Source organism: Deinococcus budaensis, from assembly GCF_014201885.1.
GTDB classification, from domain to species: domain Bacteria; phylum Deinococcota; class Deinococci; order Deinococcales; family Deinococcaceae; genus Deinococcus; species Deinococcus budaensis.
On sequence record NZ_JACHFN010000013.1, the window covers coordinates 1 to 95,220 of the forward strand.

Annotated in this window: 67 protein-coding genes, 1 tRNA gene and 1 pseudogene; 46 read left to right on the top strand and 23 right to left on the bottom strand. The window is 68.8% G+C overall.

What is annotated here, in order from left to right; translation table 11 throughout:
• Positions 1-167: 167 nt before the first annotated feature.
• From HNQ09_RS14600 to HNQ09_RS14615, 4 genes are read left to right on the top strand one after another with little or no spacing between them, the layout of a single operon-like run.
• The gene (locus HNQ09_RS14600) at positions 168-830 is read left to right on the top strand and encodes a type III restriction endonuclease subunit M (protein ID WP_184030790.1); all 663 of its coding nucleotides are present in this window, start codon (positions 168-170) and stop codon (positions 828-830) included.
• The gene (locus tag HNQ09_RS14605; RefSeq protein WP_184030793.1) at positions 827-3,877 is read left to right on the top strand and encodes a type III restriction-modification system endonuclease; all 3,051 of its coding nucleotides are present in this window, start codon (positions 827-829) and stop codon (positions 3,875-3,877) included. Before HNQ09_RS14600 ends, HNQ09_RS14605 begins: the two co-directional genes overlap by 4 nt.
• A gap of 42 nt (positions 3,878-3,919) precedes the next feature.
• Positions 3,920-4,570, top strand: a complete 651-nt coding sequence (locus HNQ09_RS14610; protein WP_184030795.1) for an HNH endonuclease domain-containing protein — start codon at positions 3,920-3,922, stop codon at positions 4,568-4,570.
• Positions 4,567-7,596 (top strand): HelD family protein, encoded by a 3,030-nt coding sequence (locus HNQ09_RS14615; RefSeq protein WP_184030797.1) that lies wholly within the window; start codon positions 4,567-4,569, stop codon positions 7,594-7,596. The genes HNQ09_RS14610 and HNQ09_RS14615 overlap by 4 nt, the downstream gene beginning before the upstream one ends.
• A gap of 52 nt (positions 7,597-7,648) precedes the next feature.
• Here HNQ09_RS14615 and HNQ09_RS14620 read toward each other — a convergent pair whose 3' ends face one another.
• The gene (locus HNQ09_RS14620) at positions 7,649-9,127 is read right to left on the bottom strand and encodes an HAD-IA family hydrolase (RefSeq protein ID WP_184030799.1); all 1,479 of its coding nucleotides are present in this window, start codon (positions 9,125-9,127) and stop codon (positions 7,649-7,651) included.
• A gap of 172 nt (positions 9,128-9,299) precedes the next feature.
• Between HNQ09_RS14620 and HNQ09_RS14625 the strand changes: the two genes are divergently transcribed.
• The 8 genes from HNQ09_RS14625 (at position 9,300) to HNQ09_RS14660 (ending at position 25,429) form a co-directional block, all read left to right on the top strand.
• Positions 9,300-9,515, top strand: a complete 216-nt coding sequence (locus HNQ09_RS14625; protein ID WP_184030801.1) for a helix-turn-helix domain-containing protein — start codon at positions 9,300-9,302, stop codon at positions 9,513-9,515.
• Positions 9,512-10,015, top strand: a complete 504-nt coding sequence (locus HNQ09_RS14630) for a hypothetical protein (RefSeq protein ID WP_184030803.1) — start codon at positions 9,512-9,514, stop codon at positions 10,013-10,015. The genes HNQ09_RS14625 and HNQ09_RS14630 overlap by 4 nt, the downstream gene beginning before the upstream one ends.
• Entirely contained in the window at positions 10,012-14,289 is a 4,278-nt protein-coding gene (locus HNQ09_RS14635; RefSeq protein ID WP_184030806.1) for a DEAD/DEAH box helicase, read from the top strand. Before HNQ09_RS14630 ends, HNQ09_RS14635 begins: the two co-directional genes overlap by 4 nt.
• Entirely contained in the window at positions 14,286-17,798 is a 3,513-nt protein-coding gene (locus tag HNQ09_RS14640; RefSeq protein ID WP_343057841.1) for a DEAD/DEAH box helicase, read from the top strand. Before HNQ09_RS14635 ends, HNQ09_RS14640 begins: the two co-directional genes overlap by 4 nt.
• A complete protein-coding gene (locus HNQ09_RS14645) occupies positions 17,779-19,155 on the top strand; it encodes a coiled-coil domain-containing protein (protein WP_184030808.1) in 1,377 nt (458 codons plus the stop codon). The genes HNQ09_RS14640 and HNQ09_RS14645 overlap by 20 nt, the downstream gene beginning before the upstream one ends.
• Before the next feature lie 32 nt (positions 19,156-19,187).
• Positions 19,188-21,173 (top strand): UvrD-helicase domain-containing protein, encoded by a 1,986-nt coding sequence (locus HNQ09_RS14650; RefSeq protein ID WP_184030810.1) that lies wholly within the window; start codon positions 19,188-19,190, stop codon positions 21,171-21,173.
• Positions 21,174-22,627: 1,454 nt separating this feature from the next.
• Complete coding sequence (locus tag HNQ09_RS14655; protein WP_184030811.1) at positions 22,628-23,725, top strand: phospholipase D-like domain-containing protein; 1,098 nt, start codon at positions 22,628-22,630, stop codon at positions 23,723-23,725.
• 957 nt (positions 23,726-24,682) lie between these two features.
• Positions 24,683-25,429, top strand: coding sequence for a hypothetical protein (locus HNQ09_RS14660; protein ID WP_184030813.1), 747 nt, complete (start codon positions 24,683-24,685; stop codon positions 25,427-25,429).
• On the opposite strand, the gene HNQ09_RS18985 is transcribed toward HNQ09_RS14660, so the two are convergent.
• A complete protein-coding gene (locus HNQ09_RS18985; RefSeq protein WP_246363390.1) occupies positions 25,413-26,093 on the bottom strand; it encodes a hypothetical protein in 681 nt (226 codons plus the stop codon). The two genes, HNQ09_RS14660 and HNQ09_RS18985, sit on opposite strands and share 17 nt — an antisense overlap.
• A 225-nt stretch (positions 26,094-26,318) precedes the next feature.
• Between HNQ09_RS18985 and HNQ09_RS14670 the strand changes: the two genes are divergently transcribed.
• Positions 26,319-26,699, top strand: coding sequence for a hypothetical protein (locus HNQ09_RS14670; protein WP_184030815.1), 381 nt, complete (start codon positions 26,319-26,321; stop codon positions 26,697-26,699).
• 544 nt (positions 26,700-27,243) lie between these two features.
• On the opposite strand, the gene HNQ09_RS14675 is transcribed toward HNQ09_RS14670, so the two are convergent.
• From HNQ09_RS14675 to HNQ09_RS14685, 3 genes are all read right to left on the bottom strand, one after another.
• Positions 27,244-28,365 carry an HNH endonuclease gene (locus HNQ09_RS14675; RefSeq protein ID WP_184030818.1) on the bottom strand — a complete coding sequence of 374 codons (1,122 nt, stop codon included), beginning with the start codon at positions 28,363-28,365 and terminating at the stop codon, positions 27,244-27,246.
• A gap of 325 nt (positions 28,366-28,690) precedes the next feature.
• A complete protein-coding gene (locus tag HNQ09_RS14680) occupies positions 28,691-29,722 on the bottom strand; it encodes an excalibur calcium-binding domain-containing protein (RefSeq protein ID WP_184030820.1) in 1,032 nt (343 codons plus the stop codon).
• Positions 29,719-30,009, bottom strand: coding sequence for a DUF3006 domain-containing protein (locus tag HNQ09_RS14685; protein WP_184030822.1), 291 nt, complete (start codon positions 30,007-30,009; stop codon positions 29,719-29,721). The genes HNQ09_RS14680 and HNQ09_RS14685 overlap by 4 nt, the downstream gene beginning before the upstream one ends.
• A gap of 1,246 nt (positions 30,010-31,255) precedes the next feature.
• On the opposite strand from HNQ09_RS14685, the gene HNQ09_RS14690 reads away from it, so the two are divergent.
• Both HNQ09_RS14690 and HNQ09_RS14695 read left to right on the top strand, forming a co-directional pair.
• Positions 31,256-32,299, top strand: a complete 1,044-nt coding sequence (locus tag HNQ09_RS14690; RefSeq protein ID WP_184030824.1) for a hypothetical protein — start codon at positions 31,256-31,258, stop codon at positions 32,297-32,299.
• A complete protein-coding gene (locus HNQ09_RS14695) occupies positions 32,296-32,922 on the top strand; it encodes a hypothetical protein (RefSeq protein WP_184030826.1) in 627 nt (208 codons plus the stop codon). Before HNQ09_RS14690 ends, HNQ09_RS14695 begins: the two co-directional genes overlap by 4 nt.
• Positions 32,923-33,057: 135 nt before the next feature.
• Here HNQ09_RS14695 and HNQ09_RS14700 read toward each other — a convergent pair whose 3' ends face one another.
• Complete coding sequence (locus HNQ09_RS14700) at positions 33,058-34,122, bottom strand: zinc ribbon domain-containing protein (protein ID WP_184030827.1); 1,065 nt, start codon at positions 34,120-34,122, stop codon at positions 33,058-33,060.
• Positions 34,123-34,432: 310 nt separating this feature from the next.
• Between HNQ09_RS14700 and HNQ09_RS14705 the strand changes: the two genes are divergently transcribed.
• From HNQ09_RS14705 to HNQ09_RS14720, 4 genes are all read left to right on the top strand, one after another.
• Positions 34,433-34,654, top strand: a complete 222-nt coding sequence (locus tag HNQ09_RS14705; RefSeq protein ID WP_184030830.1) for a DUF433 domain-containing protein — start codon at positions 34,433-34,435, stop codon at positions 34,652-34,654.
• A 1-nt stretch (position 34,655) separates the two neighbouring features.
• Positions 34,656-35,003 (top strand): DUF5615 family PIN-like protein, encoded by a 348-nt coding sequence (locus HNQ09_RS14710; protein ID WP_184030832.1) that lies wholly within the window; start codon positions 34,656-34,658, stop codon positions 35,001-35,003.
• A 465-nt stretch (positions 35,004-35,468) separates the two neighbouring features.
• On the top strand, positions 35,469-35,888 hold the full coding sequence (locus tag HNQ09_RS14715) for an MbcA/ParS/Xre antitoxin family protein (RefSeq protein ID WP_184030834.1): 420 nt from the start codon (positions 35,469-35,471) through the stop codon (positions 35,886-35,888).
• Positions 35,889-36,014: 126 nt separating this feature from the next.
• Positions 36,015-37,160, top strand: coding sequence for a hypothetical protein (locus tag HNQ09_RS14720; RefSeq protein WP_184030836.1), 1,146 nt, complete (start codon positions 36,015-36,017; stop codon positions 37,158-37,160).
• Positions 37,161-37,332: 172 nt separating this feature from the next.
• Here HNQ09_RS14720 and HNQ09_RS14725 read toward each other — a convergent pair whose 3' ends face one another.
• Together HNQ09_RS14725 and HNQ09_RS14730 are read right to left on the bottom strand one after the other, a co-directional pair.
• Entirely contained in the window at positions 37,333-37,974 is a 642-nt protein-coding gene (locus HNQ09_RS14725) for a metallophosphatase domain-containing protein (protein WP_184030838.1), read from the bottom strand.
• Between the two features lie 309 nt (positions 37,975-38,283).
• Positions 38,284-38,874, bottom strand: coding sequence for a 3'-5' exonuclease (locus HNQ09_RS14730; RefSeq protein ID WP_184030840.1), 591 nt, complete (start codon positions 38,872-38,874; stop codon positions 38,284-38,286).
• 965 nt (positions 38,875-39,839) lie between these two features.
• Between HNQ09_RS14730 and HNQ09_RS14735 the strand changes: the two genes are divergently transcribed.
• From HNQ09_RS14735 to HNQ09_RS14750, 4 genes are all read left to right on the top strand, one after another.
• The gene (locus tag HNQ09_RS14735; protein WP_246363391.1) at positions 39,840-40,496 is read left to right on the top strand and encodes a type IV toxin-antitoxin system AbiEi family antitoxin domain-containing protein; all 657 of its coding nucleotides are present in this window, start codon (positions 39,840-39,842) and stop codon (positions 40,494-40,496) included.
• Positions 40,489-41,448 (top strand): nucleotidyl transferase AbiEii/AbiGii toxin family protein, encoded by a 960-nt coding sequence (locus HNQ09_RS14740; RefSeq protein ID WP_184030844.1) that lies wholly within the window; start codon positions 40,489-40,491, stop codon positions 41,446-41,448. The genes HNQ09_RS14735 and HNQ09_RS14740 overlap by 8 nt, the downstream gene beginning before the upstream one ends.
• Before the next feature lie 278 nt (positions 41,449-41,726).
• Positions 41,727-42,125, top strand: coding sequence for a hypothetical protein (locus tag HNQ09_RS14745; RefSeq protein WP_184030846.1), 399 nt, complete (start codon positions 41,727-41,729; stop codon positions 42,123-42,125).
• Positions 42,125-43,588 carry a toll/interleukin-1 receptor domain-containing protein gene (locus tag HNQ09_RS14750; RefSeq protein ID WP_184030847.1) on the top strand — a complete coding sequence of 488 codons (1,464 nt, stop codon included), beginning with the start codon at positions 42,125-42,127 and terminating at the stop codon, positions 43,586-43,588. Before HNQ09_RS14745 ends, HNQ09_RS14750 begins: the two co-directional genes overlap by 1 nt.
• 712 nt (positions 43,589-44,300) lie before the next feature.
• Here HNQ09_RS14750 and HNQ09_RS14755 read toward each other — a convergent pair.
• A complete protein-coding gene (locus HNQ09_RS14755) occupies positions 44,301-44,444 on the bottom strand; it encodes a hypothetical protein (protein WP_184030849.1) in 144 nt (47 codons plus the stop codon).
• Positions 44,422-44,763, bottom strand: coding sequence for a hypothetical protein (locus HNQ09_RS14760; RefSeq protein ID WP_184030851.1), 342 nt, complete (start codon positions 44,761-44,763; stop codon positions 44,422-44,424). Before HNQ09_RS14760 ends, HNQ09_RS14755 begins: the two co-directional genes overlap by 23 nt.
• 579 nt (positions 44,764-45,342) lie before the next feature.
• Between HNQ09_RS14760 and HNQ09_RS14765 the strand changes: the two genes are divergently transcribed.
• Together HNQ09_RS14765 and HNQ09_RS14770 are read left to right on the top strand one after the other, a co-directional pair.
• The gene (locus tag HNQ09_RS14765; RefSeq protein ID WP_184030853.1) at positions 45,343-46,704 is read left to right on the top strand and encodes a tyrosine-type recombinase/integrase; all 1,362 of its coding nucleotides are present in this window, start codon (positions 45,343-45,345) and stop codon (positions 46,702-46,704) included.
• 132 nt (positions 46,705-46,836) lie between these two features.
• A complete protein-coding gene (locus tag HNQ09_RS14770; RefSeq protein ID WP_184030855.1) occupies positions 46,837-47,811 on the top strand; it encodes a tyrosine-type recombinase/integrase in 975 nt (324 codons plus the stop codon).
• Between the two features lie 34 nt (positions 47,812-47,845).
• On the opposite strand, the gene HNQ09_RS14775 is transcribed toward HNQ09_RS14770, so the two are convergent.
• Both HNQ09_RS14775 and HNQ09_RS14780 read right to left on the bottom strand, forming a co-directional pair.
• Positions 47,846-50,572, bottom strand: coding sequence for a DEAD/DEAH box helicase (locus HNQ09_RS14775; RefSeq protein ID WP_221269875.1), 2,727 nt, complete (start codon positions 50,570-50,572; stop codon positions 47,846-47,848).
• Positions 50,573-50,640: 68 nt separating this feature from the next.
• Positions 50,641-51,084: a hypothetical protein gene (locus tag HNQ09_RS14780; RefSeq protein WP_184030857.1), complete on the bottom strand. Its 444-nt coding sequence runs from the start codon at positions 51,082-51,084 to the stop codon at positions 50,641-50,643.
• A 2,268-nt stretch (positions 51,085-53,352) separates the two neighbouring features.
• Here HNQ09_RS14780 and HNQ09_RS14785 point away from each other — a divergent pair.
• A complete protein-coding gene (locus HNQ09_RS14785) occupies positions 53,353-53,712 on the top strand; it encodes a hypothetical protein (protein WP_184030859.1) in 360 nt (119 codons plus the stop codon).
• Between the two features lie 1,243 nt (positions 53,713-54,955).
• On the opposite strand, the gene HNQ09_RS14790 is transcribed toward HNQ09_RS14785, so the two are convergent.
• A tRNA-Val gene (locus tag HNQ09_RS14790) sits at positions 54,956-55,033 on the bottom strand.
• A 152-nt stretch (positions 55,034-55,185) separates the two neighbouring features.
• Between HNQ09_RS14790 and HNQ09_RS14795 the strand changes: the two genes are divergently transcribed.
• Positions 55,186-55,611 (top strand): helix-turn-helix domain-containing protein, encoded by a 426-nt coding sequence (locus tag HNQ09_RS14795; RefSeq protein ID WP_246363392.1) that lies wholly within the window; start codon positions 55,186-55,188, stop codon positions 55,609-55,611.
• Positions 55,612-55,613: 2 nt separating this feature from the next.
• Positions 55,614-56,198, top strand: coding sequence for a VapC50 family PIN domain-containing toxin (locus tag HNQ09_RS14800; protein ID WP_184030860.1), 585 nt, complete (start codon positions 55,614-55,616; stop codon positions 56,196-56,198).
• A 4-nt stretch (positions 56,199-56,202) separates the two neighbouring features.
• On the opposite strand, the gene HNQ09_RS18710 is transcribed toward HNQ09_RS14800, so the two are convergent.
• From HNQ09_RS18710 to HNQ09_RS14810, 3 genes are read right to left on the bottom strand one after another with little or no spacing between them, the layout of a single operon-like run.
• Positions 56,203-56,418, bottom strand: coding sequence for an ankyrin repeat domain-containing protein (locus HNQ09_RS18710; protein ID WP_221269876.1), 216 nt, complete (start codon positions 56,416-56,418; stop codon positions 56,203-56,205).
• A 14-nt stretch (positions 56,419-56,432) separates the two neighbouring features.
• Positions 56,433-56,735, bottom strand: coding sequence for an ankyrin repeat domain-containing protein (locus HNQ09_RS18715; RefSeq protein WP_221269879.1), 303 nt, complete (start codon positions 56,733-56,735; stop codon positions 56,433-56,435).
• A gap of 3 nt (positions 56,736-56,738) precedes the next feature.
• Entirely contained in the window at positions 56,739-56,906 is a 168-nt protein-coding gene (locus HNQ09_RS14810) for a hypothetical protein (RefSeq protein ID WP_184030863.1), read from the bottom strand.
• Between the two features lie 245 nt (positions 56,907-57,151).
• Between HNQ09_RS14810 and HNQ09_RS14815 the strand changes: the two genes are divergently transcribed.
• From HNQ09_RS14815 to HNQ09_RS14825, 3 genes are all read left to right on the top strand, one after another.
• The gene (locus HNQ09_RS14815) at positions 57,152-59,212 is read left to right on the top strand and encodes a hypothetical protein (protein WP_246363394.1); all 2,061 of its coding nucleotides are present in this window, start codon (positions 57,152-57,154) and stop codon (positions 59,210-59,212) included.
• 46 nt (positions 59,213-59,258) lie between these two features.
• Positions 59,259-61,949, top strand: coding sequence for a GmrSD restriction endonuclease domain-containing protein (locus HNQ09_RS14820; RefSeq protein ID WP_184030866.1), 2,691 nt, complete (start codon positions 59,259-59,261; stop codon positions 61,947-61,949).
• A 330-nt stretch (positions 61,950-62,279) separates the two neighbouring features.
• Positions 62,280-65,579, top strand: a complete 3,300-nt coding sequence (locus tag HNQ09_RS14825) for a diguanylate cyclase domain-containing protein (RefSeq protein WP_184030876.1) — start codon at positions 62,280-62,282, stop codon at positions 65,577-65,579.
• A 274-nt stretch (positions 65,580-65,853) separates the two neighbouring features.
• Here the strand turns inward: HNQ09_RS14825 and HNQ09_RS14830 are convergent, their stop codons facing one another.
• Positions 65,854-66,345: a hypothetical protein gene (locus HNQ09_RS14830; RefSeq protein ID WP_184030879.1), complete on the bottom strand. Its 492-nt coding sequence runs from the start codon at positions 66,343-66,345 to the stop codon at positions 65,854-65,856.
• A gap of 236 nt (positions 66,346-66,581) precedes the next feature.
• On the opposite strand from HNQ09_RS14830, the gene HNQ09_RS14835 reads away from it, so the two are divergent.
• The gene (locus HNQ09_RS14835) at positions 66,582-66,788 is read left to right on the top strand and encodes a DUF433 domain-containing protein (protein ID WP_184030882.1); all 207 of its coding nucleotides are present in this window, start codon (positions 66,582-66,584) and stop codon (positions 66,786-66,788) included.
• Position 66,789: 1 nt separating this feature from the next.
• A complete protein-coding gene (locus HNQ09_RS14840; RefSeq protein ID WP_184030885.1) occupies positions 66,790-67,143 on the top strand; it encodes a DUF5615 family PIN-like protein in 354 nt (117 codons plus the stop codon).
• 379 nt (positions 67,144-67,522) lie between these two features.
• Here the strand turns inward: HNQ09_RS14840 and HNQ09_RS14845 are convergent, their stop codons facing one another.
• From HNQ09_RS14845 to HNQ09_RS14855, 3 genes are all read right to left on the bottom strand, one after another.
• Positions 67,523-67,864, bottom strand: a complete 342-nt coding sequence (locus HNQ09_RS14845) for a hypothetical protein (RefSeq protein ID WP_184030887.1) — start codon at positions 67,862-67,864, stop codon at positions 67,523-67,525.
• Positions 67,865-68,156: 292 nt separating this feature from the next.
• Complete coding sequence (locus HNQ09_RS14850) at positions 68,157-70,646, bottom strand: hypothetical protein (protein ID WP_184030890.1); 2,490 nt, start codon at positions 70,644-70,646, stop codon at positions 68,157-68,159.
• A 258-nt stretch (positions 70,647-70,904) separates the two neighbouring features.
• Complete coding sequence (locus tag HNQ09_RS14855) at positions 70,905-71,381, bottom strand: CBS domain-containing protein (RefSeq protein ID WP_184030893.1); 477 nt, start codon at positions 71,379-71,381, stop codon at positions 70,905-70,907.
• Positions 71,382-71,694: 313 nt separating this feature from the next.
• On the opposite strand from HNQ09_RS14855, the gene HNQ09_RS14860 reads away from it, so the two are divergent.
• The 8 genes from HNQ09_RS14860 (at position 71,695) to HNQ09_RS14895 (ending at position 83,122) form a co-directional block, all read left to right on the top strand.
• The gene (locus HNQ09_RS14860) at positions 71,695-72,471 is read left to right on the top strand and encodes a hypothetical protein (RefSeq protein WP_184030895.1); all 777 of its coding nucleotides are present in this window, start codon (positions 71,695-71,697) and stop codon (positions 72,469-72,471) included.
• Positions 72,472-72,481: 10 nt separating this feature from the next.
• Entirely contained in the window at positions 72,482-73,426 is a 945-nt protein-coding gene (locus HNQ09_RS14865; protein WP_184030898.1) for a TRM11 family methyltransferase, read from the top strand.
• A 5-nt stretch (positions 73,427-73,431) separates the two neighbouring features.
• On the top strand, positions 73,432-73,977 hold the full coding sequence (locus tag HNQ09_RS14870; RefSeq protein WP_184030900.1) for a hypothetical protein: 546 nt from the start codon (positions 73,432-73,434) through the stop codon (positions 73,975-73,977).
• A 108-nt stretch (positions 73,978-74,085) separates the two neighbouring features.
• Positions 74,086-75,423: a hypothetical protein gene (locus HNQ09_RS14875; RefSeq protein ID WP_184030902.1), complete on the top strand. Its 1,338-nt coding sequence runs from the start codon at positions 74,086-74,088 to the stop codon at positions 75,421-75,423.
• The gene (locus HNQ09_RS14880) at positions 75,423-77,270 is read left to right on the top strand and encodes an AAA family ATPase (RefSeq protein WP_184030904.1); all 1,848 of its coding nucleotides are present in this window, start codon (positions 75,423-75,425) and stop codon (positions 77,268-77,270) included. Before HNQ09_RS14875 ends, HNQ09_RS14880 begins: the two co-directional genes overlap by 1 nt.
• Before the next feature lie 575 nt (positions 77,271-77,845).
• Positions 77,846-79,573, top strand: coding sequence for a TerB N-terminal domain-containing protein (locus HNQ09_RS14885; protein WP_184030906.1), 1,728 nt, complete (start codon positions 77,846-77,848; stop codon positions 79,571-79,573).
• Entirely contained in the window at positions 79,570-80,925 is a 1,356-nt protein-coding gene (locus HNQ09_RS14890; protein ID WP_184030908.1) for an ATP-binding protein, read from the top strand. The genes HNQ09_RS14885 and HNQ09_RS14890 overlap by 4 nt, the downstream gene beginning before the upstream one ends.
• A gap of 10 nt (positions 80,926-80,935) precedes the next feature.
• Positions 80,936-83,122: a DEAD/DEAH box helicase gene (locus tag HNQ09_RS14895; protein WP_184030911.1), complete on the top strand. Its 2,187-nt coding sequence runs from the start codon at positions 80,936-80,938 to the stop codon at positions 83,120-83,122.
• An 86-nt stretch (positions 83,123-83,208) separates the two neighbouring features.
• Here HNQ09_RS14895 and HNQ09_RS14900 read toward each other — a convergent pair whose 3' ends face one another.
• Together HNQ09_RS14900 and HNQ09_RS19345 are read right to left on the bottom strand one after the other, a co-directional pair.
• Complete coding sequence (locus HNQ09_RS14900; protein WP_184030913.1) at positions 83,209-83,346, bottom strand: hypothetical protein; 138 nt, start codon at positions 83,344-83,346, stop codon at positions 83,209-83,211.
• Positions 83,347-83,419: 73 nt separating this feature from the next.
• Positions 83,420-83,824 (bottom strand): annotated as a pseudogene (locus tag HNQ09_RS19345) (metallophosphoesterase); the annotation flags it as partial.
• Positions 83,825-83,991: 167 nt separating this feature from the next.
• Here HNQ09_RS19345 and HNQ09_RS14905 point away from each other — a divergent pair.
• Together HNQ09_RS14905 and HNQ09_RS19200 are read left to right on the top strand one after the other, a co-directional pair.
• The gene (locus HNQ09_RS14905; RefSeq protein ID WP_184030915.1) at positions 83,992-85,239 is read left to right on the top strand and encodes a metallophosphoesterase family protein; all 1,248 of its coding nucleotides are present in this window, start codon (positions 83,992-83,994) and stop codon (positions 85,237-85,239) included.
• Complete coding sequence (locus HNQ09_RS19200; protein WP_184030917.1) at positions 85,236-89,300, top strand: AAA family ATPase; 4,065 nt, start codon at positions 85,236-85,238, stop codon at positions 89,298-89,300. The genes HNQ09_RS14905 and HNQ09_RS19200 overlap by 4 nt, the downstream gene beginning before the upstream one ends.
• A 130-nt stretch (positions 89,301-89,430) precedes the next feature.
• Here HNQ09_RS19200 and HNQ09_RS14915 read toward each other — a convergent pair whose 3' ends face one another.
• Entirely contained in the window at positions 89,431-92,112 is a 2,682-nt protein-coding gene (locus HNQ09_RS14915; RefSeq protein ID WP_184030919.1) for a DEAD/DEAH box helicase, read from the bottom strand.
• 392 nt (positions 92,113-92,504) lie between these two features.
• Between HNQ09_RS14915 and HNQ09_RS14920 the strand changes: the two genes are divergently transcribed.
• From HNQ09_RS14920 to HNQ09_RS19360, 3 genes are all read left to right on the top strand, one after another.
• The gene (locus HNQ09_RS14920) at positions 92,505-93,293 is read left to right on the top strand and encodes a ParA family protein (protein ID WP_184030922.1); all 789 of its coding nucleotides are present in this window, start codon (positions 92,505-92,507) and stop codon (positions 93,291-93,293) included.
• 65 nt (positions 93,294-93,358) lie between these two features.
• Positions 93,359-94,261 (top strand): ParB/RepB/Spo0J family partition protein, encoded by a 903-nt coding sequence (locus HNQ09_RS14925; protein ID WP_184030925.1) that lies wholly within the window; start codon positions 93,359-93,361, stop codon positions 94,259-94,261.
• A 257-nt stretch (positions 94,262-94,518) separates the two neighbouring features.
• Complete coding sequence (locus HNQ09_RS19360) at positions 94,519-94,635, top strand: ParB N-terminal domain-containing protein (RefSeq protein ID WP_446682187.1); 117 nt, start codon at positions 94,519-94,521, stop codon at positions 94,633-94,635.
• Positions 94,636-95,220 lie beyond the last annotated feature (585 nt).

The window sequence follows — 95,220 nt, forward strand, 5'->3', positions numbered from 1 at the left end:
GGCCTTGATGCCCTTCGTGCCGTGCTCAGCAACTCGAAACGCAGCACTGGAAGGGCCTTCCCCGATTGCCTTGCCACTTTTGACCCCTAGAGAGGTTTTTCTCTAAAGGGCAGAGTGACATCATCCTCGACTTCTTTGCCGGTTCTGGCACCACCGGGCACGCCGTCATGTCCCAGAACGCCGCCGACAATGGCAACCGTCAATTCATCCTTGTCCAACTTCCCGAACCGCTGGACCCGGCCAAAGCCGAGCAGAAAACCGCCGCCGACTTCTGCGACTCTCTCGGCGTGCCGCGCAACATTGCCGAGCTGACCAAGGAACGCCTGCGCCGGGCGGGGGCGAAGGTGAAGGCCGAGAATCCCATGTTCGCGGGCGACACGGGCTTCCGGGTGTTCAAGCTGGACAGCAGCAACCTGACGGGCTGGGACAGCGACGCGGCGCGGGCTGACCTGCCCGGCACCCTGCTGAGGGCCGAGGACAACATCAAGTCGGGCCGCACGGACACGGACGTGCTGTACGAGGTGCTGCTCAAGCTGGGGCTGCCGCTGACTACGCTGATTGAGGAACGCACGGTGGCAGGCCTGCCCGTGCAGATGGTAGGTGGCGGTGTGCTGATGGCGTGTCTGGCGCGGCGCATCACGGCGGCGCAGGTGCCGGAGTTAGGCCGGGGCATGGCCGACTGGTTGGAGGCCGAGAACGCGGCGGGGGAAGCGCACGTGCTGTTCCTCGACAGCGCCTTTGAGAACGACACGGCCAAGCTGAACCTGGGCAAATACCTGACGCAGCGGGCTGAGATGCTGGGGCGGAACTGGGTGGTGCGTTCGCTATGAAAATCCAGTTTGAATCGAATCTGGACTATCAGGCGCAGGCGGTGGAGGCAGTGGCGGGCCTGTTCGCCGGGCAGGACATCAACCGCACCGAATTCACCGTGTCGGCGGGCGTGCGCGGCAACCAGCCGGACCTGGGCCTCATCGAATCCGACCTCGGGATCGGCAACCGCCTGGGCCTGTTGCCGGACGAAATCCACAAGAACCTCAACGGGATTCAACTGGGCAACGGCCTCGCGCCGTCCGCGTCCCCGCTTGTGGGTGACTACACCATCGAGATGGAGACGGGCACCGGCAAGACCTACGTGTACCTGCGAACGGCCTTTGAGCTGCATCGGCGCTACGGCTTTACCAAGTTCGTGATCGTGGTCCCCAGCATCGCCATCAAGGAAGGCGTGATGAAGTCGCTGGAGATGACCGGAACGCACTTCAAGACGCTGTATCCGGAGGCGAAGGGCTACAGCTTTTATGCCTACGACAGCGCGAAGCTGAATCAGGTGCGCGACTTTGCCACCAGCTCCAGCGTGCGTTTCATGGTGGCGACCATCCAGAGCCTCTACAGCGTGCAGGAAGCGGGCGAGGACATTGAGGGCGGTAAGGCGGGCGGCAAAGGCAAGGCTGAACGCGTTATCCACCGTCCCCATGAGCAGACGGGCGGAGAGAGGCCCATCGACCTGGTTCGCGCGACCAACCCGGTGCTGATCGTGGACGAGCCGCAAAGCGTGTATGGCGACGCCGGGAAGGGCAAGAAGGGTGGGGGAGGACAGGGAAGAAAGGCCCTGAGCCTGCTGAACCCCCTGGCGACGTTGCGCTACAGCGCTACACCGCTCGACCGCACGCAGTTGGTTTTCCGCTTAGACGCCGTGGACGCTTATGAGCGCAAGTTGGTCAAGGGCATCGAGGTGGCGTCCATGCAGGTGAGCAGCGGCCATAACAGGCCGTATGTGCGCGTGGTGGACATCAAGGCAGGGAAGGCCCGCACGGGGCCGACGGCTACCCTGGAAATCGATGTTTTAAGGGGCGATAAGGTCACGCGCCGGGAAGTGAAGGTGCAGGACGGCGACAGCTTGCAGGAACTCTCCGGCGGCCGTGACCTGTACCACGACATGCTGGTGGGCGAGATTCGCTCCGGGCGTGGGGACACCATGCTGGAACTCAAGGTGCCGGGGGACGTGCTCTGGCTGAAGCCCGGCGAGGAATACGGCGGCCTCAACCCCACAGATCTCGCCCGCGCCATGATCAGCCGCACCATCCGCGAACACCTGGACAAGGAACTGCTGCTGCGTCCCCGGGGCATCAAGGTGCTGAGTCTGTTCTTCATCGACCGAGTGTCAAACTACCGCACCTACAGTGATAACGGCGAACCTGGTAATGGACCGTATGCCGACCTTTTTGAAGATGAGTATAAGCGGGCGGCCAGGGACCCGCGGTACGCCACACTCTTTGGAGGTGTGGACCTAGAGACAGAGGCCAGGGAGGTTCATAACGGGTACTTCAGTGAGGATAAGAAAGGGCGCTTTAAGGACACCTCCGGCAGCACGGCGGATGACGCAGACGCCTACAACCTCATCATGCGCAAGAAGGAAAGCCTGCTAGACCTGAGAACGCCACTGAAGTTCATCTTCTCCCACAGCGCCCTGCGCGAGGGCTGGGATAACCCCAACGTCTTCCAGATCTGCGTATTACGCGAGATCGGCACCGAGCGCGAGCGGCGGCAGACCATTGGGCGCGGCCTGCGCCTTGCGGTCAACCAGAAGGGCGAGCGGGTACGGGATGAGGGCGTGAACATCCTGACGGTCATCGCCAGCGAGTCCTACGAGGACTTCGCCGAGAACCTTCAGAAGGAAATCGAAGAAGACCTGCAGATTAAGTTCGGCGTGGTGGAGGAACATCAGTTCGCGACGATTCCTCTCGTCGATGGTCAAGGCAATGTGACTCCGCTGGGCATAGAGAAGTCGCGGGAATTGCAAGGTTTCCTCCGCAGTCAGGGCTACCTGAGCAGCGCGGGCAAGGTGGAAGACAAACTCCGCGTCGACCTCAAGGCGGATACGGTGCACCTTCCGGAAGCCTTCGAAACGGTGCGGCCTGACATCCTGGCCGTGCTGAAAAAGCTGGCGGGCAAGCTCGACATCCGCAACGCCGACGAAACCGTGACGGTTCAGCCCAACCGTGCCGTCCTGGACGACCCGGAGTTCAGGGCACTCTGGGACCGCATCAGCGCCCGCACCACCTACGAGGTTGAGGTGGACACAGAGGTCTTGATCTCTGAGTGCGTGAAAGCTGTTAATGCCATGCCCATCGTCCCACGCTCCCAGGTGCAAACCACCATTGTCGACATCGAAGTAGACCGTAGCGGCGTGCAGGCGAAGGTCAAGGAAACGCATGCCCCCACCACCCTGCGGGAAGATGATCTGGTCCTTCCAGATCTGCTGGGGGCCTTGCAGGACCGCACGGAACTCACCCGCCGCACCCTGAGCGCCATTCTGCGGGACTCTGACCGCTTGGGCGACTTCAAGAAGAATCCCCAGGCCTTCATCGAGCTGGTCAGCGCAGCTATCAACACCCGCAAGATCAAGCTGCTCGTTGATGGCATCCAGTACCACAAGACGGGTGAGGCGTACGCGCAGACGCTGCTGGACGGCCCCATCCCCACCCTGAAAGACATCCTGAAGGTCAAAAAGGGCGCCTACGATCACGTTATCTACGAATCGGACGTGGAAAAAAGCTTCGCGGCCGATCTGGAGAGGAACAGCGCCGTCAAGGTCTACGCCAAGCTGCCGGGCTGGTTCCGCGTGCCCACGCCCCTGGGGGACTACAACCCGGACTGGGCCATCCTGCTGCAGGTCGAGGACAAGGAGAAGCTGTGCTTCGTTGCGGAAACGAAAAGCACCCTCTGGACGGGCGCCCTGCGGGAGAAGGAAGCCCTCAAGATCGACTGCGGGAGACGGCATTTCGCGGTGCTGGCCGCCGACACGGTGGGAGGCGCCCTGCAGTATGAGGTTGTCAGGTCCCTGGAAGACGTGTTCAGCCAGAGTGAGGGCGCGTCCTAATACGTCAGCCATTGACGCGTCCGCAGGTGATGCTCTCCCTACATGAACATCCTGGCCCCCGACCTCCGCTGGTACGCCCTGTTCAGGGAGACGCGCACCTACTCCCCAGGAGCTGTGCTGCTGAACTTTGACCGCGATATCCGTGATGAACTCACGGAACGCGGTTTTTCTTACGCGGACTACCGCCGCACGGCTTCGGAGAAGGAGGCCTGGATGTACTTCCAGGCCCACCAGGACCGCGTCTCGGTGTACCCGGAGGCCGACCGTTACCGCAAGGCCCGGGAGCGACGCTACCGCTGCTGGTACTGCGGCAAGACCCTGGACATGCGGTCTTTCGGCCAGCCGGACAGCGCGGAACTGGAGCATCAGACGCCGCGTTGCCGGCAGACGCCGGAGGTCACCGCCGACAGCAACAAGGTCACCAGTTGCCGGGAATGCAACAACCCGGCCAAGGGCGGCAAGGGCAACCGGACCCTCGAGGAGTACCGCCAGGCGCTGCTGGAAGCCCGGATGCCTCACGGGCAACATCTGTTCTTCTATGGCGAATGGTTGAAGTTCGTCGCCTTGAGCCGCGCGGGGAGACTGCCCCACGGCCTCAGGAGCCTCGCCTGTCAATCGTTCCTTCGTTCCGGCAGGGGGCTGGCCTTTCCGGTCTCCCTGCTGCTCGCTGACCTGGAGGACGTCACCCCATGACCCGCCATCCCGAGCACCCCCACGAATCCGAGGTCCTGGCGAAAACCGTGCAGGCCATCGACACGGCCCTGAAGCGCCACCGCGGCGCCCACTTCGAGAGCGGGGGCAACAACTTCACCAACCGTGTCCTCAACAGCGGGCTGCGGGAGGACATCCTGACCCAGCTCGAGGAGTTCGGGCACGAGCCGTACTTCGCCCGGCTGGATTTCGTGGACACCCGCGGGCCGCAGAAGGTGTACTTCGGCCACGCCCACCTGCCCTTCTCTCATGGCACCGTTCTGGACTGGCGCTGCGACCTCTACAGCCTGTACCTGGGCGGGAATGCCCGCCCGCAGGAGTACCGGGTTCAGGCGACCGGCAGGACGCACAAGGTGGAACTTCTGCTCAAGCGGCGGCTGGAGATCCGGGACAGGGCCCTTCTCGATGTGTCGGACACCGTGGACTACCGGGCAGTCCAGCCGAAGCTTCCCACAGCCGCACGTCCACCAAGCGGTCAGGCTGCACCGCCCCCTTCCTCCGTCCGCCCCCCCGACGTTCAAACCGATGAGTTCCTGATCCGGAAGCTGAAGACGCGCGGGGACTCCCGGCTCCAGGACATCGTCGCCACCATTCAGGCTGATCAGGACGCCATCATCCGTGCCCCGCTCGACGCGACCCTGCTGCTGCACGGTGTGGCGGGGAGCGGCAAGACCTCGATCGCCTACCACCGGCTGGCGTTCCTGATGTTCACCGAGCACGGGTACAAGCTCAAGCCGCAGCAGATTCTGGTGATCGGCCCGAACCGTATGTTCCTGGGGTACGTGAGCGACCTGCTGCCCTCGCTGGGCGTCGGAGGCATCGAGCAGCGGACCTTCGCGGACTGGGCGTGGGCGAGGATGCGCAGGAGGAACGCGGCCCTGCCGGAGTCGCCCGTCTTCACGGACATGGTGGAGGTGAAACTGGGGGAACCCAGGGCGCGGAAGCTGGACCTGGAGCGGTGGTGGCTGAGCGCCCGCGTGAGGGGCAGCCTGAGGTTCCGCCAGGTGCTGGAGCGGCACGTTCAGCACCTGGCGGCCCACCCGCCGCTCCCGACGCGGGAGTTCAGGAGCGAACTTCAACTGGATTATGTCGCGGACGACCAGAAGCACTATGTGTTGACGCCCGAGGAGGTCGCGGGGCTCTGGGCACAAACGGAGGAAGAGACGCCGCTCGCGCAGCGCCGGGAGCAGCTGCTCTCGCTGGCCCAGGGCCAGTTCAACGATTGGTTTACCCGTGAGATCGGTCCGGTCGAGGGTCCTGACGAGGCCAGGGAGCTGCGGCGGCAGCGGACGTTGATTCGCAACCACCTGACACGCAGCTGGAAGACCATCGACGTGCTGGAAGCGTATGAGGATGTCTTTCAGGCTGGACACCTGTCCGCCGTGGCCAGGGGCATCCTCAGTGCAGCGGAGCAGAACGCCCTGCGCCTGACACGACCTGTCAGAGTGACTGGGAAGAGCGGCAACGGTCCCACTCCGCCCCTGAGAATCGATCTCGCCGACCTGCCCGGCCTGTTCGTGTTGCATCAGGAGCTCTACGGTGTGCAGCCCGCTGCCTACCGCCACCTGGTGGTGGACGAGGCGCAGGACTTCTCGCCGCTCCAGCTGCAGATCCTGTTGGAGGCCTGCCCGAACCGCTCCGCCACCATCGTGGGAGACACTGCACAGAGCATCTACGCCTACCGGGGCATCGAGGAGTGGGACGAGTTCGACGCCCTGCTGCCTCCCGCCGAGCTCCAGAAGCACCTGATCCGCCAGAACTACCGCAGCACCGCGCCTATCGTGGCCGTCGGCAACGCCGTTCAGCAGGTCCTGCGCGGCGAGAAGGCGCTGCTTTCCCAGGCCATTCAACGTTCCGGTCCCCGCCCCCGGATGGTGGCCCTGGCGTCTGAGGAGCAGCAGGCACGCCATCTGCTGGCCCAGATCAGAGAACTGCGGCAAGCGGGTCACCCCAGCATCGCGGTCATCCTGCCGAGAACGGGTCAGGTGGCCGAGGTCAGTGCCTTCCTCACCCGCCACCAGGTGGAGCACCAGGCCCTGACCGAGGACCAGGAGGTGACGTCCGGGACACTCCGCGGCGTGACTGTCCTGCCCGCGGCGCTCTCCAAGGGGCTGGAGTTTGCGGCGGTGCTGGTGCCGTTCGCCGACGAGGAGCATTACAGCCGGGCCAGCCGTCACGAGGGCCATCTGATGTACGTGGCCCTCTCGCGGGCGCTGCACGAACTGCGTCTCTGCGCGGTGGGGCGCTTCACCGGGTGGCTGGATCAGGCACAGCAGGAAGCTGAGGTGGACTACAGCCACCTATCCCGCCCTCCGATCGTCTGGAAAGGCCAGAAGCTTCTGGCCCAGTTGCGCGAGACGCGCCGGCAGCGGGTCCCCTTTTCTGAAATAGCAGGAGAGATCGCCCTGCGGGTAGAAACCCTCCTTCGCGACGGTCAGTTTGATGAGGTGCTTGAGGCCTACGCGCAGCTGGGCCAGGTCGCTCGGCCCACGTTGAATGATCTGCTGCTGCTCCTGGCGGAGCGCGACGAGGAACTGTTCGTGCGGCGCGCCCTCGACTTCCGGGTGCCCGAGGCCCTGCGGGAGAGGCTGGAAGAGGCCATGACCCATTTGGGGCAGCAACAGTGTCCGCGCCTCTGGGTGTACCAGAAGCGGCTGGACCTCCTCCTGTCCGGAGAGGGAAACCCTGCTCCTTCTCCCTCTCCTGCGGCACCCTCAAAGACCAGCACAGTCACGTCCCTGCCTCCCTTCCAAGAACGGTCACCAGGGCAGTCGATGAGTCACGCCGCGTTGAAGCGGCAGCTTCAACCGAGGGCGCAGCCATTGCCGAAAAAGGTCAGAAAGACGATCCTCCGCTACCGGTCCCAGGTGGTGGCCCAGATCCCGGTCCCTCTCCGCGCCCTGGTGGAGGCAGGGTTGCAACTCAACCTGTTTGATGACCAGACAGCAGCGGCGGTGCGGACGGCATTCCGAAAGGTTACCGGACGCTTCCCTGAGGAGCTGGGTTAACGTCGGGGCCAAAGTGCTGTGACGAGGTGTGTTGGCCCGGGCGATGGGGCGGTCATAAGGTGAACAGGGGAGCCCCGTCCCTGGCCTCCTCGCCCTCCATCTGGCGTTCCAGCCCGGGGTAGTCCTGCCTTCCAGTCAAGCGCATGATCTTCTTCAGCGCGTCTGGTCCGCACCCAAGCTGCATGCGGCGCTCCTCGTCTGTGCCGCGCTCAAGCAGCTGGAGGCCCGTGATCTTTGGCGCCCCGGCTTCGACGTCGGCGGCGGTGGGCACCGGGTAGGCGAGTGGGCGCCCGTAGCGCAGCGTCGCCCGACAGGCGTGCCAACTTCCCCCCTGCAGGTCGGTCTGGATCAGGACCGTGCCTCCTGACAGCCCGGCCTGGATGCGGTCACGCTCCACGAAGAAGGGGGGCCGGACCTCCACGCCAGGTGGGTATTCGGAAACCAGCGCACCATCCCGGGCAAGAATCTGTTCGGCAAGCAGGTGATGCTGCCGGGGAACAACGGTGTGCAGGCCGTGCGCCAGCACCGCCACCGTGTGGCCCCCGGCGTCGAGGGCGGCCTGGTGGGCGGCGGCGTCGACACCCAGCGCCAGCCCGCTAACCACACTGTGACCCCGCGACGCGAAGTGCTTGCTGATGCGCCGGGTGATCTCCACGCCATGCCGGGTGGGTTCCCGGGTGCCGATCACCGTGATCGCGGGCCCATGGGGAAGCCGCCCACGCACATACAGCAGGGCCGGCTGTTCCCCCCGCATGCCGTGCAGGTCGGCCGGGTAGCGGGGGTCGAGCGGGCTCAGGAGCTGTATGCCGTGGGCGGCACAGGAGGCCAGTATGTCCTCCGCCGCCTGCGCGGCCTGTTCCCAGGCGCCGCCCTGCGCGAGGGCCGCGCCGAGCCGCCGGTGGCGCGGCTCTCGCCCCGCCGCCAGATCGGGCAGCAGCTCGAGGAGCGTCTTGCGCCCCACACCGGGAAGGCGGCTGTAGGCCAGCAGCCTCTGCGTGTGGACGTTGGTTTCCGCCGGTTGTGACCTTTGTGGAATCAGCGTCCGCAGCTCGTTCGGGTGCCGCAGCACCCGCTCGTCCTGCGCCCGGGCCAGGCCGCCGCACCAGGTGGCGCGCACCGGGTGCATGCCTGCCCGCCGGGCCGCCTCCAGGTCATGGTCCTGGTCACCCACGTACGCCGCCTCGGCCGGGGACGCCACGCCGAGCTGCCCCAGGGCCAGCAGCAGCCCCTCCGGGTGAGGCTTGCGCTCGCGGACATCGCCGTAGGTGACCAGCGCGCCCCAGCGCACCCCGGGGTACAGGTGAGCAAGGACAGCGCGGGCGTACCAGCCCGGGGCCGTCGTGACGATCCCGAGCGCGCAGTGCCCCGCGAGTGAGCCGAGCGCCTCCGGCAACCCCTCCGGGGCCCGCAGGTCTGGGAGGGCTGCTTCCAGGCCAGCGCGGTCACGGCTGCGCCGCTGCCGCTCCAGGTGGGCGGAGGCGACCAGCGTATCGTCGAGGTCGAACAGCAGGGCCTTCACGGTGTTGGACATCCTTGGGGGAGGGGAGAGGGAGGGCCGCAGCCAGAGAGGCTGGGAACAGCCGCCATTGTAAGGAGCGGCTGGGCCATCTTGCGGTTGGATTTGTGCCCACACCACCGTGACGACCGGACACTGCTGGCTATGCGGCCACGCGCCGTGAGTAATGTGGCTATGCTGGCTGCGCATGTCTGAGAAGAATGAGGTCTACACCCTCGGAGAGGTGGCGAGCCGCCTGAAAATCAGCACCGAGACCTTGCGCCGCAGGATCGCTGCGGGTGAACTCTCGGCGGTCACGCTGAACGCGGGCGAGCGCAAGCACCACCGCATCACCAGCAGTCAGCTGCAGGCGTGGCTGGGTCCGGACGTCTGCGCGTCCCTGTTCCCCGGGAGGAGCGAGTGAGCCTCGAGGAGACCCTGCAGCGCCTGCGGGACCTCGCTGTCCGTGGCGAGGCGGCCCGGCCGCGGGTGGATCCCGTGCAGCGGCCCCACCACGACAAGCGGCTCCAGCGGCTGAGGGCGACCATCCTCAAGCTCGAAACCTACGACCCGGAATTCGACGACGAGGCCCCCGAGGAACTGGCGCGGCAGGCCGGGCAGTTCGCCGACCGGCTCGAGGCGACCCTGCCCGCGGAGAACGCGGCCGAGACACTGACCTTCACGGCATTCCCGGCCGGGGAGACGGGGGTCCCGCGGACGGTGCGGTGGGACGGGCAGCGCTGGCTGCTGCGGGGAGGCGCCGAGGACCGCGCGACCAGCGACCGTTACGCCCTCCGGCCGCAGCTGGGCGAGGAAGCGTTCCGGACGAACGACCTCGACGTGTGGCGGGGCGCCCGGGTGCCGGAGGACCTGGCGGACCCCGGCGCCGTCTTCCGGGGCCTGCGGGCGGAGTTGGACGCGTGAGCGCCTACCGCCTGACGGGAGGCGTCCTCGAGGCGCTGGGGGGCGGGGGCCCCGCCCACCTGACGGGGGACCTTTCCTTTGACGGCTGCGAGGACCTCATCGTGGTGAAGGCGGGGTCGGCCGCCTACCCGGCGTGGCTGGTGCCGGGCGGGGCGCAGCCGGCGGACTGGCCGCAGGACAACTGGTCGGTGCGTCTCGCGCGCTGCCGCACCACGGACGAGTTGCGCGAGGTGGCCGTCACCCTGACGCTGGCCCAGGCCAGGCTGCTGTTCACCACCCTTCCCGCGCGGGTGCTCGAGGCGTGGACTGGCATGAGCTGGCCCCCGGAGCTGGCCCCCATCCTGTACCGCGCGGTGCTGGAGCGCTTCGAGGCGGAACTAGGCGGTTCCGGCACGGTGCGCGAGGTGCCCCTTGTCCCTGGGCGCCTCCAGCCCCCGCTGGACCTGCCCCAGTTCGTGCCGGTGGACCAGGGGTCCGCCCCGGCCACCCGGCCCGGGCGCAGCGTTCCGCTCGAGGCACTCGGCCTGCACCCCCCGGTGGCCCAGGCGCTGCGGACGCGGGTCGGGCCGGATGGCCTCTACCTGCACCAGGCGCTCGCCCTCAAGTATCTGCGCGCCGCGCGCCGGGAGGGGACGGACCTGATCCTCTCGACCCCGACGGCCAGCGGCAAGACGCTCTCCTTCCTGCCCGGCATCCTGGAAGACCTCACCCGGCATGGGGGCGGCGCCCTGTTCCTGTACCCCCTGACGGCGCTGTGCCGCGACCAGTTCGACACCATCAGCGGTGTGGTGGCGGCCCTGCCCGCCCAGGACAGACTGACGCTGAAGCCTTTTATGGGCGACGACCGCTTGGGGGAGACCGACGGCACGCCCCACCTGCTCGTCGCCACGCCGGACAAGCTCAACCACAACCTGCACCGCCCGGAGATCCGGGCCTTCCTGGCAGGCCTCAAGTACGTGGTGCTGGACGAGGCGCACACCTACCGGGGCGCGTTCGGCACCCACATGTCGGCGTTCCTGCGCCGCCTGCTCGCCGTGTCGCGGGCGCGCCCGGCGCTGGTTGTCTCCTCGGCGACCCTGAAGAACACGGTCGCCTTCGCCCGGAACCTCACGGGCCGGCACCGGTTCCGGGTGGTCGGGGCGTCGACCGCCCCGGTCTACCCGCGGCACCTCTACCTCGCCCCCCTGCCCCGCGCCTCCTCCCGGGCCCTGCAGGCTCATCAGCGCGCCGTGCGCAACCTGGGACACGCCGTGCGGGAACGGCACTCCAAGGGGCTGGTCTTTGTGGGGAGCCGGGGGGGGACACGCCACCTCGCAGGCCTGCTGAAAGAACGCGGCGACCCGAAGGACCCACCGGTCGTCTTCCCATTCCACAGCAACATGAAGGAGTACGGCGAGCGGCTCGAGCACCTGCGGCGCGGGACCGGGCCGGTCGTCGCTGTGTCGACGAGCACGCTGGAGGCGGGCATCGACATCGGGGACCTGGAACTCGTGGGCATTCTGGGCTTTCCCAGAACACGCAACAGCTTCAAGCAGATGGCGGGCCGCGCGGGGCGCGGGGGCACGGCACACGTGGCCTTCCTGCCGGGCACCGGGCCCGCCGACGAGTACTACAGCCGGCCCGAGAGCCTGCTGCGGCTCGTGACGGTGGAGAGTGAGCCGGTACACCTCAACCCGCACAACGCGGTCCTGCTGCACGACCACCTGCGGCGGGCCCGCTACGAGATGGCGCAGGCGCACGACGAGTGCGGCCCGGCCCTACTCGAGCGGCTGTACCCCGAGGTTCTGCCGGAGGACCTCGCGGCGGCCCTGGGGGACGTCTTCGACGGGCCGCCCGCCGCCTTTCCGGCGCCCTCCCTGCGCGGCGAGGCGGGGCGGCCGCACCTCGTCATCCGCACCGGCATGGACGGCGACCACGACATGAGCGTCCCGGTGGTCCAGCTGCCGGACGATGCCCCGGACTGGATGGTGGAACGCAGTGGCCTGGACAACGCGCACCGCGAGTGGGGGCCGGGCAGCGTGGTGCTGCGCGGCGACCGCTTCTACCGGGTATTGGACTGGAAGTCTGGTGAAGTGACAGAACGGAACCGCACGGCGCCCGCCGTGCTCGTGTGGGTGGAAGACATCACCGAGCGGGTGGCCGACCCGGTGGCCGTGGCGCGGGCGCGCCGCGGGCTTAGCGCGTTGCCGCCGGGCGCGGCCATGCCGCATGTCCACCAGGCGTTCCTCTCGTCCAGCGTGACCATCGGAACGGTCCTTTCCCAGGTCGACGGGGAATTCGTCGCTGCGCGCGCGGGGCGCGGGCAGGTCACCACCGCCCTGCGCGACAAGCGCGAGCGCAGCGAGCAGCAGGTGACCTCACGCTGCCCCCGGGCGTCCCGCGCACGTCCGCTCCTGCCCGCCGACCCCCCGGAGCGCTTCCACGTCACCCTGCGGGGCGAGGCGGGGGAAGAGCGCCTGGGCACCTACGGGCGCGACCGCTGGCCCGTCTGGCAGTCCGGCCGCGCGGAGGTGCCCGGGGGCGCGCCCCACCTGCGGCAGTACCACGTGGTGGAGGAGGTGCGGCGCGAGGGGGGCGTCCCCGAACTCGTCGTCCAGCTGCACGCCCACGACGCGGAGATTCCGGGCACGTGCGCCTGCGGGGCGGACACTGAGCCCCGCCTCTCCTGGTCCTCCAGCCTGGAGGCTGTGCCGGACGGCTGGTTCGACCATCCGGTGTTCTCCATGGTGCCCCGGACCTTCGAGACGGACGTCGCCGAGATCACCCTGCGAGGCGCGTCCCTGCCCGCCCTGCAGGCGGCGGCCGCCGCGCTCGTCAAGGCGCTGCCGGACGTCCTCGAGGTCGACCCCCAGGAACTGGGCGTGCATGCGGTGAGCGAGCACGGGGAGGCGCGCCTGCTGCTGTGGGACACCACCGTCGGCGGGACCGGGGTCAGCACGGCCGTGCCTGGGGCGCTGGAGGGCCTGCTGCGGGGGGCGCGGACCCTGCTGGAGGAAGCCGACCGCTGCGTCTGCCAGGGGGCGGGCTGCTTCGGCTGCATCCAGCCCCTCACGCCGCTGTTCTGGTCCCACGTCCCCGCCCCGCCGGAGCTCGACGAGGACGAGCAGCCGCACGCGGCAGCCGCCACGGACGCCGCCCTGGCGTTCCTCGTGCCCCTGCTCGCCCCGCCGGGGGAACCGGAGCGCCCGGCGACGGGGGAGACGTCCGGCGCTGTCCCCAGCCTGCCGGACAAGCTTCCGTTCACGCAGCTGCTGCTCGGTCTGGACGCGCTGGTGGATCCGGCCACCGGGGAGCCGGTGGCCGAGGCGGAGGGCGTGCTCGCGGTGCTGCTGAGCAGCCGGCTGGACGTGAGTGTGGTCACCGAACTCCCGCACCACCGGGCGGCCGAGCTGCTGGAGCGCCTGTTCCCGGCCCACGCGCCGAGACTGGTGGGAACGCTCGTCGCGGGGCTGCGCCCGGGGGCGAGCGAACCTGTCCGGCACCTCGTGCCCAGCGCGCGGCCCGAGCGGGTGCTCTGGCTGGCGACGCGGGCGGCCGAGCTTCAGGCCGCGCAGGCCCTCGGCGTGTCCAGCGCCCTCGCGCTCTGGGCACAGGAGGGCCGCGCCCTGGAGACGGGCCCCGACCTCCTCGTCACCGCGCCCCGGGCGCTGCTGGACGCGGTTGTCCGTCCCGCCTGGCATGCCTGGCCGCTGGAGCAGACCGGGCTGCCCGCCGGGGAGCGCGCCGCCCCGCTCCTCGTGCAGCACGACGTCCTCGGGGAGAGCCTGGACGTCCTGGTCCTGGGGCGCTACGCCCCGGCGCGCACCGCAGCGCGGCACAACCGCCTGCGGCTGGCCAACCAGCATGCCCAGAGCTTCAAGAGTTACGGCACCCAGGCCGCGCAGGTCGCGGACCTGATCCGGGACCGCTTTCCCGGGCACCTCGTCGCCCTGGTGCCCAGCAGCCAGGAAGATGGGGAGCTCGGCCGCGGCCTCGGCGTGCTGGAGCGCAGCCTGCTCGCCGCCGGGCAGCCCACGCTGCGCCTGACCTGGGCCCGCACGCCGCGGGCACGGCAAAAGGCCTCCGGGGGCCTGCAGGGCCGGGTGAACAACGTCTCGGGCTGCCTGGCTCCGCCGCCGGGCATGGTGGGGGGCCAGCCGGTGCTGGTGGTCGACGACGTGGTGACCACCGGTGCCACCCTCCGCGAGGCGCGGCGCGTTCTGCGGGAGGCGGGGGCCGAGGTGAGCTGCCTGGCGGTGGCGCATACCCTGCTGGACACGCGGGGGCGGGCGTGAGGTCCGAGCGCGACGTCGCCCTGTTCGCGTACAAGGTGGGCTGGGAGCCCAAGGGCTGGCTGCCTGGCCGACCCTGGGTGGGCGTGTCCACCCACCTGCGCCACGCCCTGGGCACCCTGGCGACCCTCGAGGGCCTGGAAACCCGGCGGGAATGCTCCGGCGACTTCCACCTCGACGCCCTGCCGCCTGACCTCGGGGAGCGCCTGGCCTTCTGGCCCGAGGCCGACCTCACGGCCTACGGCGACCTGCACCCCATGTCCCCCAACGCGGCGCTGACCCTCCAGCGCGTGGCGCTGGCCTTTCTGGAGCGGGTGCTGGTGACGCCCGCCGAGCTGTCTCCGGTTCCGGGCGACCCGCTGTGCTGGACCCTGGGGGGCCGGGCGCTCACCTTCACCCCCGGGGATCTGCTCGCCCCGGGCCTGCCGCGCGGCGTGCAGGGCCAGGTCAAGGCGGCGGGGGCCGCGCGGCGGCCCCGCGCCGGGGCCGGGGAGCGCTGGCTCACCCTGGCCCCCCTCCAGCTGCGGCTCTGGGGCATGGCGTGGCTCATGCGGTTGCAGGACGTCATTCGCGCCGGGGAGGGCCGCTGGCGGATCAGGCTGCGGTCGGACGATCCCCTGCCGGTCCTGGCCCTGTGGGACACGCTGGAACTGCTGGAGGCGACCCGGCGGCTGTACGGCCTGGACTGGCGGGTGCCGCAGGTGGAGCTGGACGCTCCCGATACCCCGGCCCTGCGGGCGGCGCTGCGGGCCTACCTGGGGAACCCGGACGGGCCCCCCGCCCGGACGTCCCTCGTCCCCCTGACGCGCGCGGACGTGTCCCGCGCCGACGTCGTCGTGGCCCTCGGGCCGCTGGCGGAGGTGCCGGACGACGAGGAGGACGTCCTCTGGAGCGCGGAGGAGATCTACGGCGCGGCCCTCGCCCTGCAGCGGGGCCTCGAGCGCCCCTTCCGGGAGTACCAGGTCGCCGTGCCGGAGCGCGACGTCCTCGACTTCATGTTCGCGCGCTTCTTCGCCCATCCCCGGTTGCGCGACGAGCAGGCCGCGGCGGTGCAGCGCGTGCTGGAGGGAGAGGCCCTGCTGGTGCTGCTGCCGACCGGGTACGGCAAGAGTGTGGTCTACCAGCTCGTCGGTCTGATGCAGCCCGGCGTGGCCCTGATCGTGAGTCCGCTGACTGCCCTGATCAAGGACCAGATCGCGCACCTGCGGCGGGACGGCCTCATCGGCGCCGGGTTCGTGGTGGGCCGGGGGGCGCAGGCCACCCGGGAGTACGCCCACTTCGAGAACGGCCGCTACCGGCTCTTCTACTGCGCGCCGGAACGGTTCGAGACCCGCGAGTTCAAGCAGACCGTGGCCCGCCTGATCGAGCGGCACCGCATCTCCCTGGTGGCGGTGGACGAGGCGCACTGCGTCTCCGAGTGGGGTCACGACTTCCGGCCCGCCTACATGCACGTGCGCAGCATGCGGCGGCGGCTGCGGGCGGACACGGAGCAGCCCATCCCCCTGCTGGCCCTCACCGCGACCGCCTCGCCGGTGGTCCGGGCTGACCTCCAGCGGGCCCTGGGCATTCCCGAGGGAAACGTGGTGCAGTCGCGCTCGAGCGACCGGCCTGAGCTGAGCTTCAGCGTCCACACCGCGGATGGCCGCCTGGGTCGCCGCGCCCGGCTGGCCGTCCTCGACCAGGTGTTCAGCAAGGTCGCCCCGCGGCTGTTCGGCGAGGGGGCCCTGCTGCGCCGGCGCGAGGACGGCACCTTCGAGAATGGCACGATCGTCTTCACGCCATACGCGGACCGGCGCGACGCGGAGCTGTATGGCAGCGGCACGTCCGTTGTCCGCAGCCACCTCCTCGGGAGCGTGCTGGCGTCCGAAGCCGTTGGCATGTACGCCGGATCGGCTCCCGGACAGTGCCCCCACTGCGGTGGCCACGACTTCTACCGCGACTACGGGATTCACCGATGCAACACCTGCGGCGGGACGTTCCGCAAGGAGCAGATCGGCCGGGACGACGCCTGGGACGACGAGCTGGTGCGCACCCAGGATGACTTTCTGGCTGATCGCCTGCCGGTACTCGTCTCTACCAAGGGCTTCGGTATGGGGATCGACAAGCGGAACATCCGGCTGGTCACCCACTACGTGATGTCGGGCAGCCTCGAAGCCTACTACCAGGAGGCGGGCCGGGCCGGACGCAGCGGCGAGCACGCCCACGTGGCCCTGGTGACCGTGCCGCCGGACGAGGCCTGCGCCCGCGATCACCTTCAGAACCTGACGACCCTGCAGCCAGAAGCGGGCCTGCCCTTTCCCTGCTTGGAGCGCAAGGCGAACGGGTTTCTGAAGCTGAAGTGCCCCTATGGCCTGACCGAGCTGTGCGACGTCGCGCAGCAGGGCCTCTTCATTCACGAGAACTTCCCGTCGGCGCGCACTGATCATGCGGCGCTGCTTCAGGTCTACGCCACGCTGAAAGGGGCCGCGCAGTTCACGGCGCCCCCGGGCCTGGACGACCGCACAACCCTGCGGGCGCTCGCGCGGCTGGCCACCCTGGGCATCGTCTCGACCTACGTCAAGCAGGGCCGGACCTATTCCATCAACACCAACCGGGAGTGGAACGCGCCGGACGCGCTGCGGCAACTGGACCGGGAACTGCGGGGCTACGATCAGCTCACCGGGGCGCCCCCCTCCACCCTCCGGGCGCTGGAGGACCTGCGCACCCGCACCGCGCTGACGCGCGACGGGTACGCGGATCAGGCCGGGCGGCTGCTCATCAACACGCTGTACTCGACGGTGCGCAGCATGCGCCTGTACGGCCTGGTGAACCTCTACCGCTTCTCGTCCCTCCCCGAGGGCAAATGCCGCCGTGTGCACCTGCGCCGGAGTTTCGAGGTGACGCCGCTGCAGGAAGACTACCGCTGCGGCTTCTGCGACACCTGCCAGCCGGACCTGCAGTTCAGGCGGACCTCGGCCCACACGCCGGTCGTCCTGACCCGCGAGCAGGAACTGGGACAGGCCTTCGAGGCCCTGCTCGAGGCCTTCGACCCGGAGGCCGTGGCCCCCTTCCTGGCGGCCTGCGCCGAGGCGAGGGTGACGTCCTCGTTCCAGGTGCGCTCGGACTACCTGCTGGAGCAGCGGCCAAACGACCTGGGGCTGCTGTTTCTCAACGCCGCGCTTCACTCGGCGGAGGGTGACCAGGATGGGGCCGACCAGGTGGCGGCCCGGGCCGTGCAGGTCATGCGCCGTGCCGGTCACACCGCCGAGCGGATCTTTCCGTACCTAGCGGGGCTGGCGGCCTGGCGGCCCGGCCTGATCAAGCAGCTCTGCGGTGCGCTCGGCGGGCCGTTTGACGACGCGGACGGGCGGGAGACCGCGCTCCGGCTCCTTTCCCTGCACGACGCTCAGGCTGCGGCCCGCCTCGAGCGCAGCTGGGCCCTGCAACACCTCACCCAACGTGCGTCCGGGCTCCTCCCGGACGCCTTCACCCACACCGTACCGGAGTTTTCGCATGACCACCTCCTACCTTGACGACGCCTGGATTCAGGAAGAGCAGCGGCAGTTCGAGCACCTGAAGGCGCAGCTCCTCGCCAGCGCCCGGCTGCTCGAACAGGCCACCACCGCCGTGCCCGAACTGACCCGCCAGCTGGAACAACTCACGCGCCGCGAGCAAGAGGTGCGGGGGGCCCTCACCCGCCAGTCGCGGGAACAGCAGGAGGCGCTGGGCGCGCGCGCCACCGGCCTCGTGGCCGAAATTGGGGCGCGGGCGCAGGAGGGGCGGGCCGCGCTTGAGGCCCACCTCCAGGAGCTGATCGACAACCTCGACCGCGCCAACCAGGCGGGCAGCCTGCTTTCCCTGCAGCGCGACGTCCAGAGCCTGCTCGAGGAGGTGGCCCGGCTGGAGACCGGCCTGGTGGAGATGCGGGGGGAAGCGGTCACGGGGCAGGCGCGGTGGGCTGGCGAGCGCCAGGTGCTGGAGCGGCGAGTGGAGGACCTCTCCCGGGACCTTGCCGCCCTGCGGGACCAGACCGGGGCCCACCCGGAGACGTGGCAGCGCGAGCTGGGCACGGGGTTGGCCCCCGTCCGCACCCAGCTGGAGCACTTGGGCGCCGCTCTGGCTGCAGTGCAAGGCGCCCAGCAAGCGCAGGAGGCGAGGCTGGGGGACGAGGCGGGGCGCCTGCACGAGCGGCAGGGGGAGGCCGAGGGACAGCTTCAGCACCTGCTGGGCGCGGTGGGCGAGCTGCGCGGGGAGCTGGACGCCTCGGGGCGGGGCCTGGAACAGGCGCGGCAGGAGCTCGCCGCCCTGGAGCGCGCCCGGCAGCGCCACGAGGCCTCCCATGAGAACCTGGCGCGGCGCGCGTCCGTCCTCGAGGGCCTGGCGCAGAGCCTCCCCGGGGAGTGGCGCGCCGACTTTGACCGGCAGGCAGAGGCGCTGCAGGCCCTTCGCGGCGCGATCGACGCGGTGACCGGGCGGGTGCAGGAGCAGGCGCGGCAGTCCACCGCCGCCACCGCCCGGCTTGGCGAGCTGGAGCAGTCCTTTGATAAGCGGCTGGAGGCGCTGGAACGCAAGATGCGGGGCCTGGTCGAGGCGGGCATCAGCCGGATCCGGGACGAGCAGGAGGCCCAGAGCGGCCAGCTGCGGCAGAACCTCACCGCGGCGAGCGCGGAGCAGCGTGAACACCTGACGGCAGTGGAACGCGCCCTGAGAGAGGACCTCCGCGCGGCGGGCACCCGCGCCGGGACGCTCGAGACCCGGTTGCAGGCCCAGCAGGACGCGCTGGCCGAGCTCGACCGCCGCTCCCAGGCGGACGGCAGCCGGCTCACCCGCTTTCTGGCGTGGTTCAGTGCGGCCGGGACCGTGGCCCGGATGCGGGGAAAACCCGAGTGACGCTCCACCTCACGTTTCGCGAGAATGCCCTGATGGAGCTCACGGACGTCGAGCCCAAGGAGCGGGCGGCGATCCTGGAAGACCTCGCCCGGCTGGTGCGTCACCCCGACGGCCACGGTCTCGACATCGCCCGGGTGCAGAAGACCCGGCACCTGCTGCGGCTGAAGGTGCGGCGCTGGCGGGTCTTTTTCGCGCGCGAGGCCGCCACCATCGACGTCTACGCGGTCCGGCGCCGCCGCGGCGACAACGAGACGTACCGCAACCTGGATTTCGGCGGCGCGCCGCTCCCGGTGGTGGCCTCGCGCCTGCCGCAGGGCGCGCCGCTGGACGACCCGGAAGACGAGCACCTGCTCAACCCCGGGCCGCCGCGGCAGGACGAGTGCCTGCCCGAGCCGCTGGTCGAGGGCAGGCTCACCCTGTGGGAGATTCCCGACCCCTATCATCCCGCCCTGGTGCGGTGCCGCACGGCGGACGACCTTCTGGCGGCGCCGGTCCCGGCGGAGGTGGTGGAGGCGGTGCTCGGCCGCCTGTACCCCCGCAGCGCCGAGGAGATTGCCGAGCAGGCGCGGTACGCGGTGCCCTCGGTGGCGGTGCTGGAATCCTTCCTCGAGGGCCGGCTGAGTGACCTCCTGCTTCACCTCGACGAGGAGCAGGCCGCCGTGGCCGCCTGGCAGCGTGGCGGCCCCACCCTGGTTCGCGGGGGGCCGGGCACCGGCAAGACGGTGGTGGCGCTTCACCGCGCGCTGCACCTCGCCGAGCGGGGGGGCGGGGCACGCATCCTGTACACGACCTACACCACCACCCTGGCCCGCTACGCCGAGCAGCTGCTCTCCCGCCTCTGCGAGGAGCGCGGGCTGGACGCCACGCTGGAGGTCCGCACCGTGGACAGCGTCATCGCCCGCTACGCGCCCGGCGGGACCAGCACCGATGTCGGGGACCGCGCCGCCCGCGAGTGCCTACGGGAGGTGCTGCGGGAACGCCCGGACACTCGGCTCACCCAGCTGGGCGCCCGCTACCTCCTCGACGAGTTTCATGAGGTGATCGACGGCTGGGGCCTGACCCGCCTGGAGGAGTACCTCGCCGCGGACCGCCAGGGCCGCCGCCTGCCCCTTCCGCGGGCGGACCGGGAGCGCGTGTGGGACGTGTACCTGCGCTGGAGGGCGGCGCTGCGGGGCCGCGGCGTGGTGACCTGGCCCCAGCGCCGGGTGGTGGCCCTGGCCCGCATCCAGCCGGCATACGACGCGGTGGTGGTGGACGAGGCGCAGGACCTGCCGCCGACGGCGCTGCGCTGCCTGCTGAAGCTGGTGCGCCGCCCGGAGGGGTTCACACTGGCGGCGGACACCAACCAGAGTCTGTATCAGCGTGGCCTCTCGTGGCGGGCGATCGACGCCGCGCTCGACATGCGGGGCCGCAGCGCGGTGCTGCGCCGGACCTACCGCAGCACCCGTGAGATTCACGGGCTGCTCTCCGACCTCTCGGCGCATCCCCACCTCGACGTGGAGGAGCTGCCGCTGGAGCCTGTGCGAACAGGACCCCGGCCGCTGCGCCTGACCTTTGGGGGGGGCACCGACTATGACCGCCTCACCGCGTGCATCCTGGAGCAGTGTCGCCTCCACCGCATCCCGCTCAGCGGGGTCGCCGTCCTCGCGCCGACCAACGCCCTGGCGGAGGACGCCGTGACGGAATTGAACGCCCGGGGCGTGAACGCGGTTCACGCGCGGGGCGATGACCTGGACCTCGACTACCCGGCCGTGAAGGCCCTGACCCTGCATTCCGCCAAGGGGCTCGAGTTTCCGCTCGTCGTCGTGACGGACCTCAACGAGGGGCAGCTGCCCCGGCGCGTCCGGGACGTGCCCCCAGAGGAACACGCCACCTACGAGGCAAACGACCTCAGGTTGCTGTTCGTGGGCTGTTCCCGGGCCATGCGGCAGCTGGTGGTCACCCACGACCGGGAGCGCCCCAGCCCGTTCCTGCGGGGCATCGCGGCGGAACGTTGGGGCGAAGACCGGCCTGGGTGATCCCGGTGTGGGGCGACGGGCGATGGGTGTGATCAGGCCCGGTGGGGAGGGGCGTTACGGCCTGACGCGGGGAATAGGCCGGCCGGGTCTATCGGGGAGTGCCTGGCGTCGTTCGCCAAGCGGCCCTCGCCCGGAAGATCCCCATGACCGGGCGCAGCGACACCGGTGTCTCCGACCTCGCCCGCCGCGCCGGCTGGCAGGACGCCGCGAAGTGCTCCCTGCACCGCGCCTTTCCCGGGGGTAGCAGAGACGCAGGTTGAATGCTCACCAGGAGCGGAACATCCTAGTGGACGAGTCCGCCAGGGCATCTTCGTCTTCCGGGTCTCCTGCGGCCTCCACAGTCGCCAGGTCGGCCTGCCGCTGTACCTCCCAACCTGGGGGCGTGGCTGCGGACAACAGAGGAGCAGGCTCAGGCAGCAGCTGACCCTCCACGGTACTGAGCAGGGCCCACCTCGTGGCGCGGGTGAGGCCGACGAACAGCATCTGGGGAACCTGCATCTGAGCGACGGAGGGGGGGTCAGACGGGGCAGGACCACCGTGTCAAAGGTCATCCCCCTGGCGGCCTGGTAGGTCATCAGCTTGGGGAGGTCCGAGCGAAAGTTCAACTCCTGCAGTCCGGGAAGCGGTTGAGACACCACCACCGGGATCCCGGCCTCGCGAAAGGCATTGCTGGACCCCTGAACCTGCCGCCGGGTGGGGAACAGGACAGGCACACGTTCGCCCTGCTGCACGCGTGAGGCGACCACCTCCGTGATGCGGGCGGTCTCCTTGGCCGCGTCCTGGGCCAGAAACAGGACCGGGGTCTGCCGCTCGACCTGCTCCTCGCGCACCTGCCGCAAGAACAGCTTCCGTTCCTCCGAATCCGCGATGAAGGTGCTGGCCAGGGCCGCGAGGTGCGGGCTGACCCGGTAGGCTTCAAGCAGATGCATGCGGCGCTGCGGGTCACGGAGCGCCGCGGGCACCTCGGCTTCGGTCGTGCCCTGCGCGTACAGACGCTGCTTGCCTTGCTGCTGGGGGGGATGACACCGGGCAGCACTCCGCCCCGTGGAGAGCCCCGCGGTCAACCTGCAACTCACCCCGGACGCTGGGGAAAGCGGGCGCTGCTTCCATAGGTTCTGCCGCCGACTTCGCCACCGTTCCCCCCGGGACTCTTCTCCAGGTTCCAGGTCACCGTCTCCAACGATTCGGCAGACGCGGTGCACAACGCGGTGGGCGGGCCGTGACGCCTTTCACGCGGGTGCCCCACCCCTGTTCCCTGTTGGTTCCTGCCCTGCGCTTGGCCAGGCCTACGCCGAACGTCCGTGGCAAGGGCGGAGTTTCCCCCTGCGCAGATGCGTCCGCACCAGCCCCTTGCGGATGCCAAGATGCGCTCATCTCACCCGTGGAGGCTCCTTCTGACCCGTTTCCTTCCCCATGCCCGTCCTCCTGAGCCCTCTGCCCCCACCCGCGACCCCGTGCACATTGGAAGCGGCTGGCAAACGGCGCTGGCCGACCTGGAAGGCCCCGGGCGCCGGTGGCTGGTGTCCCCCTGGGTCAACAGCGGCGACACCGACCTGCAGGGCCTGCTGAACCTGGTCCGGCCCGGGGACCGACTGCTGCTGCGGGGACGCCCGGAGGACTTCCTGCACCGGATGTCGAGCTTCGGCGCCGTTGAGCAGTTCCTGGCCCGGCAGGTCGAGGTTCAGCGGTTTTCCCACCTGCACGCGAAGGTCTACGCCCGTGAAGAGCCGGGGGGAGGCGTGGTGTGGCTGGGCAGCGCCAACCTCACCCGCCGCGGCCGGCAGGGTGACACGCGGGCCCACGGCAACTACGAGGCGATGAGTGGCCCTCACCTGCTGACCCCCACCGGGCTTGGGCAGCTGCAAGCGCTCTGGGCGAGGAGCGTGCCCTTCGACCGCGCTGCCATCGAGGGACAGGTAGGCCGGCTGCGCGAGGAGCGGGAGGAGTACGCCACGCTGCTGGGTGAGCAGGCCCTCACAACCCTGACGTTGCAGGTGGGTTTCAAGCTGCTGAACGGCCAGCTCACCCTCTCGCCGAAGTGGCTGGGGATGCCACCTCTGCCGGGTGTGACCTACCCGGCGGTGAAGTTCGTCACGGGCGACGTCGACCTCGCCCGGCGGCTGCGGCGGCTCAAGCACCGGGCGCAGCGTGGCCTGCGCCCCCTGGCGGTCCCGGTCGACGGATCACCGGGGCTGCACGTTCTTCCGGTCACCAACCGGGACGCCGTAGAACGGGGGCTCCGCTCTCTGCAGCGGCAGGCCCAGGACGAGTTGGGGCCGCAGCTGGACGCGCAGAGGCCCGGCCTGAAGGCCAGATTCCTGGAGCGCTTTGAAGCGGCGTTCCTGGAGTTCACCCGGGCCCACCGCGCCCAAGCGCGCCCGCTGGCTGAGCTTCTGGTTGAGGCGAGCGAGGCCTTTGACGCCTACATCGGGCAGGACCCCTTCGCGCTCGCCGTGCGGTTCGGCGTTCCCCTGCCCAACCTCCACGACCCCTACGACCCGCTGGCCCAGAGTGTCATTCAGGCCCACACCCTGCCGCGCCCCCTGCGGTAGGGCTGCTGCGGGTCCAGTGGTCCGCCGCCAGTGACGTCCTGGCGCACCGCGTCAGGGCGGCGGGGCAACCCGTGGGGCCGCCGATGGGCCCACGTCGGGCACCGGCGGTGGCGAGCACTGGCATGGCGGGCTTGCCTCAAGCCCGGAGCGGACTGTGGGCGCTCCAGACGGGCTCCCCGTTCTCCTGGCAGGCCCGGTGCCATGAAGGGGGTAGCCCCGTCATGCTCTCCAGGCGGTGCACGCGCCTGCCTGGCCCCCCGGTCCCTCGTCCGCAAGGCGGGTGGTGCCCTTCTCTGGCCGCAGTGGTGTGGTGGAACCTGGAACCGCAGCATTCCGCCCCGTACCCCAGGTGAATACTGTTGTGGAGGAGCCCAGTCTGGCGAGCCCCCCCGCAGAGGCGCTCCTCCGGAATCGGCGCCGGGAGCGCGCCCCGGGGGTCGCCGCCTGTCCCCCGAACATCGCCAGACCCAGACATGGTGTCGGCGTGAATCGTCCCGCCGACCCTGCCGAGCTCCGCGAGGGACCAGTGTTGTGGGCCACGGCACCTCTGCAACAGGCACCGCACGTGTGTCGGAACGGGGGGCCTCCGTAGGGCGCGCCCGTTCCGACTCACATGCCGACGTGCCGGCCTGAAGACGGCCAACGCCTCTGGGGGAGCGTGACCGCCCCGACGGCGGCACATGGCATGGCCAAGGGGCCCCGCAGCCCCTCGCGGGTAAGCCCCCAAAGCCCGACTCCGGCTGACCTTTGGACACTGCGCCCGGTTGTCCCCGGTGTTCCCCTCCCGCGGAAGGGCTGCTTCCCCGGCCACCGGCCACAGCGGTCCGGGCCCCGGCGTGAAGGGGAGGGAGGAAAACCGGGAGACAGGGCCGAGGATCGCCCACCTTACTGCTGCCTGTCAGGTTCCTGACGGCAGTCCCCCACGTATGTTCCGGCCGTTTCACCTACCGTGAGGCCATGCAGCTGAGTGAAGCGGAGCAGGGCGCCCTCATGGAGGTCGGGGACTTCGGCGCCGTCACGGCCGGGCGGTTAACGGAGCAGCTGGGAACCCGGACCCCGTGGCGCCGGCTGGTCACCGCCGGGTTGCTCAAGGCGTGCCGCACCCAGCGGCTCGGCGTCGTCCTCGGCCTCACCGACCGGGGGGCCCGGGCGTACACGGAGCTCAGCGGCGAGCCCGCCCCGTACGTCCGCGCCCCCGGCAGCCTGACCGACCGGGCGTTTCAGGTGGAGGCCCTCTCTGCGCTGAAGGCCGAGGGCTACCGGCTGGTTCAGGCCGACCGCAAGCTGGGGGGCGGCGTGCGGGGCGGAGCACCGACGGACCTCTTCGTCCGCTTCCACCTGCGGGTGCCGGAAGCGCAGATGGAAGCGCTGGAGGCGTACTGGGGCGAGGGCCGCCCCTTCGGAAAGGGCGAGACTTACCAGGCGGTGCTGGGGCACCCGGTGCTGTACGCGAGCCTGTCTGGGAACGGCATCCAGGTGAGCGGCGCGCGCAAGCTGCTCTCGCAGCACGCGGGCCACATCACCGAGTGGCGCTACCCCCTGCTCATCGCGGTGCCCGAGGAGACCCGCGAGATGCGGGCGTACCTGCGCCGGGTCGAGGCCGAGGACCGCGCCCGTTGGGGGCGGTACGCCGCATCGAGGACGCGGGCCGATCAGCCGTACATCCCGCCGGTTCGGCTGCTGGTGGTCAGTCCGCCGCAGTGACCTCCGGCCCGAACGACCCCCGCGCCTCGTACGGCTTGTGGCAGCGTGGCCGGTTGCAATACGGGTCGTGTGCCGACCAGAAGTCCACCCACACCACCCGCACCTCCCGCAGCCCCGGCAGCTCGCCCGCTCCGTGCAGCTCCCGGGCCAGGTCCAGGATGGTGGGCACCCGGCCGTGCACGCTGATCCCCCACAGGGCGGCACCGTAGCCCTGAGCGGCGAAGGACCGGAGCTTGTCCCGGACCCGCGCCGCCGGGTAGCCCGCGTCGAACTCGACCGCCCAATCCCGGGCGCGGTTCTCCCCGGGGCTCAGGATCTCCGCGTCCGGGAGAGCCCCCCGGCCGCGGCCCTTGAGCGGCGTGAGGGCCCAGCGCTGCCCGTCCTCGCGGCTGACCCGGAAGAGCACCTCCGTGAGACCGGCGGTGTGCATCAGGTCGCGCCGCGGCCAGGTCAGCGTCTCGCGCTTCAGGGCGACGAACGTCAGGTCCGTCTCGCTCATGACCTGCGTGGTCCGGGTGCGGCAGGTCAGGGTCTGCCGGGGCAGCTTCAACCCCCGCGCTGCGCCCAGCAGCCCGGAGCGCGTGAGCTGGGCCGTGGTGACGACCGGGCTGAGGTGTAGGAGGGTCCGGAGCCGCTGCTTCTGCTGGGCGGGATGCTCGGCCATGCCCCATGCTGGCAGGTCGGACGGGGCGTATGTTGGCCGGAAGGGCTTTTTTGCGGCGGCGGCGGGGAGAAGTGGGAACGGGAGGGTGCCGGGGGGAGTGGGTCAGATGATGGTTTTGTCGCCCGCAAAACCGTAACTGTTGCCGGTCATGACCCCCCGTGTCATGGCGGACAAAAAAAGAACGGTTTCCCAGACAGAAAGCACGGCTGGACGATACACTGAGGCATGTTGGCCTCCGAACTCTCCCGGGAACTCAATGTCGACGCCAGTGTCGTGTCCAAGCGCCTGAAGACGTACTGCGCCATGCAGGGGATGGAACGGCCGCTCAGGCTGGACGAGCAGGTGGTCGGACACATGCGGGAAGTCCACAGGCTGCTGAGCGGGGGCACAGCACAGAACACCCAGGAAGCGGTGCAGATGGTGCTGGGCACCTATGTTGAGTCCGTGCCGCCCGCCATCGCCCTTGACATCGTCCAGCGACTGGAAGCACTGGAGAATGGTCAGCGCCTCCTCATGGAGCAGATGACCCGCATGGCGGACTACTGGGAGGAACTCCGCAACCGGCGAAGCGCGGCGGTGGCCCAGCGCCAGGGCGACGGCACCTAGACGCCAGGGAGGCCAGATGCGGCCCTCCTCCCCAGGGTGACGGGGGCCGCTGGTCGTTCAGCCTCTCTGGGGCCGCCCAAGGAGGGCAGAGCGGCCACCCGACGGTGGGAAGGCGCCATATGGACGGCAGGGAGCAGCGCTGGGTCGTCCGACCTCTACTGTGCCTGGAAGACGAAGCAGGACTGGCCTCCGGAGGGCCCGGCCTTTCAGCTGCTGAAGGCGGGTCGTGCCTGTTTGGGCGTGCCGCGGGTGCCGCCTCCCCTCACCCCGGGTGGTGGTGTGAGGTCGGTCGGCTGCGCCTCACCACAGGCGTCATAGGCCCCCACGCCTGCTGGACCTGGGTGGGAATGGCGCCCGCGCCCCAGCGGGATAGTGGGCCCCACGGCAGGGACACGGGTGAGACGGCGCGCTGGCCATGCCCAGGGTGGGGAATTGGCCGGGCCGGGGTCAGCGGCGGCGCCTGGGAACAGATCCGCTCGGCCCCCACAAGGAGGTCGAACTGGTCACCGCGGCTCCTCCGGCAGGCGGGGAACGGCGGTCGACCTCAGTAGCGGGGAACGTTGCGCGCTTCGGCCACGGCAGCTGCCATCTGCACGACCCGCCGGGCGAGCAGCGGGGGAGCCAGAGGCAGGCCGAAGCGCGCGGAGGCGTCTGCCTCCAACGCCTGGGCGAGGGGGGCCGCCTGGCCGTACCCCTGATAGGTCGCCGTGAGTTCCGGAAGAGCCTGTCCGAGCCTGTGCGCGTTCGGGATGCGGTCACGCTTGACGTGCATGTTGTGGGCCGGATCGCTGGGAACCAGATTCCAGAGTTCGTTGATCGGGTGGACCGACACCGGGATGATGTGGTCGAGGTCGAACGCCCCGGGAACCAGGCGCGTACCCGTCCAGGGGCAGTGGAAGCCCTGTCCCTCCAGCATCAGCAGCCGCACATGGTGCCGCTCCCAGGTCAGCGGCAGCCGCGCCGCGGGGGAGGCGCTGAGCAGGGAGAAGACCTCCCCCCGGGTGACGGCCGGTGCCTGCTCCACCCGCTCGACGAACAGGCTCCACTCGTGCACGCACAGGGCCTCGACCCACAGGCTCATCGCCTGCAGCGTCCCCCACAGGGCGCCCGGCACGGTGAAGGCGAGCTCCTCGGGAAGAGTTCCTGGCAGAGGCTGACCGGCCAGGTCGCGGGCGGCCGCCGGCGGACTGAATACCCCGTGCTGCCCCCCGGGCCCCGCGTACCGGACGGGCTGCCGCACCGCCCGGGCCACGCGCCCGAGAACGTGAACCGTCATCGCCTGCAGGGCGGGCGGCAGCTGGCCCCGCCCCGCCCGGTAGGCCGCGAGGAGGAGCGCGCCGTCCGCCGGATCGGCCCGGGTATGGGGAAGCGCCTCCCACGCCCCGCGCAGGGTGGTGAGCGCTTCCCGAAAGCTGATGTCCTGCCGCTGCTGGCCGTCGCGTGTGGCGCGCGCGCCCTGGTAGACCGGCCGGTTCCCCACGAAGGGCCAGTAGAAGACCAGCCAGCGCTCGGCGACCCGGCGCAGCGGCACGACCACGTCCCGGGCCGCCTCGAGGGGATGCTCCAGAGCGAGGTCGTTCAGGGCGCGGACCAGGGCGAACTTGTAGGTGTTGGCCTTCGCCTCATGGCGCAGCAGGCCCGCGAGCAGGGCCCGGTCCTCATCCATGCGCAGCCAGTCCGGGGAGGACAAGCCGGAGCCTCCGCCTCACCAGGGGCTCTGGCCGTGGGGGGCGGGCGCGGATCCAGGCCGCCGTCTGACGGGCCAACGACTGCATGCCTCAGGCTAAGGGAAAGGCAGCCGGGGGAGGCTTAAGGAGCAGGCGGACCACAGCACGGGTTCCGAGGGGCAGGGAAGAGGTGACTCTGGAAGCGACAATCACCCCGGTGAGGCGTCCGGAGGATGTCGCCCCGGACGGGCCCTGCCCGAATGGTGCAGGATGCCCGCGCATCGGGAGGCGGTAGCTGGGAGACGACGCTCCGGGCGGGCAGGTCTACTCGCAGGCCACGCCGTCCCTATCCCGGTCCAGTGCCGGGTTGTAGCCGGGCTGACCTCGCCGCAGGGGCGCTGCCTCCGCCGCCCGAGCCTCCGCACATGAGCGGTAACCGGGTGTGGCGGGCGTGGGCGGAATCGCTGGTGGGCGCGCTGGGGCGGCCGCGGCTGCAGGACTCGCCGCTGAACGGTTCGCGGGCATCGGCGCGCCTCTCTCCGTGAGGATGGCAAACCTCCCTCCAGGCTGCACCACCACCGTCACCGTGCCCTGCAGGTCCGTGCGGTACACCGCCGCGTTCACCCGCCGGTACAGAGCGAGCGCCTCCGCCGTGGGATGCCCGTAGTTGTTCGGTCCTACGCCGATCACGACGTTCCTCGGCCGGACCGCCGCCAGCCACGCCGCGCTATCGCCGTTCTTCGCCCCATGGTGGATGCTCTTGTACACGTCGACGGGTCCCAGGAAACTCGCCGGGTACTTCTTCAGCCACGCCTGCGTTTCAGCCGTTTCGCTGTCCCCGGTCATCAGGGCCCGGAAGGTGCCGTACTGCACCAGCAGGCCCACGGAGTTGACGTTCTGCTCGCGGGGCATGCCCGGAGGCGGCGCGAGGACCGTGACCTTCACGCTGCCCAGGTTGATCACCTGGTCCCGGGCGACCAGACCCTGCGTTCCCGCCTTCTGCGCCGCGGACACCAGCGTCCCCCAGGCCTGGGTGTTGGCGGCGAGGCCGTTGTTCAGAAAGAACTTCGGCCTGTACAGCGTCACCGCGGGGGTCAGCCCGATGATGTGGTCCGCGTCCCCGTGGCTGGCCGCGACCAGGTCCAGGCTCTTCACGGCGTACTGCCGGAGCAGGGCCTGCATCCTGGGCTCACTCCTCCCCCCGTCGTACAGGAGGCTCTTCCCCTCGGGGCTGGTGATCAGCACGGCGTCCCCCTGGCCCACATCCAGGAAGCGGAGGGTGAGGACGCCCGGGTTCGGTGCCTGGGCGGAGGAGAGACCCAGGGACAGCAGGGCCAGGGTGAGGAGGCGCTTCACAGGTCGATCTCCTGCGCCGTGCCGCCGCTGTTCAGGGCGTCGAGCTGCGCCTGGGCCTGCCGGCGCCGGGTGCGGGTCAGCTCGTGGTCGATCTCCATCTCCAGGTCTCCTCCCTCGACACGCAGGCGAATCACATCCCCCTCGCAAACCCCGCGCGGCAGGGAGGCCAGGGGCCAGTCCTCGAGGTGGCCGTCTTCCCGCTCGACCCGCGCCAGACCTCCCTCGACCGCGTCCACGACCAGCGTGCTGGCGAGGATGTCCGGGGCGACCTGCTCTTCTCGGCTCATGCCGCAAAGTAGCGCACGGTCAGGCCGCATGTCAGTCCGCGTCATGAAGCGAATCCTGCTGTTCAGTTATGGTCATGGCTTTCACGACCTGCGGCACACGGCGGCGAGTCTGCTGATCTGCCGGGGCGTGCGGCCCAAGGTGATGGCGAACCGCCTGGGTCATGCCGATGCCAGCTTCACCCTGAAAGTGGACACGCATGTGTACGACGACCAGCGGGCGGCGGCAGCCCTGCCCCTGGGAGAACTGCTGGGGGCGGAGGGCCGGGGGAGCTCCCCGGTCCCGCCCCCCCGCGTCGGCCGCCGAAGTGGAACACGGCCTGGAGGCCTTCCAGAGGCTGCATCAGGCGCTGGGCGCGTTCCTCGAGTCAGCGCCCGACTGGGCGATGACGACGCTGCAGGACATGATCCAAAGTTCTGGCCGCTGTTGATGGGCAATGGTGAGCGCACGCGCCAGGCTGCCTGAGTCTGGCGTCGCCGGAGCCTCTGGCTCGGCGGATTGGCATGCTGCTCGATTCACCCCTGCGGGTGCTGCCCACCATGGGCCGCCCCGAGCAAGGCAGCACGGAACTCTGCGGCGGAACGTGAGCCGCATGTCGGCGCCCAGGAGAAAGGATGCGCCGGTCTGTCCTGCTGCCGTCCCGGCGCGCCAGGTGGTGCATGGGCAGCCTTCTCTCGGGTTTGTCTGATGCCGACAGTTTTTCAAAACAGACGGTCATGGCGCCCGCCCAGGTACCGGGGTTTACTTCCGCAGGCTCCGGCCCGGGTGGCATTTCGGCTGGAAGCTTGTCCTGATGCAGGCCTGGGCCTGTGAAGTGGCAGCCGTGAGCTCTCCACCAGCAGAGCCGGCCGGGCACCGTCAGGTGCCTGTCACGTGCCGCGCCGCTCTTCCTTTGCACAAGCCCGTTCCACATGGCCCTACCCCCCGGACTTGCTAGGAAGGAGCGTCTGCGCTAATTTAAAATGGCATCCTAGCTGCTTGGTATGACAGCTCTCCGAGGGACGCGGAGGGGTACTCATGCCAAGTCAAATTCATTTGCTATGTCAGGCCAACGATGGGCGCGCGGAACGCGCCGGAGTCGTTGGCCTGCTGTGCATGCCTGCGCGGGGGCCACCCGGCCTGATGTCTTGACGGTCAGAAGTAGGCCGCCGGGGGAATGACTGGACGCCATACCCCGGATCCTGAGCACACGCTCGGGTAGGCCCGGTCAATGCACTTCATGGGCATAGCACACGAGGGAATGTTTGTATGAGTCTTTTTCGTCGGCGTGAAAAGACAGGTCATTTCACGATGGTGGGCAACCAAGCTGTCCGCGATTCTAACCTCAGCCTCAAGGCAAAGGGGCTGCTCGTCCTGATGCTGTCGTACAGCGAAGGGTGGGTGTACCGCCTGGTTCACCTTGAGAGGCAGTCGGCCGATGGGCAACACGCGACCAAAACGGCGCTGCGTGAACTGATGGCTGCCGGTTACGTCGTTCGGGAGCGGCAGCGGGCGAATGACGGCACCTTTCAGTGGCTCTACACGGTGGACGATGAGCCGTTCGCGGCTCCGTCAGAAACCACCCCCCAAGTTTCCACCGGTGGAGTTTCCACGGGTGAACCTGCCATCGGTGGAAACTCCACCCCTAAGAAACCCAAGGCACGAAAATCAAGCAGCAAGAGAGAAACACCTTCCCGCGCTGACGCGCGCGGGGAGCCGCCTGCGGCAGAGCCTCGGGTTCCGGAAGGTCTGGGGGGCCAAGCCGCCGACGCGGGTCCGCAGGCCGTCTCGGGCACGCCTCACGGCGTGGCGGCTGACGCCGCGGGCGGGGCCCCATCGTCCTTCGTGGCGGGTGCTGAACCGTCCACACGCCATGACGTTGACGCCGCTACCCCTGCAAAAGGTTCCGCCGGCGCGGCGCGGCCCGAACCGGACCATCAAACCATGGTGAGGGCCATCCGTGAGGCGCTGTACCCCGGTACGGCCCACTGCGCCGACAGGATTGAGCGGCAACTCGCTGCGGCCAGCAAACAGCTGCGCGGCGCCGGACTTGATTCGGGCGCCCCGGCCCTGATCGTGGCGCACATCCGCACCCATCATCCCTGGCGCACCCATGTCTCGCCCGGGACGCTGGTGGAGTACAGCGCTGAGTGGGCCAGCGCACGGGCCAACCCGGACCTGGCGCTTACCCGTTCGCAGCCTGCCCGTTCCCACCCGGTGAGCCGCCCGCAGACCACAGCGGAGGCCACCCAACGCAGCGTCGATACCGCCAGCGCCGTGCTCGCGCATCTCCACCGCCGGGGGCTCTCGTGATCGACTCCGTGACGTTCGCCACCGAGTGGGCCCTGCTGGAGGACCGGTTTCAGACCCGTCACAATCCCGAGACAGCCGCGCGGTACCTGGAGGACCTCTCGCAGGAGCTGGACACCGAGCAGTTCCGGATGGCCTGCGGCCGCGCTTTCCGGTTTGAGACCTTTTTCCCATCGCCGCAGTGCCTGATCGACCACGCCCTCGGCGACTTCCTGAACCGGGCCGAGGACGCCTGGGATGACCTGATGGGACGCCTGGCAGGTGGGAGCGACGTGATCACGGCGCCCGGCACCCTCGAGCGGCAGATTCTCGCTCGGCTGGGGGGCTCGCGGGCACTGGCTGAGGCCAGCGACTATGGCCGCCGTGATATGCGCGAGCAGTTCATCCGCCGGTATGCCCGGGCCCTGCGGAGCAGGACCATGCCGGGGCTGCCTGCCACGCGGGCGCTCCCCGTCACCCCCCCGGCGCCGTCGCCCCTGTCCCCGGTCCTGCCGGCCCTGCCTTCGCCGCGCGGCAAGACGATCGATTTTCTCAAGATGGCGCGCATGATTGGGGTTCCCGTGTCCGGGGACGGAGTGGTGGCCGTGGAAGGAACCCTGGATGACACCCTATCTTCATCTTCGTGAAGCAGTGGTTACCTAACTTGTATTTCTTCGCCCTTGGTTGAGCAAGTTCTGCATGCTCCGCTTGCCCGTCCCTTGGGCGCAGGAGAGATCCGTCAAGTGCCCCGCGCGTCAGAGCGTGTGCCCGAGCCCCGATCCCTATGCGGCGCGGCGCCAGCGCTTCGCCTTGACCATTCCGAGGCGCATGATGTTGCGGGTGGCATTGCGGTGCGCATTCATGCGCCGACGGCAGGTGGGGCAGAAGAAAATGTCCCCGTCGCGGTGGCCGAAGGGATGGCCAGGGCAGTACGAGCAGCGCAGGCTGGTGTGCCTGGGGTTCACCTTTTCAAGGCCAATGCCAGCGAGCTGGAGGCGGGTGTGCATCCAGCACTCGTGAAAGTCCAGCACACCGTTCCGCCGCGACCGTTGGACGAACGTAGGTTTCATGTCCTTGTAGCGCAGGTCCTCCGCGTAGACGTAGAACGCGTGCCGGCACAGAAAGTCGGAGACCCGCTGGAGCTGCGCCTGGTGCCAGGAGAAGACGATGCGGTCGAGAAGCCGCCGGGCCTGGGGCGACAGCCGGGACCGGACCTGCCAGATGAGGTCGGTCTCGCAGGGCTGCGTGCGGTGGGCCCGCTCCTCGCTCGTGGACGCGTAGACCAGGGGCTTGCTGCCCAGGTCGAGGCTGACCTCGAGGCGGTGCGTGAAGAGGTCCGGCTGCGTGGCCTGCACCTGGAAGAAGAGCACCAGGAACCAGTCGTCCCCGCTGCGCTGCAACACCAGCCGTTCCCGGTCCCACACTGCGGAGAACAGGCTGTCGGGCTGAACGAGGCGGGGTTGGGCATCAGGCTGCGGTTCCTGAGCCACGGCCGATTCGAGGAGCCGGGCGGCCTCAGTGACCGAGAGGGTGGGAGAGCGCAGGGCGACGCTCAGCTCTTCCAGACCAGGATGCTGCTGGAACCGCGGCGACTGCCGCACGAGGGCGGCATACTCGCTGGAAGGCAGGCGATACAGTTCGGTGTGCAGGGCGACGTCTCCGTACAGCAGCGTGCTGTCGCTGAGGGCTTCAAGCAGTTCCGGCTTTGCTTCGTAAAGCAGGCCAGAGGCCCGGTCGTGCTGCAACCGGAGCTTGGGGTTGCCCTTGAGCTGGCCGCTGCGGATCAGGGCTTGAAGGGTCGGGTACGAGTGGCGCTTGAGTTGCAGGATGTGGTGAACGGTACGCATGAGGCTCCAGGCAAGGCAGACGGGCAGCCTTAGCCGGCTGCCCGAAGGGAGGAGGGATCAATTGGCCAGGATTCAGAGCGGCGGGGATGCCGGTGAAGCTGGCCGAGGATGATCCGAGGGTGGACGATGGGGGGGCTGGGTTCCCCTACCTCCCTATGCCGGGCCGCGCAGCGGTCCGGACATCACGCGCTGTTTCCGCTGCTGCGGTTTTGAAAGCGAGGCGTCCCCCACCTGCCTTTGTCGGCGGATTCGCCCTGAGGAAGGGACGAAGCGCGTGCCGTTCCAGCGTACCGACCGGTACACTGAGCCCATGAGCCTCCTCGACCGGATCACCGTCGACCCGCGGCAGTGCGGTGGACGTCCCTGCATCCGCGGAATGCGGATCCGGGTGAGCGACCTCCTGGACCTGCTGGGCCAGGGCGTTCCTGAGGGGGAGATCCTGGAGGACTACCCCGATCTCGAGCGCGAGGACATCCACGCCGCGCTGCTGTATGCCGCGCGCTACCTGAATCATCCGCGTCTGAGCGCCTGAGATGCCGGAAAATCCCTACTGGCTGGATGCGCAGCTCCCGCCGCAACTCGCGCCCTGGCTGACCCAGACGTTTGGTGTACCGGCCTACAGCGCGAGCTACCTGGGTTACCGGGATGCCAGCGACGACGAAATCTTCCAGGCCGCCCGGGAGGCTGGGGCCGTCGTCGTCTCCAAGGACAGCGACTTCCTCGACCGGGTGACGCGGCTGGGACCCCCGCCGCAACTGCTCTACGTGACCTGTGGGAACACCAGCACCCGGTTCCTGAAAGACGTGTTCACCCGGGTGTTCTCTGAAGCCCACCGCCTGCTGGAGCAAGGCGAACCCGTGGTGGAGATCGGGGACCGGTAGGTGTCGCTGAGTACTCGCGAGGCTGACCAGGCTGCTTCAAGGCGCTTGGTCAAGAGGCCAGACTGGGCGTTCAGAGTCGAAAAGATGGAACACGGCGGCGCCAACAAATCTGTCTAGGCAGGGACCGGAGAAGATCGCTTTGCGCAGATGGCCGGACAGAGCGGGCTGGAACCGCCGGAACTGGAACACTGGTAGACCCGGCTCGGCGACTTCTGGGCACAACTGGATGTTGGGGGGCAGTGAGGTGGGCCGCCTTGTGGAGCTGACCAGGGGCGTACGCCCACCAGGTGCCTCTGGTGGTGCTGCGGCCAGTGCGCGGCGTTCAGGGCCCGGCCGTCCTGTTGCGTCCTGTAGGTTCAGACCCGACCGTCTGCATCCCGTCCACGAATGGCGCCCGGGCGAGAGGCAGGGCCCGCCGTGCTGGTGCTCTGGCGAGCCCTGCCAGCCCAGCGGCACAATGGCGGCATGACCGTCGCACCACACGTGCAGGGCGAGGGGCTCTACCAGCAGATCGTGCGGGGGCTGATCGGCCTCGAGGCCGAGGCCGCCGAGCGGTTGGTCGTGGAGGGTGAGGGTCTGCCGCTCCTAACCGTGGCGGCCGCGCGACAGCACCTGAAGCCGTTCCTGGGAGTGGGCCAGCCTCCCGCCTTCCTCCGCGGGTGGCGCGGGACAGTCAGCGTCCGGATGCTGGACGACCTCCTCGCCTTCTGTCGCCTCTACGCCGACGTGCGGCTCGTCCTCAGCGAGGAAGACGCCGCTCGCTGGCTCAGCCGTCCCAACCGCCACCTGGAGGGCTGGAGCCCGCTGGACCTGCTGGCCAGCCGCGTGGGGGAGCGCCGGGTCCGGGCGTACCTGGAGGGGCTGCTCTCCGGGAACTACGGGTGAGGGTGGAGGCGGGAGAGGTTGGCGGGCACGACCACGTGCGGGAGGCGATGGACAGGTAGGCGCCCCGGGGCTGACGTGCCCGGCGGACCGCCTTGACCGCCGCCCCCGTCCCCCTCACGCTGGAGCATGACCCGACGCTGGCCCTCCCGCGAGGAGCTGTACGACCTGGTGTGGTCCAAGCCCTCCGAAGAGGTGGCGGCCGACCTCGGCATCACGGGTACGGCCCTGACCAGGGCCTGCGCTCGGCGCAATATCCCCAAGCCTCCCCGCGGCTACTGGGCCCGGCTGCGGGCGGGACAGCCGATGAAACGGGTCCCCCTGCCGAGGAGCGAGACTCCGCAGAAGAAGGCCAGGCCGCAGCGGTCCGCCTTTGTGCCACCCCCTGTGGCGCAGATGTCCCCCCGTCCGCGGGTGGTGCAGCGGACCGAGCGGGCCTACGAGGGGGCACAAACCGACGTGTGGGGCCGCCTCGCCCCCTCCTGGACCGGCACGTCCGAGTACCTGGACCTGATGGTCTCCCGAGACGCCCTGCCGCGGGCCTTGCAGGTCATGTCGCGGCTGATCGAGGAGGCCCGCGCCTCGGGGATGACCGTCACGGCGCAGCACCGCTCGACCTTCCTCGAGGTGGGGGGCGAGCAGGTCCGGCTGCGCCTCAAGGAGAAGGTGCAGGCGCAAGACGGATTGCCCCTGTTGCCCGCCCGCTCTACCTGGGACACGCCCTCGCGGCAGAAGGCGCAGGGAACGGGGGAGCTGAGCCTGCTGGTGTTGGACCCCACGGGGGACGTGCCCACGACCGGCTGGCGCGACGGACCCCTCCCGCTGGAAGACCAGGTGCCCCGGATCATCGCCGCCTTCCGGGCGGTGCCGGGGCGGGCCGAACAGCGGCGGCAGGCCGAGGCGGTGGCAGCCGAGCGCCGACGGCAGCAGGAGCTGGAGACCCAGCGGTTGCGAGCGCTCGAGGCGCAGCGGCAGGCGGAACTCCGGCGGCGGCGCGAGGAGGAGCAGGCCTGCCAGGAGACGCTGCTGGCCCACGCCCAGCGCTGGGAGGAGGGCCAGCGGCTGCGGGCCTATCTCGACTGGGTGCGGACCCAACTGCAGAGCTCCCCTAACGCCAGCACGGAGGCGTTCCAGGGATGGCTGGCGTGGGCCGAGCGGGAACTCCTCGCGCTAGACCCCGTTCGCAGCGGGGAGCTGACGGCCCTGACCACCCGGGTGCAGCGGATGACCGGGTGGCCGCCCCTCGAGGAGGTGATCCCCGACTCGCGGCGTTGAGGGAGAAGACGTGTGGGTGCGCCGTTCCCAATGGACCAGCGGTGCAATGACCGGTGCTATCTCCAGCGTGGGTTGGTGGGCGGGCACCGGCATTTCCCACTTTCTGGTGCTCACGAAGCGACGGTCCGGCAGCACAACTGCCCCGAATAGCCGGTGCGGCGGGTCGTCGCGCCTACCCGCTCACCTCCCCCACGTCGACCACCTGAGGTGGCTGGCTCACCCGGTAGCGCGGGTCGCACACGGCAGCGTTGAGGTACTGCACGCCGCCGCGCTCCTCCCGGCCGTACCCCTCGTGGATGTGCCCGAACACGTGGACCCGGGGACGCAGGCGCTCGATCACCCGGCCCAGGTGCGGACACCCGACGGCCTGACCCTCCGTCAGCACGCGGTCAAGGATGCCCCGGGGCGGCCCGTGGGTGACCACGACGTCCACCCCCGCCGGGAGCTGTCCCCAGTGCTGGCGCAGCTCCTCGTCGGTGCGGTTGAAGGCCCAGCCCATGAACTCGGGCGTGACGGGACTGCCCCAGAACCGCAGGCCGTCCAGCTCCACCCCCGAGTCGTTGAGGTAGGTGACGTTGTCCGGAATCAGCCCCTCGGCGAGGTGGGGCGTGCGCTCGAAGGCGAAGTCGTGGTTGCCCGCGATCATCACGCGGTGCCGGAAGTCGCCGACCCGGCCGAACCAGCTCAGGAAGCGGCCGATCTCGTCGAGCCGCCCGCGACCGCTCACATCCCCGGCGTGCAGCAGGACGTCCCCGGGCGGGAGACGGACCTGGTCGTGCAGGCCATGGGTGTCGGAGAGGCAGACCAGTCTCATGGGCAGGCTCCTCTGACGAGCTCATGCCTGGTGTGCGGAGGGGAAACACGCCCCCACCAGGAGGAGTTGTTCCGGTGGCTAGGCTTCACCGCCCCAGCGTAGCCCCTGAGCTGCGACGGGGCGGCCCGATGTGCCCTGGTCCGCACCTTCCGGGCCCTGCACGAACGGGGACGGCGGCCCGGCTGTGGTCGCGTGACCAGACGACCAGGTGCTCCAGCAGTGCTGATGACCTGGCCCCTGGCTTCCAGCTGTGCTTACAGGGTTGGACGTGCCCGGCCGTCCAGCGCCATAAGCACGCCCGGGTGCGTATCAGAGCAGGCCCAGTTCCTGATCAAGGTCGATCAGGGCTTGCAGGGCCGCCTCCTGCCACACCCCGTCGCGCACCATGCGGGCAATGAGCGCCGCGATGTTCCAGGCGTCGTCCGCCCCCCGGTGGTGGGTGCCCTCCAGCGGCAGCCCCGCGTGCCTGAGCGCCCGGGCCATCCCCGCCCGCCTCAGCCCATACCCGGCCGCGTACACCCCCTTGGCATTGGTGTGACCCACGCCGAATGGGGAGGGGACTTCTTCCCCGCACTGCCGTTCGAACTGCCAGCGGTCATAGTCGCCCCAGCTCGCCCACAGGCGTGAGGCACTGTCAAAGTCGCGCCGCAGCACCTCGCAGGCGTCCTGGAAGCGGAGACCCGTCGCCACCTCTTCGGGCGTGAGGCCGGTCAGCCCGGTACAGAACTCGCTGACCTCGGAGTGCTCGGGGCGTACAAGCAGGCTGCGCTTCTCCACCCGTTCCAGGGTGCTCAGGTCGAGAACGCACACGCCGATCTCAATGATCTCGCTGTATTGGCCTGGCGGGGGCTCACCCGCCCAGCAGGTGGCCTCCACGTCGATGACATTCAACAGGGGCATCAGCTGTACTCCTCCCCGGTGACGGCGAACGCCACGTTCTACATCGAGACGGCAGTGGCGAGATACCTGGGTGAACATTCCGGCAGGATCCCGAGGACGTCTTACGGGGCCTGCCTCGACCTGCTGACCGCTGCCAAAAGGACGGGGTCGGCGCGGGCCTTCTCGCTGCGCGAGAGGCTGCTCCGGCACCACCAGGCGGCGTGACGGTTGGGGCACACGACCTCCAGCTTGAAAGCTTATTCCGCATTCGATACCCGGAGGAAGGAGGGGCTACCGGCCGCGTTTGACCCGTCCTCCACCTTGTCGAAACTTCCCAGCAGCACCTCGATCCCACCCAGCGCGAGGTGTAGACCCGCCCCGACATTCACATGGGGCCTATTGGCCTCCGGAACTCCGGGGTCCGCATCCGCACGGTCCACCCCGCCTCCCCCTCACGCCCGGCGTTCGGAGAGGTGCGTTGGCACGCGAAGAGCTGCCGTTCGTGCACGCCAGCGTTGCGTGACACCTACTCGAGTGCGGCGCTCTCCGGCACCCGTCGAAGTCCGGGAGGGCCGGGCTCACTGCCCGGCACAGAACGCGAGAGAGGTGCCGCTCCCCCACCCCTGCTCGCGCCGCAGGGTGTCCACCGATCTCAGGAAGCGCCGGGGCAGCGCCAGGCTTACTTGTGCCCCGGCGCCCGAAGAGGCGCTCAAACCACGAGAGGCGCGGCGGGTGGTTGGCCGCGATGCCGTGTTCCACTGCTTCTCCTCCTGCTTCTGCCGCTCGCGGAGCCCCTCGACCTCGCCGCTCCCGGCGGACCTCCTCGGCGTCGAGGATCGGCAGCACGTGCGTCTCCAGAGAGCGCCAACTGAAGGAGAGTTTTCCTCCAGCTCCTCGTTTCGGGACGGCTATCCTCTCGGGTCCTTGGCCCCCACAAGCAAGAGGTCTGTAGAAGGTGTTCAAAAGTGATAGCTTTTAAGTCAATCATGCCTGAAGCTTTGAACACTCCCCTCGAGCGACGTTGGGCCACGTTTCGGAGGCGGACTCCTCCCGAGCGGGCGCGCCTGGTGACCGCGGCCCAACTGAAGGAGGCGGGATTCCAGGGCGTGGAAGTCACCCGTCTGGTGGAGCGGGGCCAGCTCGAACGGGTCGAGCGTGGTGTCTACGCGCTTCCCTCGGCTGGCGGCTCCGCCAGCAGCCACGCCGAGCGCCTCGCCGAATTACAGCTCCGTTTCCCCAAGACGGTCGCCTGTCTGGAAAGCGCCGCGAGTCTCCTGCGCCTCACGACCGCCGAGCCCCTTGAAATCGACCTCGCCCTACCCAGGAGGAGCGTCGGCCGGACCCCCCAGGCCGATGGCGTTCACTTCCACTGGATGACCGACGAGATCTACCTCCACGGCCAGACCGTCGACACCAGCACTGGCACGCCCATCCGCACCTTCGATGCGCCAAAGACCGTGGCCGACTTCTGCGCCCGCCGCCACAAGCTTGGCCGCGAGACCTACCTGACCATTCTCAAGGCCTACTTGGAGCACGGCGGACTGGGCGGAACACCGGGGGCGACCTCACCCCTGCTCGCCGCCGCCCGGGTGTGCCGGGTGGAGAAGGTCATCCGGGCCGACCTGGCGGTGCTGCGTGCCTGACAGGTTCGTCAAGAACCCGGTGGCCAGCATCGCCGCACGCCTGAAGAACGAGGCCACTGCCCTGGGTCTCACGCCCGCGCAGCTTCAGGTCATGCCGCTGCAGATGGCCTACGCTCACCAGGGCTTCCTGGGCCGCCTGGACCTGAGCCCCCACGCCGAGCGCTTCGTCCTCAAGGGCGGCGCCAGCCTCTTCGCCCGGTACCGCGACCTGGGCCGCCCCACGCGCGACCTCGATCTCGCCGCGCAGGGTCCTCCGGCCACCCCCGAGGAGGTCGCCGGGTGGATTCGGGAGATCTGTGCACAGCCTTTCGGGGACCACCTCCTGTTTCCCCCGGAGGAGGTGCAGGTCCGCAGCGTCGCCCCGGAGTCGGCCGCCCATCCGGTGGTCAACGTCCGCCTCACCGCACACCTGGGGACGTCCCGCCAGCCGGTCGAGCTGGACGTCTCCTTCGGGAACGTCATCCACCCCGGGGCCTGCCTCCTCGAGTACCCGCGGCTGGTGATCCCCGAGGCCGTGCGCCTGCGGGCCTACCCCCTCGAGCAGGTCGTCGCGGAGAAGTTCGCCGCCATGGTGGAACTGAACGTCGCCAACACCCGCATGAAGGACTTCCACGACCTGTGGCAGATCGCCCGGCACGATCCGCCCTCTCCCCTCCCGGGCGAGAGTGCCCGCGGCATGCCCGCCCGCGAGTTGGGCGAGGCCATGGCGCGGAGTTTTCAGGTGCGAGGGACGCCGCTGGCCGACCTGCCGTTCCTGCTGGGTGAAGATTTTGCTACTGATCCAGCCGTCACCGGTAACTGGGCGCGTTACCGCAAGAAGAATGCCTGGGCGCGGCTGCCGGACTTTCGGGACGTGATGGGGGTCATCCGGGCCTTTCCTGGAGTGGTCGCCACCACTCTCCCTGAGCGGATGACGGGAAGCTGGGACCCTACGGCCCTGCGGTGGAGGTGATGCGGAACCGGCCCGGCTGGTGTTCCCCCAGACCCACGGGCGGAGCGGGTCTCCTGCGGGACAGAGTTGACTTCCCTCTGGGCGCTCCCTATACCTCCGTCGACAGTTCCCACACCGACCTCCCCGGGGCCGTGAGATGACTCCGGTGTGCTGCGTGGTCATCCGGTACAAAGGGGGCCAACCCATCACGTGGGCTGTCAATCCTGTAGAGGAAGCGTTGTCCGTCCAATGGGCAGGTCACGCCGCCAGCCATTCGAACTCCGCCTATCCTGACCCGGATGGCCGAAGAGTTGGAAAAGCAATTGAAATCCCTGGAGTTGTTACAGGGGATCATCAGCCGTCTCTCCGGGCACGGCTTTCTGTTGAAGGGCTGGGCCGTCACCCTGACGGTCGGGTTGCTCACCTTCGCTGGTGCGACGGGCCAGGCCCGGCTGGCGGCCCTGGCCGGCGTACCGACCCTGATGTTCTGGATGCTGGACGCCTACTTCCTCACGCGGGAGCACGAGTACCGCCGCCGTTTCGAGGCGTTGAGACTCGGCCGTGCCGAGCCCTTCGACTTCCAGTTGCGGCCGCTCGACGCGCGGTCCTGGGCGAGGGCCATGTTCTCCCGCACGCTGGGTCTTTTTTATGGCCTGCTGGTCGCGGTGACGCTGCTCCTGGCCATGGACGTGGTGTGATGACCTGGCGCGACGAGCTTGCACGGCATCTTGAGGGCCTCCAGCCGGTGTTGAGGCGCCGCACGCCGGAGCGGTTCGACAAGTCCGGCAGGGCCGAGAGGCTGAAAGCGGACATTCAGACCTGGAATCGCCGGGCGGTGCAGTTGCTGGGGCAGGCCCCCCAGGGGGCGAAGGTGGTTGCCGAGTTCCGCGCGCTCGGCCACATGAGGTTCACCACGCTGAAGGACGTGCAGGCCCAGTTGCGGCTGCGGGGTCAGGTCGTCGAGAGGCTGCTCGGCACGGCACGACGCGGAACGCCACCGCCAAAACACTCCAGCCTCAAGATCCGGAAGAGGAGCGCCGGAAGCTACCGGTACGCCTTCTGCCTGACGTTCGCTGGCGAGGACCGGGAGTTCGCGGCCGCCGTGAACCGTGGCCTCAGACGCAGGCGCTACCCGACCTTCTTTGATCAGAACAAGGAGGCAAGAACCCGCCTTCTGGGCGAGGCGGGTCCAGATGTCCTGCACGAGGTGTTCTACCGCGAGTCGGAGCTCTGTCTGATGTTCGTCTCGAGGGCGTACAAGGAGAACGTGTGGCCTGGCGTTGAGCGCAGGAGCGCCCAGGCCCGCGATGCGCAGCAGGGAGGCGGCTACATCATCCCGATCCGGATCGACGAGACGGAGCTGCCCGGGATGCCCCACACCATCGGATACCTGCAGAAACGCCAGGGGGCCGCAAGGATCGTCGGTGAAGTCATCGACAAGTTGAATGCCGCCCGGGCGGGGCGTGGCCAGCTGCCGGGCACCAGTCCTGCGGGACCGACCAGGACCAAATCTCGCCCCGCCCCCAAGCGCACCACCGGTCACCTCGTGCTGCTCGAAGACCACGTGTACTTCGCCCACCAGGTGAGGCGGGGCGACGACCTGACGGTAGAGGTGAAGGCGAAGACCCAAGAGCAGCTCGCCAGGCTGAGGACCATCGGTGAAAAGAAGGGGTCGTGGACGACGATTCCCTTCGCCGAGCACCTGACGGGAAGAGATGTCCAGGTCGTGGACTACGAGGAGGTGACGGACCGGGCAGGCAGAACGACGGTCACGCTCCAGCTGAGGCCCTCGCGAAACGCATCCTCCGGGGTTCACTTCGGAGTCCTAGCCCAGGAGTCAGAACACCTTATCCGGCAAGTGCTCACGGGACGGCCACCAACCACGGGCTGGACGACCCTTCCCACCGACGTTCAGCAGGGGGTCGTCGCTCTCGCGGCCCGGAGCCGTGGAAGTCCCGCGGAGACGGCCCAACTCGCGCAACTGCTCGCCGTCTACTCCCTTCAGAAGCTGGGGCTCGTCGCGGCCATCAGGGTACTCGACGTTCGTGCCCGGGGCAGGACCGTGGCGGTGGAGTTCACCGGTGAGATCCGAACGGGCGCCTTCGGACAGACCGATTCAGAAATCAGGCTGCGGGAGGTCGTTCCGCTGCCCGACCGGTAAAGCTGCTGCCTGTACGGCGTCTGCGAGTCTTGGGGATGCTCGGCCCAGGTGAGGGCGCTCATCCAGCCGGTGTGCCTTCGCCCTCTTGAACCGCCCCTCCTTTTCCAAGCCTCCCTCCCGCTCCTTCCGGCCGTCCCCCCGCCCGGTCAGCTTGAGCGCCATTCGCACCCCACACCCCGGGTGCCGGTGACCTGGTCGCAATCAGCCTGCTGAAGCGGGTGCACTCCTGCGGCGTGGCTGGCCCTCCACGGCCTGCGCTGAGCGCCAAGGCAAGACAACCTCTTCGAGCTGACCTCGAACGTCGCGCTGGACCAGCGGCTGCTAGGAGGAACAGTCAGATCGTCTGCGGACGCCGTTCGGGAGGACGGATGGCTCCTCCCATCTGGGCCGTGCCAGGAAGAAGTGCCTTCAGAAATCTGTCTAGGCAGGGACCGGAGAAGATCACTTCCCTGGCTCGCTCACCCAGAAGCCTGTTTCTCACCAGCCAGACGAAACGGGGACCGGGCTGAGGGAGCTGTACCTTCACGCCGCCTAGCATGCTCCAGGCCAGAAAGGTGTTCAGGCCCTGGCGGTAGCTCGTGAGGGTGTAGTTACTGACCTTCGAGCCCCGGCTGCCTCGCATCACCAAGAAGGCCGCGAAGAGGGACCGCAGGCCCACCTCGTCATTGTCTCTCGCCCAGGCCACCGCCCGTCGGCGCAGTTCGTCCGGCTCCTACCGGGTCAGCCCCTCGGCGCGGAAGGCGAGGTCCAAGCGGTAGGCCATCAGCTCCAGGAACATGGAAAAAGCACAGCGGGGGCGGCCCGGCGCCGCCCGCACCCCCGCCCGCTCCGCTTCAGCGGCCGTAGTTGTCGTCAATCCATTGCCGGAGAGAGCGGACGTACCCCTCGCGGTCCGGCAACTGGTTGTCCTCAACGTCCTCGATAACGTCCTCGATGGCGGACTGCACGAGCGTGCGCGACCAGTTCAGAACGCCCGTCACCTTCCGAAACTGGGACCACTCAGTGGCCTTTTCCGGCGAGGGGGCCGTCACGTAGCGCGTCGTCTCGGGTCCAGGGTGGTCCACTCCGGTCACCGCCCACATCTGGTCGCCCTGATTGTGGGGGTCAATCAGCCACAGCGCCTGCTGATGCAACACGGTCCCCAGTTCTTCTTCGCGGTAATAGGTCTTGGACATCGTTCCTCCGGCCTCCACCCTCGCTGATCAGCTGGGAGCGGCGGATGAGAGCTGCTCCCATTAGTCTTCCCCATCTTCAGAACTCCACCGACTACATCGGCAACCACCTCTGAAACCATCATTTTCTAGAACGAGTAGAGCCTGCTGCCCGATATTTCCCTCGACAGCAAGGCACTACTCGAAAGTGAGAGCGACGTGTGGCATCGCCGCATGATTGCCCAGATGATTCGAGACGGACTTGGGTGCCATGGTGACGGATGGAGGATGAGTCAATCGATCAGGCGGGCCATGCTTACCTCCTGAGTAACCCATTGTCGGCACTGTGAAGGTGTCTTAGCTGGGGGCGGGGCTTCAAGACCCATTGCGCTGTAAGAAGGCTGGGCCTCCAAAACGCCCTCTGAATCAACCAGAAGCTCATTTCATTTGGCTAAGGGCAAATTTGGCTGTTTTTCGTCGATAGCAACGGTATTTATTCGACTTCGGCTCGCTATCACGCAATCGGTCTTCAGTCGCTAGACCTGGTGAGACTGGACTGACACTTCTGTAGAGGGCCTCATCGCACTGTGACATTCCGTTGGAATGACGATCAGAAGACGCGTTGGCGAAGGCACCGTCCATCCTGTGGTCCTAAATGACCGCGTCGTCAGCTACCGGGGGCTGGCGAGCTACCGGGACCCCGTTACCGGGAAACAGCGCCGCCGATCAGTGAGCCGCAAGACCCGCGCGGAGGCGGAACGGGCCCTCGCGGCCCTGCTGCGCACCCTTCCGAAGGCGAAGCCGGTGAGGCGCCGCACGGCCACCCCACCCACCTTGCCGCCAGCCAGGGAGTCTGACTCCCTGCACGCCTTCCTGCTGCGCTGGCTGGCCTACAAGGAACGCGACGTGCGGCCCTCCACCTACCGCAACTACGTCCAGGCCCTGTTCCCGGTGCTCCCTACCCTCGGAGCGCGTCCCCTCGCCGGGCTTCAGGTGCTCGAGGTCGAGGAGATGGTGCAGACCCTGCACCGACAGAACGGTCCCCGTGGAGCCGGGCGGTCGCTGCACATCCTGCGGATGGCGCTGCGGCAGGCGGTGCGCTGGCAACTCGTGCCGCTCAACGTGGCGGAGAACGTCCGCAAGCCGAAGGTGGTGCGGCAGGAGACCCTGGTGTGGACCCCGGCGCAGGCCGCGAGGTTTCTGAAGGTGGCGCAGGGGCACCGCCTCTACCCCCTCTTCGCACTGGCGCTGAGCACCGGGATGCGCCGGGGCGAACTGCTGGCCCTGCACTGGGGAAACGTCGACCTGGAAGGCCGCGAGATCACCGTCCGGCACAACCTGGTCAAGGACGCGGCCGGGCACTACGGCATCGGACAGCCGAAGACCGACGCCGGGTACCGCCGCATCCTGCTGGCCGAGGACACGGTCGATCTGCTGAAGGAGCATGCACAGCGGGAACAGCGGGGGAAGCGGACACCTCGTCCCACCGACCTGGTGTTCACGGCGGCTTCTGGAAACCATGTGCAGGGCCGTCACCTCGACCGGACCTACCGAGCTCTGATGGAGGAGGCCGGTGTGCCGCGGCTGCGCTTTCACGACCTGCGGCACACGGCGGCGAGCCTGCTGATCCGCCGGGGCGTGCCGCCCAAGGTGGTGGCGGACCGCCTGGGGCATGCCGATGCCAGCTTTACCCTGAAGGTGTACACGCACCTGTATGACGACCAGCGGGCGGCAGGAGCCCTGTCCCTGGCAGACCTCCTGGAGACGGGAAGCGAGGGACAGGGCTCCATCCCACGGCCCACATCAGCGGCTGACCTGAGCCAGGTGCTGGAAGCTCTGAAGCAACTCCATCAGGCCCTGGGCACCTTCCTTGAAACGGCACCGGAGTGGGCGGCGACAGTTGTCGGAGCAGTGGATCGAGCATGTACCCCGAAGGCAGATCCCAACTGCCTGCGAAAGCCATGAATACAGCCCATCCTGAAACAAGCCTGTGAGCGCTGAAAAAGTGCTTCGTATGCGGTCCTTTGACTCTCATGCGACGAAAGGTTGTTTAGGTTTCCCTGGCACCTGTCTAGAAAACTCAGTTACAGTGGAGCCATGACCAGTTTCGAGATCATGGTGGCCCGGCTTGATCTGGTAGGCACCGCTCAACGTGTCGCCACCATGGACCTCAACGACCGCAAACGGCTGATGTTGCGGGCTGTTCAAGAGCATGATCTCGAAGGCCTCTGGGAGCTGGTGCGCTCCTACCTGGTGCTTCACGGTCGCCGGGGGACGAAGATCAGCCCGGCGACCCTTCGGAAGTACAAGGCGTGTCTGCGCACCTACTGGACCTGGGCCGACGAGCACGGCGTCTCACTGACCCGGCCCCACCCCGACTCGGGCCACGCCTTCCTCCGCCACCTCGAGGGTCAGGGGATGGTCAAAACGTCGGTGGGGGGCTATCTCGCGGCCTGCCGTGCCCTCTATGAGACCCTGCACTGGTCGGGCATCCGTGAGGACGACCCCTTCAAGCTCACCCGGCCCACCCAGGATCCACGGTCTCCCCTGCTGAAGGGCAAGCCCTACACTCTGGAGGAGATTGAGCGGCTGCTGGCGGTCGCGGACGCTGAAGGGGCGGTGGTCATCACCCTGGGCGCAGACTGTGGTCTACGGAATGCGGAGATCGCGAGCCTGCGCCGAAAAGACGTCCATCTGCACCTCGACCCGCCCACGGTGCTGGTGCAGGGGAAAGGGGCCAAGACACGGGAGGTCGTTCTCTCGCGCCGGGCAGAGGCCGCCCTGCGGGGCTGGTTAGACCAGACAGCGCATCTCCCCCACCCGCTCGTCCTGATTGCCAACTCGACGGACCGGGTTCAAGACATTGTGCGCCGGATGTGCGTCCGGGCCGGCGTTCCCTGGGAAAAGCGCAAGGTTCATGGGCTGCGCCGCACCGCCGGGACGCGTGCCTATACCGAAAGCCGCGACCTGCTGGACACTCGGGATTTCCTGGGCCACAGCCAGGCTGCCACCACCGAGGTCTACATCCACTACGCCCGGGCGCAGGACAAGGCCGTCAACCGCGACTGGTAAGAGCCAGGTCTGGGCCGGTCCATGAGATGGCCTCTCACGACCGGGCGAGTTGGTCATCTGCAGCGACGCCTGCTTTCGGCACCGGCGTCGGTCCCCAGGCCACACCAGTCACCGCGTACCCCGCGGGATGCAGCTCGTCACTCGAGCCCCGGGCCAGGAGGTCGTGCAACCGGCGCTCGAAGCCCGGCCAGGCTCCGGCATCCAAGGTGGGCTCCCCCGGCTCGTCGGACGCAGGCTGGAGCAGCCACGCGCTGAATTCCGGCGGGTTGACCTCCACCTCTTCCCCCTGGCGCCGCAGCACGGCGTAGCTCTCACTGAGGGGGCGACCGCGGTCGTCCTGCCAGCGCAGCACGGCGCAGGCCGTGCCGCCTCCGGACAGTGCGGTCTGGGCGACCTGCCCACTGAAGGCGTACTCCCCGGCCATCTCGAACAGCACCTTCAACAGCCGAGAGCTGCTGTCAAGGAGCAGGGCCTTCGCGGTGCGCGCCAGGGTGCGTTCGAAGGCGACGCGCTGGTTCTGCTTGAGGCCGAGCTGGTCTTGCAGGTCTTCCGGCAGCTTGATCTCCCAGACCTGTTCCCCGTACAGGCGGTGGCTGACCGTCACGCCCAGCTGGGCGAACATGCCTTCTACGAAGGCGGTCAGGTGCTCCTCGCCTATGGGCAGCTCGCCACGCAGGGCCGCGGGGTCGAAACCACTGGAGAAGCGCAGGAGGTCGGTCTGTTGCTGTGCGGACTGGCGTGCCCGTTCTAGCGCCTCCTCGATACGGTCCTGGGTCCGCTGCGGCGTGTAGGCGGCCGCCTCAGCCAGAATCTTGTCCACCTCCAAGAAACTGGCGAGTTCACCGACGATGTCCTCGCGCAGCCCCTCACGGTACTCGTCAGCCACCCCGGCCATGTCGGCGGCCACGGTTTCCAGGCGGCCATACATCTGCAGCAGGATGTCGTCGTCGAGGCTCCCCTGCACGTTCAGGTTGAAGACCACCACCGGCCTCTCCTGCCCGTAGCGGTACAGACGACCCACCCGCTGCACCAGACGCATCGGGTTCCACGGCAGGTCGTAGTTGACCAGGATGTGACAGCGGCGCTGGAGGTTGAAGCCCTCGCCGCCCGCCTCGGTAGACACCAGGAACTGCCCAGCCTCCTCGAAATGGTCGATGGAAGCTGTCCGCTCCTCCAGGGACTGTCCTCCGTGGATCACGTCCACCCGGCCCGGCGCGAGGCTTTGGAGGGCCGCGACGAGGTAGTCCTGGGTCGAGCGGTACTCGGTGAAGATCAGCACGCGCTCGTCCGGGTTGGTTCGCAGGACGCTCTCCAGCAGGGTACCGGTGAAGGCGTACAGTTTGGTGTCGTGGGCGCGCAAGTGGCGCGCCAGCGTGATCAGCCCCTCCAGCATCTCCGTCTCGCCGGAGAAAAACTCCGTGCGGCCCCCGGTGACCTCCTCCTCACGCTCCACGAAGGGGCTCCCCTCCTCGACCTCCACTTCTGGTGCCCCGGCTTCTTCACGCAGCTGGGTGTGCAGGCGCACGAGCCGCCGTTCCAGGGCGCCCTGGATGGCCGCCACGCTGGACGCGGCGAGCTTGCGGTAGATGGTCATCACGAAGCCGATGGCGAGGTTGCGCTGCCCGCCCCGTCGGCTGGCCTCGTAGCCGTGGCGCAGGTAGCGGCGCAGCGCGCGGTCAAAGGCCTCCTCCTCCCCACTCTGCGGCGCGGCAACCGTGTGGGTGACCTTGCCTTTGAAAATGAAGTTGCCGTGCGCATCGGTCACGTCGGCCTTGCGATTACGGATCACCATGCCCGAGAGAAGCTGTGGCTCCATCCGCAGCTGGGCGATGCGCTCGCGCCAAACCGGGCCAGGCCGCAGCAGCTCCAGGAGCGCTTCGAAGCGGTCAAGGTCGCCCTGGTGTGGCGTGCCGCTGAGCAGCAGGACGTTTTCGGTCAGGCCCCGCAGCATGGAGGCGAGGTGGTAGCGCTCGGAGGTCTGGTAGGTCAGGCCATAGAGGCTGCGCGAGAGGCGGTGCGCCTCGTCGAACACCACCATGTCCCAGCGTCCCGACTGCCGGATCAGATCCAGGTGCCGTTCATGCTTGAAGCGGTCCATCGAACCGATGACCACCTCATAGAGCGGCCACTGCGCCGGGTCACTGATCTCAAAGTCACGGCCATAGATCACGGCTTGCCCTATCCCGAAGCGGGTGCGCAGTTCAGCCTGCCACTGCCGGGTCAGGCCCGCAGGCACCACCAGCAGGAAGCGCCGCAGGCCCTGCTGCCGAAGGGCCGAGAGCAGCAGGCCCACCTCGATGGTTTTCCCCAGCCCGACGTCGTCGGCGATCAGCCAGTTGAGGTTCCCGCTCTGGAGGATGCGGCGCACGAGGTGCAGCTGGTGCGGCAGCGGGTCGATGTCCACCTGCGCCAGCGCTCCCGTCGTCCGGTGCCAGTGCTGAAGGGCCAGCGCGAGTTGACGCAGGCGGAAGCGCTCGGCGAATCCGCCGGGGGGCCGGACGCCCGCCTCGACCATCGACCGGGCGCTCCAGATCGGGACGAGGTTTTCCCAGGGCAGCCAGTGGCGCTCAGCCCCTTCCCAGAACTCGACGAGGGCCTGCTCGCGGCCCCCCAGGGTGCGCAGCTCGAGGACGTGGCCCTCCCCCAGTGAAGGGCGCAGGCTGCGTGGCTGCTCCTGCACAGCCTGGCCGACCGGCAGGCCGCAGCGCACGTCCTGTCGGGCCACCCGCGCCGAGCGGCCATCTGGCCACGTGACGGTCAAGCGCCCCCCCTCGTGGCCGGTAACGGTGCCCACCTCTGCGTTCCGTGCATGCAGGACGTACGCGCCAACTACCGGGAGAAGCATCGCGCCTCCTGGGCACACAGCCAGTACTCGAGGTCCACGTCCGGGTCGGCCCTACCCAGGATGGCCCCGAGGCGCTGGGCGAAGGCCGGCAACGACCGCTTGGAGCAGGCCCACTCGGCGTACTCGTAAAGCCGCTCGATCAGGATGATCATCTCATCGAGGCAGGGCACCCCCGCCGAGCGGCGGATCAGGGCCAGCCCCAGGCCCCAGGGCAGGCTGTCGTAGCGGCTGGTATAGGGCGACTGAAAGTGGATCTGGTCATGCCAGTAGGCGCGCAGTTGCAGCATCAACTCGAACTCCTCGGGCGTCATGCCGCACGCGATCTCGCGCTCGATGCTCGCGCGCAGCTGCCCCCACTTTTCCCGGTCGAGGGCGTCGGCAAGTGCCAGGAAGCCCCGTCTCCAGTTGTACTGTTCGCTGATGCGCACGGCCTCGCGCTCGGCCCGCTGGCGCTTGGACAGGCGTTTGGATGGCGTCGCGGGTTCAGGTGCGGCGGGTGTTGCTGGCCGAGGTTGCCCTGGGAGCGCCGGGCCGGGCATACGAACCCGGATGGGTGGCAGGGGAGGTGTGATCACCGTTCCAGGCAGGGACGGTACACCAGGAAGTGCTGGGGCGGCCAGTGCCACGTGCCTGCCGGCCACCCCCGGAGGGGGAAGGCTGGGCAAGTTCATGATGGGCGTACCGGGAGACGGAGCCGCTGCCGAAGCTCGGGAGGGTGGAGGCAAGAGAGGCGGCAGAGGTACGCTCAGCGCGGCGGAGGGAAGAGGCGGCCCTGGTAGGGCTTGCTTCACTGGTTGCGCTTCTGCTCGGCCTCCGGGTTGGCTGATCGGGCGTCCTTGCCGCACAGTCGGCCCGGCCGGGGACACAGGGGCTGAAGCAGCGGCTCTGCCTGGTGCTGCCCCGGCCTGCTCAAGAGCCTGCCGCAGCCCGGTGACGCTCCGCGCCTCGGCAGGCCATCCGGACCAGAGCAGCCCCATCTCGACCTCAAGACGTTCTGCCTCCCGCTGCGCCCCATGCCACTCGGACCAGAGAAGCTGACCCCTGGCGCGCTCTGACCACAGAGTTTCCCAGTACCCGGGACGGCGTGGGAGACCATACTTCCGGCAGACCTCTGCCCAGGCTGCCTCCCACCGCGGCTCCGTCGGTAGAGCGGGGCCGGAACGCCCGGCCTTCTCCGCACTGCGCTGCTCGGCCACAAGCTGCCGCCACTCTGCTTCCAGAGGAGCCACCCTCATCCGGAAGTTCTGTTCCTCCTGGTCGATCAGACCGTCGATGTCCCCTGGCGCAGGAGCGGGTTCGAAGCCGAGGGCCAGCGCTTTGGCGTTGTAGGCCTGCTGGGCTACCGATAAGCGCCGTTGCACTCGCTGCCAACTGGCGACCACCTGTTCAGCGCCGACGACCCCCAGAGCCAGTGGACGCAGCAACCGCAAGGGCTCCAGTTTGGCAGCGGCCCGTTCCCTTTCCGCCTGAACAGCGTCGTCGACCGCTCGCCGCCGGTCCTCAAGGCTAAACGGCTGGCCCTGCTCCGCCTGCTTCCAGGCTGCGAAGGCCAGCTCCACTTCGGGCGGCAGTGGTTCACTGACGAGTTGCCCCAACTGCAGCCCGTCCAGCCCCCTCCCGGCCCAGGCGTCGACGTTCTTGTGTGCCCGGGCAGCCTGAGCAGTGGCAGCGGCATGCTTCCTCAACAGAGCGCGGGCCACTTCCACCTGCTCGGGAAGCAGGGAGGCAGGGTTGCTGACCACCCTTGCCCCGGTCGTGGTTCTCGCAGTGGAGGTGGAAGGCGGAACGCTGTGGCCTTCTGCGGGATTCCTGACTTTACCGGGCCGGACATCGGAACCCCCGGCGGCTGTTTCCTCCCGGCGAGAACCCAGTTGTCCTCCACCGGGCAGGGCAGGTGCAGGCACAGGAGACGCAGGTTTCGGAGAGGGACCGTGACTTGGAGGTGCCTGCCATGCAGGCATAGGCGGGGGGAACACAGCCGCTGTCGCCTCGCATTCCTGCCGACCCTGTTGCGGTTTCGCGGGCGCGGCTCCCCCGACCTCCTCGGTAGCCTGGCGGAGGCCAGCGAGGTTCTGGGCTTCCGCAGGCCACGTCTCCCACAGGGCCGCCATCTCGTCTTCCCGCGCCTGCATCCTTGTCCGTGCCTGCTCCCACTGCTCCCAGAGGGACTGGGCTTTGGCGCGGCTGGCCCATAGACGCTGCCAGTGTTCCGGCTGAGCCGGGACGCCCAGGGTGCGGCGCAGGTCTGTCCAGGCGGCTTCCCACTGGAGGGTGCGGCGCTCCAGGTCGTCCTTCCCACGCGGCCCAGCCAGTTTCTTTGGTGAACCCTGGCTAAGGGTCTCCCAGTCAGCCATCGCCCGTTCCAGCGCGGGTGGCAGCGGCCGACTCACCAGCGCGGCCAGTTGCAGGGCGTTGACCCCCGGTCTGGCCCACTCCTGCAGGGCCTCCTGACACATGGCGGCTTGTGCCATTGCCCCCGCGTGCTGTACCAACAGGCCACGCGCGGTTGGCGTTTGCTCAGGTGCCAACAGCGGGAAGGGGGCGGCCCCTGGACTCTGTCGCCCTGCTTCCGGGAGGACGCTCCTCACTGCGTGGTGCGGACGCGGTGTGACAGTTCCAACGGGCGCGACAACCTCCGACGTCTTCTGGGCCGCAGCTGCCTTGTCCTCTCGTTCCCTGGCCTGCCGGGCCGCCTCTTGCAGGCGGTGCTGCTCGGCCCGGAGACGTTCCTGCTTGACACGCTCCTCGGCGATCAGTGTGGCCGACCGCTGCTGCAAAGCCGTCAGGAGACTTGCCCGGTAGCTCCGCTCCCCCGTGAGGCGTGCAGCTTCTCGTTCCCTGGCCTGCCGGGCCTCCTCTTGCAGGCGGTGCTGCTCGGCCCGGAGACGTTCCTGCTTGACACGCTCCTCGGTGGCACGCTCGACCAGCCGACTCTGCAAGCTGGCAAGCAGAGCCGCCTGCTGCTCTCTCTCTCTTGCCCGGCGTGTAGCCTCCGCCACCGCCGCTTGCTGACGGACCAGCGCCGCTTCCTCGATCCGTGGAAGCCACTGACGTAAGGCTTCAACCTCCCGCAGTTCGGCAGGCCAGTGGAACCAGTACGGGGCGAGCAGGCTGACCGCATCCTGAAGATCATGGCTGGCCTGTCGAGAGGCCAGCCACAGAGCCTGGGCCGCTTCTCGCTGTTCCCACAGCTCTTTCCAGAGAGACCAGTCTTCAGGAACACCGTACCGCTGGTGCAGGTCACGCCAGGTCGCTTCCAGGCGAGAACGTTGACGGTGCAAAGCTGCCCGGGATGAGAGCGTCTGGTCGCCGAGTCGTCGGATGGCGTCCTCGAGTGCTTGCTTCTCAGCCTCCCTCTGTTGCTGCCTGATCTGCTGGCTATGGATCTCCCGCTCCAGAAGCAGAGAAACCTCCTCAGGACGGAGATCCAGCCGGAGGTTCAGGCTGTTGACTTTGCGGCGATAGGTGCTTGCCGTCTCGTCCCGGGCATGTTGAGCCTGATCGACCTCCCTCTGCAGGGCAGCGGCTCGGCCGGAGACGGTACTCCATAAGCCGGCCAGCTTACGGCCGCGCTGCTCAGCCTGCTGACCAAGCAGCACCGCCAAGCGATGCTGGGTCGCGATAAGGTTCGCGGCCAGTGGGAGCAACTGATGCAGGCCGAGCAGGCTGGCCTCCGCTGCTGCATGTTCCTGCTGCCCTCGCTCGTTCAGAGCCCTAAGGCGCTGGCGGAGCTCCCGTTGCTTGCCCAGCCCATCCTGCTCGACTTGCCCTGCGGAGAGCTCCTGAACCTGGAGGGACTGCCCGTCTGCCAGGCCCTGCTGGAGTTCTGTAGGCAGCGGCCCACTGGCCAGGGCTCCCAACTGCACACCATCCAGATCAGGGCCAGCCCAGCTCTGCAAAGCCGCCAAGGTTCGGTTGACCCTGGCGGCGGCCTCGTCGTGCTGCCTCAACAGGCCACGTATCTCCCCGATCTGCTCCAAGGTCGTGACCGGGATGAAGGCTGGCCCCGGGTCCGCACCGTCATCGGACGCCAACCAGTGTGCCGCGCTCATCGGGTGGTCTCCCCTATCCAGACCGGCCTCCGCATGGGCCAGACGCTGCTTGTGGTCATGACTCCTTTACCATGCCACGTCCAGGCGTCATCCGGTGACGCAGATGCGCCTCCTCCCGGCAGACAAAGGGCGGACGGGTATGCATAGGTATCCGCATAAGAGCCCGTTGTCTGTCATTTGTCTGTCAACCCGCCCTGGCCCTCACGGGTAGCGAAAGGAAAAACCCCGGCTGAGCCGAGGTTCTGTGTGGTGGGCGGTATAGGATTTGAACCTACGACCCTTCGCGTGTGAAGCGAGCGTCGGGTCTCTTTTTCCGCCTCAGCCCGCCGCAAGACACCGTGTTTCTGGACTTTTTGGATGAGAGCGCCTCAGAGCTCACCCGTATGCAGCAGAGCGTTGTCTGTCAACGGTCGGTCAACGAGAGAAGGAGGTAAGCGGCACCATCTTGCACTTGTTGCACTTATGTCAGACTCAGGCATGATCGCCTCCTACCTTCCGGATCAGCAGGAACAGGCCCAGCTGATGGCCCTGGTGCAGGCCCTGGGTGAGCAGGACGGCACGCTGGAGCTCCGTATCCGTGGGCAGGCGGGAGGACTTGCGGTTTCGCCGACCCTCGCCCGCTTGCTTCAGGAAGCCGCGCAGGAGCTCGCCCGTGGTCACGCCGTCACCCTGATCCCCACCGAGCAGCACCTCTCCACCCACGAGGCGGCCCGCCTGCTGGACGTCAGCCGCCCGTTCCTCATCGCCCGGCTGCTGGACACCGGGAAGCTGCCCCACCACCGGGTGGGCAGTCATCGGCGCATCGCACTCTCGGACCTGCTGGCCTACCAGGCCGAGCAGGAGCGTCGCCAGGCCCTGGCCGACGAGCTGACCGCCGAGGCGCAGCAGATGGGCCTGTATTGACGGTGATCGGGCGAGTCTTCTGCGACGCCAACGTGCTGTACCCGTCCCTCCTGCGAGACCTGCTGATCCGGCTGGCTGGCGCTGACCTCGTGGAGCTGCGCTGGAGTGACGAGGTTCAGAACGAGTGGATCCGCAACCTGCTGGAGCACCGACCGGACCTCTCCCCAGCCGCCCTGGAGCGCACCCGCCAGCGGATGGAAGGAGCGGTGTCGGGTGCACGGGTCACCGGGTATGAACCCCGCGTCCCCACGTTGTCCCTGCCCGACCCGGAGGATCGTCATGTCCTGGCCGCGGCCATCACCGGCGAGGCGACCCATCTGCTGACCTTCAACCTCCGGGACTTTCCGGTGTCCATCCTCCAGCCCTACGGCATCACGCCTGTTCACCCGGATGCGGCCCTGCTCGCCTGGCTGCAAGAGTGGCCGCATGAGGTCGTGGCCGTGGTCAGGCGTCTGAGCACAGCCCTCCAGAGGCCGCCGATGAGCCCGCAGGCCGTGGCCGACGGTCTCGTCACCCTGAGCCTTCCGGTCAGCGCAGAGCGTCTCCGGTTCCTGCTGGAATCAGACGACACCCGGGAAGGTCTGTGACTTTTCAGCGTCCGCCCGCTTCTTTCAACAGGTGCACCATCGCCGCGTAGCCCCGCGACCGGGCATGCTCCAGGGCGGTCACCCCCTCGCCGTCGGGCAGGTTCGGGTCGGCCCCGGCCTCCAGCAGCAGCCGCACGATCTCAGCGTGCTGCGCTCCTCCGTCGCCCAGGATCACCGCCTCCAGCAGGGCGGTCCAGCCCAGGTGGGTGACATGGTCCACGTCGATCCCCGTCTTCAGGATCTCGCGGACGTACTCGACATGCCCCGGTCCGCTGCCGGGATCAAGGCCGTGCCGCCAAAGCGGTTGGTGCGCGTCAGATCGGGCCCCGCCCGCAGCACCTCGCGCAACATCGCCACGCTGCCCGTCTGGGCGGTCACGAGCAGGGCGTTGTTGCGGTCCGTGTCCTGCGGATCCGGGTCGGCCCCGGCGCCGACCAGCAGGCGGGCGACTTTCACCTGGTTTCCCAGCGCCGCGATGGTCAGGGCCGTACGGCCATCTGCACGACGGGCACCCGGCGAGGCGCCCTGACGCAGCAGGGTCTAGACGCGGGCGGCGTCGCCCACCTCGGCGGCGGCGAGAAGAGCGGTGTTCAGGGTGGTCTGGGTCATGCGGGACACTCCTGGAGGCGGGCTGCTCTGTCCACCCGCCTGCGCGGGCACCGGCGACAGCAGGGCGGCGAGCAGCAGAGGCAGACGCAACGCAGGCATGGCTGCATCATGCGACCTGACTGCAAGGAGCGTCCTCCAGCCGAGCCTCGTCGCCGAAGCTGAGAACGGCCCATCGCAGCGGTTCCCCTTGAACGCGAGGTATGCCAGCAGGGAGGCGCCTCGGCACCCGCTCTGAGCTCGCGCCGCGCAGATGTCCCTGATTCCTGGCAACGCGACGACATGTCGCCGTTCTCCGCACGGCAACCCCTCGGGTCTCCTCCCTGCCGATGCGGGAGACTGGGACCATGGCCCGGCTGCGCACGCCCGATGGACGTCCCCTCCACAACACCACGTCCAGCCTGCGGGTCTCGACTGGACCGGACCACGTTCAGGATCCCCCGGGCGGTCTCACGGCACACCCGGAGATGCTCGCCCCGTTCCTGGAAGCCTCGGGACGCCTGCTGGGGGAGCGGATGGACAAGGCCGAGCACGATGAAAGCCTGAGCGTCCGCGAGCAGGAGCAGGTCATCCAAAGCGTGCTCCTCGGCCAGGCGATCGTTCTGGGCCTGGAAGTCTACGCGGCGGGCCAGGACCGAGAACTGTTGGAGGTGCTGAACGACCTGGCCACCACCCTGGACCGGATCAACTCTCTCGGTCTGAGCTTCGTGCAGCGTTTGCCCGCCATCAACCAGGCGGCGAGGCTGGGCTGGCTCGAGGGCGTCTCGCTGCTAACGGACGAGTACCCTCACGCCGTTGCCTTGGTGCTGCAACAGGCGGCCCGGGCAGAAGTGGCCGTCAGCCCTGAGGCTCAGGCCCGACTGGAATGGGCGGGTTACCGCGCTCCGTTTCCCCTCAAGACCCCCCTGCATCCCAGCCGCGCCGCCCTGACGCCCCCGGCCACCCTGGAACCTGCCCACATGGCGAGGGAGCGCGACCTCCGGGAGCTCGCCCGGAGCCGCGTGGAAGGCGAACGGAACGCGGCCCTGCTCCTGCTCCATGTGAACGGCCGTGACCGTCTGGAAAACGCCCCCCTGCTGAGCGTTCTCGACACGGCGCAGATGCTGCTGCTGGCCTTGCACCGGCAGTGCCGGGAAGCCGGAGGGGACAGCAGCGTCACGGAGACGCTGCTGACTCTGCACGGGCAGCTGCACCAGGAGCTCGGCACACCGCACCTGCTGGGTACGCAGCGCTTCAAGCGGCAGCCGGACAGTGACGCCCAGACCCACACCTGGCGGGCCAGGCGTCTGCTGCGTGCCCTGCGCGCCGACCGGCACCGGGAACCCACGCCGCTGGAGCAGCAGCAGCAAGACACCCTGTGGGACGCCCTCCATGCCCTGGACCGGGACCTCGCCGCTGGGATCACGCCCGACGAGGACGAAAACCTCCGGGTGTGGCTCCTGCTGCTGGGCCTTCAGGGCCTGACCAGCACCTCCCGTGCTCCTGGGATGAACCTGCCGCCCATGGTGCAGCTGGCCGCACAGGTGTCTGGCCTCGATCCCCTCTGGGCGTGGGAGCGCACCCAGCCCCGCGGTCATCTCAGCACCGATCTGCGTGAGGAGCTCTTGCTGCTGATCCACTGCCTGCTGCTGCTGAGGCTGAAGGGCACCAGCTACTGGGAGACGTGGGGCCAGCCAGTCTGCCGCCTGACAGCGCTGGCGGCCGGGCACCTGTTCGCCACAGCGCGGCGCGCAGGCCTACGCCTGCCGGAGCAGCCGCTGCTGGAGACGTTCTTCGGGCAGTTCGGCTCGCTGCGTGCCCTGCCGCTGTCAGACACCGAGTGGAAGCGCGCCGAGAGAACCCGCATGGAGGCGATGCGGGCCGCCGTAGATACCCTGCAGGCTCAGGGCGAGCAGGAGACGCCGGAGACCTCGATCACCGAGGCGGTTCCTGTGCCGGAATCAGGGAAGCAGGGCGCTTCCGCTGTGGTGCCAGTTTCGAAGCCGGAAGAAGACGTCACGAGGCTGCCTCCTCACGTCCTGGCCGCGAGGGAGCGGCTCTCCGGTCAGCGCGTGGTGTTGCTTGGCGGCGTGCCCAGTCCGCCGCATCAGGCGGCGCTGGTCAGGGCGCTGGAGCTCAGGGAACTGGACTGGATCGGGAGTGAGGAGTACCAGCATGGCCTTCACGCCCGGACCCGCGTGACACAGGACACGGCCCTCGTCATCCTGGCGATCCGCTGGATGGCGCACGCCCACAACGCGCTGCGGGACGTGGCCCGGGAGATGGGCGTGCCCTTCGTGATGCACCCGGGTGGTCTCTCGCCCAGCAGCGTGGCCTGGCAGGTGATGCAGCAGGCCAGTGAACAACTGGGAAGGTGCGCCACAGGGACCAGCCCGGCGGAAACGCCCGGGCCTTCAGCATTCGGCTGACGCATCTGCGTCCTGCCCGGCTCCCCGTCTCCCCTACCATGGCCGGGTGAAGCCGTTCACGTACGTCCTGCTGGATCTGTTCAGCGCCTCCCAGCGCTACGTCATCCCCATCTACCAGCGCCGCTACGTCTGGACGAGGGACCGCCAGTGGGCTCCCCTGTGGCAGGACATCCGCTCCCGCGCGGACAAGGTCCTGGCCCGTGAACGGCACATCCAGCCGCACTTCCTGGGCGCGGTGGTCGTCTCCCGGCTGGAGACCTACGGTCACCAGCTCACCGCCTTCGACGTCATCGACGGCCAGCAGCGCCTCACGACCTTCCAGGTCTTCCTCGCCGCCTTCCGGGACGCCCTGCAGGGCCATTACCCCGTGATGCACGACGAGGCCGCCCGCTTCCTGGTCAACGAGGGCCTCAAGGCCTCCCCCGAGGAGCGCTTCAAGGTCTGGCCCACCCGTTTCGACCAGCCCACTTTCGAGCAGGTGGTCGAGCGCGGGGATCCAGCTGCCCTCACGTTGGAAGTAGAGCAGGCCCGCGACGAGATCCGGCACGTGCCCAACCTGCTCGCCGCCTACGTCTACTTCCACGGCGAGTTGCAAGCCTGGCTGGGTGAAGATCCACAGACCCTGAGAGAACGGGCCGACGCGCTGCTGACCGCCATGCGCCGGTACCTGCAGGTGGTCCGCATCGACCTGGAGGAGGACGACGACCCGCAGGTCATCTTCGAGACGCTCAACGCGCGCGGCGAGCCGCTGCAGCCCGCGGACCTGGTGCGCAACCACGTCTTCAACGAGGCGGCTCGGCGGGGAGAGGACGTCGAGGCGCTGTTCCGCACCTACTGGGCGCCCTTCGATGAGGACGGCGGGTTCTGGCGGCAACGCTCCACCCGCGGACGCGTCACCCGTGATCAGCTCACCTGGTTCCTGACCTACTTCCTGACCGTGCAGCAGGGGCGCGAGGTCACGGACGGCACGATCTTCGACGAGTTCAAGCGCTGGTGGAGCGCGCGGGACGGCAGTGTCGCGTCGGGTCTGGCCGTGCTGGTGGAGTATGCCCACGCCTACGAGCAGTGGATGCAGGCCCCGCCCACCACCCGTCTGGGTGTGGTCCGTCGCCGCCTGGACGCGATGGACCTCAGCACCCTGACTCCCCTGCTGCTGTGGCTGCTCACGCGCGAAGACCTCCCGCCCGCGGAACTTCGAGCGGCGCTGGACGACCTGGAGAGCTTCACGGTCCGGCGCTTCGTCGTCGGGCTGGGCAGCAAGAACTACAACCAGCTGTTCCTGCACCTACTTCAGGCCCTGCGCGCGGGCGGCCCGGTCCAGGAGACCGTCCGGGCGCAGCTGCTGCGGCGCGGTGGCGAGAGTGTCCGCTGGCCGGGGGACGACGAGGTCCGCACGGAACTCGTCACCGCCCCCACCTACAAGCGCCTGCGGCCCCGCGGCGTCGGCATGCTGCTGGAGGCGGTGGAGATGCAGCTCACCACCGACCGGCAGGAGCAGCTGATCTTCGCCGCGCCCCCCACGGTGGAGCACGTTCTGCCGCGCCGCTGGCGCCAACACTGGCCGCCCCCGGCTCCCCGGGACGGTGTGGCGGACGTGGCCGCCTGGCGTGACGCCCGGCTGCAGAACCTCGGGAACCTCACCCTGATCCGCGGCACCCTGAACAGCAGCGTCTCCAACAAGGGCTACGACGTGAAGCGCCCGGCGCTGGCCGAGCAGAGCGCCCTGCGGCTCAACACCCTCTTCCAGCATCAGCGCCACTGGGACGAGGACGTGATCGAGACCCGCGCCCGTGACCTGGCCGAGCAGATCGTGCGGATCTGGCCTGTCCCGACCCAGGTGGCCCAGCCGAGCCTGGCGGAAGCCCCGCAGGCGACCCCCGCACTCTCCAGCAGCCTCGACGCGGTCATCGAGGATCTGAAGGCCCGCCCGCCGCACCGCTGCGTCCTGCGCGACACCGACGCGGGCGCGGAACTCACCGTGGACGGCTGGTCCAGGAGCTACAAGTTCCTGGTGCAGGAAGACGGCGAGGAGGGCCTTGGGCTGGTCTTCCGCGAGGAACACGGCCAGCAGTCGGACAAGAAGGCCCAGGCCCAGCAACTCCTGATGGAGGTGGGGGCGCAGGTCGAGCTGGTGTTCAACGAGTATGCGGTGAGCACCTCGGCGCACCAGGTCGTCGTCTCGTTCCCGGGTGACGTCGGCGCCGGCCAGGTCCGCCGGGCCCTCACCCGGCTGCTGAACCTCGTGCTTCGCCTCCGCGCCCGGAAGGTGGTGCCCCCCGAAGGCAAGATGCCCGAGCTCGACGCCCTGGCGAGGGAAGTGTGGTCTCACCTGCCCCCGGGCTACTACCTGCACGGCTCGGACATGGGCAAGGGCCTCACCTACCGCCGCATCCCGAACGTGGCTTGGCCGGTAGAGGTCCACTACGAGCTGAGCTGGAGTGCGAAGGACCGGCAGTTGAAGGTCGGACTCGACGTGGAACTCGGCAGTGAGCGGCCCGAACGCGAGCGGTTCGTCGCCGCCTGGCGGCCGCTGGTGCAGGAGGTGCAGGACCACTTCCCGCAACTGCAGATGCAAGGGAGTGGCCCCAGTCAGGACCAGGTCTATATGAACCTGAAGCTGGCCTTGCCCGCCGAGACACCTGTCCCGGAGATCGCCGACACCCTGGAGCGGCTCATCGCCCTGACCGAGGCGCAGGTGACGGGCGCTCTGGTTTCGCCGGAAGCGACCCCCGCATAGTCCGCCGACCACCGATGTCTTGCGGATGAGGGAGGGCGACCGGGTCGGTGGGCCCCATCGAGTCGGGCGTCGGCTGACCTCAGCGTCTCTGCGAAGGAGGCCCGGCTACGCTGGCAGAACGCGGACGTCTCCGGCCTGAGCTCTGCGACAAGCGTGAGCCTCCGCAAAGACGGTGAGGAGGCTGAGCGCCGTCGCCCGCTCACGCACGCCGGTCAGCCCGGTGCCGCTTCTGCCCATGGCCAGCCCCAGCGACTCCGCATCGAGCGTCCCGGGACGTTCACGCAATTTCTGGAACCACCGGGCCCATCAATCCTTCACAATAGAGGCAGCATGACGCAGCCAGCGAGCCGGGACGACCTCACTCGGCTCCCCACCCGTACCGCGTTCGAGGCGGAGCTGCGCCGGCGCCTCTCGGACGGTGGCTGCTGCACGCTGCTGCTGTGTGACCTCGACTACCTCAAACTGATCAACGACACCTTCGGACATCTGGCGGGCGACGAGGCGCTGCGGATCTTGGCCCAGACCCTGCAGGCCCAGCTGCGCCCGGGCTGGCAGGTGTACCGGCTGGGCGGCGACGAATTCGCCGTGCTGGCAGCCGCGCCCAAAGCGGCACTCGCCGAATGGGGTCAGGACGTGATCCACCGTCTCAGTCGGCGGCCCGACCGGTCGCTGCGCGTGAGCATGGGGGTCGCGGCCTGGCAGGCGGGTATGGACGGCCCCCTGGCGCTCTTCGCGCTGGCCGACGCCCGGTTGCTGACGGCCAAGCGCCTGGGCCGGGGTCAGGTGGTGGACGAGAACACGGCCTCCGGGGCGGGGCCTGACCGCGGCCCTTCCCGGCTGCTGGAACGGGACGAGGCCCGGGCACAGACGGTGGCCGTGTTGCAGCGGGCCCTCTCCGTGCCGGGCACCCGCCTGACCGTGCAGGCCCCGCCTGGAGGGGGCCTGACCGCCTTTCTCCGCGAGGCGAACCTGATCGCCCAGACCCTGGGCTACCAGACGCTGCAGGTGCAGGGAGATCCCCTGCGGGCGGCACGGCAGCACGACGCCTGGGAGGGCGCCACGTTGAATGGCGTGCCCCTCCGGGGCTCCATCGGTGCGGCGCTGCGGGAAGGCCGGGCCGGAGCACCCCTGGCGGCCTTGCTCGACGCCCCGGAACACCTCAGCGCTTCTGCCCTGGCTGAACTCGCTCCGCTGCTGTCGGGGGCGCAGGTCGTCCTGACCGGACAGGCGCTCGGGCCGCTGGGCGGCGCGGGAGCAGCGCCGGGGCCTCACCTGCTGACCCTGCCCCCGCTCACGCACCGGGCCGTTCTGGCGCTGGCCGAGGCGCAGGTGGGGCCACTGGGCGAGGGGGGAGCGGCGTGGCTGCTGCGGCAGGTCCAGGGCCTGCCCGCCCGGCTCGGCCCGCAGCTCTCGGCCCTGCGGCTCGAAGCGGAGTTGCGCGGTCAGAGCGTCGTGGCGCTCACCCAGGGCCGTCCCCAGGACTGGGAAGGCGCGGTCGCCCGGCATGTCCCGCCTGGGCACCCGCCGCCCCAGCCCCACCTGTACGGCCGGGCAGCGGAGATGCAGGACGCGGCGCGGCAGCTCGGCGGGCATGCGCTCCTGACCCTCACAGGACCTGCCGGGCGGGGCAAGACGCGTCTGGCCCGGCAACTGCTGGCCGAACTGGGCAGGCAGTATCCGGGCGGCGCGCACGAGGTTCCGCTCCGGGGCGTGCGGCTGCCTGAGGTGGCTCTGGCCCGGATCAGCGAGGCGTTGCTCGGCACGGCGGTCGCCCCCGCGGGTGTGGAGACCGTGACCCGGCTGCTGGGCCGGCGGCCGACCCTGCTGCTGCTCGACGACGCCGCGCCCTATACCCTTCCCGCCCGGCTGATCGAGGCGATGCTGGCACGCAGCCCGGGCACCCGCCTCATCGTGACGGCGCGCGCGCCCCTTGGCGTCCAGGGAGAAGCTTCCCTGACGCTCGCTCCTCTGCCAGACGACCAGCTGCGGGCAGCGCTGGCCGCGCAGGCGGACCCTATGGACGAGGGCGCCCTCGACGTCCTGACCCGGTACGCGGCGGGCGAGCCGGACACCCTGGCGGCCCTGTTGCCCCTGGTCCGGATGTTCGGACTGAGGGGCGCGGCCGAGCACCTGGAGCGCAGCGGGCGGTCGCGGCAGGCCGGCGCTGGCCCGTGGCCGGAACTCGGCTCGCCGGAGCGGCGTGTGCTGGCGGCCCTGAGCACCTTTGGCGGTCCTTTCGACCTGCCCTGGGCCGGACAGGTGTCGGAAGGCTCGTCCTTCCTGCTCTCCGCGCTGATTCACCGGCACATGCTGCTGCCCGTGGGGGGCGGGCTCTACCGCCTTCCAGAACAACTCCTGGACCAGAGTCGGGCCTATCTGCGCCGGCGCCCCGCCCTCCTCAGGCGCGTCCACGAACGCGGCCTGAGCCGGGCCCAGGCCGTCTTGCGGGCCCATCCGACGGAAAGCGCGGCGTGGTTCGGCCATCTGGACACCCACTACCCCACGCTGCGGGCGCTGCTCGCCGGGCGGCTGCACTCCCCCACGCCGCCTGACCCGGCCCTGGTGCGCACGGTGCTGCAGCTCACGTCCTACCGCCTGACCCGCGCCTACCTGTATGACGCCCGTGAGGACCTGCAGGCCGCCCTCCAGGGGCTTGCCCACGGCCCTGGCGACCCGGACGCGGCGCTGCAGGCGGCCCTGCAACTCGCGCTCGCGTCCACCCTCCAGCGCCTGGGCGACCACGCGCATGCCTTTGCCCTGGCCAGCGAGGCCCGTGCCCGCGCCGAGACCCTGGGCGACCTCCCGCTGCTGGGGGCCGCCCTGCTCACCGAGGCGCGCATTCTGCACCGCCGCAGCGCCTACCGCGACGCGTACGCCCTGTTTGCCCGCGTCCGGACCGAAGTGCAGGAAGCCGGACGGCCGCACCTCCTCGTCCGTGCCCTGGGGGGCATGGCCCGCAGCGCCGTGTATCTGGGAGAGCTGGACGGCGCGCACCGGGACGTGCAGGAAGCGCTGCGGCAGGCCGCTGTCCTGGACCGTCCCCGCCTGCGCGCCGAGCTGCTGAACACGGCGGGCCTGATCGCCATTGAACGCCGCGACCTCGGGGCCGCGCAGGCCCTGATGGAACAGGCCCTGGCGCTGCATGAGACGTACGGCGGACGCGAGGGCCAGACCCTGAACCTGACCGGCCTCGCCTGGGCGGCGCTGCTGCGCGGCGACCCTGCCCTGAGCCTGCAGCACAGCGGGCGGGTGCTGCAGCGGGCGCAGGACTCGGGGCAGAGCTGGGAAGTCGCCAACGCCATGGTCAACCTCGGGCACGCCCTGGCCCGGCTCGGCCGGCTGGACGAGGCCCGCGCCCGCCACCAGGAAGCGGCTCGCCTCGCCACGCACTGCGACGCGCCCTCGGTGGTGGCCGAGGCGCTGGGCGGCCTGGCCGACGTGCTGGCACGCGAGCACCGGCTGGGCGAAGCCCGCGCCCTGCTGGACCTGGCCCTGACCCATCCCGGTGCCAATGCCGAGGTCCACAGCTTTTTCGGCCCGCTGCGCCGCATGCTTGACCCTCACCCTGCAGCATTGCTTCCCCAGGAGCTGCTGCCCCTGTTGGGGGCGAACCAGACCAGCGGCCCCTGAGGCGTAGAACACCGCGCGGCCACAGCATGCCGGCACCGCCTCCCCGGACGACTTTGGGGCATCGGAGACGACTCACGGGCCCAGGTCCCGAGGAGCGGCGCGTTCCGCACGCCTCCGCGCGGCAACCAGAGCAGAAGGAAGCTCAAGCCTCGAGGAGTGTCGCTCGGCCACGACGTAGATACCCCATATGCGGACGTATCCAGTCAGGCCAGCCACCAGGTTCGTCTGGAGGCCCGAACATCGGCGGGGAGCCGCGACGCCCGCACTTGGATCATCACGGGGCCAGGCGCAGGGTGTACTGGCGCAGCGCCTCACCGTGCAACAGGCAGGTGCGCACGGCGCGGAGGTCACGGCAGTAGTCGCCCATGATGCTGTTGTCCGTGTCGCTGACCTCAGGCCGTAAGCGGCGGACCGCCTCCACCACAGCGCGTGCGGGAACCTCGTCCTCTGCGGCACCGTCGTGGGCGGCCACGTGGATGAAGCGGATCCAGCCCTCGTAGACGTATCCCGGCGCGGCCAGGCCGCTCAGGCTTGCCGTGTACTGGGGGACCCCGCCCCTGGCCCGGAGTGCCACCGCCGAGGCCATGGAGGTGGGCTTGTCGAAAGGAAGCGCACGGGTGTGCACGGCATGGGCCACCAGGGCGCGTGCGGCGCGGCGGCTGAAGCCCGCGGCCACCAGTGCCTGCTCGACCTCGGTGCGCTCCAAGGTTTCTGGAAGGTGCGGTGCCTTATGGGGCGCAGTGGTCAGGTCATGATCCTGGGTCATATGCTCACGGTAACGGGCCCTGAATTTTCCGTCGGACGGAAGGGTGCTGATACTGGAATACCCCAGTCGGCGCGCCGATGAACCGACAGGTATCGAAGCCTGCCCTCATAGCGAGAGGAGGTTATCTATGAGTCCAGTCCAACTCCCCCCGTGTCCATCCCCCTCGTTCGCCAACGCATGGGCGAAAGCGGAGCTGCTCCTACAGCCCTATGAGCCTGCACCGGTGCACTGAGCCCATGAGCCTCCTGGACCGGATGACCGTCGACCCGCGGCAATGCGGTGGGCGCCCCTGCATCCGGGTCAGCGACATCCTCGACCTTCTGGGTCAGGGCGTCCCTGAGACGGAAATCCTGAACGACTACCCCGACCTCGAGCGCGAGGACATCCACGCGGCCCTGCTGTATGCCGCGCGCTACCTGAATCATCCGCGTCTGAGCGCCTGACATGCCGGGAGGTCCCTCCTGGCTGGACGCGCAGCTCCCGCCACAGCTCGCCCCCTGGCTGACCGAGACCTTCGGCGTGCCGGCCTGCAGCGCGAGCGACCTGGGTTACCGGGACGCCGGCGACGACGAGATCTTCCAGGCGGCCCGAGCTGCCGGGGCGGTGGTCGTGTCTAAGGGCAGCGACTTCCTCGACCGGGTGACTCGGCTGGGGCCTCCCCCGCACCTGCTCTACGTCACCTGCAGGAACACCAGCACCCGAGCCCTCTGGGAGGTGTTCATCCGGGTGTTCCCCGAGGCGCACCGGTTGCTGGAGCAGGGTGAAGCCGTCGTGGAAATCGGTGACCGGCAGGGTTGACCGGGCCGCCGGGGAGCACGGATCTCTCGTATGTATTCGATACTTCCTGACCCATGTGAACAGGGACGAGCCCGTCACGTGTTCGCCCCGTCCACATGGGCACGACCCTGCCTTCCCCGCTTCGCACTCTCCCCCGGGTCGTCGGGAACAGGACTCGCCCCGCGCCCGCACACCTCTCCCCTGGCTCAGGCTTCTTCGTCTGGCGAACAGGTGTGCGCCAACTGCACGGCCAGATCGGACAGGGCGCTGCGCTGCGTCCGGCCGGCCAGGTCGAGCGACTCCCGGGTGCGTGGGTCCACAGCCTCCAAGACTCCCCGTGCTGCAGCAAGGCCAGACGCGGGGGGCCGAGCGCAGGCTTGGTGCCCCGGGCCAGGGCCTGTCACTCCACGTCCGTGAGCAGGTGGCCCGTGACGCGCGCCACCGTGCGGTAAACGAGGAACAGCGCGTGGTGGTCGAGCACGTGCGGGTAGGCCAGGTTCGCGCACTGCACCGCATCGTCGAGTTCGGCCGCCGCGCGCCGCAGGCGGGTCGGCAGATTGAAGCCGGGCGATACGGTCTGCTGGACTAGGGTGAGCACCGCGCGGACGCTGGTCGGGGCGGCGCGGGAACCGTTCTCCCGCAGGTCGTGCGGGGCACAGGCCGCCGGGCCCTCTGTGCGCCGAGCGTCGGCAGCAACTGTCTGGAGGGCGTCGAGGTGAGCGGGCGTGTGGTTCGTGGACATCTCCCCAAACTCTCGCTGCTCCCCAAACATCGCACCGCCTGCCCGGAACCTGTCTCATGAAAAAGCCGGGGACTCTGGTCCTCGGCTTTCCGCCCGGTGTTCTGGCCATGTCCCCGAGCAGTCCCTCCAGGTCCTCGAGCAGCTCGTCCACCACGGCATCCAGCAGACCGAGGTGCGCTCGGGCGGTCCGCGCCGGTACGAGCGCTCCGAGCACACACGGTGTTTCGACGAGCATGTCGCGCATCCGCCTCTCCACGCCCCGACGGTCGGCGCGGAGGTCCCGCAGCAGCGCTCAGTCTCGGTCTCGCCCCGTGTGACATCGCTCCCCAGATGTCGCCCTCGTGCCGCCGTGTCCTGGGGCAGCGACCGCCGACTCCGCAGCGAGCTGATCCACGCCCCGAGCCCGGTCCAACGCCGCCCGCACCGCGGCTGCGGTCACGACCCCGTCGGTCCGGTAGCCGCGCCAGCCGACGGGCAGCAACGCCAGCCACCTGACTTCCAGCGCCGGGTCAGCAAGCTTGCGGGCCGCCTCCGTCTGTCCCAGCCGCCCAGCCTGGCGGGCGAGGGCATCGAGGAAGTGGCGACCGTCACGCAGGTGCCCGGGCGCCGCGGGTTCTTCGGGAACAGGACGGCCGACCGCCTCCTTCAGCGCCGAATCCTGTTCCAGGAGCTGCGCCGCCTGCAGGACGAGGGCCCCGTCCGGGTCGACGCCGCGCCGATAGGCCTCGAACACCGGGCCGAGGTTCTGCCGCCAGAAGGGCCCACGCTCCTCGACCGCGAGGTCACGGGCGAGCGGTGCCCTGCCCAGCCGCTCCGCCTCTTCCGCGAGGGCGGTGGCGAAGGCCGACCAGGTTCGTTCGCGCGTGAACTCCTTGACCGTGATCCGCAGCAGTTGCAGCAGTCCGGGGCTCAACGGTGTGCCGTTCTGCAAGGCAGCTTCGAGGGTCGGCCGCAGCCTCGGACTGACCCTCGACAACATCTGTGGGTGGCTCCGGACGAGGACCAGCAGTTCCGGCGGAACCGGGCGGAGTTCGGGAGCCTTCGGCGGCACCGGCGCAGATTCTGGCAAGGAGGCAGGACGCTCGGGTCGATGCGGCGATACGTCAGGAAGGCGGGGGCTTGCCGGTTGTGCCAGGGCGTGTACGACTTCCTCGAAGGTCGAGAGGGAGACCGCACGCTGAGGACCGAGCGGCGGCGTGAGCATCGCGCGGGCCGTCGGCGAGAGGCGGGCTTGCAACGTGGGCCACCGTTCCTGCACCTCGGCGATCACCCGGGGCGGCAGCACGATGGTCCCCACGTCCCGGCGGGACCTGTGCTGCCGCAACACCCTCACCACGCTGGGCACATCCACGGCACGGCCTTGCAGGAAGTCGGCGTAGGGCCCGCTCAGCGCGCTCAGCCATGACAGGGAATGGCTCGTCTTCGCGACGGTCGTTTCGACCCGCCGCTGGAGAGCCAGGGTCCATACCAGCTGCAGGAAGGTGTCCGAGCGGCGCAGGGCCGGTTCGGGCTGGGGGTTGAGCAGAGGCTGGGTCAGCCGCTGCAGCGACCAGCAGACCTCGCCGCTCAGAGGACGGCCGCTCTCGAGCACGGCGATCAGCTTGCCGCGGTTGGCCCGTTCCAGGGCAACCCGCAGCAGCTCCCCATCCAGGTGATGGTCCGTCGCAGCCGACCAGACCCTCAGGGCATGCCCCGCCCATCGCCGCTCGCGCTCCTCGTTCGCCTCGCGCACGGCCCGGTCGAGTTCCCGGCAGTCGTCGGCGCTCAGGAGAGCACGGCCCGAACGCAACCCAGGCCATACGCGATCGGCCGTCTCCGGAGACAGGAACCGCCGCACCTCGTCCCAGCGGTCCACGGCCTCTCGTTGCGGAGCGGTGGGGCGGCCCCTGGACGGTAGCGTGGCCGCAACGGCCCGCTGCGGCTTCGCGGCCCTAGCCAGCCGCTCCCGGGACTGCGCATGCCGCTCGGCACTCTGCACGGCGTCCTCGATCGCGCGCCGCAGGTAGGACGCGACCGGCACCTGGCCGTCCTCCAATGCGCGGAGCACGAACGAACGGGTGAACGCCGGCAGGGCGCCGATCACCTCGTCCAGGTGGGCTCGCGCGCGGCTGCGGAGGGCGGCAGACAGGGGAAGATCCGGCTCCGCGGGAGCGGGCGGTGGTGGTTGCGGCGAGCGCAGCGCCAGGTCCTGGCCACGCTGCAACAACGTGGCGTACAACGTGGGCGACAAGGGCTGACCGGCGGCGCGGAGCCGGTCCAGGGCCTGCTGCTGTGTCCGGGTGAGCTGCGCCCGAGCCCGCAGTCGTGCGTCGGTGAGATAGCCCAGGGCCGCGCGGCGCAGGTACGCATCGTAGTCGAGCTGTCCGTCGTCCAGCCAGGCACTGTGCTGGCGGTAGTGGGGCAGGTCGCGCAACAGGCCCCGCAGGCTGTTGCCGTAGCCTCGGGCCCTCTCCACGCCCAGGACATGCTCGAAGATGCAGCTGCTGCCCACCGGCCCCTGGACCGACCCGTCGGCACAGCGCACGTGGAAGGCGTACTGCCTGCGCGACCCTATCCCACAGACGACGCAACCGAGCGCGGCGGTGGGCTCGCCGGCGTCGACGACGCTGAAGTTGGCGGGGTCGAGCAGGAAGTCGTGCCGCCGACCGCGAGCCCGGAAGAAGGCGGGAACGTGCGCGGGCGGCAGGTCCGGGCGCAGCTCGGAGGCGACTTTTTCCAGCACCGCCCCGAACTCGGGATGGGCGGCCAGATTGTGGCGTTCGAGGGGACCGGGTGTGGCCATGGGATCCGTTCCATTGTCCGCCATCCATGCCGGACAGGGGCCGCACATCTGTGCGGTGCGCTTCGTGCACGCTCAGGACTCCGACACCGGGAGGTTCCAATGTCCTGGCCCCGGAAGACTACCGCCAGAGCCGTGGTTATAGGGCAAGCGAGGTGCAGGTACACCGGATCGGCCTCGCCACCATTCTCTGGCAGGTCTGCCGGATTACCCAGCCAGACGCCAGTCCTGCCCACCAAGGCGCACGTTCTCGCCGTGTCCCTACTCCCCAGCCGCCTCGAACGCTCTGGGCAGGTCGTAGGCGGTGACGATCCCCAGCAGGTTCTCGGTGGCCCGGCCGTGTTGGGTGATCAGAACGGCGCTCAGCCGTTCCCCCCGCCGGGTGTGGTCGTCGAACGCCCCGATCATGCCCAGCAGCGACTCGCTTCTTGGGACGAAGGCGTACTTCTCGACGCTCTCCTTGTGTGGCAGCACCTCTCCAACCGGGACGGTCAGGTCGACCAGTTCATCACGCACGTTCGCGCCCAGCCAGCGCGAGACAGTGTCGGCCGTCAGCAGGTCCACGAAGACCCCGTTCCAGTACACCGGCAGCTGCGACAGGCTGTCCCGGGACATGACCGTGAGTGCGTCCCCGACGGGCGCGTCCGCCTCCGCGACGGTGACCTGGCGCCGGAAGACGCTATAGACGTCTTTGTCCTGCGTGAGGGTGCGCACGATGCCCTCGAGATGCCCGGCCACCTCCTCGTCGACCGCGGCCAGGTAGCAGCCACGGAAGCGCCGGTGTACCAGCAGGTTGCGCAGGTCGGCATAGCCCTTCAGGTCTTCCGCGTACGGCCGAACGGCCCGGTCGCTCCGCTCCGCGCGGGCCAGCAGGGTCCCGAACTCCTCGCGGCGTGCGCCGGTCCCGTGCCGGGTGGCGAGGTACCTCTCGACCTACGTGAACGCGTCGAGGAACCTCGCCGTGGCGTCCTTGTCCATGCCTCCACTGTAGAGGAGACTTTCCGTCCGACGGATAAACAGAGGGGGGGTACCTTACCGGTAGAGGTCACCGATGCCACTTCAACAGCAATTCCAGCCACAACTGACGGTCACCCGGGAAAGTCCAGAGGTGGTGCGCCTGGACCTGGCGCCTGCCGTGACCCCGCTCAGACCAGGGCGACTGAACCTGGCGGTCATCGCCGCGCACGACCGGCTGGCGCCGCTTCAAGAGGCAGCCCCTCACTCCCCGCATGGGGTCGCCCTGATCTCAACCTCGGGTCAACTGCACCGCGACCTGACCGGCCAGATGGAGGAGCACGTCCGCCGTCCGGTCGACCTGGTCCGCGCGGTGTCGCTGGCCAGCACCCTGCTCGCGGACGCAGCGCAGCGTGGCGCGGCGAGGATCCTGCTGATGTGGGATCACGCGCCGCCGTCACGGCTCGAACTCGAACTGCTCGTGTCCTCGCTGGCCCGGCAGAACATCGCCCTTGACGTGATCACCACGGCCGCCGCCGAGTCCACCTGGGCTACCCTGACATCCTGTGCTTTCGGCCGGGTCTCGGTTGGGCGGGCGCACCCGGTCGAGAGCTTCGGCGCCTACCTCGCCGACCGGCACGGTGTCGTCTTGGAGGGGGCGGAGGTCAAGGCCTACGGTCTGGTGGGGATTGGACCGCAGTGGCGCGCGGGTCAGACCACCCTGCCGCCTCTGCGGGAGGGCGAGGTCCACCGCCTGCACCTGAGGCGGAGCCCGCGTGCCCCCGCGCCTCCCCGCATCGAGGTGCGCTTCCTCGGCCTGGGCTATTCGGTGATGGTGCCGGTTCGCGGCACCCGCGCCGCCCGGGTAGCCTGAGGGCGCGGCGGTGGCACGCCCCTTCTGGCAGAGCTACCAGGCCTTCCTGGCCCAGGCCCGCCTGTGGACCGGAGAGAGCGGCGAGTGCGCGGTGGTGGACGCGGTCCGCAGGCGGTCGAGACGCGAACCGGACGCCTTCCACGCCTGGGTGAAGGGAAATGGGTGGGGCCAGGCCTACGTGGAGCGCCACCTGCTGTACGTGGTCGACCACCCTGAGGAGGTCCGGGAACTGCTGCGCCGGGGCTACCCGGCGCGCCGCATCCCGCTGCGCTCGCTGGATATGGCGTCCCTGGCCGCCGCACTGAACGAAACCGACTGGCGCACTGCTGTGGACCGGCTCTTCCAGAGGTCGCGCCGACCCCACTGGGCCAGCCAGAGGGTGTGGCTGTTCGAGAGCAGTCCCGAACTGCGCCAGCGGGAGGGGCTGGCCCCCTCGGTCGCCGAGGCGCTGATCGAGGTCGTTTGCCCCCTTGGAGGATTCGTGGTCGACCCCATGGCTGGCAGCGGGGAACTCGTCCGCGCGGCGCGCGCCACCGGGCGCCGCGCCTGGGGCGGCGACCTGCGGCCCTCGTGCCCCGACGTCGTGCAGGCCGACGTGGCGGACCTGCGACTGTATGTCCCGGAGTGGTCCTCCGACGCCCTGGTGCTGCACCCCCCGACCTTTGAAAGCTGGGCGAAGACGGCGCGCTCGCTCGAAGACGTGCCGAGGTCCGAACATTACGCCGCCTACCTCGACGCTATCGTCGAGTTTCTGCAGGCGTCCCGGACGGTCCTGAAGCCGGGAGGCGTGGTGGTGCTGATCGCCCGCCCGCCGCGGGACGGCCACGTGTTTCTGGCGCCGTTTGAGCTGGCGCTGGGCGAACAAGGCCTGATGCCGGGCGGCTACCGGCTCGCCGTGAGCCGGGACGGGACCGAGGACTGGCACTTTTTCATCGCGCAGAGCAGAGACGAGTGAGGGACATGACAACGCCAAGCAAGCTCGTCTACGGGGTCCTGAACGGAACGGTCTACACGGCGTCCGGACCCGCGCTGCTGCGCGCGATCGCCGCGAACGTCCTGATATCCGGCGAGCCGTTCACGATGGGGCAACTCAGAGACTGGTTCGGCCCCCGGATGGTTGAGAATCTCGTGCTCGAGACGGAAGACGACGAAAACCCGTCTGAAGGCGACGTTCCGCGCCCGATCGCCGACGACGCCATGCTCACGAACGACAACATCTCCGAGGAGCAGCTCGAGGATTACAGCTGGATTGAGCACGCCATGCGCGAGGAGTTGCCAGGCAGTGTGCTCGCGCTCGGCGCGCCGCCGTCCTACCGCAGTGGGCTTGGCCTGCGCGAGGACCAGCTGTCCGAAGTCGAGCGGCTCCTTCGGGAGGAGGGCTTCGACATCGTCCGGGACGACGCCCTGATCGCCCTGATCGAGGACTTCACCATCGGCGTCGACGGGCTCCTTGAAGCCAAGGCGGCCCTGACCGCTCACCCTCTCAGGTGCCCAGTCCACGACTGAGCACCCGGGACGGAGGGGCCTGTCCCGGCTCGCTCCCATCGCCCCGTCCAGCCGCCGCGCCGCATATCCGGCGGCAAAGGGCCCGGTTCATCCGCTAGGCTCACCGGGTTGCCGCTTGCCCCTCCACGACCCCTCCGCCCGACCTTCGTGGCGGAACATACCTGCGTCACCCTCCCGGTGCCCGGGCCGGGAGGGCTGCTGCTGGTCAATGGCCAGCTCGTTCCCCGGGCCGGGAACGTTCACACCACGCCGTTTATCGAGGCCTGGAGCGGCACGGAGGTGAGCGTCAATGTCCACGACTGGGTAGGCCGGTTGCACTTCACGAGTACAGACGGACAGGTGGACGAGGCCGTTCACGTGTTTCCCGCCAAGCTCGCGCCGGAACCGGAAACCGCCTTCGCAGCCCTGCGCCGGATGGTGGACCGCCTCCCCGACCTCACGGACCGGCTGAGCTATCCCACCGGGCTCGTCCCGGTCACCGGGGGGCTTCAGGGCCAGCCTCTCCAGCTCGCGGACGTGGAGCAGGTGGCGCTTGAGGCTTGGCGGCTGACCCGGGCCTGGCACCGGGCGCCGCGCTGGACCCAGGGCGCGCCGCGGCGCGTCGTGCGGGGCGGGGGCGTGCCAGACCGGGTGGACTGGCCCCTCACGCTGGACCACTGGGGCCGGGGGGGCTTCCCGGACCACGTGGCCCGCGACCTGCCGCACCTGACCCTGCCGGAGGGCCTTCGCCACCTCAGAGACCTCTGGGGAGCAGTGGCGGCGAGCGCCGATGGCCTCCGGGGCGGCGAGGCCCTGGCGGCGCGGGCACGGGCCGCCCTGGGGGGACTCCCGGAACTGGCCCGGACCGGCCCAGCCGAGCAGGGGCAGGGGCCCACTTCGCGGGCCGCGCGGGCACTGCTCGACCGGCTCGAACGGGTGCGCCGCCAGGCCACCGACCTGCCCCTCGGTCACGTCCGCATACCCGACCTGTACGAAGTGTGGGTCCAGGCCACCGTGCTGCACGCCCTGGGCGCCACGGACGGCACCTTCGAGCAAAGTAGCCAGGGTCTCTATGTCGGCACCTTCCGTGGACCGGGCGTAACCGTCACGCTCAACCCGCGCCTGGGTTTCCGCGGTGTGGGGCAGAGCCAGCAGCACCTGATGCCGGACCTGCTCGCGGTCTTTTCGACCGGGGACGCCCTGATTGCGGACGTGAAATACCGGCCCCTCGACCGGCTGCCCACCGAGCAGGCCCGCGAGGTCAACCGGCAATTGCTGGCCTATATGGGCCTCGCGCACGCGGCGACCGGGCTCGTTCTGTGGCCCGCACCGCTGAAGGAACCCTTCCGGGAAGAGCCCCTCCCGGGGGGGCGCGCCCGGCTGCTGCGCCTGCGCTGTCACCCCCTGGATCCTCCCGGCACCCTCGCAGCCGCCTTCCGCGCCCTGAACCTTCCTGGAGTCTCTTAATGCATTCGGTCAACGTCTTCGCACAACACAAGATTCTGTACGACACCCTCACCCGCCTGTCCGGGGACGAGCAGGCGGCCCTGGACCGCGCCATGCTGGGCGGCGGCTGGAGCAAGGACGTGAATGGGAACCTGCTCTCCGGCCTGCAGGCCCTCCCCCTTCCTCAGGGGGGGCAGACGACGGCCACGCTGGACCTGGCGTTCGACTGGCCGGATTCAGCGACCCGCACGCTCGCGATGGGTGTGGCGCACCCTCAGCTGCTGGTCAGCGAAGTGCACGGCGCGTCTCCCCGGGGCGACCTGTGGCTACATCAGCTGGGGCTCGCCAGTGACGTGGAGGGGCAGCCGCTCGTCATGTACGCCGGAGTCCCCCGCCCTCTGGTGACCGAGGTCCAGCGGCAACTGCGGGCGGCCATCCGCAGCGAAAGCCCGGTGGTGAGCGCGTACCGGCCCGTTCCCCTGGGCGAGACGGTCCGGGTGCTCGAAGCGCAGGTGGTGACCCGGCAGCGGGACAGGCGGGTGACCAAGGTCAAGACGCTCGATGTGTACGACCTGCACCTCGAACAGGCTGGCGGGATCTCCCGCTGTCAAGCGGCTCGGCGGGCGGGCCTGCGCGAGGACGGCGCGCCCCTCCCGGTGCTGGGAGGCAGCGGGATGAGGGCGCTCGTGCTGCACGCCTTGACCGGCGTCCCGGCAGCCCCCTTCGCGGTTGTGGACGGCCAGACTCCGCCCACGCCGCCCGCCTCCGCCGAGCAACTGCTGGGCCGCCTCACCACCACACCGCCTCCCCCGGTGTCCAAACCCAAGCCTCAGCCCGCTCCACCGCCCCGCCCGCGCACTCCAACTCCACCTTCCCGGCCGGAGGCCGCGCCGCGTGCGCCGGAACCGGAACCCGAGGCGGTGGCCCCGCCACCTCCGCCGCCGCCCCCAGCCGATCCCTGGCTCACCCTGCCGGAGCGCATGGCGGTCGAGCCGGGCATCGTCGAGGTGGCCCGCAAGACCCTGGAACGCCACCGGCCACTGCTGCTCACCGGGTCGCCGGGTGTGGGCAAGACGCTGCTCGCCACCCTGCTCGCCGAGGCGCTGTGCGGAGAGGGGAACTACACCCTGGTCACCGCCGACGCCCGCTGGACCAGCAGCGAGGTGCTCGGCGGCCTGCGGGTGGTGCCCGGCGACAGCCTGCGTTACGCGTTCATGCCGGGCGTCGTGACCCGCGCGGCCCAGCGTCACGCGCAGAGCATGCAGGCCACGGGACGCCCCCACGCCCTGATCGTTGACGAGTTCAACCGCGCCCACCAGGACGAGGCCTTCGGACGGCTGCTCACCCTGCTGGACGCCCGCTACCGAACCCAGCTCCCCCTGGTCGGCCCGGACGACGGCGCGCCCGAGGAGGTGTTCCTCCCCGCGGACTTCCTCCTGATCGGAACCCTCAACGATGCGGACACGGCCCGGCTACATGACCTCAGTGCTGCCCTGCAACGGCGCTTCACGACGGTCCACCTGGAGGTCCCCGCGTCCGAACGGACCCACCTCGAGCGGATGTATGCCGAGATCCCCCAGGTCACCTTTGACGCGCTGTACGGCGTGGTGGGGACCAGTGGGCCACAGGACCGGGCAGAGGGCCGGCTGCGCAGTCACGTGACGGTCGGGACGCACTTCATGAGCGAGGTGCTCGAGTACGTACGGGCAGGCATGACGCTCGATGCCTCGCTGTCCACGCTCGCCGCGAGCCACCTCAGCCACCTGACCCGGGTCGATCTTGAGCGGCTTGCCGAGCGCGCTGCAGAGCACCGGCTTCAGGGCCTGAGGGCGCAGCTGGAAAAGGCGGTAAGCGTTACGGCCTTCTGACTTATCTCTCCAAACCCCTGCTGGCCACAGCAATGGCTGTCTCTTGGCGGTCATCACACCGAGAGCCGCGACCGGCCCGATCCCGGGCTTTCCTGGGGCATGTCCAAGCCGCGGCCACCAAGGTCTACATTCATTCCGCCCAGGCACAGGAGAAGGCGGTCAACCGCGAATGGTGAGCGCAGCTGAGGCTCCCGCCCCCTCACAAGCCAGCAACGGGGTACGTGCCTCCCGAATCTGCAGCGTTGCTTGAGCCCCCCTGCACCTCCCCCTTGCCCGAAGAGCGGCCTCGGCGACGCATTTGCCACCGCCCGCAATTCCAAAGGCCCCTACAATAGGCGTCGTTCACGAGGAGGTCCATGGGACTGCGCGACTTGCTGCGAGCCATTTTCAACCCAAGGGGGACGGCTGCGGAGCCGCCCCCACCGCCTGCACCAGCTGCCCGTACCACAGGGCAACACAGGTCAGGGGCGGTGCCGGAACCGCAGTTCGCCAGTGTGGATCTCGAAGAACTAGGCCGGGCTGAAACGACCTCCGCAGTTCCCCCACGCCCCGTGGATTCCAGGCTGTCTTCGGCAGTGCCGCGCCGCCCAGCACCTCCCCACGGCAGACGGTGGCTCGCCCTGCAAAAGCGGCGGGCGACCAGGGGATCATTTCTGTTCGACGCCCGGCAATGGGTCAGCACGGCCCACAGCGCGGTTCCCCACGCGCCCCTGAAAGCGTACTGGACCACGTACGCCGATCTGAACACCGAGCAGCGCCAGTGGTACTTCTACTGGCGCACCCGCTTCCGCTCAGGCGAGGCCCTGCCCACCGACCTGAGCTACGTCTTCCTGCACACGTACGAGATCCTGCATGGGGTCGGCTTCGAGAACCCGGCTGTGGCCTTCGCACAGCTGGAGAGGCTGTGGCAGAGTTACCGGACGCAGCATCCCAGCCTCGACCGTTATCTGGTTGACTGGCTGAGTGACTTCGTCCACTACTACGAGCTGACCGGGGCAGACAGCGCAGGCTGGCTGGCGCGCGCCCCACGGTTCAGAACCTTCGCCTCCGGGGACGAAATCATCGAGGCCTGGCTGGCCTCGGAGGACCGCGCAGCCCTGACGGAGGGGGTCTTCCAGGCCCTGATCACCTACCGCCCCTCGGAAAACAAGTTCTACCGGGACAGTGCCGATCAGGCAGATCTGCAGGCCACGTTGCAGCGGGCTGTCCTGTTGACCGATGCCTACCACCACCAGGTCCACGGTGAGTCCGTCTTCACGGCCCTGGCGCCCCAGCAGGTTCGTGAGCACAGCCGCCAGGCCTTTTCGGGGGCGGTCTTCGAGGGTGAAGCGGTCGAAAGGGAGACGACACGGGTCCGGGCGTTCCGGGACGACGGCCGCCTGATCGCGCACCTGACCGTTGCCGTGCGGTATGCCGAGAACCTGGCCCGTCGCCGCGCCGGGTTTCGCAGCCTGCTGCGTGGCGTGGACATCGAACCGGAGCTGGCCGCCTACTTGGACGAACATCTCTATCCACGGGTTCGCCCGAGCATCCAGATTGATGCCGAGCGCCTGACGGCCCTTCAGCGGGACTCCAGTGAGATTCGGGAGCGGCTGATGGAGGACGTGCTTCTGGAAGACACCCGCCTTGAAGTGCCGCCCGCGACGGTCTCCCCTGTCCCGGAACCTGTGGAGGTGCGAACCTATCTCCTCCCGGAGGAAACCCCCGAGGGGCACCTCACGGACCTCGAAGCGGTGGCCGACATCCTGGACGCCCTGCTGGCCCCCGGGCGTGACCTCCTCGATCAGCTCCGCCAGCGGGCATGGGAAGCGCCCCCCAGCGCACTCAGGGTGCCCGGAGGCAGCTTTCTGAGCAGCCTGGTGGATCAGGTCAATGAAGCCGCCCAGGCGCGTCTGGGGGACGTACTGCTTGCCGAGGAGCATGGGGCACTGGTCGTCCTCGAGGATTACCGCGACGAGCTGGAATATCTGCTGGCGCTGACAGCTCAAGACCCCCGGGCCACAGCTCCTGCCAGCGGTCCATGGACAGACCTGGCGCGGCGGCTGACGCCGCTGCAGCTGGTCGTCCTCCAGCGGCTGGGGCACGCGCCGGTTCCCCTGCGGGACCTCGACGCCCTGGCCTTGCAGCACGGCACCATGGGCAGCGTGGTGCTCGAGGAGATGAATGCCGCCGCGCTGGACACCGTCGGTGACCTGTTGACCGACCCCTACCTCGACCCCATCACCCTGGAGGAAGCCCACCGTTTTGGCGTACTGCGTACCCTGAGCGCGGCGGGCCTGACCTCACCGGAGGCCAAGGCATGACCACCCAGTCCCCCCCTATTCCGAAGCGCGTGACTGCGGCGCTGTTTCAGGCCCTTGGCGCTGGCGTGGTGCCCAGCCTGGGTATCGAGCACATCGTGGTCGGCCGTAAACCCGAGATTGAGGCCCTGCTGGGAGATCTGGAGAACGTCCGGGAAGGCGGGGCCGGGTTCCGGATCATCGCAGGGCGGTACGGAGCGGGCAAATCGTTTCTCCTGCAACTGCTGCGCAGCTACGCGCTGAACCGCAACTTCGTGGTGGCCAGCGCCGACCTCAGTCCCGAGCGGCGCCTGACCGGCGCGCGGGGGCAAGGGCTGGCCACCTACCGCGAACTGACCCGCAATCTGTCGACCCGGGTGCGGCAGGAGGGCGGTGCCCTGAGCGCCGTACTGGAAAAATGGATCAGCACCCTGCAAGGCCAGGTGGTCGCGCAGGGAATGCAACCCGGCGATCCGGCGTTCGGCCCGGAGGTGGAACAGCGCATTCGTGAAGCGGTCAGCGACCTTGAGGGGATGGTGCATGGCTTTGACTTCGCGGCAGTTATCAGCGCGTACTGGCGGGGTCACCAGGCAGGCGACGACGCCCTGAAAAACGCCGCGCTGAAGTGGTTGCGCGGGGAGTACAGCACCAAAACCGAGGCCAGGGAAGCCCTGGGCGTACGGGTGATCATTGACGACGACGGCTGGTACGACTACGTCAAGCTGCTGGCACACTTCGTGCACGCGATCGGTTATGCGGGGCTGGTCGTGGTCATCGATGAGGCGGTCAACCTTTACAAGGTCACCCAGAGCGGCGCCCGGCACGCGAACTACGAGAAGCTGCTCACCATCCTCAACGACACCCTTCAGGGCCGGGCACAGCACCTGCAGGTGCTGGTCGGCGCGACCCCGCAGATGGTCGAGGACACCCGCCGGGGCCTGTATTCCTACGAAGCCCTCCGAACCCGGCTGGAAAGCAGCCGCTTTGCTGTGGGCGGCCTTCAGGACTACGCGGGGCCGATGCTGCGGCTCGAGACCCTCGCGCAGGAGGAAGTCTTCGCCCTGTTGCACCGCTTGCGGGAACTGCACGCCCTGCACCACGGCGCTGCGGTGACCGTGACCGATGACGAGCTGGTCGCCTTCATGGCGGAGGTGCTGGGCCGCCTCGGTGCCCCGGAGTTCCTGACGCCACGGGACGTCACGCGGGATTTCGTCAGTGTCCTGAACCTGCTGCGGCAGCATCGGCACTTGAGCTTCCTGGGCCTGGTGCAGTCGAGCGACTTCCAGCCCTCACGCACCGACGTCCTGGCCGAGGCCAGACGCGAGGAAGCGCCTCCTGCGCCCGACACCGCCGAATTCGCCGCATTCGAGCTGTAAGGCTGCCGCCGTGACTGCCGAGCCGTTTTCCCGCCTGGCGCCGTTTATCCAGGACCACATCTGGCGGCAGGGTTGGACGGAGATCCGGTCGGTGCAGGCCGCCGCCTGCGCGGCGATCCTCGACACCGATGACCACGTCCTGATCACCAGCGGCACCGCCAGCGGCAAGACCGAGGCGGCGCTGCTTCCCATCCTCACGCAGCTGCACGGTGATCCGCCCTCCAGCATCGGCGTGCTGTACATCGGTCCCCTCAAGGCCCTGATCAACGACCAGTTCTTCCGCCTGGAGGGCCTGCTCGCCGACTCGGGTCTCCCGGTGGAGGCCTGGCACGGGGACGTGAGCGCGGCGCGCAAGCGCCGTACCCTGCAGCGGGCGCGGGGCCTGCTACAGATCACACCCGAGTCACTGGAAGCCCTGCTGCTGCGCCGCGCCAACCTGCTCGCGCAGGTCTTCGGCGACCTGAGGTTCGTGGTGATCGATGAGGTGCACGCCTTCATGGCCGATGAGCGCGGGCGGCAGGTGCTGTGCCTGCTCGAGCGGCTGGAGCGGGTCATAAAGAGTCCCCCCCGCCGCGTCGGACTGTCTGCCACCCTGGGGGACGTGGGGCTGGCTGGCGCGTGGCTGAAGGCCGGTACCGGACGGGACGTCCAGGTCGTTCAGGACACGGGCGGGCGGCGGCGCTTGCAACTCGCGCTGGAGCATTTCAGCAGCCAGAAGGTGGAAGGGGACGAGTCGTCCCCACCGACAGAGGTGCCGGGGCTGTACGAGCACCTCTATGCGCATACCCTGGACCGCAAGAGCCTGATCTTTCGCAACACCCGGCAGGGCGTCGAGGACACGGTGGTGGCCCTGCGTGACCTTGCGCAGCGGGGCGGCACAGCTGACCTGTACCACGTGCACCACGGGAGCGTCGCCACTGCCTACCGGGAGGACGCCGAACGGGCCATGAAAGAGGAGGGCGTGCCCGCCTGCACGGTCGCCACCGTGACCCTGGAACTGGGCATCGACCTGGGGCAACTCGAACGGGTCTTGCAGGTCGATCCCCCGCCCAGTGTGTCGAGCTTCGTGCAGCGGCTCGGCCGCACAGGACGGCGGGGCGAACCTGGGGAGATGATCCTGTACACGCTGGGCCGCGAGGATCCTGACGCTCCGCCCCACCGCCGCCTGCCCTGGTCCCTCTTGCAGACGGTCGCCATGGTGCAGCTGTACCTTGAGGAGCGCTGGGTCGAACCTGCCCGGCAGCCGCGGCTGCCCTTCAGCCTGCTGGTGCACCAGACCCTGGCCGCCCTCGAGCAGTACGGCGAACAGCACCCACGGGAACTGGCGGCCAGGGTACTGACCCTCACACCTTTCCAGCAGGTGGCGCACGAGCAGTACCGCGCCCTGCTGCATCACCTGCTGGGGACCGAACTCATCCAGCGCACCGACGAGGGCGGTCTCATCGTCGGCCTCAGCGGGGAGAGGCTGGTCGCCGACTGGCGCTTCTACGCCGTCTTCCCGGAGGTGCCGGAGTACCCCGTCTTCCACGGCACCAGCCAGATCGGGACGCTCAGCAGTCTGCCGGAGGTGGGGCAGGTGATCTCGCTGACTGGCCGGGCCTGGCGGGTCACCGAACGGGACGAGACCCGGCGCGAGGTGTTCGTGCAGCGGGCCAGGGGCAGAAACACCAGCGCCTGGCTGGGGGGCGGCGGGGAGGTTCATGACCGTGTGGTGCAGAAGATGCGGGAGGTGCTCGTGGGAGAGACCCATTATCCCTATCTTCAGCCTGCCGCGCAGCGGCGCCTCGCCGAGGCCCGGCACCTGGCCCAGACCTCAGGGCTGCTGACGGGGCCACTGCACCCGCTCAGCGAACGGCAACTGCTCTACCTGCCCTGGCGGGGCACCCGGGTTCACCGCAGCATCGGTACCCTGCTGGCCGAGGTACAGACACGTTTCACCGTGGACCACAACGACACGCCCTTCTCCCTGGTGCTGAACGGCACCGAAGCGGAGGTCAGAGCCTACCTGTCCACGGGGCTGCCTGACCCCGGAAGCCTCCGCACACAGCTGCGTCAAACGCTGCTCGCCTCTTCCACCCCCCTCGGTGATCAGAAGTTCGACCGTTTCGTCCCCAGACCGCTGTTGGTCGAAGCTCATCTCGGGGATGACCTGGACCTGGTCCAGGCGCTGGAGGATCTCCGCAACCTGGCTCCTTAGAACTGTGGGGAGATGATTGCAGTCGCAGCAAGGGCCGCCGGAACCGCCCCAGCACCGACGCAGGGCAACAGGCCCGGCACGAGGGGTCACCTCGCTCCGAGTTCGGTGACCTGTGGAAGCCGGTTCGCCTGATAGCTCACGTCGCAGAGGGCGGCGTTGATGAAGAGGGTCCGTTCCTGTTGCACGCGGCCGTGGCCCTCGTGGATGTGCCCGAAAACATGCATTCGGGGAGCGAGGCGGTCCACGGCCCTGGCCAGGTGGCGGCAGCCCACGGACTGTCCGGTCGCCGCGGGGCGGGCCGTGGGTCAGCAGCACGTCCACGCCCTCCGGAATGAGCGGCCACTGGTGTTCCAGGTGGTCTTCTGCACCACCAGAGGCCCACCCCTCAAAGGCGGGAGTCAGTAGACCGCCCCAGAAGCGCAGACCCCCGAGTTCTACCCCACTGCCTTGCAGGTACGTGACCGACTCCGGCATCAGCGCCCGGGCGACGACCGGGACCCGCTCGAAAGCAAAGTTATGGTTGCCCGCGACGAGCAGGCGGCGCCGGAACGACCCCACGGTGGCGAACCAGGCCAGGAAGCGGCTCCCCTCCTCCAGCCGCCCGCGCGCACTGAAGTCCCCGGTATGAACCAGGACATCTCCGGTGGGCAAACCCACCTGTTCGTGCAGACTGTGGTGATCCGAGAAGCACACCAGCCGCATGGTCCAACCTCCCGCCCAGCAGGATGACGCATCGTCAAACGAGCACCCTGACAGAGGAGTCTTTTCACGCGGTGCCGCGGGCAGATTCGTCCCCCGACATCGCCTCCCCGTGCTACACCCAATGCCGTGATCCTCCGCTTGCCTGTGTGCTCCGACGTGGTCGCGTCATGACCACCTTCTCCTTTGCCCATATCGCCGACCTGCACCTCGACACTCCGTTCTCCGGGCTGGCCAGCCTCAACGACGACCTCGCGGCGCGCCTGAAAAACGCGTCCCTGGACGCCTGGGACCGCGTGGTCCAGGGCTGCCTGGACCACGGCGTCGATTTCGTGGTCATCGCGGGCGACGTCTATGACTCGGATACCGCCAGTGTCCGGGCGCAGCTGCGCTTCAAGCGGGGACTGGCACGCCTCAGCGATGCGGGCATTCCGGTGATGGTCGTGCACGGCAACCACGACCCCAACGGCGGGCGCTACTCGGCCATCGAGCGCTGGCCGGAGCAGGTGACTGTCTTCGGGACGCGCGAGGTCACGCATGTGGAGATCCGCCGGGGGGGCGACCTGCTGGCGGTGGTCAGCGGCATCAGTTTTCCGGAGCGCCACGTGCAGGAGAACTTGGCCCGGCGTTTCGCGCGCTCGGAGCATTCGGCCTACCATGTGGCCGTCCTGCACACCAACGTGGACGGGGACACCGCCCACGGGGTCTACGCGCCGTGCACGCTGCAGGACCTGGTCGACAGCCGTTACGACTACTGGGCGCTGGGCCACATCCATGCCCGGCGTGTGCTCAGGGACCATGCTCCTGCCGTCGTCTACCCGGGGAACACGCAGGCCCGGCACCCGAACGAGACGGGCCCCAAGGGATTTGCGCTGGTGCAGGTCAGAGACGGCACCGCCCAGGTGAACTGGGTGGAGACGGACAGCTGGCGCTTTGGCGTCGTGGGCTGCGACATCACGGAGCTGACCTCCCTGGACCAGGTCGAAGAGCAGGTGTCGGCGGCCGCCGCCCGCCTGGCGAGCGAGCGTCCGATGGTGCTGCGCGCTCAGCTCACCGGCGGCGGCGTGCTGCACCGTGACCTTCACCGGGCCGGCACCGTCACCTCCCTGTTGGACGCGCTGCGTGACCGGGCGTCCACGGACCTGTGGTGGGATGACGTCCAGGTGCAGACACGTCCCGCCTTCGACCGTCAGCAGCGCTTGCAGGGGGAGGATTTCATCGCGGACCTGCTGAACCAGGCTGAACGGGCGGACGCCCACGCCGCGGTCGGCGAACTGGTCGAGACGCTGCGTGGGCACCCGGCCCTGGGTGGGCTGGCCGATGAGCTGGGCCTGGACGCCCTGCTGGCCGATGCCCCGGCTCTTCTGAGGGAGGCCGAGGTCCTGGCCCTGGGCCTGCTGGAAGGGGAAACAAGATGATCCGCCTGACACGCGTGCAGGTCGAGACCTACCGTGGTCTGAAGGACCTGGACCTGACCTTTGATGCTCCGGGGGGAGGGTCCATCACCGTCCTGCTCGGCCCCAACGAAGCGGGCAAATCCACCCTGCTCGACTTCACCCGGGAAGTGCTGTTTGGAAACGGGGCCGTTCGGGGCAGCGTGACCCTCGAGGCGTCCGGGCGCCGCTACCGGGTTACGGCCTTGGGCCGACGGGTCCGGCAGGTGACCGACCTCACGACGGGTGAGGTGTGTCCTCCAGCCACGGCCCGTGAACTCCTGGGGGCCATTGACGAGCAGGTCTTTCGCAATGTCTTCGCCTTCGGGCTGTCCGAGTTGCAGACCCTCTCGAGCCTGACCGCTCAGGGCATCCAGGAGCGCATCTTCTCGGCGGGTGTGGCCGGGGCAGGCCCCTCGGCCCGCGCGGCGCTGGGGCAGCTGGACCGGGAGGCTTCGGAGTATCTGCGTCCGAGGGCCCTGTCACGCCTGACCGGTGGGGCGGATGCCTACGCAAAGCTGCGCACGCTGGTGCGGGCCACCCAGCAGGACGCCGCAGAGTACGCTCCCAAGGTCGCGGAGCTGGCCAGGATCAGGCAGAGCACCCACGACGAGACGGAGGCGCTGGCCCAACTCACCACGCGGCAGGCGAATCTGGAACACCTGCAACGCCTGTGGCCCCAGTGGGTCGCCCGGCTCGAGGCCGAGGCGCGCCTGAACGAACTGGACGATGTGCCAGCAGGCGTTGAGGCCACGCAGGAGGCCGTGCGGACGCTGGCGCAGGATGTCCGCGAGTTGGAGGGGCAGCTCGCGGCCCTGGAGGGAGAACTCGCGGCCTTGCCTGAGGCGCGCCCGGAGCTGGTGGCGGCTGGCCTGGCGCTGGACACCCTGCTGGCAGAACTGGCCGCGCACCGGGAACGGGAGCGCCACGCCGAGGCCCTGGAGGCGGCGCAGCACAGGACGGCTGCGGCCCTCAATGAACAACGCGTCCAGCTGCCCGAGGGGGTCCAGAGCGCGTCCCTGGGCGCGGCCGACGTCACCCAGCTGCTTCCCCTGGTCGAGGAACACGACCGCGCCCTCTCCTCCGCGCTGGCCCGCCAGGAGACCCTGCTGCGCGAAGTGGAAGCGGCCACCCGTGAGATGACCCTGCGTCAGGCCGAACTGGAGGCCCTGCCCGCCCCGGGCGCGCTGGAGGCCGCACCGGTCACGGCAGACGAGCGCGCCGCACGGGAAGAGGTTCAGGAGGCGCACGACCGTCTGGCGGAGGCAGAGCGGGAACACCAGGCCCTCGCCCCGGACTCTGCCCTGCTGCCGCATCTGCCGACCCTGCAGCAGGCCGTCGATCAGGCGCCCATCACGGTCCTGGCCGCCCTGGCCCCTCAACGCAGTGCCCTGGAGCAGCAGCGGGAGGTGCTGCGTCAGAAACTGGCAGAACTCGGACCAGACTGGGACGAGGCGCGCCTGGCTGCGCTCAGCCCCACAGCGGAGCATGCCTGGCGTGAGAAGGGGCAGGGACATGCCCGCGCCTGGGCCGACACCCAACGGGGGGAAGAGGAAGCCCAGCGCGCTTTGCAGGCCAGGAATGCCGCGTGCCACGAGGCGGAATTGCGGCTGTCCAGCCTGCCTTCCGGGCCTTCCGCCAGCGACCTGGCCACCCAGGTACAGGGCCTGCGGGAGCAACTCACGCTCGCCCATGCCGTTCGGGCCCGGCTCCAGGTCGCCGCCGTGCCGGACGCAGTTCCCCTCTCGCCTCCACCCTGGAAGCTGTGGCTGAGCCTGGCCCTGACCGCGCTGCTCACAGTCGCCGCTTTCATGGCGCATCCCGCTCTGGCACTGATGACGCTCGTAGCCGGGCTGGCCCTCAGCCTGCTCCAGAAGCCAGCCACTCCTGCGGCAGCGCCCACTCCACCCACCGCCCCCACGGCAGACGTCACGGCGGACCTCACGCGGCTGCAGCTGCCTGCCAAGGCTGGCCTCGGTGAGGTCGCCGCCCTGGAGAGCCGCCTGACCCTGCAACTGGGGGATCTGGAACGGCAACGAACCGACGCGAACCAGCGGGACGACGCTGCGCGCGCGCTGCACACCGCCCGTACCCTGGAACAGGAGGCGCAGGCGGCCCTGGACGGGGCGCGTCAGGCCAGCCGGGAGGCGCAGGCGCACTTCGCCACCTGGGCTGCGGAGCACCGGTTGCCATTGACGCGCCCGGCCGACCTGGACGCTTTCCTGCTGCGGCTGGCCTCGGCCCGTGACGTGGCCACGCAGGTGGAGGCCACCCAGGCTGAGGCGCTAGCCCTCGAACGTCAGCAGGCCGCCTTTGTGTGGGCGGCGCAGCAGACCCTGGGCGCGATCGGGCGAACCACCACAGCAGAGGCGGCTCTCGGCGATCTGCGCCGCGCCCTGACCGACGCCCTGGAAACCAGCCGACTCGCGCAGCGCCAGGAGGACGCAGCGCGGCTGGTGGTCAGCCGGACGGAAGAACGGCGGCGCGCGCACGCCCGCCTCACGCAACTGCGCCAGGTCCAGGCCCACCGTCATGCGGAGGCTGCCCAGCGGGTGGGCGAGCAGGAGAAGGGACTTTCGGCCCTGTCGGCCCAGCACAGCGAAGCGAGTCAGGGGCTGGAGGAAGCGCGCCGGGACTGGGAAGCACTGCTCGAAGGCCGCGGCCTGCCCCCGTCCAGTCCGGCCACGGCACGCGTGATGCTGGAACAATTGCGCCGCGTAGCGGACATGGCCCAGACCCTGCAGGAGCAAGAGCTGGAACTGAGCCAGCTGCGGCAGCAGGTGACCACGTACGTCCAGCAGGTCCGCCAGACCCTGACGCCCCTGGGGGGCGGCACAGATATGGCGGCGCTGCAGCAGTCCGTCGCCTTGGCCCGTGAGGCGGCGGGGCAGGCAGGACAGCGCAGGGCGCTGGAGGTCCAGCTCGCAGGGGTCAGGGAAAAGTGGAACCGCGCGGCTGCGGCGCTCTCCGAGACTCTGTCGGCGAGTGGCGCACCGGACGTGGCCACGCTGAACCACTGGGTCGCGGTGAACCAGGAGCGGGCTGACCTGCAGGACGTCATTCGTCAGGCCGACCGCGAGGTCCACCTCATCGCCGGTCAGGAGGAAGCCCGCTTTCGCAGAGAGCTAGACGCGGCGCAGCCGGGGGCCTGGGGCGAGGAACGGGAACGGCTGACCGCTGACCGCGAGCGACTGCAGAAGACCTTGCAAGAAGCCCACGGTCAGGCGGCGCAGCTGCAACTTGAGCTTCGCCACCTCGACGAGTCCGAACACACCGTGATGATTCAGCTTCGCCTGGAAGCGCAGCGCCAGCAGCTGCGCCTCGACGCCCGGGCCTGGATCGTTCGCCGTCTGGCCACGGTGCTGCTTGAAACGACCCTCAAGGAGTACGAGCGTACCAAGGGACCGGAAGTGCTCCGGCACGCGTCGGAGGTCTTCGGGCAGATCACCGGTGGGCGCTATGTGGCCGTTCGTCAACTGGACGGCAACGCCACGTTCCGGGCCATCTCCGACCGCGACGACGTCATCGACGTCGAGCAGCTCAGCCGCGGGACTCAGGAACAGCTGTACCTCGCCATCCGGCTCGGTCTGGCCCGCACCCTGGGGCAGCGCACTGCTCGCCTGCCCCTGATGATGGACGACGTTCTGGTGAATGCCGATCCGGGCCGCGCCCGGGCTGTGGCGGCGGCCCTCGCGGAAGTGGCCCGGGACCACCAGATTCTGTACCTCACCTGTCACCCGGCCAATGCTCAGATCTTGCAGGAGACCCAGGACAACGTCCGGATCATCGAACTGCCGCGGCTGGGCCGCCACGCCACTTCACCGGCCGGTGGCGAGGACCAGACCGTCCTGGGGGCAGCAGATCCCGGACTGGATGTGCGGGAATACATGGCCGCGCATCAGGAGCCGGTGCTGATGGCAGATCTGCGGTCCGCTCTCCCCCATCTGTCCGACGAGGACATCCGGCGTCAACTCACGCTGCTTGAGCGCAACCAGAGTCTGATCAAGACCGGGCAACGGAAGGGCACGCGCTACGCCCTGGCCTGACCTCCCACGGTCACCATTCAGGCCCACAGACCTTACAGACCAAGTCAGCGCGCCAGAGGTTTTACACCCTGGCGCGTTCTGGAGTCATCGCCCGTGACCGACCCCGGCCTGACGAAACGGATATCCGCGGTTACCCGGCCGCTCCTTCCACGGTATCCGGAATCAATTCACCCTGTTCGAGGTCATACCATCCCATCTCGCTAATTCCCGGAATGAACTGGACACCTTCCACAGCAACGACCGTCAGGTGCGTCTCCCAGCTGTTGTCCGTGGCCAGCCGGCCCTTGTACTGCAGGCCAGCGCGCGGGCTGTAGTACACCTGCTGAATCGACATCTCGCGGTTGGCGTGCAGCAGGCAGATGCCCTTGGACCCTTCCAGGATGACGCGTACCCGGTCCTCAGGCTGCGGCTCCTGGGACGCGTGGCTCAACCAGGTGAGGGGAGTGGCCCGGACGCTGACCTCCTGCTGAAGGTGACGCAGGAGGGCCAGCGTCTCCAGGACGGCGGCCCGGTCGTCGCAGTCTCCCAGGTTCATGGCATTTTCCGCGAGGGCACAGGCATGCCCGAAGACGGCCTCCAGAACGCCCGGGGACAACAGTTTGGAGGAAAGCCGGAGGCTGCCGTAGGTCTGGTCATAGATGACGATCATCGCGTCACCCTTGGTGAGACCCGGCCGTTCCACACGCAACTTATCGGTCGTGACCCCAATATCGCGACTCTCGAAGGGCACGGCCATCCGGAATCCTTCCAGGAGATACTCCGCCGCCTTGCTGCGGGGCACGTCTCCCTGGAGAGCCGGGTGATGGAGGACCACGCCCGTGCTGTAGAAGTTCCGGGCGAAGCGGTTGTGCTGAAAGTAGATCCCCGTCTCATGCGCGTCGAGTGGGTACGAGCAGTTGAAGGTGTTGGGTCCGCGACGTTCGGCAAAGCCGATCACCGTCTCGCTGATCATGACGTTGCAGTCGATGGCCGTGAAGCTCCCGCGCCCCTCGGCCTGGTGAATGCTGTCGAGGTCGAGGTTGGGAAAGGCGAGCGTGGGCAGGCAAACGGGCTGCGTGGAGAAGCGGCGCTCAGGTCGGGCCTGGATGGTACGGGACAGGGGATTGACGCGGGTGACCCGGTACGCCCGGGTCGCATAGAGATAGACGGCTCCGGGATACGCTTCCCGCATCACCTGACCGTAGGAGAGCGTTCCCAGCTCCAGAGGGCCGTTGCCCTGCCGCACCTCGACCTTGTAGCTGGTCTCCACATCACGCAGTGGGAAGGCGTGGTTGGGGTTTTCCCCAGCCTGTGCCCGGAGGGGTTGGAGGGCGGCGGGAAGCGTCCCGGTCCGCTCCTGTTCAATCACCTCCAGGAAGCCCGCGGGCCACTGGACAGGGCTCACGAAGTCAGTGTCCGTGTCCCGGTTCAGCGCCGTGAGGAGAGCGTCGTGTTCCCCGCCTCGCCGGGCCAGGCACAGCGCATGGATACACTGGATGTTCGCGTTTTCCAGATACAGGGTGCTGGCCGCCAGCGGACGGTCCAGCAGCCGCTGCGGCTCCTCGAACATCACCCCGTCACTGGGACTTCCGCTGTGAAGGATCAGCACCCGACCCGGTTTGCGCCGCCCCACCCGGCCGATGCGCTGATGCAGGGAGGTGGTCGACAGGGGCACCCCCAGAAGCACCACCGCATCGAGATGGGGGATGTCCATGCCGAGTTCCAGGGCGCTGGTCGAGATGACGCCGTCAAGTTGACCGCGCTCGAGCCGGGTTTGAATCTCCGTCCGGTCACGTGCCTCGTAGCCACTGCGGTAGGGAAGAACGCTGAGATGGGCCAGGGGCGACTGGTCCAGTGGATTCCCCTCCTCACCCGTCTCCTCGTCCTCCTGCTCCGGCTTGCGGGCCATGATGCTGGCCAGGTTCTCGGTCTGTTTGCGTGAGTCGCTGAAACAGAGGAACTTCTCGCCACGCTCGGCCAGGTGGTGCAGCAGGTGTGACGTCCCTGTCAGCAGATCACGGGCCTCATCGGTCTGCGAAAGGAAATGCAGGCTCACCGGCTGACGCGGCGACCCGTCCCGGTCAGGGCCGATGATGGTGAAGTCATGCCCGGTCAGGAGCCGCAGGTGTTCGGCAGGGTCGGCGATGGTGGCCGAGGCACAGACGTACTGCAGACGTTTGCGGGTCAGCATCTTGGAGGCGTGCTCGAAGCGGCGCAGCAGATAGGCAGCGTTACTCCCGAAGACCCCGGTGAAGGTGTGGACCTCGTCCGCGATGATCAGCCGTGTGTCCCGAATGAAGCGGCGCACCGCCTTGCGTCCGAGGTTGCTCAGCAGCCAGGCGTGCATGACATCAGGCGTCATGATCACGACCCGGCAGGTCATCAGCAACTGCTCCCGCTGAGAGGTGGGTACCTGACCGTCAATGCGTCCCACCGGAGCATGAATGCCCGCCGCCGCCAGCGCCGTACGCCAGCGGCTCTCCTGCTCGGCTCCCAGTGCCTTTTGCGGGTACAGCACGAGGACGCGGGTCTCCTCCAGGGCACTCAGGGCCTCCATCGCCGCCAGATGGAAACACAGGGTCTTCCCGCTGGCGGTCCCGGTAGTCACGGCAAAATGCTTGAAAGCGACGGCACAGCGAGCGGCGTCTGCCTGATGCTGGTAGATGCCTCCCGGATGGGTCACCCGCAGATACTGCTGGACCTCAGTGCCACACGGAACGTCACTCAACGGCACCAGGCGGGCCGGTCGACTGGGCAGGTGGATGACGTGCTCTTCACGCCACTGGGCGATCCCAGGGCTGGGAAGGCGGGAGTCGGCAGGCAAGGTGGTCATGGGGAACTCCTTGGAGGCAACAGCTTGAACGGTGGGGAGCGGACGCAGGCGCCTGGTAACCCAGGGCCTAGCAGCGGACTTGATCGGAAGATAGATCTGAGGTCCGTCACAGGTTGACAACTTTGCGGAGGTCACACCACGTCAACCCATGACGTCAGGAAAGAGCGGGACAACGCTCTCCACCTCTGAAGTCATTCCCCCTGCCGACACGGCATGCGGATTCATGTCATCAGCACACGGCCTCCGGAGCGCTTCAGACAGCCGAGCCGGACAGCCAACGGGTACTTATCAGACTCAGGCTGCTGCTCTGAACAGGCAGGCGAGCCGAAACGTCTGGATGCAGGCTCAGGCCGCACATAACGTTATGTGCAACTCCGCTAAGCTGGCCTGACATGACGACCTACACGTTCTTCAATCATGCGGGCGGCGTCGGCAAAACGTCTGCCACGCGTGATTTCGGGTATGAACTTGCCTCTCGCGGCCACCGGGTTCTGCTGGTGGACTTCGATCCCCAGGGCAACCTGACTTCCTTCCTCGGTGCGGACAAGTGGAAGCTCAGTCCCGAATCGACCCTCCTCGCCGCCCTGCTGGAAGACGATCCCAGCGCGGTGATCAGCCGCCTCCCGGAGACGATAGAGATTCACGGCCTGGACCTCTATCCCGCCACCATCGATCTCGCCATCGCCGAGGCGCAGTTGCTGGCCAAGATGGGCCGGGAGCGGCGGCTGAGCAATATCCTTTCCCAGTTGCCCCGTTCCTACGACTATGTCCTGGTGGATTCTCCGCCCAGCCTGGGGACCCTGACGGTCAATGCGCTTGTGGCTGCCGACGCCCTGATCACGCCGGTGGCCACCCGTTTCAAGGCCATTGACGGCCTGCCCGGTCTCACCCGGATGGTCAGCGAGTTGCGGTGGGTCAAACCCAGCCTGGGCTTCGCCGCATTCCTCCCCACCATGTATGACCAGCGCAACCGGCACGACACGGAGGTTCTCGAGACGATCCGGGAACAACTTGAGTCACTGGCACCCGTGCTGCCTGCGGTCCGCTACCGTGCAGCCGACCACAACGATGCCAGCATGAATGGGCAGCCCATCCAGATCTACAAACCCGGTAGTGAGGCGGCGAGGGACATGGCGCAGGCCGTCTCTACCTTTCTCGCTCTGAAGGGGGGTACCCAGTGAGCGCCAGAAAGGAGCGGCCAAAGCTTCAGATAGGTCCGCTAGACGCAGGAGGCCCGGGTGGGCTGATGGCGGGGTTCACCGGTGACAGCGTCGCGCATACGCAGACCGCGCTTCCTGTCGACGTCATCAGACCCCGTCCACATCAACCACGTCGGTCCTTTTCGACGGACACCCTAGAACGGTTGGCGGACAGCGTCCGGACACACGGTATCCTCCAGCCCCTGTCGGTCCACAGGACCGAGGACGGGCACTACGACCTGATTTCAGGTGAGCGGCGCCTCCGGGCCGCCCGTACGGCAGGCCTGACCGAGGTGCCCGTGAAAGTCTTCTCCGGCCTCACTGAGCGCCAGCTTCAACAACTGGCGGCGGTGGAGAATTTACAGAGAGAGGATCTCAACCCCGTCGACGAGGTCGACGCGGTGATGGACATCCTGTCGGCCGAACTCGGGCTTCCCCGCGAGCAGTTGACTCCTCTGCTGGAACGGTGGAAATCCCTGAAAATGCGCGATCCGGCGTTGGCCCGGGCCAACGAGGAGGAGCGGGCGGCCATCGACCGGATGGAAGCCCTCTTTCGAGGTCTCTCGCGGGGGGAATGGACCTCATTCGTGGCCAACCGCCTTCCGGTGCTCAGGCTTCCCCCCACGCTGCTCGACGCTGTTCGTGACGGCAGGCTGGAGTACACCAAGGCCATCGCCCTGCGGCGTGCCCCGGAAGCGCTGCGAGACACCCTGATGGCCTCTGCTGGAGAGCTGTCGGTCCAGCAGATTCGCCAGCGCGTCCGGAATGAGGGAGTGAGCGGGCGTGAGTCAGAGGACCTTGGGCAGGCCCTGAGGGAATTCCGGCGGACGGTAAAAGCGGAGCGTGTTGCCGCGTTGTCCACCGAGGACCAGACGAAACTGACCCGCCTGCTTAACCAGGCCATGGCCCTGCTCCCGCCAGAAACCGCGGGAAGTGGGAGAAAGCGTTAGGAGTGGCTAGGCCTGGCGATCTCAAGGCCGCCGCCGGACCCTTCTCAACTAGCGACACCCTTGCCGGAAGACATGCTTCACTCAGCACCCTCTGCTGCCAGTCGAAGTGGTGCGCTGTAGCGACACCTTTGCGGGAAAAACCGGGGATTCAGTGTGTGGGACGCGTCTGCAGGACGCCCCTGTAGTTTTTTACAGGAGCCCGCGATGGCGAAGAGGTCTGAAACCCCGAGTCTCCAGGACGAGCTGAACGTTGCCCGGTGCCGGGGCAACCCCATCGGGAGTTTGACCCACTAAAACTTGAGCAGTTCACAGCCAGTGTGCGGGAACGCGGCGTCTTGCAGCCGATTCTGGTGCGTCCAGTGGTCGGGCGGTAGGAGATTGTTCCCGGTGAACGGCGTTGGCGCGCGGCCATGCCTGCGGAGCTGCTGGAAGTGCTTGTTCTGGTGCGCGACAAGACGGTGGACGGGGCGCGGCCACTCGGCTTGTGGTCAGCGTCCCGGCTGAGCATCAGCCCCAGCTGCTGAGATTGGCCCAGGGGCCTTCCGTGAGAAATTGCGGCAGCGTATGCAGCAGCGTGCGACATTCTTTCACGCATCCTGTGACTCCAGCAGATGTTCATCCCACTGAGGCACGCGGTAGACCCGGGCAGAATTCAAACTCACGCGCCCGGTATGCTCCCGGCTCACCGGAATCACCGACGACACACCTGAGCGATCGCCGACGACACACCTGAGCGATTGGGCAAATTCCCGACGACACACCTGAGCGATTGGCTTGGTCGTCCCGACGACACACCTGAGCGATTTGAGGCCCGGGCAACGACACACCTGAGCGATTGCCGACGACACACCTGAGCGATTGCCGACGACACACCTGAGCGATTTGAGGCCCGGGCAACGACACACCTGAGCGATTGCCGACGACACACCTGAGCGATTGCCGACGACACACCTGAGCGA

Bases quoted from the DNA above. Each gene is read 5' to 3' on its own strand.
- HNQ09_RS14600 (WP_184030790.1), top strand. From the start codon at position 168: ATGTCCCAGAACGCCGCCGACAATGGCAACCGTCAATTCATCCTTGTC.
- HNQ09_RS14605 (WP_184030793.1), top strand. From the start codon at position 827: ATGAAAATCCAGTTTGAATCGAATCTGGACTATCAGGCGCAGGCGGTG.
- HNQ09_RS14610 (WP_184030795.1), top strand. From the start codon at position 3,920: ATGAACATCCTGGCCCCCGACCTCCGCTGGTACGCCCTGTTCAGGGAG.
- HNQ09_RS14615 (WP_184030797.1), top strand. From the start codon at position 4,567: ATGACCCGCCATCCCGAGCACCCCCACGAATCCGAGGTCCTGGCGAAA.
- HNQ09_RS14620 (WP_184030799.1), bottom strand. From the start codon at position 9,127: ATGTCCAACACCGTGAAGGCCCTGCTGTTCGACCTCGACGATACGCTG.
- HNQ09_RS14625 (WP_184030801.1), top strand. From the start codon at position 9,300: ATGTCTGAGAAGAATGAGGTCTACACCCTCGGAGAGGTGGCGAGCCGC.
- HNQ09_RS14645 (WP_184030808.1), top strand. From the start codon at position 17,779: ATGACCACCTCCTACCTTGACGACGCCTGGATTCAGGAAGAGCAGCGG.
- HNQ09_RS14650 (WP_184030810.1), top strand. From the start codon at position 19,188: ATGGAGCTCACGGACGTCGAGCCCAAGGAGCGGGCGGCGATCCTGGAA.
- HNQ09_RS14660 (WP_184030813.1), top strand. From the start codon at position 24,683: ATGCAGCTGAGTGAAGCGGAGCAGGGCGCCCTCATGGAGGTCGGGGAC.
- HNQ09_RS18985 (WP_246363390.1), bottom strand. From the start codon at position 26,093: ATGGCCGAGCATCCCGCCCAGCAGAAGCAGCGGCTCCGGACCCTCCTA.
- HNQ09_RS14670 (WP_184030815.1), top strand. From the start codon at position 26,319: ATGTTGGCCTCCGAACTCTCCCGGGAACTCAATGTCGACGCCAGTGTC.
- HNQ09_RS14675 (WP_184030818.1), bottom strand. From the start codon at position 28,365: ATGGATGAGGACCGGGCCCTGCTCGCGGGCCTGCTGCGCCATGAGGCG.
- HNQ09_RS14685 (WP_184030822.1), bottom strand. From the start codon at position 30,009: ATGAGCCGAGAAGAGCAGGTCGCCCCGGACATCCTCGCCAGCACGCTG.
- HNQ09_RS14690 (WP_184030824.1), top strand. From the start codon at position 31,256: ATGAGTCTTTTTCGTCGGCGTGAAAAGACAGGTCATTTCACGATGGTG.
- HNQ09_RS14700 (WP_184030827.1), bottom strand. From the start codon at position 34,122: ATGCGTACCGTTCACCACATCCTGCAACTCAAGCGCCACTCGTACCCG.
- HNQ09_RS14705 (WP_184030830.1), top strand. From the start codon at position 34,433: ATGAGCCTCCTCGACCGGATCACCGTCGACCCGCGGCAGTGCGGTGGA.
- HNQ09_RS14710 (WP_184030832.1), top strand. From the start codon at position 34,656: ATGCCGGAAAATCCCTACTGGCTGGATGCGCAGCTCCCGCCGCAACTC.
- HNQ09_RS14715 (WP_184030834.1), top strand. From the start codon at position 35,469: ATGACCGTCGCACCACACGTGCAGGGCGAGGGGCTCTACCAGCAGATC.
- HNQ09_RS14720 (WP_184030836.1), top strand. From the start codon at position 36,015: ATGACCCGACGCTGGCCCTCCCGCGAGGAGCTGTACGACCTGGTGTGG.
- HNQ09_RS14725 (WP_184030838.1), bottom strand. From the start codon at position 37,974: ATGAGACTGGTCTGCCTCTCCGACACCCATGGCCTGCACGACCAGGTC.
- HNQ09_RS14730 (WP_184030840.1), bottom strand. From the start codon at position 38,874: ATGCCCCTGTTGAATGTCATCGACGTGGAGGCCACCTGCTGGGCGGGT.
- HNQ09_RS14735 (WP_246363391.1), top strand. From the start codon at position 39,840: ATGCCTGAAGCTTTGAACACTCCCCTCGAGCGACGTTGGGCCACGTTT.
- HNQ09_RS14745 (WP_184030846.1), top strand. From the start codon at position 41,727: ATGGCCGAAGAGTTGGAAAAGCAATTGAAATCCCTGGAGTTGTTACAG.
- HNQ09_RS14750 (WP_184030847.1), top strand. From the start codon at position 42,125: ATGACCTGGCGCGACGAGCTTGCACGGCATCTTGAGGGCCTCCAGCCG.
- HNQ09_RS14760 (WP_184030851.1), bottom strand. From the start codon at position 44,763: ATGTCCAAGACCTATTACCGCGAAGAAGAACTGGGGACCGTGTTGCAT.
- HNQ09_RS14765 (WP_184030853.1), top strand. From the start codon at position 45,343: ATGACGATCAGAAGACGCGTTGGCGAAGGCACCGTCCATCCTGTGGTC.
- HNQ09_RS14770 (WP_184030855.1), top strand. From the start codon at position 46,837: ATGACCAGTTTCGAGATCATGGTGGCCCGGCTTGATCTGGTAGGCACC.
- HNQ09_RS14795 (WP_246363392.1), top strand. From the start codon at position 55,186: ATGATCGCCTCCTACCTTCCGGATCAGCAGGAACAGGCCCAGCTGATG.
- HNQ09_RS14810 (WP_184030863.1), bottom strand. From the start codon at position 56,906: ATGCCTGCGTTGCGTCTGCCTCTGCTGCTCGCCGCCCTGCTGTCGCCG.
- HNQ09_RS14815 (WP_246363394.1), top strand. From the start codon at position 57,152: ATGGCCCGGCTGCGCACGCCCGATGGACGTCCCCTCCACAACACCACG.
- HNQ09_RS14825 (WP_184030876.1), top strand. From the start codon at position 62,280: ATGACGCAGCCAGCGAGCCGGGACGACCTCACTCGGCTCCCCACCCGT.
- HNQ09_RS14830 (WP_184030879.1), bottom strand. From the start codon at position 66,345: ATGACCCAGGATCATGACCTGACCACTGCGCCCCATAAGGCACCGCAC.
- HNQ09_RS14835 (WP_184030882.1), top strand. From the start codon at position 66,582: ATGAGCCTCCTGGACCGGATGACCGTCGACCCGCGGCAATGCGGTGGG.
- HNQ09_RS14840 (WP_184030885.1), top strand. From the start codon at position 66,790: ATGCCGGGAGGTCCCTCCTGGCTGGACGCGCAGCTCCCGCCACAGCTC.
- HNQ09_RS14845 (WP_184030887.1), bottom strand. From the start codon at position 67,864: ATGTCCACGAACCACACGCCCGCTCACCTCGACGCCCTCCAGACAGTT.
- HNQ09_RS14850 (WP_184030890.1), bottom strand. From the start codon at position 70,646: ATGGCCACACCCGGTCCCCTCGAACGCCACAATCTGGCCGCCCATCCC.
- HNQ09_RS14860 (WP_184030895.1), top strand. From the start codon at position 71,695: ATGCCACTTCAACAGCAATTCCAGCCACAACTGACGGTCACCCGGGAA.
- HNQ09_RS14870 (WP_184030900.1), top strand. From the start codon at position 73,432: ATGACAACGCCAAGCAAGCTCGTCTACGGGGTCCTGAACGGAACGGTC.
- HNQ09_RS14880 (WP_184030904.1), top strand. From the start codon at position 75,423: ATGCATTCGGTCAACGTCTTCGCACAACACAAGATTCTGTACGACACC.
- HNQ09_RS14890 (WP_184030908.1), top strand. From the start codon at position 79,570: ATGACCACCCAGTCCCCCCCTATTCCGAAGCGCGTGACTGCGGCGCTG.
- HNQ09_RS14900 (WP_184030913.1), bottom strand. From the start codon at position 83,346: ATGCATGTTTTCGGGCACATCCACGAGGGCCACGGCCGCGTGCAACAG.
- HNQ09_RS14905 (WP_184030915.1), top strand. From the start codon at position 83,992: ATGACCACCTTCTCCTTTGCCCATATCGCCGACCTGCACCTCGACACT.
- HNQ09_RS19200 (WP_184030917.1), top strand. From the start codon at position 85,236: ATGATCCGCCTGACACGCGTGCAGGTCGAGACCTACCGTGGTCTGAAG.
- HNQ09_RS14915 (WP_184030919.1), bottom strand. From the start codon at position 92,112: ATGACCACCTTGCCTGCCGACTCCCGCCTTCCCAGCCCTGGGATCGCC.
- HNQ09_RS14920 (WP_184030922.1), top strand. From the start codon at position 92,505: ATGACGACCTACACGTTCTTCAATCATGCGGGCGGCGTCGGCAAAACG.
- HNQ09_RS14925 (WP_184030925.1), top strand. From the start codon at position 93,359: ATGGCGGGGTTCACCGGTGACAGCGTCGCGCATACGCAGACCGCGCTT.